Source organism: Mesorhizobium tianshanense, assembly GCF_007830515.1.
Taxonomy (GTDB): Bacteria; Pseudomonadota; Alphaproteobacteria; order Rhizobiales; family Rhizobiaceae; genus Mesorhizobium; species Mesorhizobium tianshanense.
Genome location: NZ_VLKT01000003.1, coordinates 114,526 through 225,687 on the forward strand (window position 1 = coordinate 114,526; position 111,162 = coordinate 225,687).

93 protein-coding genes and 1 riboswitch (1 of these 94 only partly in view) are annotated in these 111,162 nt (G+C 63.5%); of the genes, 39 read left to right on the plus strand and 54 right to left on the minus strand.

Annotation, left to right across the window (positions count from 1 at the left end; translation table 11 throughout):
• From IQ26_RS03400 to IQ26_RS03450, 11 genes are all read right to left on the minus strand, one after another.
• A protein-coding gene (locus IQ26_RS03400) for a VWA domain-containing protein (RefSeq protein ID WP_145713507.1) crosses the window boundary here: on the minus strand, positions 1–1,241 show its 5' portion. 13 nt of this gene lie to the left of the window's left edge; only the first 1,241 of its 1,254 coding nucleotides appear in the window; it begins with the start codon at positions 1,239–1,241; its stop codon lies off the left edge, out of view.
• On the minus strand, positions 1,234–3,501 hold the full coding sequence (locus IQ26_RS03405; protein ID WP_145713510.1) for a DUF5682 family protein: 2,268 nt from the start codon (positions 3,499–3,501) through the stop codon (positions 1,234–1,236). The genes IQ26_RS03400 and IQ26_RS03405 overlap by 8 nt, the downstream gene beginning before the upstream one ends.
• A gap of 6 nt (positions 3,502–3,507) precedes the next feature.
• A complete protein-coding gene (locus IQ26_RS03410) occupies positions 3,508–4,587 on the minus strand; it encodes an ATP-binding protein (protein WP_145713513.1) in 1,080 nt (359 codons plus the stop codon).
• A gap of 20 nt (positions 4,588–4,607) precedes the next feature.
• Positions 4,608–6,047, minus strand: coding sequence for a DUF5691 domain-containing protein (locus tag IQ26_RS03415; protein ID WP_145713516.1), 1,440 nt, complete (start codon positions 6,045–6,047; stop codon positions 4,608–4,610).
• Entirely contained in the window at positions 6,044–7,444 is a 1,401-nt protein-coding gene (locus IQ26_RS03420) for an SWIM zinc finger family protein (protein WP_145713519.1), read from the minus strand. Before IQ26_RS03420 ends, IQ26_RS03415 begins: the two co-directional genes overlap by 4 nt.
• 254 nt (positions 7,445–7,698) lie before the next feature.
• On the minus strand, positions 7,699–8,979 hold the full coding sequence (locus tag IQ26_RS03425) for an amylo-alpha-1,6-glucosidase (protein ID WP_145713522.1): 1,281 nt from the start codon (positions 8,977–8,979) through the stop codon (positions 7,699–7,701).
• A 40-nt stretch (positions 8,980–9,019) separates the two neighbouring features.
• Positions 9,020–10,060 carry an ABC transporter ATP-binding protein gene (locus IQ26_RS03430; protein ID WP_145713525.1) on the minus strand — a complete coding sequence of 347 codons (1,041 nt, stop codon included), beginning with the start codon at positions 10,058–10,060 and terminating at the stop codon, positions 9,020–9,022.
• Positions 10,061–10,081: 21 nt separating this feature from the next.
• Positions 10,082–10,924: a carbohydrate ABC transporter permease gene (locus IQ26_RS03435; protein ID WP_145713528.1), complete on the minus strand. Its 843-nt coding sequence runs from the start codon at positions 10,922–10,924 to the stop codon at positions 10,082–10,084.
• On the minus strand, positions 10,921–11,766 hold the full coding sequence (locus IQ26_RS03440) for a carbohydrate ABC transporter permease (protein WP_145713531.1): 846 nt from the start codon (positions 11,764–11,766) through the stop codon (positions 10,921–10,923). The genes IQ26_RS03435 and IQ26_RS03440 overlap by 4 nt, the downstream gene beginning before the upstream one ends.
• Positions 11,767–11,839: 73 nt before the next feature.
• Entirely contained in the window at positions 11,840–13,105 is a 1,266-nt protein-coding gene (locus tag IQ26_RS03445; protein WP_145713534.1) for an ABC transporter substrate-binding protein, read from the minus strand.
• A gap of 36 nt (positions 13,106–13,141) precedes the next feature.
• Positions 13,142–14,185 (minus strand): substrate-binding domain-containing protein, encoded by a 1,044-nt coding sequence (locus tag IQ26_RS03450; protein WP_145713537.1) that lies wholly within the window; start codon positions 14,183–14,185, stop codon positions 13,142–13,144.
• A 286-nt stretch (positions 14,186–14,471) separates the two neighbouring features.
• Between IQ26_RS03450 and IQ26_RS03455 the strand changes: the two genes are divergently transcribed.
• From IQ26_RS03455 to IQ26_RS03500, 10 genes are all read left to right on the plus strand, one after another.
• On the plus strand, positions 14,472–15,446 hold the full coding sequence (locus IQ26_RS03455) for a sugar-binding transcriptional regulator (protein ID WP_145713539.1): 975 nt from the start codon (positions 14,472–14,474) through the stop codon (positions 15,444–15,446).
• A gap of 44 nt (positions 15,447–15,490) precedes the next feature.
• Positions 15,491–16,936, plus strand: coding sequence for an ABC transporter substrate-binding protein (locus IQ26_RS03460; RefSeq protein ID WP_145713542.1), 1,446 nt, complete (start codon positions 15,491–15,493; stop codon positions 16,934–16,936).
• A 201-nt stretch (positions 16,937–17,137) separates the two neighbouring features.
• Positions 17,138–18,061, plus strand: a complete 924-nt coding sequence (locus IQ26_RS03465) for a carbohydrate ABC transporter permease (RefSeq protein ID WP_145713545.1) — start codon at positions 17,138–17,140, stop codon at positions 18,059–18,061.
• A gap of 9 nt (positions 18,062–18,070) precedes the next feature.
• Positions 18,071–18,928: a carbohydrate ABC transporter permease gene (locus IQ26_RS03470; protein WP_145713548.1), complete on the plus strand. Its 858-nt coding sequence runs from the start codon at positions 18,071–18,073 to the stop codon at positions 18,926–18,928.
• Positions 18,929–18,933: 5 nt separating this feature from the next.
• Positions 18,934–20,052, plus strand: coding sequence for an ABC transporter ATP-binding protein (locus IQ26_RS03475; RefSeq protein ID WP_145713551.1), 1,119 nt, complete (start codon positions 18,934–18,936; stop codon positions 20,050–20,052).
• On the plus strand, positions 20,049–21,173 hold the full coding sequence (locus tag IQ26_RS03480) for an ABC transporter ATP-binding protein (protein ID WP_145713554.1): 1,125 nt from the start codon (positions 20,049–20,051) through the stop codon (positions 21,171–21,173). The genes IQ26_RS03475 and IQ26_RS03480 overlap by 4 nt, the downstream gene beginning before the upstream one ends.
• Positions 21,173–22,726, plus strand: coding sequence for an FGGY-family carbohydrate kinase (locus IQ26_RS03485; RefSeq protein ID WP_145713559.1), 1,554 nt, complete (start codon positions 21,173–21,175; stop codon positions 22,724–22,726). The genes IQ26_RS03480 and IQ26_RS03485 overlap by 1 nt, the downstream gene beginning before the upstream one ends.
• A 10-nt stretch (positions 22,727–22,736) precedes the next feature.
• Entirely contained in the window at positions 22,737–23,777 is a 1,041-nt protein-coding gene (locus IQ26_RS03490) for a 2-hydroxyacid dehydrogenase (protein WP_145713562.1), read from the plus strand.
• A gap of 49 nt (positions 23,778–23,826) precedes the next feature.
• Positions 23,827–25,344: a glycerol-3-phosphate dehydrogenase gene (locus IQ26_RS03495; RefSeq protein WP_145713565.1), complete on the plus strand. Its 1,518-nt coding sequence runs from the start codon at positions 23,827–23,829 to the stop codon at positions 25,342–25,344.
• Entirely contained in the window at positions 25,344–26,285 is a 942-nt protein-coding gene (locus tag IQ26_RS03500) for a sugar phosphate isomerase/epimerase family protein (RefSeq protein ID WP_145713570.1), read from the plus strand. The genes IQ26_RS03495 and IQ26_RS03500 overlap by 1 nt, the downstream gene beginning before the upstream one ends.
• Positions 26,286–26,321: 36 nt before the next feature.
• Here the strand turns inward: IQ26_RS03500 and fba are convergent, their stop codons facing one another.
• Positions 26,322–27,386 (minus strand): class II fructose-bisphosphate aldolase, encoded by a 1,065-nt coding sequence (fba, locus tag IQ26_RS03505; RefSeq protein ID WP_145713572.1) that lies wholly within the window; start codon positions 27,384–27,386, stop codon positions 26,322–26,324.
• Positions 27,387–27,674: 288 nt separating this feature from the next.
• Between fba and IQ26_RS03510 the strand changes: the two genes are divergently transcribed.
• From IQ26_RS03510 to derI, 3 genes are all read left to right on the plus strand, one after another.
• Positions 27,675–28,442, plus strand: coding sequence for a DeoR/GlpR family DNA-binding transcription regulator (locus IQ26_RS03510; RefSeq protein WP_145713574.1), 768 nt, complete (start codon positions 27,675–27,677; stop codon positions 28,440–28,442).
• 9 nt (positions 28,443–28,451) lie between these two features.
• Positions 28,452–29,210 (plus strand): triose-phosphate isomerase, encoded by a 759-nt coding sequence (locus tag IQ26_RS03515; RefSeq protein WP_145713577.1) that lies wholly within the window; start codon positions 28,452–28,454, stop codon positions 29,208–29,210.
• 130 nt (positions 29,211–29,340) lie between these two features.
• Positions 29,341–29,784, plus strand: a complete 444-nt coding sequence (derI, locus tag IQ26_RS03520) for a D-erythrulose-4-phosphate isomerase (RefSeq protein WP_145713580.1) — start codon at positions 29,341–29,343, stop codon at positions 29,782–29,784.
• Between the two features lies 1 nt (position 29,785).
• Here derI and dhaL read toward each other — a convergent pair whose 3' ends face one another.
• The 9 genes from dhaL to oiaX all read right to left on the minus strand — a co-directional run bounded on the left by dhaL (position 29,786) and on the right by oiaX (position 40,070).
• Positions 29,786–30,424: a dihydroxyacetone kinase subunit DhaL gene (gene dhaL / locus IQ26_RS03525; protein ID WP_145713583.1), complete on the minus strand. Its 639-nt coding sequence runs from the start codon at positions 30,422–30,424 to the stop codon at positions 29,786–29,788.
• Between the two features lie 11 nt (positions 30,425–30,435).
• A complete protein-coding gene (locus IQ26_RS03530) occupies positions 30,436–31,449 on the minus strand; it encodes a dihydroxyacetone kinase subunit DhaK (RefSeq protein ID WP_208760095.1) in 1,014 nt (337 codons plus the stop codon).
• A gap of 69 nt (positions 31,450–31,518) precedes the next feature.
• Entirely contained in the window at positions 31,519–31,992 is a 474-nt protein-coding gene (locus IQ26_RS03535) for a 6,7-dimethyl-8-ribityllumazine synthase (RefSeq protein WP_145713588.1), read from the minus strand.
• A 76-nt stretch (positions 31,993–32,068) separates the two neighbouring features.
• A riboswitch (FMN riboswitch) is annotated at positions 32,069–32,214 on the minus strand.
• Between the two features lie 127 nt (positions 32,215–32,341).
• Positions 32,342–34,630: a xanthine dehydrogenase family protein molybdopterin-binding subunit gene (locus IQ26_RS03540; protein WP_145713591.1), complete on the minus strand. Its 2,289-nt coding sequence runs from the start codon at positions 34,628–34,630 to the stop codon at positions 32,342–32,344.
• A 9-nt stretch (positions 34,631–34,639) separates the two neighbouring features.
• Entirely contained in the window at positions 34,640–35,626 is a 987-nt protein-coding gene (locus tag IQ26_RS03545; RefSeq protein WP_145713594.1) for an FAD binding domain-containing protein, read from the minus strand.
• A 3-nt stretch (positions 35,627–35,629) separates the two neighbouring features.
• A complete protein-coding gene (locus IQ26_RS03550; RefSeq protein WP_145713597.1) occupies positions 35,630–36,289 on the minus strand; it encodes a 2Fe-2S iron-sulfur cluster-binding protein in 660 nt (219 codons plus the stop codon).
• Between the two features lie 136 nt (positions 36,290–36,425).
• Positions 36,426–37,310, minus strand: a complete 885-nt coding sequence (locus tag IQ26_RS03555; RefSeq protein ID WP_145713599.1) for a helix-turn-helix domain-containing protein — start codon at positions 37,308–37,310, stop codon at positions 36,426–36,428.
• 170 nt (positions 37,311–37,480) lie between these two features.
• A complete protein-coding gene (locus IQ26_RS03560; protein ID WP_145713602.1) occupies positions 37,481–38,815 on the minus strand; it encodes a four-carbon acid sugar kinase family protein in 1,335 nt (444 codons plus the stop codon).
• Between the two features lie 4 nt (positions 38,816–38,819).
• Positions 38,820–40,070, minus strand: a complete 1,251-nt coding sequence (gene oiaX, locus IQ26_RS03565) for a 3-oxo-isoapionate-4-phosphate decarboxylase OiaX (protein WP_145713604.1) — start codon at positions 40,068–40,070, stop codon at positions 38,820–38,822.
• A 142-nt stretch (positions 40,071–40,212) separates the two neighbouring features.
• Between oiaX and IQ26_RS03570 the strand changes: the two genes are divergently transcribed.
• Positions 40,213–40,926: a transcriptional regulator NanR gene (locus IQ26_RS03570; RefSeq protein ID WP_145713607.1), complete on the plus strand. Its 714-nt coding sequence runs from the start codon at positions 40,213–40,215 to the stop codon at positions 40,924–40,926.
• Here IQ26_RS03570 and apnL read toward each other — a convergent pair whose 3' ends face one another.
• The 6 genes from apnL to IQ26_RS03600 form a co-directional block, all read right to left on the minus strand.
• On the minus strand, positions 40,927–42,765 hold the full coding sequence (gene apnL / locus IQ26_RS03575; protein ID WP_145713610.1) for a D-apionate lactonase: 1,839 nt from the start codon (positions 42,763–42,765) through the stop codon (positions 40,927–40,929). It abuts the gene before it with no gap.
• Positions 42,762–43,799, minus strand: a complete 1,038-nt coding sequence (locus IQ26_RS03580; protein ID WP_145713612.1) for a Gfo/Idh/MocA family protein — start codon at positions 43,797–43,799, stop codon at positions 42,762–42,764. The genes apnL and IQ26_RS03580 overlap by 4 nt, the downstream gene beginning before the upstream one ends.
• Complete coding sequence (locus IQ26_RS03585; protein WP_145713615.1) at positions 43,799–44,863, minus strand: ABC transporter permease; 1,065 nt, start codon at positions 44,861–44,863, stop codon at positions 43,799–43,801. Before IQ26_RS03585 ends, IQ26_RS03580 begins: the two co-directional genes overlap by 1 nt.
• Positions 44,860–46,413, minus strand: coding sequence for a sugar ABC transporter ATP-binding protein (locus IQ26_RS03590; protein ID WP_145713618.1), 1,554 nt, complete (start codon positions 46,411–46,413; stop codon positions 44,860–44,862). The genes IQ26_RS03585 and IQ26_RS03590 overlap by 4 nt, the downstream gene beginning before the upstream one ends.
• Entirely contained in the window at positions 46,410–47,069 is a 660-nt protein-coding gene (locus IQ26_RS03595) for a DUF2291 family protein (RefSeq protein WP_145713620.1), read from the minus strand. Before IQ26_RS03595 ends, IQ26_RS03590 begins: the two co-directional genes overlap by 4 nt.
• Before the next feature lie 97 nt (positions 47,070–47,166).
• Positions 47,167–48,108 (minus strand): D-ribose ABC transporter substrate-binding protein, encoded by a 942-nt coding sequence (locus IQ26_RS03600; RefSeq protein WP_145713623.1) that lies wholly within the window; start codon positions 48,106–48,108, stop codon positions 47,167–47,169.
• 915 nt (positions 48,109–49,023) lie between these two features.
• Here IQ26_RS03600 and IQ26_RS03605 point away from each other — a divergent pair.
• Together IQ26_RS03605 and IQ26_RS03610 are read left to right on the plus strand one after the other, a co-directional pair.
• The gene (locus IQ26_RS03605; protein ID WP_162457854.1) at positions 49,024–50,769 is read left to right on the plus strand and encodes a polysaccharide biosynthesis/export family protein; all 1,746 of its coding nucleotides are present in this window, start codon (positions 49,024–49,026) and stop codon (positions 50,767–50,769) included.
• 61 nt (positions 50,770–50,830) lie between these two features.
• Positions 50,831–51,577: a hypothetical protein gene (locus IQ26_RS03610; protein ID WP_145713628.1), complete on the plus strand. Its 747-nt coding sequence runs from the start codon at positions 50,831–50,833 to the stop codon at positions 51,575–51,577.
• Between the two features lie 179 nt (positions 51,578–51,756).
• Here the strand turns inward: IQ26_RS03610 and IQ26_RS03615 are convergent, their stop codons facing one another.
• The 3 genes from IQ26_RS03615 to mtnK all read right to left on the minus strand — a co-directional run bounded on the left by IQ26_RS03615 (position 51,757) and on the right by mtnK (position 55,250).
• Complete coding sequence (locus IQ26_RS03615; RefSeq protein WP_145713631.1) at positions 51,757–52,584, minus strand: phosphogluconate dehydrogenase C-terminal domain-containing protein; 828 nt, start codon at positions 52,582–52,584, stop codon at positions 51,757–51,759.
• Positions 52,585–52,887: 303 nt separating this feature from the next.
• Positions 52,888–53,982: an S-methyl-5-thioribose-1-phosphate isomerase gene (gene mtnA, locus IQ26_RS03620; protein WP_145713634.1), complete on the minus strand. Its 1,095-nt coding sequence runs from the start codon at positions 53,980–53,982 to the stop codon at positions 52,888–52,890.
• Positions 53,979–55,250 (minus strand): S-methyl-5-thioribose kinase, encoded by a 1,272-nt coding sequence (gene mtnK, locus IQ26_RS03625; protein ID WP_145713637.1) that lies wholly within the window; start codon positions 55,248–55,250, stop codon positions 53,979–53,981. The genes mtnA and mtnK overlap by 4 nt, the downstream gene beginning before the upstream one ends.
• 138 nt (positions 55,251–55,388) lie before the next feature.
• On the opposite strand from mtnK, the gene IQ26_RS03630 reads away from it, so the two are divergent.
• The 3 genes from IQ26_RS03630 to IQ26_RS03640 all read left to right on the plus strand — a co-directional run bounded on the left by IQ26_RS03630 (position 55,389) and on the right by IQ26_RS03640 (position 59,089).
• Positions 55,389–56,915: a sugar ABC transporter ATP-binding protein gene (locus IQ26_RS03630; RefSeq protein ID WP_145713640.1), complete on the plus strand. Its 1,527-nt coding sequence runs from the start codon at positions 55,389–55,391 to the stop codon at positions 56,913–56,915.
• A gap of 37 nt (positions 56,916–56,952) precedes the next feature.
• On the plus strand, positions 56,953–57,972 hold the full coding sequence (locus IQ26_RS03635) for an ABC transporter permease (RefSeq protein WP_240546983.1): 1,020 nt from the start codon (positions 56,953–56,955) through the stop codon (positions 57,970–57,972).
• Between the two features lie 61 nt (positions 57,973–58,033).
• Positions 58,034–59,089: a substrate-binding domain-containing protein gene (locus IQ26_RS03640; RefSeq protein ID WP_145713643.1), complete on the plus strand. Its 1,056-nt coding sequence runs from the start codon at positions 58,034–58,036 to the stop codon at positions 59,087–59,089.
• Between the two features lie 69 nt (positions 59,090–59,158).
• Here IQ26_RS03640 and IQ26_RS03645 read toward each other — a convergent pair whose 3' ends face one another.
• Both IQ26_RS03645 and IQ26_RS03650 read right to left on the minus strand, forming a co-directional pair.
• Complete coding sequence (locus IQ26_RS03645) at positions 59,159–61,213, minus strand: bifunctional aldolase/short-chain dehydrogenase (protein ID WP_145713645.1); 2,055 nt, start codon at positions 61,211–61,213, stop codon at positions 59,159–59,161.
• Between the two features lie 83 nt (positions 61,214–61,296).
• Positions 61,297–62,262, minus strand: a complete 966-nt coding sequence (locus IQ26_RS03650) for a sugar-binding transcriptional regulator (protein ID WP_145713648.1) — start codon at positions 62,260–62,262, stop codon at positions 61,297–61,299.
• Between the two features lie 291 nt (positions 62,263–62,553).
• Here IQ26_RS03650 and IQ26_RS03655 point away from each other — a divergent pair, with 291 nt between their 5' ends.
• Entirely contained in the window at positions 62,554–64,194 is a 1,641-nt protein-coding gene (locus IQ26_RS03655; protein WP_145713652.1) for an acyl-CoA synthetase, read from the plus strand.
• Here the strand turns inward: IQ26_RS03655 and IQ26_RS03660 are convergent.
• Positions 64,191–64,514, minus strand: coding sequence for a hypothetical protein (locus IQ26_RS03660; protein ID WP_145713656.1), 324 nt, complete (start codon positions 64,512–64,514; stop codon positions 64,191–64,193). The genes IQ26_RS03655 and IQ26_RS03660 overlap by 4 nt on opposite strands.
• Here IQ26_RS03660 and IQ26_RS03665 point away from each other — a divergent pair.
• Entirely contained in the window at positions 64,504–64,932 is a 429-nt protein-coding gene (locus IQ26_RS03665; protein WP_208760096.1) for a YybH family protein, read from the plus strand. The genes IQ26_RS03660 and IQ26_RS03665 overlap by 11 nt on opposite strands.
• 108 nt (positions 64,933–65,040) lie before the next feature.
• Positions 65,041–65,559, plus strand: a complete 519-nt coding sequence (locus tag IQ26_RS03670) for a DUF417 family protein (protein ID WP_145713659.1) — start codon at positions 65,041–65,043, stop codon at positions 65,557–65,559.
• Positions 65,560–65,701: 142 nt separating this feature from the next.
• On the opposite strand, the gene IQ26_RS03675 is transcribed toward IQ26_RS03670, so the two are convergent.
• The gene (locus IQ26_RS03675) at positions 65,702–66,598 is read right to left on the minus strand and encodes a PhzF family phenazine biosynthesis protein (RefSeq protein ID WP_145713661.1); all 897 of its coding nucleotides are present in this window, start codon (positions 66,596–66,598) and stop codon (positions 65,702–65,704) included.
• A gap of 87 nt (positions 66,599–66,685) precedes the next feature.
• On the minus strand, positions 66,686–67,039 hold the full coding sequence (locus IQ26_RS03680) for a VOC family protein (protein WP_145713664.1): 354 nt from the start codon (positions 67,037–67,039) through the stop codon (positions 66,686–66,688).
• Between the two features lie 186 nt (positions 67,040–67,225).
• On the opposite strand from IQ26_RS03680, the gene IQ26_RS03685 reads away from it, so the two are divergent.
• From IQ26_RS03685 to IQ26_RS03700, 4 genes are all read left to right on the plus strand, one after another.
• Positions 67,226–67,834, plus strand: coding sequence for a TetR/AcrR family transcriptional regulator (locus IQ26_RS03685; protein WP_145713667.1), 609 nt, complete (start codon positions 67,226–67,228; stop codon positions 67,832–67,834).
• A 74-nt stretch (positions 67,835–67,908) separates the two neighbouring features.
• Positions 67,909–69,039, plus strand: a complete 1,131-nt coding sequence (locus IQ26_RS03690) for an efflux RND transporter periplasmic adaptor subunit (RefSeq protein ID WP_145713794.1) — start codon at positions 67,909–67,911, stop codon at positions 69,037–69,039.
• A gap of 251 nt (positions 69,040–69,290) precedes the next feature.
• The gene (locus IQ26_RS03695; RefSeq protein WP_145713670.1) at positions 69,291–72,437 is read left to right on the plus strand and encodes an efflux RND transporter permease subunit; all 3,147 of its coding nucleotides are present in this window, start codon (positions 69,291–69,293) and stop codon (positions 72,435–72,437) included.
• Positions 72,438–72,521: 84 nt separating this feature from the next.
• A complete protein-coding gene (locus IQ26_RS03700; RefSeq protein WP_145713673.1) occupies positions 72,522–74,015 on the plus strand; it encodes an aldehyde dehydrogenase family protein in 1,494 nt (497 codons plus the stop codon).
• Positions 74,016–74,181: 166 nt separating this feature from the next.
• Here the strand turns inward: IQ26_RS03700 and IQ26_RS03705 are convergent, their stop codons facing one another.
• The 12 genes from IQ26_RS03705 to IQ26_RS03760 form a co-directional block, all read right to left on the minus strand.
• Entirely contained in the window at positions 74,182–75,891 is a 1,710-nt protein-coding gene (locus IQ26_RS03705) for a trimethylamine N-oxide permease (RefSeq protein WP_145713676.1), read from the minus strand.
• 265 nt (positions 75,892–76,156) lie between these two features.
• Positions 76,157–78,526, minus strand: a complete 2,370-nt coding sequence (locus IQ26_RS03710) for a trimethylamine N-oxide demethylase (RefSeq protein ID WP_145713681.1) — start codon at positions 78,524–78,526, stop codon at positions 76,157–76,159.
• Between the two features lie 126 nt (positions 78,527–78,652).
• Positions 78,653–79,282, minus strand: a complete 630-nt coding sequence (locus IQ26_RS03715) for a sarcosine oxidase subunit gamma (protein WP_145713684.1) — start codon at positions 79,280–79,282, stop codon at positions 78,653–78,655.
• Complete coding sequence (locus tag IQ26_RS03720) at positions 79,275–82,259, minus strand: sarcosine oxidase subunit alpha (RefSeq protein WP_145713688.1); 2,985 nt, start codon at positions 82,257–82,259, stop codon at positions 79,275–79,277. Before IQ26_RS03720 ends, IQ26_RS03715 begins: the two co-directional genes overlap by 8 nt.
• Positions 82,259–82,534, minus strand: a complete 276-nt coding sequence (locus tag IQ26_RS03725; RefSeq protein WP_145713691.1) for a sarcosine oxidase subunit delta — start codon at positions 82,532–82,534, stop codon at positions 82,259–82,261. The genes IQ26_RS03720 and IQ26_RS03725 overlap by 1 nt, the downstream gene beginning before the upstream one ends.
• 15 nt (positions 82,535–82,549) lie before the next feature.
• On the minus strand, positions 82,550–83,803 hold the full coding sequence (locus IQ26_RS03730; protein WP_145713694.1) for a sarcosine oxidase subunit beta family protein: 1,254 nt from the start codon (positions 83,801–83,803) through the stop codon (positions 82,550–82,552).
• 93 nt (positions 83,804–83,896) lie between these two features.
• A complete protein-coding gene (gene glnT / locus IQ26_RS03735) occupies positions 83,897–85,204 on the minus strand; it encodes a type III glutamate--ammonia ligase (RefSeq protein ID WP_145713697.1) in 1,308 nt (435 codons plus the stop codon).
• A 36-nt stretch (positions 85,205–85,240) separates the two neighbouring features.
• On the minus strand, positions 85,241–86,569 hold the full coding sequence (locus IQ26_RS03740; RefSeq protein WP_145713700.1) for an FMN-binding glutamate synthase family protein: 1,329 nt from the start codon (positions 86,567–86,569) through the stop codon (positions 85,241–85,243).
• Positions 86,570–86,575: 6 nt separating this feature from the next.
• The gene (locus IQ26_RS03745) at positions 86,576–87,319 is read right to left on the minus strand and encodes a GltB/FmdC/FwdC-like GXGXG domain-containing protein (RefSeq protein ID WP_162457855.1); all 744 of its coding nucleotides are present in this window, start codon (positions 87,317–87,319) and stop codon (positions 86,576–86,578) included.
• 4 nt (positions 87,320–87,323) lie between these two features.
• Positions 87,324–88,220, minus strand: a complete 897-nt coding sequence (locus tag IQ26_RS03750; protein ID WP_145713703.1) for a class II glutamine amidotransferase — start codon at positions 88,218–88,220, stop codon at positions 87,324–87,326.
• Between the two features lie 131 nt (positions 88,221–88,351).
• Positions 88,352–88,570 (minus strand): hypothetical protein, encoded by a 219-nt coding sequence (locus IQ26_RS03755; protein WP_145713706.1) that lies wholly within the window; start codon positions 88,568–88,570, stop codon positions 88,352–88,354.
• A 22-nt stretch (positions 88,571–88,592) separates the two neighbouring features.
• The gene (locus IQ26_RS03760) at positions 88,593–89,990 is read right to left on the minus strand and encodes an ammonium transporter (protein WP_145713709.1); all 1,398 of its coding nucleotides are present in this window, start codon (positions 89,988–89,990) and stop codon (positions 88,593–88,595) included.
• Between the two features lie 168 nt (positions 89,991–90,158).
• On the opposite strand from IQ26_RS03760, the gene IQ26_RS03765 reads away from it, so the two are divergent.
• Genes IQ26_RS03765 through IQ26_RS03780 form a run of 4 tightly spaced genes read left to right on the plus strand, consistent with a single transcriptional unit; the run spans position 90,159 to position 93,915 of the window.
• A complete protein-coding gene (locus tag IQ26_RS03765) occupies positions 90,159–91,292 on the plus strand; it encodes an aminomethyl transferase family protein (RefSeq protein WP_145713712.1) in 1,134 nt (377 codons plus the stop codon).
• Positions 91,293–91,306: 14 nt separating this feature from the next.
• Positions 91,307–91,903: a dimethylamine monooxygenase subunit DmmA family protein gene (locus IQ26_RS03770; protein ID WP_145713715.1), complete on the plus strand. Its 597-nt coding sequence runs from the start codon at positions 91,307–91,309 to the stop codon at positions 91,901–91,903.
• Positions 91,900–92,865 (plus strand): PDR/VanB family oxidoreductase, encoded by a 966-nt coding sequence (locus tag IQ26_RS03775; protein ID WP_145713718.1) that lies wholly within the window; start codon positions 91,900–91,902, stop codon positions 92,863–92,865. The genes IQ26_RS03770 and IQ26_RS03775 overlap by 4 nt, the downstream gene beginning before the upstream one ends.
• A 9-nt stretch (positions 92,866–92,874) precedes the next feature.
• Positions 92,875–93,915 carry a heme-dependent oxidative N-demethylase family protein gene (locus IQ26_RS03780; protein WP_145713721.1) on the plus strand — a complete coding sequence of 347 codons (1,041 nt, stop codon included), beginning with the start codon at positions 92,875–92,877 and terminating at the stop codon, positions 93,913–93,915.
• Between the two features lie 156 nt (positions 93,916–94,071).
• Here the strand turns inward: IQ26_RS03780 and IQ26_RS03785 are convergent, their stop codons facing one another.
• The gene (locus IQ26_RS03785) at positions 94,072–94,794 is read right to left on the minus strand and encodes a helix-turn-helix domain-containing protein (RefSeq protein WP_145713723.1); all 723 of its coding nucleotides are present in this window, start codon (positions 94,792–94,794) and stop codon (positions 94,072–94,074) included.
• A gap of 258 nt (positions 94,795–95,052) precedes the next feature.
• Between IQ26_RS03785 and IQ26_RS03790 the strand changes: the two genes are divergently transcribed.
• Entirely contained in the window at positions 95,053–96,411 is a 1,359-nt protein-coding gene (locus IQ26_RS03790; RefSeq protein ID WP_145713727.1) for an NAD(P)-binding domain-containing protein, read from the plus strand.
• Between the two features lie 263 nt (positions 96,412–96,674).
• On the opposite strand, the gene IQ26_RS03800 is transcribed toward IQ26_RS03790, so the two are convergent.
• The 3 genes from IQ26_RS03800 to IQ26_RS03810 all read right to left on the minus strand — a co-directional run bounded on the left by IQ26_RS03800 (position 96,675) and on the right by IQ26_RS03810 (position 99,522).
• Complete coding sequence (locus tag IQ26_RS03800; RefSeq protein ID WP_145713731.1) at positions 96,675–96,986, minus strand: hypothetical protein; 312 nt, start codon at positions 96,984–96,986, stop codon at positions 96,675–96,677.
• A 188-nt stretch (positions 96,987–97,174) separates the two neighbouring features.
• The gene (locus IQ26_RS03805) at positions 97,175–98,692 is read right to left on the minus strand and encodes a hybrid sensor histidine kinase/response regulator (RefSeq protein ID WP_145713734.1); all 1,518 of its coding nucleotides are present in this window, start codon (positions 98,690–98,692) and stop codon (positions 97,175–97,177) included.
• An 83-nt stretch (positions 98,693–98,775) separates the two neighbouring features.
• Complete coding sequence (locus tag IQ26_RS03810; protein ID WP_240546984.1) at positions 98,776–99,522, minus strand: response regulator; 747 nt, start codon at positions 99,520–99,522, stop codon at positions 98,776–98,778.
• Positions 99,523–99,684: 162 nt separating this feature from the next.
• Here IQ26_RS03810 and IQ26_RS03815 point away from each other — a divergent pair, with 162 nt between their 5' ends.
• A complete protein-coding gene (locus IQ26_RS03815) occupies positions 99,685–100,287 on the plus strand; it encodes a TetR/AcrR family transcriptional regulator (protein ID WP_145713741.1) in 603 nt (200 codons plus the stop codon).
• A gap of 260 nt (positions 100,288–100,547) precedes the next feature.
• Here the strand turns inward: IQ26_RS03815 and IQ26_RS03820 are convergent, their stop codons facing one another.
• Positions 100,548–101,219 carry a GntR family transcriptional regulator gene (locus IQ26_RS03820; RefSeq protein ID WP_145713744.1) on the minus strand — a complete coding sequence of 224 codons (672 nt, stop codon included), beginning with the start codon at positions 101,217–101,219 and terminating at the stop codon, positions 100,548–100,550.
• A 173-nt stretch (positions 101,220–101,392) separates the two neighbouring features.
• Between IQ26_RS03820 and IQ26_RS03825 the strand changes: the two genes are divergently transcribed.
• The 5 genes from IQ26_RS03825 to IQ26_RS03845 all read left to right on the plus strand — a co-directional run bounded on the left by IQ26_RS03825 (position 101,393) and on the right by IQ26_RS03845 (position 107,228).
• Positions 101,393–102,340: a TRAP transporter substrate-binding protein gene (locus tag IQ26_RS03825; protein ID WP_167522660.1), complete on the plus strand. Its 948-nt coding sequence runs from the start codon at positions 101,393–101,395 to the stop codon at positions 102,338–102,340.
• Positions 102,341–102,410: 70 nt separating this feature from the next.
• On the plus strand, positions 102,411–102,977 hold the full coding sequence (locus IQ26_RS03830) for a TRAP transporter small permease subunit (RefSeq protein WP_145713752.1): 567 nt from the start codon (positions 102,411–102,413) through the stop codon (positions 102,975–102,977).
• Positions 102,974–104,290 carry a TRAP transporter large permease gene (locus IQ26_RS03835; RefSeq protein WP_145713756.1) on the plus strand — a complete coding sequence of 439 codons (1,317 nt, stop codon included), beginning with the start codon at positions 102,974–102,976 and terminating at the stop codon, positions 104,288–104,290. The genes IQ26_RS03830 and IQ26_RS03835 overlap by 4 nt, the downstream gene beginning before the upstream one ends.
• Positions 104,287–105,714 (plus strand): malonyl-CoA decarboxylase, encoded by a 1,428-nt coding sequence (locus tag IQ26_RS03840; protein ID WP_145713759.1) that lies wholly within the window; start codon positions 104,287–104,289, stop codon positions 105,712–105,714. Before IQ26_RS03835 ends, IQ26_RS03840 begins: the two co-directional genes overlap by 4 nt.
• Entirely contained in the window at positions 105,714–107,228 is a 1,515-nt protein-coding gene (locus tag IQ26_RS03845; protein WP_145713763.1) for a malonate--CoA ligase, read from the plus strand. The genes IQ26_RS03840 and IQ26_RS03845 overlap by 1 nt, the downstream gene beginning before the upstream one ends.
• Before the next feature lie 85 nt (positions 107,229–107,313).
• Here IQ26_RS03845 and IQ26_RS03850 read toward each other — a convergent pair whose 3' ends face one another.
• Entirely contained in the window at positions 107,314–108,462 is a 1,149-nt protein-coding gene (locus IQ26_RS03850; protein WP_145713766.1) for an alpha-hydroxy acid oxidase, read from the minus strand.
• Positions 108,463–108,867: 405 nt separating this feature from the next.
• On the opposite strand from IQ26_RS03850, the gene IQ26_RS03855 reads away from it, so the two are divergent.
• The gene (locus IQ26_RS03855; RefSeq protein WP_145713769.1) at positions 108,868–109,644 is read left to right on the plus strand and encodes a sulfite exporter TauE/SafE family protein; all 777 of its coding nucleotides are present in this window, start codon (positions 108,868–108,870) and stop codon (positions 109,642–109,644) included.
• Between the two features lie 255 nt (positions 109,645–109,899).
• Here IQ26_RS03855 and IQ26_RS03860 read toward each other — a convergent pair whose 3' ends face one another.
• Positions 109,900–110,307 carry a VOC family protein gene (locus IQ26_RS03860; protein WP_145713772.1) on the minus strand — a complete coding sequence of 136 codons (408 nt, stop codon included), beginning with the start codon at positions 110,305–110,307 and terminating at the stop codon, positions 109,900–109,902.
• Positions 110,308–110,584: 277 nt separating this feature from the next.
• Between IQ26_RS03860 and IQ26_RS03865 the strand changes: the two genes are divergently transcribed.
• Entirely contained in the window at positions 110,585–111,079 is a 495-nt protein-coding gene (locus IQ26_RS03865) for a superoxide dismutase family protein (protein WP_145713800.1), read from the plus strand.
• Positions 111,080–111,162: the final 83 nt, after the last annotated feature.

Below are 111,162 nucleotides of genomic sequence, written 5' to 3' on the forward strand. Positions count from 1 at the left end.
GGCATTGAATGACTCGGCGCCTCGGCGTCGGCGCGAATCAGCTTGATGTCGGCTCCCGCCGCCCAGGCGCCGATATCTTCCCGGCGCAATGCCGCCGCCATCATGTCCGGAAACAGATCCGGCGTGCAGGCGAAGACCGGAATGCCAAGCGCGGCGACCGAACCTGCCATCGCCGGATCATAGCCGGGCCGGCCTTGATCGGTCAGCGCCAGAAGCACGACGACATTGACGCCGGATCGAACCAGCGCCGCCAGCCGCCGCAGCAGTTCCTGGCCATTGCCGCCTTCGTAGAGGTCGGTGATCAGCACCAGATGCGACTTGGTTGGCCGCTCGATACGGTCGGCGCAATAGGCGACGGCCTGGTTGATGTCGGTGCCGCCGCCAAGCTGCACGCCGAACAGCACTTCGACTGGATCGCTGAGTTCCTCGGTAAGGTCGACGATGGCCGTATCGAAACAGACGAGCTTGGTGCGCACAACCGGCAGCGAGGCCATGACCGCTGCGAAGATCGAGGCGTAGATGACCGAGCTTGCCATCGAGCCGGACTGGTCGACGCAGAGAACGACTTCGTCAAGATCGACCAGCCGGCGCTGCTTGCGCATGAAACCAACCAGCTTCTCCGGCACGATGGTCTTGTGCTCGGGCTGGTAGTGGCGAAGGTTCGCCGAGATGGTGCGCTGCCAGTCGATATCGCGTGAACGCGGGCGGTTGGTGCGCCTCGACCGGTCGAGCGCGCCGCGTATCGCCTCGGCGGTCTTCTGCTCCAGCCTTTGCATCAGCTTGGCTACGATATCGGCGATGATCGTGCGGGCGATGTCCATGGTCTTGGCCGGCATGACCGAGCGCAGCGAAATCAGGTCGGCAACGAGGTTGACGTCCGCCTCGATCGCCCTCAGGAATTCCGGCTCCATCAGCATCTGCTTCAGGTCCAGCCGTTCGAAAGCGTCCTTCTGGACGATCTGGACGACCTGCGCGGGAAAGAAGGAGCGAATGTCGCCCATCCATTGTGCAACGCGCGGCGCCGATCGGCCGAGTCCGCCGCGCCGCTTGCGCGGATCGGCAGCGGCGGCGTTGGTGCCGTCGCCGTAAAGAGCGTCGAGTGCCGCCGAAAGCCGTTTGTCGTCGCTGGAAAGTTCTGCAGAGGTCTCGTCATCGGCGCCGATCGCCAACCGCCAGCGCCGCTCCCTTCCGCCATCGGCAGTGAGCGGGCCGGGCTCGTTCATTTCGCCCTCGTCATCCATTGCCGTCTCCTCCGGTGAGCAACGGTCCAAGCAGCTCAAGGTGTCGGCGCCATGCCTCGCCGCCATCCGGCGTCGGCGTCAGGCCAGCCGGCAAGCGCGCGGCACGTCCGAGGACTGCTTCGATCAACCGGCGGCGCTCCATGCTGTCCAGATTGGAAAAGACGCGGCGCAGCAGCGGCAGATGCGCGATGAAAGCATCTTCGTCGAGAGATTTGAGCCACGCATCGACTGCACCACGTAGACCCTCGTCATAGATCAGCCGTTGACCGGCTGTGCTGAAGAAGCCCTCGAAGAACCCTGCCGCCTCGGCGACCGGCGTGCCTGGCGACAGGCGTCGCCCGAGCAACCCGGCTGCGGCTTCGGCGGGCAGGCGGCCGGCCTCGTAGAGCAGGTGCGCGGCGCATCCGGCCAGCAGTGCCGTCGACCGCGACCCTTCCAGCACGGCAGTCAACCCGTTGTGCCATCCGTTCAGCACGTCTTCCCCGGGCTCGACCAACCTGATCGCCTCGTCGGCCTTGCGCATCGCGCCAACCAGCGTCGCGGCGGCCTGCTCATCCAGATCGCGTGCAGCATAGGGAAGCGCGATCGCACCTTCGACGATCAGCCTCTCCATGAGGCTGGACAGCCGGTTCGTCTCCGTTTTGCGGGCCTCGCCGTAGCGGATGATGCCGGCGAGCGGCGGCACCGAGGCCAGGATCTCCAGGCATTCGCTGCTGCGCGCCGCCCGCGCCTCCAATGCCGCGAGCCCGGCCGTCGACGCTTCCGGCAGGCCTGCCGTGATGGCGCCCTGGACCAGTGCAGCAAGCGCGTCGAGGGTCGCCGCCGCTTCGATCATCTGGATCAGGCGGCCGTTGGCAGCTTTTTCGATGGTCGGCCCATAAATCAGGTTCTCGACCAGGCGAACGGCGTATTCTGGCTCCCAGGCCAGGGTCCACCGCTCACGAAAGGTGCCTCGGCTGCGACCGGCGTCCGTCAACTTGCCCCAATACACACCGAGCACGTTCAGCCGATGCAGCAGTGTCGAGCGAAACAGCCCGCTGTCGCTTCGCAAATCGACGGATAGCTCTCGCTCCAGCGCCTCAGGCTTCAGCCGCGCTGCCTTCTGGTAGCGCTGCAGATCTTCGATAAGGGGCGCCAGCGGCGTGTCGGGTGGGATTTCGCCGACGTCCGCACCCAGAAGGAGCTCTGCCTCGACCAGAGCCCACAGCAACGCTTCGCCATTGAACAGGGCCGCAATCGCAGCGTCGCGCAATTCCTCAAAACCAGGTTTCGGCCGCTCGCGAATTGCGGCGAGCGTGCGGGCGAGCCGCTCCGCTTCGATCAGCGAAGCGGTCGAGACCAGGTGGCCCTTCACCCGCAGCACCGCCGCGATCATCGCAAGCCACAGGGTTGCTGCATCGCGCCGGCCGCGCGTGCGCCAGAGATGCTTGCACCATCCGGGTGCGACGACGCCCGCGCCATAGCCATAGCCCAGCGCCAGGCGCGGCCCCGTCCACGGTGCCCATGTCATCGTGCTCTTGCGCCGGGCAATTCGCTTGATCAGGGCCTGATCGTTTTTCTGCGTGTGGGCGGCCTGCAAGGCCGGCACATGCCATGCCCCGCAGACGACGGCGATCGGGCCGTCGAACTCCTTGCGTGCCGCAGCGATTTCGAGCCGCATATGCGCCTCGCGTTTAGCTTCGAACTCAGCGATCGGGTCCTCGCCGTCTCGCAGTGTCGTCATGGCATCGGCGACGGCGGCGAATATAGGGCCTGGTTCCGGGTTCTGCTCGATGATGTCCGACCACCAGCTTTCGCCGTCCTCATAGCCAGCGGCCTGCGCCAGCTTGCCGATCGGATCGCGCCGATACGAATCCGCCTCGCCGTCCGCGCCGGCTTTTTCCGCAGGCTCGGCCTTGTCGGCATCGCCCGTCTTGTCCGCGCCGTCGACCGCCGCCGTGAACCGCGCCGCTGACGGCAGGTCGATGAACCGCAAGGCCGCCTTGTGGTCCACCGCCCACAGCGCCGCCTGGTATTCGGGCGAGAACTCGGCGAAGGGCCAGAAGCTTGTCGAAGCCGGGTCGTCGTCGGGATAGCAAAGCAGCGCCACCGGCGGCTGCATCTCGGGGCGCGCCAGCAACGGCAGCAGCGCGGACGCGTCGCTCGGCCCCTCGATCAGCACGGCGACCGGCTGCAAGTCCTGCAGCGCCTGCACCAGGCTGTCGGCGGAACCCGGCCCGTGATGGCGTATGCCGAAATAGGCGACGTCGCTGTGCCCCATGGCGCGTCAGATCGCTGCGTTCAGCGCCGCATAGTAGCCGGCATAATCAGGCCGCTTCTTGAGCACTGTTTCCAGATATTCCTCCAGCACTGCCTTGTCCTGGACCGGGTCTTTCACGATCGCACCGACAAGACTGGCGGCGAGACCTTCTGCGCCGAGCTTGCCGCTGTCGAACCATGCCGCCTGGCTCAGGCCGCCAACCATCGTGGCGATCGCCTCTGCTGTCGACAGCGAGCCCGAAGGTGTCTTCAGCGTCACCTTGCCGTCGGCGGTCGCACCGGACCGCAGTTCGCGGAAGATGGTCAGCACGCGAGCGATCTCCTCGCCGACATTTTTCGGCACCGGCAGGTCGAGCCCGCCGGCCATCTCATCGACCCGTTTGGAGACGATCGCCACCTCTTCCGCCATGTCTTCCGGCAATGGCAGCACCACGACATTGAAGCGACGCTTGAGCGCCGAGGAAAGCTCATTCACGCCCTTGTCCCGGTTGTTTGCCGTGGCGATTATGTTGAAGCCGCGCTGGGCATAGATCGATGTGTTCAACTCCGGGATCGGCATCATCTTTTCGGAAAGCACGGTGATCAGCGTGTCCTGCACGTCCGAGCCCATACGCGTCAGTTCCTCGAGCCGGCAGAGCTTGCCGGTCTGCATGGCGCGGTAGAGTGGCGTCGGCACCAATGCTTCCTGGCTCGGGCCCTTTGCCAGAAGTTGCGCATAGTTCCAGCCATAGCGGATCTGGTTCTCATCGGTGCCGGCCGTGCACTGCACGATCAGCGTCGAGTCGCCCATGATGGCGGCGGCGAGATGTTCAGACACCCAGGACTTGGCCGTTCCGGGAACGCCCAGCAGCAACAGCGCGCGGTCGGTGGCGAGCGTCGCCACCGCGCTTTCCACCAACCGGCGGCGACCGACATATTTCGGCGTTATCAGGGTGCCGTCACTGGCCTTCCCGCCCAGCAGATAGGTCAGCACAGCCTGCGGCGAGAGGCTCCAGCCGGCAGGCTTTTGCCTGTCGTCACCGCGCGCCAGCGCCTGCAATTCAGAGGCATAGGCCTGCTCGACCGGGAGGCGAATGGCTGCGTTCATTTTGCTGTTCTCCGGATTGGTCATGTGTTGGTTCCAGGCCCCGCCAGTGATGCGTTGAGACGTAGAAACCCGAGCGAAGGAGCCGCCGGGGGCATACCGGCCGCAATAATATCCTCGATCAATTTTTCCGCCGTCGCCGCGGTGGCGAGAAAGCCCATCGTTTCCAGCATTTCGTCGACGCCGCGCTTCGCGGCGTCGTCGTTTCCCGCAACAGCGGAACGCAACGCCAGCAGGGTCTGGCCGTTCGTTAGGTCGCCCCATTCCAACCAACTTGCCTCAATGCCTTCGGCAAGGTTGAGAGCACCAAGATATTTGGAGTCTTTCAGGATCAGCCTGATGAGGACACGCTTTCTGCGGCTGTCCAGACGCGGCATGAGGTGCAACACGAGCAGCGCTGGTTTGCCGCCGTCGGCGACAAGTGCGTCTGCCATATTCGTCACCGCAGCGTCGCTCCCCGAAGCGGCGACCATTCGTGCGATCAGGATGTCCGCATCGTTGTCGGCACCGAATTGCCAAGCCCCTATGAATTGAGGTTCGCTAGCACCGAACCGTGCGGCAAGATCGACCAGATTGCAGGTCTCGAACAGCTCGGCGCGACGTTTTTCCTGCGCCGGCGATTTCAATTTCGCCGGCGTGTAGATGCTGCGGCGGCGGATGAAGCCGGATTTGCCTTCGCTGATGAAGGCGGCGAGTTCGACTGCGGGATCGTCCGCCCCGCCTTCGCTTGAGTGGCCGTGCTCGCCCAGCCTTGCCAGCAGCCGGTCGGCCAAGTCCTGCACCTTGCCGGAACGGTCGGTGGCCAGGCTTTTCAGGAACGGCGCGTCCTCGGTACTGAGGCCGAAGCGCATGAGTTCGATGAGCGCAAGCCTGACCTCGGCGGGCTCGCCCGATGCCTTGGCCTCGATCAGCATTCGAGCCGAAGCCGGTTCAGTACGGCGCATGTCCGCCAGCGCGATGCGTCGCGCGGCGGGATAGAACTCGTCCCAATTTTCCGCAGTCAGTTTCTCTTGCGGGGCATGCCTCTCCCCGTCCACGCTTGCTTGCCAGTCGATCCAGGGAGCGTAGACGTCCGGACTGCTCTGATCCGACGCGGCGGGCATCCAGTCCATGGGATGAAGCACAAAGCCGCGGCTGGCGACAAGCGTCGCCACGCGCGTCTTGCGCCTCGCATCGACGGCGTGTTTCAGAGCGGTTCTCAACAACGGCCGCAATCGCTCCGGCAGCATCGGGAGCGCAAGCCTGGGCAGCGGCGGCCGGCGTTTGAGTGTCTTCGGCGCCGCAGGCCGCAGGGCGACGTCGAGGGCTTGTGCGGCGATTGCCAGCAGCCGGCGCTCCTGCTCGTCGGGACTTGCACCGCCGGCGATTGCCTTCCAGGCGGTCGGAGCCAGATCGAAAGTGGCTCCGCCAGTGATCCAGCAATCGCGCATTGTCGCCAGGCCTGTTTGCTCGCCCTCGTTCACGACAGGTCAAGCCTCCCGAATTCGCTTTGAGCAGCCAGAAGGTCAAGCCGGGCGCCGTCCCAGAGCGCTGCCGTGGCGGCAAGGTCGAGGCCGAGCAATGTCTGATTGACAGCGCCGGCGATCGGCAAGGCGATCCCTTGCGGATCGTCCCTGGCCTGCCACCAGCCTGTACCCCGGTCGTCGACCAGGATCGCACCGGGCGGCAACATGAGAGGACAATCGGTCGTCCAGGGCGCGGCGTCCTCGTGGGAAGCATGCGTGGCGAGTGGGTCCTTTGCCGCGCCGAAGGTAAAATCAGGCCACGCGCCGGGCATCACTTCGCCCATGCGTTCCGCCACCAGTGCGCGTAGCGGCTTGCGTGATGGATAGAAGACCAGCCGGGCATCGAAACGATCGCCCGGAGCAAAAGCGTTGGACCGGCGTCCGGCCGAAGCCGGAAAGTAATCGAGCAGCACGGCAAATTGCGGGGTAGCGCACTTCAGGTCGAGCAGCCAGGTCGAATGACTGACGAGACCGTCGCGGCGGCTCTCGATCTTCTCGCCCAGGACTTCCCAGAAGCTTTCGACCTGTCTTGCATCGGGATTGGCCAGAACCTGTTCGCGGGTCTCGGACGTCGATACCAGGCGCTTCAACTCGGGGTCGTCGGGCGCCGACCGCCAGGCCTTGGCCAGCAGCACAAGCTTGCCGAGTTCGCGGATTGCCGCATCCGGTCTTTCCTCGCTGCGCAGCGCCATCAGCCGCGACGGGATTTCGTCGATGCGACCGGCAAGCGCGGTTGCCTTCATGTCGACCAGCCGCGCCGCAATCCGGCGGCAACGGTCGCTGCTGGCATCGACAAACCCGGCAAGACCAAGCCGCAACTGATCGGCGATCCATTGATCGAGTTCGTCGAGCGCCGCCGACACCGCTTGTCGTGTGTCTTCTGCCCGCTTGCGCTGCGCTGCCTCGCGACGCTCCATCGTCGCAACGTCCTCGATGGCGGCGCTTTCGTCCGGCCGTGCGGCATCATCAATGCTCTTGGCTGCCGCGCCGGGTGTGGACTGCGCTGGTGGTGGCGTTGCCTTCCTGCGCCGGCCAAGCCAGTCATTCACCCATTCCGGCGTCGATTCGGCCGAGGTAAAACTGGCTGGCGCGGTGGCGGCAATCCACATCAGGGCCAGCGTGTGCTTGCACGGGAATTTTCGCGAGGGGCAGGTGCATTTGTAGCCGTGATCGCCAGTGTCGACCACCACCCGATAGGGATTGGAGCCGGAGCCTTGGCATTCACCCCAGATGAGCGCCTGCTGCTCATTCTTTTCGAGCCGCGGCCAGTTCGATAGCTTGGTCAGCTTGGAGGCAGCGCTCAGCGACGCTTGATCGGGGGCAAGCGCCTCGATGGTCTTCAAATCGAATTCCAAGCCGCGCCTCTCGTGACCCGAACCAAACGCCTGTCGCCAGGATAGACAACCGTTTGTGAAGAATTATTGTAGTTCTCGAGAAGGGAAGACCGAAACTTCTCGAACTCCTGTCCTTATGTGCCCGAATCCGCCTGATCCGCAAGCGATGTTACCATTCGGCAGGCAGAGCATTTCCAGCAAAACGCGGCGTTGGCGTCGGCAGACCAGTTATGCGCTCCGTGGACGGGAGCAGGCCTTGGCGGCCCAGAGGGGCGTCAGTCTCTGCCCTTCAGGAACTCGATCACCATCGCCGCAGTCCAGGTGAAACGGTCGCCGCCGAGCGGTTCGCCGGTTAGCGGGTCGTAATATTCGGCAAAACCGCTCTCGGCGATCAGGTCAAGGCTGGATTGCGTGATCCGTTGGGCGACTTGCCCATGGCCGGCGGCGGCAAGGCCATCGGCGATCATGTAGTTGACCACCAGCCAGACCGGCCCGCGCCAATAACGCTTGGCGTCGAAGCGGGGATCGTCGAGATCGTGCGAGGGGACGATGTAGCGTGACTTGCCGGCGATGCGCTCGATGGTGGCGGCGATTGCGGCAGAGCGGGGTTTCGGGATGGCCGAGAAGACCGGCAGGATGCCGCCCACCGAAGCGCTGTCGGCGAGCTTTCCGATGACGCGGTCGAGGCAGAGATATTGGCCGTGCGCATCGCTCCACAGCCGCTCCATCGCCGAAAGCCCCGTTTTGGCGCGGCTGCGATTGGCTTCTGCGATTTCCTTCTCGCCAAGCGTCTCGGCAAGATCGGCAAGGTCGGCCGCTGAGCGGATCAGGATGGCGTTGAAGCCGGGGTCGACGATCTGGAAGGGCGAGGCATCATGCAGCTTTGCATTGTCCCAGCCCAGTGCGCGAAAATGCTGCACCAGCCAGAGGTAGCGGTCATATTGCGCCTTGGTCGGCCGGTGCGCCGGGTCGGCATGCAGGGTGTCGCGGCGCGTGTAGGGCTCGACGCCTTCGGTCGGCACGCGCTCGAAGGCGTCGTCCCAGTCGATCGAGTTGTCGCGGCCGGACTCCCATGGATGAATGATCGCGACCAATCCTTCGCCCTTCGGGTCACGGTTTTCATAGAACCAGCGGTGCCAGGCGTCGATCTTCGGTAGCAGCGCGCGGGCACGCTCGGCCGCCAGTTTCTTGTCCTTGGCCCGGTCGAACAGGCGGCGCACGGCAAAGCCGGCCACCGCCGGCTGGGTGATACCGGAGGTGGCAGTCGGGCGGTTGGTCAGCCAGACCTCCGGCCCGGGGAAATAGCTGTCGTTCAGGACATGGAAGACGATATGCGGCACCATGCCGTCCGGCCACTGATGGGCGAACAGTGTCTCGATCTCGGTCCAGGCGCGCGCCTCGTCGTAATGGGCAAGACCGAGCGCGGTCAGGCAGGAATCCCAGTTCCACTGGAACGGATAGAGGCCCTTGGTCGGGATGGTGTAGTCGCCGTGGTCGTTTTCCCTGAGCACCTCGACGGCACGGGCGATGGTTTCGTTGACGGCAAGAGAGATCATTGAAGCGTTCGTACTTTCGGGACTGAAGAGCGTTGTCGGATCAAAGGGCGTTAGTGGTTTCAGGATCGAACCAGCGGATGCGATCGGCTTTGGGCGCAAGTCGCAGGTGGTCGCCGACGGCGATCGCGGCGTTCGATTCGAGGATGGCGCGGAACAGCCCGCCCTCGACATCGCAGGTGACCAGCGTGTGCGGCCCGAGCGGCTCGATGACGCGCACGGTGGCATGCAGCCCCTCGTCACCTGCGTCGACATCTTCGGGGCGAATGGCGAATTCAATTTTGCGCTTGTCCGATTTAGGGCCGGGCAGTGCCAGGCCAGCGACGGTCCAGCTTCCGTTCGCAGTCTTCGTCGCGGGGATGAAATTCATCGGCGGATTGCCGATGAAGGAGCCGACGAAGCGTGCGGCCGGGTTGCGATAGACCTCGACAGGCGTGGCAGCCTGGACAATGCGGCCCTGATGCATGACGGCGATACGGTCGGCGAGGCTCATCGCCTCGACCTGGTCATGGGTGACGTAGATGGTGGTGGTCTTGGATGCGGCGAGCACACCCTTCAGCTCGGCACGCATTTCGAGCCTGAGCAGCGCGTCGAGGTTGGACAGCGGCTCGTCCATCAGGATGACGTCTGGCTCCATGGCGAGCGCGCGGGCGACGGCGACGCGCTGGCGTTGGCCGCCGGAAAGCTGGCCCGAATAGCGCTTCAGCAGCTGTTCGATATGCATGAGCTCGGCGGTGCGGGTGACGCGGCGTTCGACCTCCGGCTGCGGCAGTTTCTTCATCCGCAAGCCGAAGGCGATGTTTTCGAACACGGTCAGATGCGGGAAGACGGCGTAGTTCTGGAACACCATGGCGATGCCGCGGTCGCGCGGCGGCAGATGGTCGACACGACGGCCGCCGATCCAGACCTCACCCTGGCTCGGTGTTTCCAATCCGGCGACGATCCTCAGCAATGTCGTCTTGCCGCAGCCCGAGGCGCCAAGCAGCACCATGAATTCCTGGTCCGCGATGGTGAGGTCGACCTGGTGCAGCGCGGTGAAGCCGCCGAAGCGCTTGGCCACTTGTTTTATGGCGATCTCAGCCATCGGCTTTCTCCCTATCGCACGTCATCGATTGGCGATCCCCCACATGGCGAACAGGTATTTGCGCACGGCGAAGATGAAGATCAGCGCCGGGATGACCAGTGCCGCCCCACCGGCGAATTTGAGATAGAGCGGCGACTCGCCGAGGCTCTGCAGCAGGAAGGCGGTTAGCGTCCGGTTCTCGATGGTGAGCACGGCGGCGGCAAACACCTCGTTCCAGGAAATGGTGAAGGCAAAGACCGCCGAGGCCGCCATGCCGGGCAGCGCCAGCGGCAGGATGACCTTGCGAAAAGCCTGCAGGCGGGTGCAGCCAAGCGTCCACGCCGCTTCCTCCAGTTCCACCGGGATGCCTGAGAACAGCGAGAAGGTGATCAGCACCGCGAACGGCAGCGCCAGCGTAGTGTGGACCAGCGCCAGCCCGATGGCGGTGTCGTCGAGGCCGGTGCGGATGAACATCACCGCCAGCGGCAGCGCCAGCAGCGGCAGCGGAAAGGCGCGGGTCATCAGCACCAGGAAGCGGAACGTGCCCTTGCCCGGAAAATCGAAGCGCGACAGCGCGTAGCCGGCGGGCGCGCCAAAGCCGATCGAGAGGATCATCGTAAGGGTGGCGACGAGCACCGAGTTCCACAGCGCCCTGCCGACGCCGGCGAAATTGATGAAGAAAGACAGGCTGCCGATATCGAAGGAAGGGAAAAAGCGCTTGGGAAAGGCAGTGACCTCTTCCGGCGACGACAACGCGTTGACGGTCAGGAGATAGATCGGCAGCAGCACCCAGACCGAAAGCAGGATGACGGTGGCGACCAGCAGCCAGTTGCCGGCTTTGCGGACCGCGGGCACGGCGATCGGTATCTCTGCGACGGCGATCATATGCGCGCTTCCTTCGGCACGCGCAGCACCCGCAGGAAGAACAGCGTGAGGCCGACCGAGATGGCGAGGATGAGCAGGGCGAAAGCGGCGGCAACGTTGCGATCCTGCAACGAGAACTGCCAATTATAGGTCTCGCCCATCAGCACCGGCAAATTGGTGCCGCCGAGCGCCGCCACCACGGCGAAAACCTCGAAGGCGAGAATGACGCGCAGGATGATCGCCGTCTGCAGGCTGGGGCGCAGCAAGGGCAGCGTGATCTTGACGAAGCGCTTCCACGGACTCGCGCCAAAGACCTCGGCCGCCTCGTGATATTCCCGCGGGATGAGCCCCATGCCGGCGACCAGGATGACCATCATGATCGCGGTCGCGCGCCAAATCTCGGCCAGCACCACGGCGACGAAGATGGTCAATTTGCTCTGGTAGCCGAGAAACATGACAGGCCTGTCGACGAGGCCGAGGTTAGAAAGCAGCGTGTTGAGGAAGCCGGACTGGTCGAAAATGGCAAGCCAGATCAACCCGGCGGCGAGATCGGAGATGCCGAGCGGGATGGCAAAGATGTAGAGCGCCGCACCCCGCCCGGTTTCGAGCCTGGACACGACTGTCGCCATCAACAGGGCCATGACCAGCTGGATCGGCACGACGATGGCGGCAAGCAGGATGGTGTTCCAGAAGGCGACCGGGAACTTCCAGTTGCCGGCCATGGTGCGGAAATTATCCAGCGTGAAGCCGCCGTCGCGGGTGAAAGCCTCGAAGGCGACCAGCGCGAACGGGTAGAGGAAGAAGACGCAGAGGAACAGCGTTGCCGGCATCAGCAGCAGATAGGGCAGGGCCTTGCCGTGCATGAGTTATCCTTTGGCATGATGCAGCGGGCGCCCGGAGCGCAACAAACCCCGGACGCCCCCTCGGGAGGATATCTTAATCGACCGGACAGGCGCCTGCGGATGGCTTGTCGGGCGCCCAGCACGGTGCCTTGGACTGGTCGATGAGCGCCTTGAGCGCCGTCGCCTGTTCCTCAAGCACGCCATGCACATCCTGGCCGCCGAGCACGATGCGCTCGAAACTGTCGACATAGACCTGGTTGAACTTGCCGCCGAGATCGCCAAGCCCCATCGGCAGCAGCGCCGGCAGCGCATCCGGCGCACCGGTCATGGTGGCTATCGCCGGGCTGAAGGCTTTCACCGAGGCCGGCATGTCGTCGGCCAGCTTGACGTCGATGACGGGGAAGAAGTTGGTGGCCTTGAGTGTCGCGATCTGCGTTTCCGGCTTGAGCATGTAGGCGACCAGCGCCTTGGCCTTGTCCATGTCCGGCGATGTCTTCGGAATGGCGATGCCGGCGATCACCGGCATGTAGCCGCGACCCGCCGGGCCGGCTGGCGCCGGGAAGGCGACGAATTCGTCGGGCTTCTGGTTGAACGCATCGGCAAGCCGCGCCACGTGGTCGAACGCCACCCACACTTCGCCGGTCAGCAGTGGCTCCTGCATGAAGGCATAGTTGGTCGAATTCGGGTTGGTGTACTGCCACAATTCCTTGAACTTGTTCCACGCGGTCTCGGCCTCCGTCGAGCGGAACTTGGTCACCATCGACCCGGTGTAGGATGGGTAGAGAAAACCTTCGAAGAAACGGTGCTTCAGCCCCTTCGGCCCGGCCGGAAAGCCGAATTTCGGCGAACCGGTGTTTTCGGCGATGTTCTTCGACCATTCGATGAGCTGGTCATAGGTGATGGTGTTGAGGTCGACGTCTGCCGGCAGATATTGCAGCGCCTGCTTGTTGGCCGCCATCAGGAAGGTCGCCTGCATCCACGGCAGGTATTTCTGCACGCCGGTACCGAGCATGCCGAGTTTCTGGTAGGCTTCGTTGAGCTTGGCGCCGCCGACGTCGACGCCGGACAGATCGACAAGGTCCGCACCCACCGTGGAGAAGTCTCCGTGCAGGCCCCCGAGCACGCCGATGGTGCCGGAGCCGGCCTGCAGTTCGGCTTGGAGGCGGGTGAGCCAGGGCCCGTCCTCGGCGACTTGGTAGTCGACCTGGCCGTCAAACGCCTTCAGCACTTCGCTGCGCATTTTTTGCGTCTCCTCCACAGGCCGCGCCTGCGTCGACCAGAACAGCACCTGGGCTTGCGCACCGCCCATCGCGATCGACAGTGCGAGTGCGGCGCCTGCCAATGTCTTCAACGCATTCATCGTGGTCTTCCTCCCTGGTTGTGCGCCGCCCCGGCGTCAGTTTTTTCCTGTGAGCGCTGGGCCATGGCTTGCCCGCGAAACCAACGTTGGCCGGATCAGCCGCGTCAGCGGAGCGGCGGGCCTGCCGCCGATGATGGTCAACAGCATCTCGCCGATCTCGCGCGCGCACTGGCGGATCGAGGCATCGAATGTGGTGAGGCCCGGCGGCGCATAGGCCGAGGCGACGATGTTGTCGAAGCCGATGACGGAAAGGTCGCGAGGGATGGTCAGGCCGGCGCGGGCGGCCTCTTCCATGACGCTGAGCGCGAGCTCGTCGAACAGCGCGACGATGGCCGTCGGCCGCTCGACAGCATGCAGCAGCCGGTTGATGGCCTGGATGCGGGCGCCGCGATCGAAGCGCGGCGCGGTCGCCACATCGAGCCTGACCGACGGATCGCCTCGGCGGGCGATCGCTGCGGCGAGCCCGTCTTGCCGCAGATGCCGAAACGTCATCGGCTCGGCGATCGTCACCAGGCCGAAATGGCGGTGCCCGAGATCGTAAAGCATGTCGAAGGCTTCGCCGAAGGCGTGCGCGCCATCGGTGTCGAGCCAGTTGTAGGCGAAGTCGGTGTCGAGCAGCCGGCCATGGGCGACGAACGGGAAATTGCGTTGACGCAGGTAGGCGAGCCGTTCGTCGACCTCGGCGATGCGGGTGACGACGACGCCATCGGCGCGTCCGGATTCGACAACATGGCGAAGCACGGAAAGCTCCGACTGGCCTTGCGCCGCGGCGGCGAGGATCAGGTCGGTGCCATGCGAAACCAGCCCTTCGCCAAGCCCGGTGACGAATTCGCCGAGGAAAGAATCGACCAGATTTGGGCCGCGGATCGGCAGCACCATGCCGACAAAGCCGCTGCGGCCGGAGACCAGCGTACGGGCCGCCGTGTTGGGCACGTAGCCGGCCTGGCGCGCGGCTTCAGTGACCCGTTCGCGCGTCTTCAAGGCGATCTGCTGATGGCCGGCAAGCGCCCGCGACACTGTAGTGATCGACAGGTCGAGCTGCGCTGCAAGTTCCTTGAGCGTGGTGACGCGGGCTGGCACCGTTCCTCCGAACAAAGCGTTTGAAACGTTTGTAATGGCCTCAGCATAAATTGCAAACGTTTTAAATCGACCCTCGACCGGCGCTCAGATGCAGGGTCCAGCCACAGAAGGTCGGCAGGCTGATCGCTGCTCCGGCAGGTCGATAGGTCGGCACTTCGAATAGGCACCAACAGCGGGCCAAAGCCTCTTTGTCCGCTTTGGCGTGATTTGAATGATGCGGCGCTTGACTCCTGCGGCGCCTTGTGAAAAATTTTGCAACAGCTGATAAAAATATCAAAGGGCGGAAATGGTTGGCTTCGGAAACGGCCTCCTGCGCGATGATGAAACCAGCATGGCCACACGTGCCGCCTGGCTTCATTATGCCGGCGGGCTGACCCAGTCGGAGGTCGCCAAGCGGCTGGGGCTGACCAGCCTCAAGGCGCATCGCCTCATCACCAAGGCCAATCAGGAAGGGCTGGTCAAAGTCTATATCGACGGCGAAGTGTCGGAATGCGTCGTGCTCGAAGACGAGTTGTCCAGCCGCTACGGCCTCGATTACTGCGAGGTCGTTCCCGACTTTGACGGGGAAGACCTGCCGCTCAAGGCGCTCGGCATCGCCGGCGCGCAGTTTCTCAAGCGTGAGATCGAACGCGGTGAGGACACGCTGATCGGCGTCGGTCATGGCCGCACGCTGGCCGCCTGCGTGGAATATCTGCCGCGCATATCGGCCGAAAAGACCCGCTTCGTCTCTCTGCTCGGTGGTCTGACGCGCAAGTTCTCGGCCAATCCGCACGACGTCATTCATCGCCTGGCCGAACGGACAGGCGCGGAAGCCTATGTGATGCCGGTGCCGATGTTCGCCAACACGGTCGAGGATCGAACCGTGCTGCTTGGGCAGAAGGGCATCAGCGAGGTCTTCGATCTCGGCAAGGCCGCCAACCTGCTCATTGCCGGTATCGGCACTGCCGAGCGCGAGGCGTCGCTGGTCGCCACCGGCATGATCGAGAAGGGCGAGATGGAGGAGATCCGCCGCAAGGGCGGCGTCGGCGAACTGCTCGGCCATTTCTTCGACGATGCTGGAAAGGCGGTCGAGACGACCCTTTCCAACCGGGCGCTGGCGCTGGCGCGCGAAGACATCAGCAATCGCAGGATTGTCGCCGTTGCCGGCGGCAAGGTGAAGGTTCGTGCCATCAAATCGGTGTTGGAGGGCCGCTATCTCAAGGGCTTGGTCACCGATGAGCGGACGGCGCGATCACTCGTGGAGCAGACGCCGGTCGGGTAGCCGGCAACCATTCGATTGAAACTACCCTGTGGAGGAGAAGACAGATGCATGAGAAAGAGAAAGACCTGATCGATGCGTTCCTGCGCGGACAAGTCGATCGTCGGGGGCTGATCAAGGGCCTTGGCGCGATGGGCCTTGCCGCTGGCACGGCCGGCACGCTGCTCAATCTGGGGCAGACCCGCGCGCTCGCGGCCGATTTCGACTGGCAGGCGCACAAGGGCAAGACCATCAAGCTCTTGCTCAACAAGCATCCTTACGCGGATGCGATGATCGCCAACCTCGATAACTTCAAGAAGTTGACCGGTATGGAAGTCGTCTATGACGTGTTTCCGGAAGACGTCTATTTCGACAAGGTCACCGCCGCGCTGTCGGCCAGCTCGCCCGAATATGATGCCTTCATGACCGGCGCCTACATGACCTGGACCTATGGCCCGGCGGGCTGGATCACCGACCTCAACGAGTGGATCCAGGATCCGGCCAAGACCAACCCGAACTATGCCTGGGACGACTTCCTGCCCGGTGTCAGGAAATCCTGCGCCTGGAACGGCCAGCCTGGCGGAGTGCTTGGCTCCGACGACGCCAAGCAGTGGTGCATTCCGTGGGGTTTCGAACAGAACAACATCACCTACAACAAGGGCATGTTCGACACGGCCGGTGTCACCGTTCCCGGCAACATGGACGAGATGGTCGCCGCGGCTGCCAAGCTCACCAAGGATGTCGGTGGCGGCGTCTACGGCATCGGCGTGCGCGGCTCTCGCTCCTGGGCGACGATCCATCCCGGCTTCCTGTCGGCTTACGCCAACTTCGACCAGAAGGACCTCAACGTCTCGGCCGACGGCAAATTGTCGGCCGCGATGAACACCGCCGAATCCAAGGCCTTCCACAAGCAGTGGGTGCAGATGATCCAGGAGAGCGGCCCCAAGGACTGGTCGACCTACACCTGGTATCAGGTCGGCACCGATCTTGGCGCCGGCGCCTCGGCGATGATCTTCGACGCCGACATCCTCGGCTACTTCATGAATGGCGGCGACAACAAGATGGCAGGCAAGCTCGCCTTCTCCGCCTTCAAGGCCAATCCGGCGGCCAAGGCGCCGACGCCCAACATCTGGATCTGGTCGCTGTCGATGTCCAACTTCTCGAAGGACAAGGACGCCACCTGGTACTTCATGCAGTGGGCATCCGGGCCTGAGCATGCGCTGTTCGGCGCGACCAAGATGGACTTCGTCAATCCGGTCCGCCAGTCGGTCTGGAAGGACGAGGTGTTCCGCGAGAAACTCAACAAGAGCTATCCGGGCTATGTCGAGATGTTCGACGTCTCGGCGCCGGGCGCCAGCATCAAATTCACCCCGCAGCCGCTGTTCTTCGATCTCACCACCGAATGGGCGGCGACGCTGCAGAAGATGGTGGCCAAGGAAGTGCCGGTCGATGAAGGCCTCGACATGCTGGCCACCAGCATTGACGGCCAGCTCAAGGAAGCCGGGCTCGGCTGAGTCCTGGCGGCCGGCTGGCCCGCTTCTGCGGGCCAGCCGGCCATTCCACTGCGAAGCGGCGCCTGGAGCATCGGACCCAAAAGTGGAAACCGGTTTTGGGTCCGATGCTCAACACTGGCGGTGCCGCCACTCGCCCGACCGGCCGTCCTGCTCCCTGGGCGGCCGGCAGGGCGAAGCAACAGAGATGACGGGTGAGCCACGATGACTGCGGCGACAATGCAAAGAAACAGGCCTTCCGGCTTCAGGATCAGCAAGCGGGTGCTGCCTTATGTACTCAGCCTGCCGGCCTTGCTCGTTTGTATCGGCATCCTGATCCCGTTCTTCACATCGGTCGTCTATTCGTTCCAGCGCTACCGGCTGAGCCAGCCCTGGGCGCGGCAGTTCAACTGGGGCGACAACTACATTTCTTTTTTCACTGACCCGAGATTCTGGAACACGCTTGAAATATCGCTGCTCTATGCCGGCATCACCGTTCTGCTCGAACTGCTTCTCGGCCTCGGCATCGCCATGCTGCTGCAGAAGCGCTCGACGCTGAACAACTTCATCTCGATCATGCTGTTGATGCCGCTGATGACGGCGCCGGCGCTGGCCGCGCTGATGTGGAAGCTGATGACCAATCCCGGCTTCGGCGTGCTGAGCTATCTCGCCAGCCTGATCGGGCTTCAGGATTTCCGCTGGGCTTCGTCTCCGTCGACGGCACTTTTCACGGTGGTCCTTGTCGACATCTGGGTCTACACGCCCTTCATCATGATCCTGCTGCTTGCCGGCCTGCGCAGCCTGCCGACGCAGCCCTTCGAGGCGGCAGCACTTGACGGCGTGCCACGGAGTTTCGTGTTCTTCCGCATCACCTTGCCGATGCTGACGCCCTATATACTGACCGCGACGCTGTTCCGCCTGCTCGATTCCATCCAGCAGTTCGACATCATCTATGCCATGACCCAGGGCGGTCCGGGCGACACGCTGACCGTCTTCCAGGTCGAGGCCTATCTCAACTTTTTCCAGTCGACCAATGTCGGCCGTTCAGCAGCGCTGATGATCATCCTGTGGGCGATCACCTACTTCCTCTCGAACATTTTCATCAAGAACTGGCTGCGCCTGCGCGAACGCGCCCGCGGCCAGGCATAGGAGGCTGGGATGGAACACACCTCCCCTCTCGAACGCATCCTGCGCGGTACAGCACTGACGCTGGTCGTGATCTTCTTCATGTTCCCCATCGTCTGGATCTTGATGATGTCGTTCCAGACCAATGAGACCATCCTGCGGATCCCGCCGCAGCTTGTCTTCAAGCCGACGCTGGCCAACTACACCGCGCTCATCACCGGCAAGCTGACCACGGCAGCCGGTACGCTCGACATCGCCTTCATGCGCAACCTGTGGAATTCGGTCTTCCTGTCTGTCACCTCAGTCGCTGTCGCGCTGCTGCTCGGTGTTCCGGCGGCTTACGCCTTTGCACGGCACAAGTTCCGCGGCTCGGAGGACATCGCCTTCACGCTGCTGTCGTTCAGGTTTGCGCCGGCGCTGCTGGTGCTCCTGCCGCTCACCCTCTATTTCCAGAAGCTTGGATTGGCCAACACCTATATCGGGCTGATCTGGGTCTATCAGCTGATTTGCCTGCCGCTGATCTTGTGGATCGTGCGCGGCTATTTCGAGGACATCCCGGCCGACATCGAATACGCCTATCGCATCGCCGGCCATTCGTGGTTTGCCACCTTCCGCAAGATCGCGCTGCCGCTCGCCGGCCCCGGCATTGCGGCTGCCGGCCTGCTCGCCTTCATCTTCGCCTGGAACAATTTCGTCTTCGCGCTCGTGCTGGCCTCGGCCGACAAGCAGCCGGTGACGGTCGGCGCGCTGGCCTTCATCACCTCCTCCGGCATCCAGTACGGCCAGATCTCGGCGGCGATCGTGCTCTCGATCACACCGACGCTGGCGCTCGCCCTCTATGCGCAGCGCTATCTCGTCGAAGGCCTGTCGCTCGGCGCGGTAAAGGGATAGTTCTCATGGCCAGCCTCGAACTCAAGAATGTCGTCAAGCGCTACAAGAGCCAGACCGTCCTCGACAATCTGTCGCTGACCGTCGCCGATGGCGAAACCCTCGTCCTGTTCGGACCGTCCGGCGCCGGCAAGACGGTGCTGCTGCGGCTCGTCGCTGGCGTCATCGACCCCGATGAGGGAAAGATACTCATCGGCGGCGAGGACATGACCGACGTCGACGCCGAGTTCCGCGGCGTCGGCATGGCGTTCCAGAATTTCGCGCTGTTTCCGCATATGACCGCCTTCGACAACATTGCGACACCGCTGGAAGCCAGCCGCTCGTCGCAAAGTGCGATCAAGGCCGGCGTCGAGAGCGTCGCCAAGCTGCTCAAGATCGGCCATGTGCTCAGCCACAAGCCACGGGCGCTGTCCAATGGCCAGAAACAGCGCACCGCGCTCGCACGCGCTTTGGTCGGCTCGCCGCCGGTGCTCCTGCTCGACGATCCCCTGCGTAACGTCGATGCCAAACTGCGCTTCGAAATGCGGCTCGAACTGCCGAGGCTTCTGGCCGATCGCGGCGCGACCGTCGTCTACGTCACCCAGGACTACAAGGAGGCCATGGCGCTTGGCGACCGCATCGCGGTGATGTCGCAAGGCGTCATCAAGCAGCTCGGCACGCCCGAGCAGATCTACCGCGAGCCGGCGAACATCGAGATCGCGCGGCTGTTCGGCGACCCGACAATCAACCTGCTCGACGTCAAGCCGTCGCGCGATGCCAAGGGCATCTATATCGGCCTGTCGAACGTCCAGGTCCATCTGGCGGGCAGCTACGAGACGGCGGTCGGCCGCGACTGCGTGATCGGCCTGCGGCCCGAAGCGCTGGCCTTCGTCGACGAAGCCACGCCGGCCGCCATTCCGGTGACCGTCGAGGCCGAGACGCCGCTTAACGAAAAGATCGTCACGCTGGTGCGCACCGTGCGCGGCCGCGAAATCCTGGTCTCCCGGCCGGCCGGGACACCGGGTCAAACCGAGGGCAGGGCCCATATTGCCGTCGACGGCAAAAGCGCCCTGCTGTTCGATCGGGCAAGCGGCGACCGTATCGGCTCGAAGAACGTCGTCAATTTGCGCAGCGGAGAAGCGGCATGAGCCAGAGCGCACTCACCATTTCCGGCGTCGACAAGTTCTACGGCCCGATCGACAGGGGCGTGCACGCTGTCCAGAATCTGACGATGGAAATCGGCAGGGGCGAGATCGTCGCACTGCTCGGCTCGTCCGGTTGCGGCAAGACTTCGACGCTGCGCATGATCGCCGGCTTCGAGGAGGTCTCGCGCGGCACCATCTCGGTTGCCGGCCGCAAGGTGCACACGCTGCCGCCGGTCAAGCGCAATGTGGCGATGGCGTTCGAGGGCTATTCGCTTTATCCGCCACTGACCGTGCGCGAGAACATGGCGTTCGCGCTGAAGGCAGCCAAGCTGCCGAGGAGCGAGGTCGACGCGAAGGTGGCGAGCATCGCCAAGCTGCTTGAGATCGAGGACATACTGGAGCGCTATCCGAGCTCCATCTCCGGCGGCCAGCAGCAGCGCGCCAGCCTCGGCCGTGCGCTAATCCGCAAGGCCGATCTGCATCTGCTGGACGAGCCAATGGGCCAGCTCGAACCGCAGCTTCGCGCGGTGCTGCGAGGCCGCATCAAGCACTTCATCAAGGAGCAAGGCCTGACCGCGATCCTCGTCACCCACGACCAGACCGAGGCCAACGCGCTTGCCGACCGGATCGCGGTCATGGAGGGCGGCGTCCTGCAGCAGTTCGACACGCCCGACATGATCAAGCAGCGACCGGCCAACCTGTTCACCGGTACCTTCGTCGGCGAGCCGCCGATGAACGTCTTCGAGGCCTATGTCGGCACGGTTGCCGACAAGATCAATCTGCGGCTGCCCGACGGACTTTCACTCGATTATGACAAGGACGCGTTCAGCGGCTCGGTTCGCGACGAATTGGTCAAGCGGGAGCGGGTCGTCATCGGCATAAGGCCCTATGCGGTTCGCCGCTCGAAGGACGGCGTGCCGGCCACGGTTTCGGCCAACCAATGGCTCGGCGACCAGACGCATATCGCGGCGGATTTCGCCGGCGGCTCGCTGGTCCTCGTCGAGCACGACCGGACCCGGCTGGAGCTTGGCGCGCCGATCAATATCAGCATCGATCCGAAAAACCTGCACGTCTTCGATCAGTCCAGCGGAATGGCCATTTCGCACGGCATGGAGCTTGCCTGATGCGGGATGTGCTGATCGGCATCGACGCCGGCACGTCTGTCATCAAGTCCGTCGCCTTCGACACGGCGGGCCGACAGCTCGCGGCCACCGCAGTGCCGAACCGGTATGAGACCTTGCCTGGCGGCGGTGCCGAGCAGGACCTGGCGCGCACCTGGGTCGACACGGCGACGACCCTGCGCCAACTTGCCGACAAGGTGCCGGACCTCGCCAGCCGGACCATTGCGATCGCCGTGACCGGACAGGGCGATGGCACCTGGCTGATTGACAAGGACGGCGAGCCGGTCGCCAAAGGCTGGCTGTGGCTTGACGCGCGCGCTGCCGCGATCGTTGAGGAGATCCGCGCACGGCCCGATGACCGGCTTCGCTTCGAAAAGACCGGCAGTGGGCTGGCCGCCTGCCAGCAGGGCTCGCAGCTTGCATTCATGAAACGCAGCGCGCCTGACATGCTCGGCCGTGCCGCGACTGCATTCCACTGCAAGGACTGGCTCTATTTCAGGCTGACCGGCGAACGCGCCACCGATCCGTCCGAAGGGACCTTCACCTTCGGCGACTTCCGCACCCGTGGCTATTGCGACGATGTGCTCGACGTGCTCGGCGTCACCGACCTCAGGCATCTGCTGCCGCCGATCGTCGACGGCACCAGGCATAGCGCCGGCCTGTCGGCGGCGGCCGCCGAAGCGACCGGGCTGCTTCCCGGTACGCCGGTCGTGCTGGCCTATGTCGACGTGGTCTGCACCGCGCTCGGCGCCGGCCTGTTCGATCGCGAGCGCAAGCCCGGCTGCTCCATCATCGGTTCCACCGGCATGCATATGCGGCTCGCGCAGACGCCGGACGAAGTGCTGCTCAATGAGGCCGCGACCGGCTATACGATGACGATGCCGGCGCCCGGCGTCTTTGCGCAAATGCAGTCTAACATGGCGGCGACGCTCAACATCGATTGGGTCCTTGGCCTGGCCTCCGGCATTCTCGCTTCGCAAGGCATCACGCGCACCAATGGCGAGATGATCGCGCTGGTCGATCAGTGGATATCCGTATCCGAGCCGGCCTCGCTGCTCTATCAGCCCTATGTGTCGGAGGCCGGCGAGCGGGGGCCATTCGTCGATGCCAACGCCAGGGCCGGCTTCGTCGGCATCTCGTCGCGGCATGGCTATGCCGACATGGTCCGCGCCGTTTTCGAGGGGCTGGCCTTCGCCGCGCGTGACTGTTACGCGGCGATGGGTCCGCTGCCCCGGGAAATCCGACTGACCGGCGGTGCGGCCAGAAGCCCGGCGCTGCGCAAGATCCTGGGTGCCGTCGTCGGCGCCGACATTCGCACCAGTGAACGCGAGGAGGCCGGTGCGGCAGGCGCCGCGATGATCGCTGCGGTCTGCGTCGGCCAATACAAGTCGATGGACGAATGCGTCGGCGAATGGGTCACGCCACTGCTTGGCGCGACCGAACCGAGCGACCGAAAACTTGCCGCGATCTATGAGCGGACGGTTGCGTCGTACACGTTGGCACATGAGGCGCTGCGGCCGGTCTGGCGTGCGATGGCCGTATCCAAGGCAAACTGAGAAGTCGAGCATGCGTAAGAAGATTGCAATCATTGGCGACCGCTTCATGCTTCCGGAGGTGTTTCGCGAGAAAATCGAGATGGCCTGCGGCGACAATCTCGACATCCGTACACTTGAGACCGCATGGCCCGATGAGCCGATGGAATTCGGCAATGCGGCGCTCGGCCTCGACAAGGTCAAGGAGTATTTTGGCGACCCGGGCGAGGTCGTCGATTTCATCGGCGACGCCGAGATCTTCGTCACCCAGCTTGCGCCGCTCTCCGAGACCATGATGCAGCGCCTGCCGGCGCTCAAGCTGGTTGCGGTGTCACGTGGCGGCCCGATCAACATCGACATGGCCGCCGCCAGAACCCAAGGCATCACCGTGGTCAACGTGCCTGGCCGCAATGCGAGCGCCGTGGCCGAATTCGCCATCGGCGCCATCCTTGCCGAGACGCGGCTGATCCGGGTCGGGCACGAGGCCCTGCGCAAGGGGGAATGGCGCGGCGATCTCTACCGGGCCGACCGCACCGGCCGCGAGCTCAATGAAATGACCGTCGGCGTCATCGGCTATGGCAACATCGGCACCAAGGTTGTCCGTCTGTTGCGCGCCTTCGGGTGCCGCATCCTGGTCACCGATCCCTACGTGCAACTGAGCGCCGACGATCGCAATGGCGGCGTCGAACTGGTCGCGCTGGACGAGCTTCTGTCCCGCTCCGACGTGATCACCCTTCATCCCCGGGTGACCGAGGAAACCCGCGGCATGATCGGCAAGGACACCATCGGGCGGATGAAGCCGGGGGTGACCCTCGTCAACACCGCGCGCGGGCCGCTGGTTGACTACGACGCGCTTTACGATGCGCTCGTCTCTGGCCATATCGGCAGCGCGATGCTGGAGACGTTCGCGGTCGAGCCGGTGCCTGCCGACTGGCCGCTGCTGCAGCTTCCGAACGTCACGCTGACGCCCCATATCGCTGGCGCGTCGGTGCGCACGGTGACCTATGCGGCCGAGCAGGCGGCCGATGAGGTGCGCCGCTTCATCGCCGGGCTCCCGCCGGTCAACCCATGCTGAAGGCCGCGGCAGCCATGAAACACAATCCAGGCACTGAGGACCCGGCGAGATGAGTGGCGCCGCCGAAATCGTCGACCTCTTTGTCATCGGCGGTGGCGTCAACGGCGCCGGCATCGCTCGCGACGCAGCCGGTCGCGGGCTTTCCGTCATCCTTTGCGAGAAGGACGATCTTGCCGAAGGCACCAGTTCGCGATCGGGAAAGCTCGTCCATGGCGGCCTGCGTTATCTCGAGTATTACGAATTCCGGCTGGTGCGCGAGGCGTTGATCGAGCGCGAAGTGTTGCTCGAATCGGCGCCGCACATCATTTGGCCGATGCGCTTCGTGCTGCCGCACAGCCCTGACGATCGGCCGGCCTGGCTGGTCCGGCTCGGCCTGTTCCTCTACGATCATCTCGGCGGCCGCAAGCGGCTGCCAGCCACCCGCACGCTCGACCTGGGCACCGCGCCCGAAGGCGCGCCGATCAAGGACGCCTTCAAGCGCGGTTTCGAATATTCCGACTGCTGGGTCGACGATGCTCGCCTGGTCATCCTCAACGCGCTCGACGCTGCGGAGCGCGGTGCCAAGGTCTTCAGCCGGACGGTCTGCACTGCCGCCCGCCGCGAAAACGACCTGTGGTCGGTGGAGATGCGCGACGCCCGAACCGGAGTCAGGACCACGGTTCGGGCACGGGCGCTGATCAACGCCGCCGGTCCCTGGGTCAACGACATCATCAACCGGGTGGCAGGCCAGAATTCCAAACGGAACGTTCGCCTGGTCAAGGGCAGCCACATCGTCGTGCCGAAATTCTGGGAAGGGCGGCAGGCCTATCTCATTCAGAACAGCGACAAGCGGGTGATCTTCATCAACCCCTACCAGAACGATCTGGCCCTCATCGGCACCACCGACATCCCCTATGACGGGCGGCCCGAAGACGTAGCGGCTGATACCAGCGAGATCGACTACCTGATCAAGGTCGTCAACCGCTACTTCAAGCGAGAACTTGCCCACAGCGATGTCGTCTACTCGTTTTCCGGCGTCAGGCCGCTCTACGACGACAACGCCGACAATCCGAGCGCTGTGACCCGCGACTACATTTTCGAACTCGACGCATCGGCCGGGCAGGCGCCGCTGCTCTCCGTCTTCGGCGGCAAGATCACCACCTTTCGCAAGCTTGCCGAGCATGCGCTGGACCAGATCGCCCCCTTCTTTCCGAAAATGGGCAAGCCATGGACATCGAAAGAGCATCTGCCGGGTGGCGATATCGCCAACGCCGACTTCGAACAGTTTCTCGGCGACCTCGGCCGCGAATATCCCTGGATGCCGGGGCCTCTGCTCAAGCATTATGGGCGGCTGTACGGCACGAGGACGCGCGTTCTTGTCGGCGCGGCCAGGTCGCTCACTGACCTGGGGCGGTGCTTCGGCAAGGATTTCTTCGAACGCGAAGCCAATTACCTGTTCGAGCACGAATGGGCGCTGACATCAGCCGATATCCTCGAACGGCGCACCAAGCATGGGCTGCATCTGACCGCCGCGGAAAGAGCCACTTTCGAGGACTGGTGCTCGGCCCGACTGGCAAAGGCAGGTTGATGACTTTTACGCTTTCCCTCAACACCAATCCGCTGGTCAACCGTTTTGCCGACCCGGACGATCTGATCGACACCATCGCTTACGACATCGGCATCAGGGACGTGCAGCTGACCCATGAATTCGTCAATCCCGGCTGGCCGGCGGCGACGATCGCGAAATTCATCCGACTGTTCCGCGGCGCGCTCGACCGCACCGGCGTGCGCGTGACGTCCGGGATGACAGGCCCCTACGGGCGGCTCAATCATTTCGGCCATCCCGACGCCGATGTGCGCCGCTACTACGTCGACTGGTTCAAGACCTTTGCCGACATTTCGGCCGAGCTCGGCGCGAGCGGCATGGGCACACAGTTTGCGATCTTCACCCACAGGGATTTCGACGAACCGGAACGTCGCGCGCGGCTTTTCGACATCGCGCTGGAATGCTGGCGCGAGGTCGCCGAGCACACCAAAGCGGCCGGTTTGAACTACCTGTTCTGGGAACCGATGTCGGTCGGGCGCGAATTCGGCCACACGATCGAGAGCTGTCGGGCCCTGCAGAACGAGATCGACGCGGCCGGCATGGCCATTCCGATGAGGATGATGGTCGACATCGACCACGGCGACGTGACCTCGAGCAACCCGGCCGACATCGACCCCTATGCCTGGGCCGAAGCGTTTCCTACGGTGTCGCCGATCATCCACATCAAGCAATCGTCGATGAACAAGGGCGGCCATTGGCCATTCATTGCCGCCTACAACAAGGACGGCCGCATCACGCCGGAAAAATTTCTGAAGGCGGTTCGCCGTGGCGGCGGCATCGACAACGAGATCTGCCTCGAACTGTCGTTTCGCGAGCGCGAGCCGGTCGACCATCAGGTCGTCGCCATGATCCGCGAGTCGGTCGACTATTGGGCGCCTTTCATCGAGACCGGCAGGGCCAATCTCTTGCCGAGGGTAGGGTAAATTGGGCAGGAGCCGACATAGCTCCTGCCCTGAAACTCAGCCGAATTTCGGGTCGAGACTGCCCGTTTTGTAGCGCTTGGCCATTTCGGAGACGGGCAGCGGCTTGATCTTGGGAGCGTTGCCGGCAGTGCCGAACTGCTCGAAGCGCTCCTTGCACAGCTTCCTCATAGCGGCCATTGCCGGCGTCAGATACTTGCGCGGGTCGAATTCGCTCGGGTTTTCGGTTAGCACCTTGCGGATCGCGCCGGTCAACGCCATGCGGTTGTCGGTATCGATGTTGATCTTGCGCACGCCGTGCTTGATGCCGCGCTGGATCTCCTCGACCGGCACGCCCCATGTCGGCTTCATCTGGCCGCCATATTTGTTGATGATCTCCTGCAGCTCTTCCGGCACAGAGGACGAGCCGTGCATGACCAGGTGCATGTTCGGCAGGCGGCGGTGGATCTCCTCGATCACGTTCATGGCTAGAACCGCGCCGTCCGGCTTGCGCGAGAATTTATAGGCGCCGTGGCTGGTGCCCATGGCGACGGCCAGCGCATCGACATGCGTGTCCTTGACGAACTGCACCGCCTGTTCCGGATCGGTCAGCAACTGGTCGTGGCTGACGGTGCCCTCGACGCCGTGGCCGTCTTCCTGTTCGCCGCCGCCCATCTCCAGCGATCCGAGAACGCCGATCTCGCCTTCCACCGACACGCCGCCCCAATGCGCCATATCGACGACGCGGCGCGTGATGCCGGAATTATAATCGTAGTCGGCCGGCGTCTTGCCGTCCTCCTTCAGCGACCCGTCCATCATCACCGAGGTGAAGCCGTACTGGATCGCGGTCACGCAGGTGGCTTCGTTGTTGCCGTGGTCGAGATGCATGCAGACCGGGATATCGGGATGGATTTCGACCAGCGCGTCGATCAGCTTGGCCAGCACGACGTCGTTGGCATAGGCGCGGGCGCCGCGGCTCGCCTGCAGAATAACCGGCGATTTGGTCTCCTCGGCAGCCTCCATGATGGCGAGGCCCTGTTCCATATTGTTCATGTTGAAGGCAGGCACGCCATAGCCGTGTTCGGCGGCATGGTCGAGCAATTGTCTCAATGTGATGCGAGCCACCCAATAGTCTCCCGTATCTGGTTTCAGGCCTGTGGTTGCGGGCCGTCCGCTCATCGTTCAGCCCGCTGACGCTTCTGGCCGGATTTCCAGCGAACCGCAACCTTTAGCCATGGCGCCGGGAGCAATTCTTGTTACAGGACAGCAATCAGAAGCGAAAAATATCCCAGAGAAATGCAACATTATCACAAGAAATTTGATTTATATGCGATTTTCTCTGTTATAATGGCTCACCCGCTTCCGCCCACGACGAATTCGGAGGCGGGCCAGAGTTCGCGGAATTGGCTAGGCATGAAAAGCGACGGCCGACGGCAAGGCATCATGGATTTTCTGATGGACGCCGGCACCGCCAGTGTCGATGACCTTGCCTCGCGCTTTGGCGTGTCGAAGATGACCGTCCATCGCGACCTCGACGAACTCGAGCAAAGCGGCTTCCTGCGCAAGGTGCGCGGCGGCGCCTCGATCCAGCCGAGCGGCCTTTTCGAGAGCGATTTCCGCTACCGTCAGAAACAGGCCGGAGAGGAGAAGCAGCGCCTGGCGGCTGCCGCCGTGGCGATGATCGAACCGGGCCAGACGGTGATCATCGACGACGGCTCGACGGCAGGCGGCATTGCGCGGCACCTTGCGGATCTCCGCCCTTTGACGGTGATCTCGAACAATCTGGCCGTCATACAGGATCTGGCAGGCGTTGGCGGGATCACTCTAATCGCGCTCGGTGGTCAGTACAGCAAGAAATTCCACGGCTTCTTCGGCCTGCTTGCCGAGGACACGCTGAGATCGTTGCGCGCCGATGCCGCCTTCCTGTCGTCGTCTGCCATCCACGGCGTTTCCGCCTTCCACCAGGACCAGGAAGTGGTCCATACCAAGCGGTTGATGATGGCCGCGGCCGCCCGCAAATATCTGCTGGTCGATCACGGCAAGTTCGGTCGCACTGCATTGCATTTCCTGACCGATCTCGAGGCGTTCGATGCCGTCTTCACCGGTCGCGAACTGGAACCGCAGATGCGCGAGGCGCTGGATGGCGCCGGTGTTTCGCTAACAATAGTCGAGAAGGATTGAGGAGGAAGCGTGGTTTACTGGGTCGGCACAAGCTGGAAAATGAACAAGACGCTTGCCGAGGCGATCGACTTCGCCAAGGCGCTGGCAGCGTTCGTCCCCGGTTTCGACGATCGCATCCAGCCCTTCGTCATCCCGCCCTTCACGGCGGTTCGCGAGGTCAAGAAAGCGTTGGCGGCGACACGGGTCAAAGTCGGTGCCCAGAACATGCATTGGGCCGACGCCGGAGCCTGGACCGGGGAGATTTCGCCCGTGATGCTGACGGATTGCGGCCTCGACCTCGTCGAGCTCGGCCACAGCGAACGGCGCGAGCATTTCGGCGAGACCGACCAAGCGGTCGGCCTCAAGACCGCAGCGGCGGTGAAGCACGGGCTGGTGCCGCTCATCTGCATCGGCGAGACATTGGCGCAACGCAACAGCGGCCAGGCCGATGCGGTGCTGGCCTTGCAGGTGCACGGCGCGCTGCAATACCTCCAAGGTGAAGCAAAGTCGGCGACGATCCTGTTTGCTTACGAACCGGTCTGGGCGATCGGCGACAAGGGCATTCCGGCAAGCTCGGACTACGCCGACCGGCAGCAGGCGCTGATCAAGAAAATCGCCGGCGACCTCCTGCCGGTCCTGCCGCCGGTGCTTTATGGTGGCAGCGTCAATCCGCAGAACGCCGCCGAACTGATCGGCCAGCCCCATGTCGACGGCCTGTTCATCGGTCGTTCGGCCTGGCATTCGGAAGGCTATATCGACATCCTCCAACGCGCCTCGGCGGCGATCTAGAGCATGATCCCGAAAAGTGGAATCCGGTTTTCGGAAAAGATCATGCTCAACAAAAAGATAGAGCCCCATCCCCTGTTCAATCGGGATGGGAACAGGGGATGAATCAATCGAACAAGGAAAGGATACGACCATGAAAATAGCCATTGGGGCCGACAGCGCCGGCAAGCCGCTGCTTGACGTCATCGCCGCTCACCTGGCCACCAAACCCGGCCTCACCGTCAGCGACCTTAGCCAGGCGGGCTACTACGCCGATCTGTCGCAGAAGCTCGCCCAGACCATCGTCGACGGCGAGAACGATCGCGGCATCCTGTTTTGCGGCACCGGCATCGGCGTTTCCATCTCGGCCAACAAGGTGCCCGGCATTCGCGCGGCACTCACCCACGACACCTATTCGGCGGAGCGCGCGGCCAAATCCAACAATGCCCAGATCATCACCATGGGCGCCCGCGTCATCGGTCCTGAATTGGCCAAGTCGATCGTCGACGCCTGGCTTGCATCGGAGTTCGATGAGAAGGGACCGTCGGCCGGCAATGTCCAGGCGATCGACAGGCTCGATGCGGCGAAGGCGGGCTAATTTAAGACAAGCTCTTCCGCATCGCGCTAATGACGGTGACCGCCGACGCGGCGCCAGGATCCATGTGCCCGAGCGACCGCTCGCCAAGCCGTGACGAGCGGCCCTTGGCGGCGACCATGTCCTTGGTCGCCTCGGCGCCCCGTTCGGCCGCTTCAAGGGCGGCCGCGAGGCTTTCGGACAGGTTTTTGCCTGAGGCATGCGCAGCGGCGGCGGCTTGCGCCGCCGGCAGCCAGACGTCGACCATCGTCTTTTCGCCGATCTCGGCCTTGCCGCGATCCTGAATGCCTTGCGCCATCGCCTGGAACAGGGCGATGACATCGGCACCCGCCAAGGTCGCCTTGCCCTTGACGGCGACCGCACCGCGCATGAAGGCCGTCGCGTAAAGCGGGCCGGACGACGCGCCAACGGCGTTGAGAAACGATTTCGCCGCGGTGTTGAGGAGAGCCGTCGGCTCGATCGCTGCGAGGTCCAGCGGGGCCAGCGCATCGCGCACCGCACCGAAGCCGAGCGCCATGGCGATGCCATGATCGGCGTCGCCGATGACACCGTCGAGCTGGCAGAGCCTGTCCTTGTCGGCTTCGATCGCCACCGCGATGGCATCGAACATTCTCTTCAGGTCGGCTGTGCCGATGGAGGTCATGGATGCTGCTTTCAGCCGGCGCGGAACATGGCGCAGTCGCAAGGGTGGTCGAGCATCATCTGCAATTCGGCGTCGAGATGCATCAGCGTCACGGAGGCGCCAGCCATTTCGAGCGAGGTGCAGTAGTTGCCGACCCATGTCGCGTGGACGGCAACGCCGATGTCGTCGAGCCTTTGCTTGACCCGCCGGTTCATGATGTAGAGCTCCATCAGCGGCGTCGAGCCGAGCGAATTGACGAGCACCGCGACCTTGTCGCCGCGCGCCAGCGCCATCTCGTCGAGGATCTTGTCCAGCATCTCGTCGGTGATCTCGTCGGCGCTCTTCAGCTTGCCGCGCGCAATGCCCGGCTCGCCATGGATCCCCATGCCGATCTCCATCTCGTCCGGCCCAATCTCGAAATTCGGCCGGCGGGTCTGCGGCAGAGAGCAGGGCGACAGCGCCACGCCCATGGTGAAGGTATGATCGTTGGCCTTCCTGGCGATGCGCTCGCATTCGTCGAATGAGAGCATCCGGTCACAGGCGGCGCCGGCGGCCTTGAAGATGAAGAAATTGCCGGCAACGCCGCGCCGCTTTTGCCTCTGGTCGCGTGGCGCGGAGGCGACATCGTCCGTGCTCAGCACGGTGCGCACCTCGATATCCTCCATCGCCGCCATCTCTGCGGCCATATCGAAATTCATCACGTCGCCGGCATAGTTGCCATACATGAACAGCACGCCGGCGCCGCCGCTGACCGCCTTGGCGCATTCGAGGATCGGGTCCGGCGGCGGCGAGGCGAAGACGTTGCCGATGGCCGCCGCGTCGGCCAGCCCCTTGCCGACAAAGCCGAGGAAGGTTGGCTCGTGGCCCGAGCCGCCGCCGATGACGAGGCCGACCTTGCCTTGGCGCGGTCCATCGCGGGCGATGATCGAGCGCGGGCTGCCGGCAGCGCTTTTGAGATGGCGCGGATGCGCGGCAAGGATACCTTCCAGCATCTCGTCGACGGAGCGATTGCCGTCGTTGATGATCTTCTTGGTCTGCACCGGCATCCTCCCGATTTCACTATTTCCGCAGATAGTACAGCGTGTTACCGGGATTTCCACCTGGGGACGGACATTTCACGATGCGATACGTTCCCGGGCGGCCAGGATCTGCACGCAGGCATTGGCCGCCTCTTTGCCCTTGACCTTGAAGTGCTCGAAGAAGAAGCGGTGTTGGTCCGCGCTGTCATGGTAGTTGTGCGGAGTGAGCACCGCCGAAAGCACCGGCACGCCAGTGGACAGTTGTACGTTCATCATGCCGTCGATGACCGCGCCCGCCACGAATTCATGCCGGTAGATGCCGCCATTGACGACGAACGCCGCCCCGAGGATCGCTGCATAGCGACCGGTCTCGGCAAGCGTCTTTGCATGCAGGGGGATCTCATAGGCGCCCGGCACGTCGAAGACATCGACGGCAAAGCGTTTCTCCCCGAGAACCGCCAGTTCCGCCTCGAACGTTTCAACGCACTGGTCGACGATGCCGGCGTGCCAGCGCGCGCGAATGACGGCAACGCGGATCGTTTCATAATCTTTTTGGGAATGCTGATTCATGGGTCCATCCTTCCGTTTCGAACCAGAATCAGGACGCACGATACGGAATCCGAACCGCGAAAGCGGACCGTCTTACGTTCGTTCTCTTCCATCCGGACTGTGACCGTCGGCTCCGGAATCACACCGGATCTGCTGACCTTTTCGACAATCGAAAAGCGCTCGCGGGCTTGGGCCGAGACCCTTACCGCCGGTGGGGACTTTCACCCCGCCCTGAGAACATTGACGGCGCTTGTATGGAGGGGGAGGTTGCGCCTTGTCAACCCGCCGGCTTCGTCGCGGATGGCGCAGAAATAGCGATCCGTTCCGACCTGCCTCCCTGAGGGCAAGGGAGGGCGGGCAATTTGCAGCGTCAGATGGCGATTACGGGCAAGGCAGGCAGCACCTTGTCCAAGGTGATGGGGAATTCACGCACTCGCACGCCTGTCGCGTTGTAAATAGCGTTGGCGACAGCAGCCCCCGCACCGCAGACGCCGAGCTCGCCGAGACCCTTCGCGCCAAATGGATTGGCCTTGTCGTCATGTTCCTCGAGGAAGACGACCTCCATTTCGGGGACGTCGCCGTTGATCGGGACATGGTACTCGGCAAGGTCGTGATTGACGAAGTGGCCGTGGCGCGGGTCGAGCACCGTCTGCTCCATCAGCGCAGCGCCGATCCCCCAGGTCATGCCGCCGATGATTTGCGAGCGCGCGGTCTTGACGTTGAGGATACGGCCCGCGCCCATCACAGCCAGCATCCGGCGCATGCGGATCTCACCGGTATCGCAATCGACGGCGACCTCGGCGAAATGCGCTCCATAGGAATGCTGCGAGTAAGCCTTGTATGACTCTGTGGCAGCGCCCGCGGCTACGGAGCCTTCGGCCTCGAATCCGTCGGGAGCGATCCTCCGGATGAGATCGGCCAGGCTTGCCGACCGCTGGCCGACCCTGACCTCGCTGTCGGCAAAGCTTGCCTCGGTGGCGTTCGCGCCGCGCAACGGTGAGGCTTCGCTCGACCGCGCCGCCTCCAGGATCCGCTCCTTGAGGGCGTTGCACGCGTTATGCAGCGCCGAACCTGCGCTCGCCGCGCCCCAGGACCCGCCGGAGCCGGCGGTACGAGGGAAGCGGCTGTCGCCGAGCTCCACTTTGACGGACGAGATCGGCACGCCGAGGCCCTCCGCGGCGATCTGGGTCAGGATCGTATAAGAGCCGGTCCCAATATCGGTCATGTCGAGCCGCGCCGTCACCCGACCGTCCCGGTCGATCGCGACCCGCGCCGTCGCCGCGCCGATGTAGTTCGGACGGATCGCCGCCGCCATGCCGTGGCCGATGAGCTTCCGGCCCTCCCGGGTTCGGCCCGGTGTCGGGTTTCTCCGCTCCCAGCCGAAACGACGGGCGCCGTCCTCCATACAGGCGACGAGATTGCGGGTGGAAAATGGCACGCCGCGCTCGGGATCCCGTGTCGGTTCGTTGCGGATCCTGAGTTCGATCGGGTCCAGGCCGAGCCGCTCGGCAAGCTCATCCATGGCGCATTCGAAAGCCAGCATGCCCGGAGCTTCACCGGGCGAGCGCATCCATTCGCCGCGGTTGATATCCAGCGGAACCAGGCGATGGCGGGTGAGACGGTTCGGCGCCGCGTAGAGCGAGCGGGCAAAAACTGCCGTTTGCTCGCAGTACTCCTCGAAGCTGGACGTTGCCGACCAGACATCGTGTGCGATCCCGTTGAGCCGGCCGTCGGTATCCGCGCCGAGCCGCACCTGTTGGATCATCTCCGCGCGGTGACCGGCATTGGCGAACATCTGTTGTCGCGTCAGCGCGATCTTCACGGGACGCTGCAGGACCTGCGCCGCAAGCGCGGCCAGGATCGTATCGGCATGGGCAATCAGCTTGGAGCCGAAGCCTCCGCCGATGAAGGGGCTCACGATGCGCACACGCTCGGGCGGGATGCGAAGCGTGCTGGCAACCCCCGCCCGAAAGTTCGCGAGGGTCTGCGCCGATGTATGGATCGTCAGCTCGTTACCTGACCAGGCGGCGAGCGTCGCATGGGGCTCCATCGGATTGTGATGTTCGAAGGGTGTCCGGTACGTGGCATCGATCTTGACCGGAGCCGCCGCAAAGGCGCTCTCGAAGTCGCCGACCACGCTGTCGGTCTCAAAGCCCGCATTGGTCCGCTTTGGTGCGTAGGCGTCGGCGACACGCGCCGGCAAATCGTAGAGGCCCGGCTCCTCGTCGTAGCGCACTCTGATGAGGCCCGCGGCGGCGCGTGCCGCCTCGAACGTCTCCGCAACGACGAGCGCGACGGGCTCGTCGTAATACCGCACCCGCTCGCTGTTGAGCACGGGGCGTGCGCGCGTGAAGACCTCGCGCACTGTCGGCGTGACCGCCGGGCCGAAATCCGGCTGGGCCGGTGCATTCCGATGCGTCATGACGAGCAGCACTGCCGGCGCCCCTTCGGCTTCGTCCGTGTCGATCTCGGCGATGCGCCCCTTGGCGACGGCTGCGCCGAGAATATAGCCATAGGCTGTGCCATCCAGCGCATTCTCGTAGGCGTAGGTGGCATCGCCTCTCACCTTGAGCGGAGCATCGATGCGGTCGATTGGGCGCCCGATGACGCCATTGCGTGTTTCGGTAGGACGGTTCTCGCTGGTCTTCGTCTCTGTCATAGTGTCACCTCACGCACTCTCGACGGCAGCAGCGAGCGTGTGCCGCATCGTCCGTTTCGCCAGCGGGATCTTGAAATCATTGCCGCCATGCCCGATTGCGCCGTCGAGCGCGGCTTCGGCCGCGTCGGTAAAGGCGCCGTTGGACGCCGCCGCTCCTGCGAGCATGCGCTCCGCCTCCGTCGCGCGCCAGGGCTTGGCGGCCACGCCGCCCATGGCGATCCGAGCGCTTTGGACACGGTCGCCGCTTTTCTCGACGATTGCTGCCACCGACACCAGCGCGAAGGCGTAGGAGGCACGGTCGCGCACCTTGCGGTAAACCTGCCGGCCGGGTGGCGGAAGCGGCAGGGTAACCGCGGCGATCATCTCGCCGTGGCCGAGCACGGTCTCCACATGGGGCATCGCCCCGGGCAATCGATGGAAATCGCCGATCGGGATCGTGCGGGTCTCGCCGCCGGGCGATATGGTCTCGATCCTGGCGTCGAGCCCGGACATGGCGACCGCCATGTCGGAGGGATGCACCGCGATGCAGGCTTCGCTCGCGCCAAGTACGGCGTGCATGCGATTGAAGCCCTGAAACGCCGCGCAGCCCGCCCCAGGTTCGCGCTTGTTGCATGGCATGTTGCGGTCGTAGAAGTAGGGGCATCGCGTGCGCTGCAGGAGATTGCCGCTGGTCGAGGCCTTGTTGCGTATCTGGCCGGACGCTCCTGCCAGCAGCGCTTGCGAGAGCATCGGATAGCGTGACCTCACCCGCTGATCGGCGGCGAGGTCGCTGTTGCGGACCTGGGCGCCGATCCGAAGCCCCCCTTCCGCCGTCTCCTCGATCCGATTGAGCGGCAGCCGGCTGACGTCGACGAGATGCGCCGGGCGCTCGATCTCGAGCTTCATCAGATCGAGTAGGTTGGTGCCGCCGCTGATGAATTTCGCGTCCGGCCGGTCCGCAACCGCGGCGGCTGCCTGCTCGGCACTTGCCGCACGTTCATAAGTGAAGGATTGCATTGCTCACGCCTCCTCTGCCGCGTCGCGGATTGCAGCGACAATGTTCGGATAAGCGGCACAACGGCAGATGTTGCCGCTCATCCGCTCGCGGATCTCGGCATCGGTGAGAGCGACGGAAGCCGCCGCCACGTCGGCACTCGCATGGCTCGGCCAGCCGGCCCTGGCCTCGCCCAGCATACCGACCGCGGAGCAGATCTGGCCCGGCGTGCAATAGCCGCATTGGAAACCATCGCGGGCAACGAAGGCGGCCTGGACCGGATGCAGCTGGTCACCCTCCGCAAGGCCCTCGACCGTGGTGATCTCGTCGCCTTCATGCATTGCGGCAAGCGTCAGGCAGGAATTGATCCGGCGCCCGTCGACGAGCACCGTGCAGGCGCCGCACTGGCCGTGGTCGCAGCCTTTCTTCGAGCCGGTGAGGCCGAGATGGTTACGCAGGGCGTCGAGCAGCGTCGTCCGCGGATCGAGCTCGACGGCAAGATCCTTGGCGTTGATCCGCAGGGACATCGGCATCGTCGGTACTGGCGTGGGCGATGCGGCCGCCGCGACGGTGTCGGCCGGCTCGGCGCCAACCGGTATACCGGTAGCCAGGAGCACGCCGGTCGCTACCCCGCCCTCCAGGACCGTTCGACGCGTCGGCCCGTTCCTGTTGTCTGTTTTGGCCATGCTTGATCTCCCAGTCGCAATGACAAGAACGCAGACGGCAACTTGACCCGGTAGCGAGCCCTCGGGTGCTGTCACTCGTCGACACGGCAGGTGGGGATGCGCGCGCAGGCTTTCTTTCAAGAAACCGGCAGCAATGTCAGGATTCCGGAGAAAAATGCACCCGATAGGCCCGAGGCGTCACGCTCCTGAGACGCCGGAATGTCGTGGTGAAATGGCTTTGACTTGAAAAGCCGAGCCGAAAGGCAATGGTACCGATCGACAAACCGGTTTCGCGCAGCAGCACCTCCGCTCGCCGCACGCGCTCCTCGATCACATAGGCATAGGGTGCAAGGCCGGTCGTCGCTTTGAAGCGACGCGCAAAACTGTCGACGGCCATGTCCGCAACGCCAGCCAACTCGCTTAGCGAAATGTCGGAACTCATATGCGCATCGATGTAAGCCCGAACCCGACCAAGCGCCCGACGGCTGAGACAACCGTGACGTACAGACGGATGTTGCTTCCGGTTCAGGGTCGCCACGCGGAGGCTGACGAGGGCGACCAGATGTTCGACATAGGCAGTGTCCGGCTTGTGACCAAGTGCCATCTCGTCGCGAAGCGAACTCAGGAGTGTGGCGATGACCGCGTCTTTCCTGTTCACCAGGATCGGCAAGTCTTTCAGGCGTTCGCATCCAGGAAGCTTGATATCGGGATCGATCCACAAGGCCGAATAGGAGAGGTTTACATCGCGATAGAAGCCGAGCCGCTCCGCGCCTGCGGGGACGAAGGTGAGGGCTCCGGGTCGGTCCATTCCGTCGTAGAGGGATCTTGCCTCGTGCCGGATGGATGTATGAGAGGTTCCGCCTTCTTCGGTCAGCACGACCAGATGGTGAGGGGCTGTCCAGCGGAGCTCCGCTTCCCGGCACGCCCACCGCCGATTGTCGAAAACGATCGAGGAACTGGCCCACGACGCGGTTTGCAGGGGCTCCGACTTCTCCCCCTGGCTCCGAATCCGTCCGCCACCAAGCAACGGTCTGAATGACATCGCGGCATCCCGCTGGTTCGCTCGCAGAGCCGCGGCCGGCCCCGCCCGAGCGTTGTGCGCTGCCCCTGCCGCCACGCATATGGCGGTTTATGTGGGACAAGTACCGCGCATTGGTAACCGCGCCGTGTTCAAGAAGTCGTGAGATCAGGCAAATCCAGCGCGCCTCTTGGTCAAATACTGAGCCCATCGCGGATGGCGCAGAAATAGCGGTCGGTTCCGACCTGCCCGCCCTTGAGGGCAACCTCCAGCCCGTCGATCGCCTTGACGCGCGAGTGGGCGACGCAGAGCGGAGAGCCCGGCGAGGCGGGCAGCGGCATCCGCACCGTCAGCGCATCGACCCCCATCTGGCCGAGCGCGTGGCTGGATGTATCGCCGCCGGCGATGATCACGCGCTGTAATTTCTGCTCGATCGTCAGCGCGCGAAGAAGTTCGCCGAGGCCGCGGCCAAGCATGTGGCGGGCGCCTTCCTGCCGGTCGATTTCGGCGCCCCGGTCTGATGCGGGACCGAGGGCAGTGTAGAGGACGACACTGCGACCGGCTTCCAGATTGGCGCGACCGGCCGCAACCGCGCGTGCGATCGCCTTGTCGGACTCCCCCGAGACCAGCTCGATCGGATCGACCTCGACCCCGTCAAAACCGTCCGTCAAAGCATGCCTGATCTGTCGTTCCGTTGTCGGCGAGCAGCTGCCCGAGACCACCGCGATCCGGTCGGCCGCGCCCGGCGGCGAAAAGCTGGGCTCGGCACTGACGGTATGGTTCGCGGCCCATTCGGCCAGCAACGCATATTCGATGCCGGAAGAGCCGACAACGAACGTGCCGCCCGGCTTGCGAACGCGCCATATCTCCTCGCCGGCAAGCGCCTGGGTTTCCAGGCTGTCGACATCGACAAGCACGATGTCGCTGCCGTTTTCGATCAAGCGATCGAACGCTGCCGACCGCGCTGCCGACTGCAGCGTCGCCAGGTCGACCAGCCCTAAGGTGAGATCAGTCTGGCGCGACAGATGGATCAGCAGGTCAGATTCATCCATCGGCGTGGTCGGGTGGCGGCTCATCACGGGATGGCGATCGATACGGTAATATTTTTCGCGGTAGGCCGCGAACAGATGGCCGAAGGCGGTGTAGCGCTTGAGCTGCGGCGCGCCGACCACCAGCGGCACGCTGTCTTGGCTGAAAACCGAGCGGCCGATCTCGATGGCCCGGCCGATGCTGCCGATCGTCGGGCTGGAATCGAAAGTCGAGCAGACCTTGTAGTGGCAGATCGCGGCGTTCAGGGTCTTTAGCCAGCCGAAGGCGCCCCGCAGATGCGTGTCCATCCATTGCGGCGTTTCACTTCGGCTGGTGCCGGCCAGGCCGATGGCCCGGCAATTCCTGAATTGCGACAGCAGGGCCTCGTCCGGCTGACGCATGAACAGCACGGTCGGCACGCCGCCGAGCTCGAGCGCCTCCATGACGTCGGTCGAGCCGGTGAGATCATCGCCATAATAGCTCAGAAGCAGGCTTTGCATGGCGTCAGGCCGCTTTGCCGTCGCCGAACTTCTCGATCGACCGTGCCAATTCGGCATGGCTCAAGGCGAACTCCGCCAGCGGTACGCCATCGACCGCCGCCTGCCAGGCTTGCTGCACGGCGCGCACGCCGGCACCCGGCCCATCCGGATGGCTGACGATGCCGCCACCGCAGAGATAGAGAAGATCGACCGTTCGACCGGTTCGCGCAAAGGTTTCGGGCGCTTGTCCGCCCCACTGGCCGGAGCCGGCGACCGGCAATGCGCAATCGTCAGGCAAAAAGATCGGCGTGGTCACCGCCTTGAAAGAACTGACGAAGGACCAGTCCGGCTCCCAGTATTTCGAGGCGATGCCGTTGATCTGGAACTGATCGACGCCGAGCAGCCGCCAGAATTGCTGCCAGACCTTGAAGTCCATGCCGAGGCCGGGGTGACGGGTGAGGATGTCCCAGCCATTGCGGTGCGCATGGATCACCAGGCTGGAGCGCTTTCTGAGGAAAGCCATGCCGCCGAAGCCGACGGAGTTGATGTTGACCACCGCGCAATTGCCGCCGGCCTTCGCCACCAGATCGTGGTTGCGCATCATCTCGTCAGGGTCGGCATGCGAGATGCCGAAGGCATACATCACCTTTTTGCCGGTCTTCTGTTCATGCTCGAGCACGAGCGGCATGATCGCTTTCACCCGCTCCGACAGCGGCGAATAGGCCGGGCTCATCAGCTTCTCGTCGTCCTTGATGAAGTCGACGCCGGCGGCGATCAGCTCACCCACCATTGCGGCCGTCTCATGCGGGCGCAGCCCAAGTGCCGGCTTGACGATCGTTCCGATGATCGGGCGGTCCTCGACACCGGTCAGCCGGCGGCTGCCTGCGACGCCGAATTGCGGACCCGGATGCGCGCCCCTGTATTCCTCCGGCAGCTTCATATCGACGATACGAATGCCGGTCAGGCCCTTGATCGAAAAGGCACCGCCGATGGCGATGGTCATCAGCGCCGACAGGTCGGTGCCGATCGCATCCAACGGAAATGCGATGTCGACATCCGCGCGCTTGAAGGGCCCGTCGCCGGCTTCGGGAAGGGACGGGCGATCGGCGTCCGGCAGATGCCGAATCGCCAGGACGCGTGCTGCGACCCGCGCCTTGAGCTCTTCGGTCTCGCCGGCCAGCGCGACGAAGGTTCCGGTCGACTGGTCGCTTGCGATCTTGGCCGCCAGCGCCTCGATGCTCGCCGAGGTCTCGATGCGATAGGTGAGGGTGATCATAGCTCGAAAAAGATTCCCTGATCTCCAGAATCTGGTATAATGAGTACATAAGTATTGCAAGCGATATCCTGCTCGGGCAGGCATTCTGGGAATCATGGCGACAATGCTAAATAGACATCGGTCCAGGGAGTGATTCGCGACGATGAACCGTTCGGAGCCGATCGTCCGGCGCAAGCTTTCCGACGAAGTGTTTTTGAGGTTGAAGCGCTTGATCACCAGCGGTGAATTGGTGCCGGGCGACGACATGCCGTCGGAGCGCGAACTGATGGAGCGCTTCGAGGTCGGCAGGCCGGCGATACGCGAGGCGATGCAGGCATTGAGCAATATGGGCCTCGTCGCGATCTCGCATGGCGAGCGGGCCAAGGTGCTGCAACTGACCGCAAAGTCAATCATCAAGCAGGTCGACGGCGCGGCCAAGATCATCCTGTCGTCGTCGAAGGACACGTTGGAGCATCTCAAGAACGCGCGCATCTTCTTCGAGCGCGGCATGGTCAGGGAAGCTGCCGAAAAGGCCACCGCCGAAGACGTGCAGCGGCTGCGGGCGACCGTTGCCGAACAGCGGAGCTTTCGCGGCGATTCCGAAGCCTTCATATCCGCCGACATGAAGTTTCATACCCAGATCGCGGCGATATCCGGCAACCCGATCTATGTTGCGGTCAGCGAGGCGATGCTTGGCTGGCTGAAGGAATACCACACCGAAATGCTGATCTGGACCGGCAAGGAAAAGTTCACGCTCACCGAGCACGAAGAGATCATCGGGCGCATCGAGCAGAAGGATGCGGAGGGTGCCGAAAAGGCGATGATCAAGCACCTCGAACGCTCGCGCGCGCTCTATGTGATGAATTCCGGCGACTGATTACCAGATCCGGGTGATCGCATAAGGCGTCATCACGAGCTGTCGTCGGTCGAACCCGGAAATATCAACCGGCACGTCGCTCGCTGTCAGGTTCGCCAGCCACACGACAGTCTTGCCCGAGGGAGAACGGGCGGCCACTGCGGCCAACCGCGCTTCGTCGGTTGTGCTCGCCGCCACATGCCGGTGGCCGGCCAGTTCGCAAAGCCCCTTCACGGCATGGAAAATCGGCCGGGGTGTACCTTCTTCGGCCGGTTCGCCCGACGACGCCAGCACGCCGAACGGTCCGGTAAAGCTGGAAAGCGTGAGCATCTCCAGCCCGGCCGGCGCGACGCGCGCGGCATAGCCGATCGTCCATGCTGCCGCCAACTGGCCGGCATGGCGCGGATCCCGATCGGCCATGGCGATGCGCTGATTGTGCGGATTGGCCTTGGTCGCGCCGCCATAGGGGTTCTGCCGCATGGCGATGGTCGATGGGCCGATCCGGTAGGGTTTTGCCCCGAAGATCGCCCGTATCGATGCAGTGATGGAGGGCAGCGCTTCCAGCGATTGCATGACGCTGAGATCGTCGGCGGCATGCACGATCGGGCAGGTGCAGTGGGTGACGAAATCCAGCAGGCCGGCGGGAACGCGCTTGCGGTTGAGTTCGGTGAAATAGCTGAACATGCCGCCGCCGAGGCGGATGTCGGGAAAGGCGCGCCGCGCCGCGCCATAGACGTCTTCGAGCGGCGGGCATTGCGGCCATGCGCTGCCCGGCGGCGTCGACTGCCGGTCGACCGAGGGCGAAACGGCGATGGCCGAGAGCTTCAGCCCGGCCTGACGCACCATGCTGGCGACACCGGAAAGCTCGGCATCGAGATCGCCCGTGCCGGAAACGACGCATTCGAGGGTCGTCTCGGCCGGGTAGGCGGCGGCGAGCCGGGCATAGGACTGCAAGGCGTCGAGGCCGTGGTCGCGTATCGGATCGTAGTGGAACATCAGCTGCTGCGGGCCGAGCGTGGACAGCATCGGCAGGTTTGCAAGCGCGGCATCGACCTCATCCGGGTAGATGATCACGCCGATATCCGGCAGCATCGATCCGGCTTCGCCGAGCTCGACGCGGATAGGGTCTGCGGCTGCCGCGGCAGCCGGCGCCTTCACCTCACCCGCGATGCGCAAGCTGATCGTCTGGCGTAGCGTCTCGTCGGCAGGCAGCACATAGGGCCATGGCAGCGCGAGCGGCCGAACATAGGTCTTGTAGGAAGCATCCGACCAGTTGCGCTGGTCTTCCATTTCGAACGCGTCGCCTTCCATTCGGCATTCGGCGGTGACGCCAGGCCGAACCTCATGGGTGATCGCCCGCAAATCCTTGAAAGGCTGCCAAGGGTCGATCAGATGCGGAAGCTCTGTTTCCACCACGCTGCCGTCGGTGTGCTCGACCGCAACCGGGCTGCCGGCCAGGCCAGCGATCGGATGCAGAATGCAGAAACCGCAGCGATTGGTCTCGAAATCGCTTTCGGGCAGGGCGATCACGTCGAAGACCAACTGGCCGTCGGCGGAACCCGCGATCGTCGCGCGAAAGCCGAGCCGGCTTCCCCCTGGTCCAGCACAACTTGCCGAATAGCTGACGGAGAAAGTCCCGGCACCTTGGTCGACAGTCAGGTCCGTGAGCGCCGGCTCATAGGTGCCCCAGTCGCGATCCCTGACGAGATAGGCGATGGCGCGCAGTACTTCGACGCCGCCATGGCAGATGGTGCGCAGATTGCCGTTGACGAAGTCCGCGGTGAGCGCGCCGGCGCGCAGCCTGACCGGCTCGGGCTCGACCGCGGGCGTGCCATAGAGGAGGAAGGCGTCGGCTGTCATCTCAGCAAAGCGTCGAGCTGCACCGGCTCCCGGCTCGCAGCACCCGAATAGGCGGCTTCGACCAGCGCCAAGGTCTTGAGATTGTCCGCACCCGAGGTTGCAGGCTCGGTCCCGTTCACCAGGCAGTCGACCCAATGCTTTTGAATGGCGACGACGCTTTCCTGGATGTTGTGCCATGGCCGCGACGCCCAGGACAGCAGCGGTGGCGAGACGTCGCTGATCCTCGTGCCGCTCTTGCTGGTGACGGTAAGGCGATATCCCTGCTCGAGCCGGATCGTGCCGTCGCTGCCGTCGATCTCGACCAGCGTTTCCGGAAATGGCTCGGTGGCAAGCTTGGTCGCATAGCTGCAATCGACCACAGAAATTGTGCCGTTCTTGTGGTCTATCAGCATGGTTGCGACGTCCTCGCCGACGATGTCAGGGTTGATGCGAGCGGTTCGTGTAGTAATAGCCGAAACGTCGCCCAGCAGAAAGCGGGCAATGTCGAGACTATGGATGCCGAGGTCCTCGATAATGAAGCGCTTTCCCGTCGCCAGATAGGGCTGGCCGGAAAACACGTCATAGGCCGAGCGGAACGAGATACGTCCGAAGAAGGGTCTGCCGATGTCGCCGCTGTCGAGCACGGCACGCACCGCCTGGATCGGCGACTGCCAGCGAAAATTTTCATGCACCATCAACGGCACGCCGGCGTCAGTGCAGGCCTTCACCATGGCCTTGGCGTCGGCAAGCGTCGGCGCGAACGGCTTCTGGCAGATTGCCGGAACACGATGCCGCGCCGCCATCTCGACAAGCGAGCGATGGCTCGGCGCGGTGGTGGCGATATCGACGAAATCCAGCTTCTCGCCGGCAAACAGCGCGGCCGCATCGGCATAGCGCCGCGCGATGCCGAACTGGTCGCCGACGATCTTGAGCCGTTCTGGGTCGCGGTCGCAAATGGCGACGATCGCAGCACCTGCGATGTCGCGCCAGGCGTGCATCTGGTTGACGGCAAAGAAGCCGCAGCCGATCAGCGCTCCACGCAGTTCCGCCGCCATCAGCCTGCCTTTGCCATCTGCATCAGCGTCACGCGGCTCTGCAGCCGGCGCTGCGCCTGGTCGACGACGACGGCGACGATGATGACGAGGCCCTTGATCACCATCTGCCAGAACGAGCTTACGCCCATCATGACCAGCCCGTCGGAGAGAATGCCGATGACGAAGGCGCCGACGATGGTGCCGCCGATCGTGCCGCGGCCACCCGACATCGAGGTGCCGCCGAGCACCGCCGCCGCGATGGCGTTGAGCTCGAAGCTTTCGCCGGTCGCCGGATGCGAGGCCATCAGTTCGGACGAGATGATCAGGCCGACGATCGCCGCGCAGAAGCCGGAGAACATGTAGACGAACATCTTCACCATGTTGACCCTGACGCCTGAAATCCGCGCCGCCCGTTCGTTGCCGCCGACGGCGAAGATGTGGCGGCCGAGCGGGGTGTATTTGGCCAGATAGGCCGCCCCAAGTGCTACGACGACCAGAATCCATATCGAGACCGGCAGGCCGAGCAGCCGGCCTGCGCCGAGGAAGCCGAACCCTGTCGTGCCCAGTTCGGGCTTCCCGACGAGGTTCGGGAAGGTGCGGCCGTCGGACGACAGGAGCGCCAGGCCGCGCGCGACATAGAGCACGCCCAGCGTGGCGATGAACGGCGCGACATTCAGCCTGGTGATCAGCAATCCGTTGACTGCGCCGATCACTATGCCGACCGCCAGCGTGATCAGTGCGATCTCGAGGACGTTGAAATAGATCGTGTAGCCGATCTGCAGGTCGATGCCGTTGAGCACGAGATAACCGGCCACCATGCCGCACAGGCCGACGATCGAGCCGACCGAAAGGTCGATGCCGCCGGTGATGATGACGAAGGTCATGCCCATCGCCAGGAATGCATTCAGCGCCACGTGCTTCGACATCAGGATCAGATTGGCGGCCGACAGGAAGTTGGGTGCCGCGATCGAGAAGAAGACCAGGACGGCGATCAGCGCGATGAACGTCCTCGCCTTCATCAGCGTCAGCAGGACGGAGCCGTTCGAGGCGGAGGCAACAGCCGCCTTGGCCGGGATGTCAGTCATGGGCGTGGCTCTCCGTGTGCGGGGACCGGGCCGTGGCCAAGCGCCGATGCGGCGACAAGTGCCGCCTCCGTCGCCTCGGCGCGATCGAACATGCCGGTTAGTTTTCCATTGCTCATCACCGCGATCCGATCGGACAGCGCCATCACTTCGTCGAGATCGGAGGTGGCGAAAAGAATGCCCAGTCCGTCGCGGGACAGTCTGCGCATGGTGCGGAAGACGTCGGCCTTGGCGCCGACGTCGATGCCGCGGCTCGGCTCGTCCATCAAAAGCACCTTGGGTCCGGTGAGCAGCGCCTTGCCGATGACCACCTTCTGCTGGTTGCCGCCCGACAGCGACGAGACCTCCTGTGCCGGGTCGGCGACCTTGATCGCCAGTTCCCGCACCATCTGCGTCACTGCCTGGTTTTCCTTGGCGCCGCGAATGTGGAACAGGCGGACAAACCGCGACAGGCTGGCCAGCGTCAGATTGCTGGCGACGGACAGTATCGACACCAGCCCCTCGCGTTGGCGGTCCTCGGGGATCAGCGCCAGCCCACGCCGTATGCGTCGCGTCGTGTCGCGTTCCTTCACCTTCTTGCCGGCTATGAAGATCGTTCCGGTCGCCTGGCCGTGACGACCCATGATGCAGTCGAACAGTTCGCTGCGCCCGGCGCCCATCAGGCCGTATATGCCGAGGATCTCGCCGGCGCGCAGCGACAGCGAGACGTGATCGACCGCAAGCCCGCCGGTCACGCGCGGCAGGCAGATGTCCTCGGCACGGAATATCTCTTCGCCCGGAACATGGCCGTCGGCCTTGGCGAAGTCCTTGGCGTCCGAGCCGATCATCTGCCGCACGATCCACTGCGTGTCGACGTTTTTCATCTCTTCCTGGCCGGTGATCCGCCCGTCACGCAGCACGGTGATGTAGTCGCCGATGCGGATCAACTCCTCGAGCCGGTGCGAGATGTAGACGATTGCCACGCCGCGCGCCTTGAGGTCGGCGATCACCTTGAACAGGATCTCGACTTCCGCCGCACTCAGCGCCGAGGTCGGTTCGTCCATGATCAGGATGCGCGCATCGAGCGAAACCGCCTTGGCGATCTCGACAAGCTGCTGCTGGCCGATGCGCAGGTCCTCGACCAGCATGTCGGGCCGGATGCCGGCTTCCAGCCGCTCAAGGAATTCCGCCGCGCGGCGCTCCTGTTCTTGGCTGTCGATCTTGCGGAACCGGTTGGTGATCTCGCGCGTGGCGAAGATGTTCTCGGCGACGGTCAGATTGCCGAACAGGTTCAACTCCTGGAACACCATGCCGATGCCACGGTTCACTGCGTCGCCTGATGACGAGAAGGAAACCTCCTCGCCTTCCAGGAGAATGCGGCCGAGCGTCGGCTGCTCGACGCCGGCGATGATCTTCATCAGCGTCGATTTGCCGGCGCCGTTTTCGCCGACCAGCACGTTGACCGCGCCCTTGCGCACCTCGAAATTCGCGCGCTTGACCGCGACGGTGCCGGAATAGACCTTCGAGACATCTTCCAGCTTCAGGATGACGTCGTGATCGATGGCGGCAGTCATGGCTTCGGCTCGATCTCTGCCTCCGCCGGCGTCACCAGCGGCAAGTCCTGGCCGCTTCCCACAGCATAGGCGCCGACAACCCTTACGCTCCGGCCTTCCAGCCCTTCGCGCGGCAGCTTGGAAAGCATCGTCTTGTCGGCATAGGTGTTGAACGCCTTGCCGAACTGGGCGAAGTCGATCTGATTGGTGAAATCGTTGAATTGGATGAAATCGAGGCTGTCGCGTAGCGCGGTGCCACGCATCGCGGGTCCGATCTGCACCCGCGCATCCGCCTTGCCGTCACCGTCGGCATCGACATCCATCGTCGCCGCGCGCGATTGCGTGTTTGCGGCGACCACTTTGCCTTCGAGGCGAACCGCGAAGGTCCAGGGCGAATTCGCCTGCTTCTTTGGATTGCCGTATTTGGCGCCGGCGGCGGCGGGATCGGCTTTCGCCAGGGCGTGAACCTCGGGAAACGGCCCTGCCTTCTGCCGGAGATAGGGCACGACCTTCGCAGCCCAGATATCCCCAACCATCTTGTCCGCGTTGAAGGCCGGCGCATTGCCGCCATTTTCCCCGGACGGTGTCGGCAGGATCTTGCAGGCGGTCAGGCCGATGCCGACCATCGCGGCAAGGATCGGCACGGCAGGGATCGGCCACGTCAACTTGTTCAGCATGTCGGCTTGTTCGGCATGGCGGTCAGCAGTCACTCAAAGAAAATGGAAGCAAGGGACGAGCCGGAAGCTCGTCCTTTGCGATTGATGTCACGCCGGCTCAGTTGGTCAGCGCGAAGGTTTCCAGCTTGGCGGCATTCTCGCCATTGATCAGGACGCAGTCCATCAGCTGCTTTTCCTCGGCCGGAGACTTCTTGTTCTTGATGAAGTCGTTGGCCTGCTCGACCGCCATCTGCGCCTGCGCAAAGGCCGGCTGCAGGACTGTGGCCTTGATGCCGCCCGAAGCGATCGAGTCGCGCACGTCGTTCGATCCGTCGAAGCCGACGACGATCACGTCCTTGCGGCCGGCGGCGACGAGTGCTGCATGGGCGCCCATCGCCATCGTGTCGTTGCCGGAGATCACGCCCTTGATGTCGGGATTGGCCTGAAGGATCGATTCCATCTTGGCATAGGCCTCGGTCTGGCTCCAGTTGGCCGACTGCTGCGCCACCATCTTCAGGTCCGGATAGTCGTCGATGACGTCGTGATAGCCCTTCGATCGAATACCGGCATTGGTATCGGATTCCTTGCCGACCAGCTCGACGAAATTGCCCTTCTCGCCCATCAGTTTGACGAACTCCTGCGCGCCGAGCTGGGCGCCCTGGTAGTTGTTGGAGACGATCTGCGCGACGGCGACGCCGGTGGCGTTGATCTCGCGATCGATCAGGAAGGACGGAACGCCCGCGTCCTTGGCCTTCTGCACGGCGGCGACGGTGGCATCGGCGCCGGCATTGTCGAGGATGATCGCCTTGGCGCCGCGGCCGATCGCCGTGTCGATCAGCTCGGACTGCTTGTTGGCGTCGTCGTCATGGACCAGCACCAGCGTTTCATAGCCCAGTTCCTTGGCCTTGGCTTCCGCGCCGACGGCTTCCGCCTTGAAGAACGGATTGTCGTGCGAAGGCGTGATGATGGCGATGAGATCCGCCGCATAGGCGGGTAGGGCGGTGCCAAGCGCCAGCATGCCGGCAAAAGCCGCAAGTGTCATTCTGCGAGTGAGTTTCATGAAGTCCTCCCTTTTGAAAAAAGTCCGTGCCTCCGCGGCCCAGGCTGAAATGCATCCCAGTTCGTCAGGCGGATCGCGTCCGGTGTCGCGAAATCGGTCATTTGCCGGCTCACCTGGGCAGATCATCCTGTTCGATCCATCCTCAGGCTCCACCTGCCACCTACCCAATTTTCAGCCCGGCCTCGGCCGGCCAAAGCCATTCCAACAGCTAAGCCAACTGGTATAATGAGTCAACCACAAATTCAGATGATATGTATCTGATGAACAGTAGTCTCGGCGTCGCCGGATACCTGCCCTTACCGTCACGTGGCTGATCATGATGTTGACGCGCCGGTGGTGGGGAATGTGGTAGGATTTCCCAGCACGACGATGACGCCGAGACCGGGAGGGCTCGGTTATCATTTCAAGGCCAGGCGACCATCAGAGAGTCACCCGCCAAGACCGATACTTGGTTCGTAATTCCGTCCGGCGATGATCCTTTCACATCTGCTTGCATCCATCTGAGGAGCACGAAAACTGCCTCTTCGCTGGCAGATGCGATGTGGGGTCGCCTATATGCCCGTCCAGTGAGCAGGCAGCTGGCCAAACCGCATAACCACCACCGTAAGGGGTATAATACGCGGGTGAGAGGGTAATAAGTAAGTAAAGAGGAGATACTCCTAAGCTTTATTCGGTGCTCAGCGCTACGCACAGGCTTTGCTAGTATTCCGCTTTGGTTGTGGCTTTTTTCCGCGGCCCGGCGTGCGCACGGGTTTCTTATGAATCCGTCCGCGGCAAGGATCGCGTTGCCTGTGAGGTTCAGCTATGAATCATGTGCAAAGTTCTAAGCCGATATCCTGCAGCCCCGCGCTAACCTTTGCTGACCGACGGCATTTGGCTTCATTTCGTGGCATGTACGGTGGGAAATGCAGCGCCATGCTATGCCTCATTTCGTTCTGCCTCATCCTGCTGCTGGAATCTCCGGCAACCGGTCGCTCGAAGACTGTCGAAAAACTTGCCCCGCGAGACACGATCGAACTGCGCGTTTGGCGGTGGACCGCCCTGCGCGACGGCGTTTTGGAGGCGTTGCAGCTCAACAATACTTTCACCATCGACTCAAGCGGCACGCTTGACCTTCCAATGATCGGCAACATTGTCGCCGCAGGTCTGCGTGAGAAGGAGCTGGCAGAGCTGATTTCCGATCGCTTGCAAGCCAGGAGCGGCCGTCAAGAACGGGCGGATACAACCGTCAAACGCATTCAAGATCCGTCCTCGGACATAACCAGTTCGGTGGAACACCCGGGCAAACAAAAAGCGTCCGAAGCGCTGGCGGACGCGGCCGACGAGAGCCCCTCGGCCGGGGCTTCGGAACGCACCAGTGTCGAGAAGGGCCAGGTCGAGGCGCAACCGAGCGTGCGCGGTTCCGACATGACTTCGGAGCCTGCAGCGGAGCAACAGCAAGCTCTGGAAGGGGAACGGTTGAAGATGAATGCATTGCTGAACGAGCTGTCGGCCGCTCGTTTGGAGATTGCGGCAGCTCGCCGGGAAGCCCTTGCGGCTCGCCAGACTGCTCGCAACGGTACCGTCCGATACAATCAGAACCTTTCGACGGAGCGTCAACGGGCTGCCGCCTTGATACAGGAACTCGATGCGGTGCGGGCCGACCGTGGCGCACTGGAGCAGAAGCTCTTTGCGGTGCGGACCGACCGCGGCTTGCTGGAACAGAAGCTCTTTGCAGCGCTCAGGGAAGTCGACGCGCTCAAGAAGAGCGTGCAGCCGGCTGGCGGCGACCATGAGGCGGTTTTGGGCCGCGAATTGGCGGCGGCGCGAGCGGAACTGGGCGCGATGCAGCGCGGCGCACGCGACGCCAGCGCGCAGGCACGTGCGGTAGCCGACATGATGGCTGGACAAGGACAAGCCCTAAAAGAGCAGCGGCGAAGAGTCGAAGGTCTCGCGCTCGATCTGGAAGTCGCGCACCGCGAAACCAAAGGCTTAAAGGCCAAAGCCATTCTCGCGGATCACGAGAAGGCCGCCATGCTTGAAGCGCGTCGTTCCATGGAGGCCTCTCTGGCTGAGGCGCGGCGAGCACTTGATGAGGAGCGGCACAAGGCTGAGCGCTTCGAACGCGAACTCAGCGCGGCGCGCCAGACTATCGACGCTCTTAAGACAAGCGCAAATCTGGCTGCGGTCGCGCGGACCAACGCCATCAAGGACCGACAGGTGGCCGAGGCGGCTCTAAAGCGAGCTGGCGACGCACTCGAACTAGAACGCGAACGGGCAGATTCAGCCGCACGTGATCTCGACAGTGCTCGCCAAGAACGCGACGCGGCAAAGCGGCAAGCTGGCCGCGTCTCGATGGAACTGAGCGCGGCGTTGGAGCAAGAGCGCAACAATGCCATGGGTCTGGCCCGCGACCTCAGCGCCGCGCGTAAGGCAATAGACATCGTCAAGGCCCAGGGTGAGCGTCGCACTGAGCGCATGAAGCGCGCTCCGCAAGCACCTGCCACTGCAACTTCTCGTGCAGATGTGTCTGCACGCTCGGCGGCACGACCAGCCCGTCAACCCTTGCGGGAAAACCACAAAGTGAAGGTCAAAAGGCCATCGCGATCTGTTCTAGTGGCGACCATCACGCTTCCCGACGCATTGCTCCCGACGCGACCGCCGAAGCTCGACTCTCGCTAGTGAAGGCTGATCGCGGACGGAATTTCCGTGAGCCGAAATACATGCCGCAGGAGGAGTGGTAATGAATAAATACGTCGCAGCCGCATTGACAATTGCGATGGCAATTGGCCCTGCCTCGGCTCTTGATGCGGGGCTTGGCGGTAAAGTTGGTGGTGTCGGTGTCAGTGCTGGTGCGAGCGTCGGCTCTAGCGGCGCCTCTGTGACGGGTGGTGCGAGCGTCGACGGAGTAGGGGGAGCAAGCCTTGGCGGATCGGTCAGCGCGGGCGGCGGATCACTCGGCGCCGGACTTGGCGTTAGCGGCAGCCTCGGCGACGCCAGCGGGGGCCTATCTGCAGGTGTCGGTGTGGGCGACCATTCGTCCGGATTGGGCACCGCTCCAGGAAGTACGCCAGGCGACCCGTCCGTAGGTTCTGCCGGCATCACGCCGGCCATTGCCAAGGCCAAGGCCGCGAGACAATTCGTCGTCCTGCCACGCGCCCTCAGGCCTTCCGAAACTGGTCGCGACGTGTTGGCGCCGATTACCAAAGGCTATCCGTTGGGATTTCTGGCGCCAATGAAAGCGAAACCCGGTATCCCACCCGCTGTGGTGCTCGCCTGCCGCACGGCGATCGCGTCGGCTGCGACGCCCCTTGGTGCCGTACGTGTTCACGCGGTAAGCGCAGGTCCGCTGCGCCAGCAACGTCGGGGCGCACTCACGGCGCGGATCGAGGTGCGCATACACTACGCAAGACAGGGCGGCATCGAGGTTCGGCAGGCGCGAGTAGGCTGTCGCCTCGATGCGGCGGGCAGGGTCACCGCGGTGACATAGGACGCGCCGGTCACGCAAAGGCCAGCACGAGAAATACAGTCAGGATTGGCCATCGTTGCATGAGATTGCCCCTCCTCGATGCCGGGCCACCGCATTGTTGAGGATGCAAACCAATCAAATGAAAAGCCGCCCGGGGCGGGCGGCTCAAAATACTTCCATGATTTTCAGTTGCTTCCGCCTCAGGTGATACGCTGGATGCTCGCCGCGATCTCTTCCGGCTCGAAGACCCGCTTCCAGTCGTCGCGCATCAGCACCGGCTTGCCGAACTCGATGGCCTTGTTGCAGGCATCGGAGAACACGCCCTTGGTCTCGCCGAAGATGACGGCGCCCAGCACGTTCATGTGGCCAAGCAGGAAATCGAGCGCCGCCTGCTGATCGACCCCGCGCGCGACGACCTCGTCGACCGCCTCCTTCATGACGACGAGCAGCGATGCGCAGACAGTCTCCGAAAGGCCCGGTTCGAGCAACGCCATCTGCTCGACCGTGACGCGATGCGACCGCATGACCGGAGCCCAGATGATCTTGGCGATCGCTTCGCCCTTGGTGAAATCTTCCTCCGGCCCTTGCATCAGCGCGCTGACCATATGCTGCTTGGCCTTGACGCCGCCGAAATAGTCCTTCTTCGCCGCCATGTCGGTCTCGTCGTTGAAGATCGGCGGATGGCAGGGATGCGTGACGAAATAGGTCAGGTCCGGCCGCTTCGGCAAATGGCCGGCGAAAGGCGCCGCGGCGTCGAGAACGACCACCATGGTACCGGAAGCAAGCTTGCCCTCGATGCTGGCCGCCACCTTGCCGATATGCGTGTCGGGAACCGCCAGGATCACCACTTCAGCGCCATTCAGGGCTTCATCGGCGCTGACCGCGTCGATGCCCAGCCCCGTCTTCAGCCGCTCGCGGCCGGCGTCGCTGACCTCGACATGGCGTATCGTGTAGGGGGAGCCGCGAAAATTGGTCGACAGCCGGTAACCCATTTTTCCGCCGGCACCAAACAGCGCAATCGTTGTCATCTAGGTGTCACTCCTGATCTCGAACGGCGGCCTTGCCGATCGTCACCTTAGCAACTGGTATAATCACACTACCATGGCTTGGCAATCCGAATTGGGATGGGACCAGTTCAAGAGGCGAATTCCATTGGCGCGGTCGCGAGGCTGGCTGCGCTTTGCTGGTAGCGTCCTTGTCGGATCATGAGGGTGGATCGACGTCGGAATGCCGAGTCTGGTAGACGCAACTCTTCCGCATTGCCCGCGAGGGCGGGTCTTTCCGGGAACCGGTCCGTTGCCACCGTTTCAGCAGTATCCGTGGAAGCCGGATCAGCCGCGTCCGGGAAACATCGCCTTCAGTCCGTCGCGCGACGCCTTGGCGACGCCGCGTTCCGTGATCAATCCGGTGACCAGCCGCGCCGGCGTCACGTCGAAGGCGGGATTTGCCGCGGGCGTCGTCTCCGGCGAGATGCGGACCTGCGCAATCTCGCCATTCGCGGTCTTGCCCCAGACCAGCGAGACCTCGTCGCTGGAGCGCTGTTCGATCGGGATTTCGGCCAGACCGTCACCCACCGTCCAGTCGATGGTCGGCGAGGGCAGCGCGACATAGAACGGCACGTCGTTGTCGGCAGCGGCCAGCGCCTTCAGATAGGTGCCGATCTTGTTGCAGACGTCGCCGTCGGCGGTGGTGCGGTCGGTGCCGACGATGACCATGTCGATCTGGCCGCGCTGCATCAGATGGCCGCCGGCATTGTCGACGATCAGCGTATGCGGCACGCCGTGGCCGGCCATCTCCCATGCGGTCAACTGGGCGCCCTGGTTGCGCGGGCGGGTTTCGTCGACATAGACGTGAACGGGAATGCCGGCTTCAGCGGCCAGGTAGATCGGCGCGGTGGCGGTGCCGTAGTCTACGGTGGCCAGCCAGCCGGCGTTGCAGTGGGTCAGGATGTTGACCGGCTCCCCGGGCTGCTTGCGCGCCGCGATCCCCCTGATGATTTCAAGCCCGTTGACGCCGATGGCGCGGTTGAGGCCGACATCCTCATCGGCGATTTCGCCGGCGCGCCGGTAGGCGGCGTCGGTGCGTTGCCCGGGCGGAAGCGGCCGCAGGACGTTTCGCATCTCGTCGAGCGCCCAGCGCAGGTTGATCGCGGTCGGGCGCGTTTCGTGCAAGATCTCCCAGACGCCGTCGAGCGCTGCATCCGAAGGGTCGTCGGCCATTTGCATGGCGACGCCATAAGCGGCGGTGACGCCGATCAGCGGCGCGCCGCGCACCCACATGTCGCGGATCGCCGTTGCGATGCCGGCAACGGTATCAACCTTTTCCACGCGGAAATCATGCGGCAGCCAGCGCTGGTCGATGATCTCCACGGAACGCCCGTCGTCGTTCAGCCATATGGTGCGATAGTGGCGGTCGCCGACGTTCAAATGCTGCTCTCCCGTTCGATCAGCGTGGCCAGCGTGTTGACCTCGTCGATGCTGTGAATCTGGCGCCGGTTGACGGCGATGTGGCGGCCGAATTTCAACGCCTTTGCCTCACATGTGGCGCGCAGATCCTCGTCGGCAATGGTCTCGAAATCGGCATTGTGCGCGAGGCCAAGGATGCGCCGGTGCGCCTCGACGCCGGCAAAGCCCAGCATGTCGGTCCAGATCGAATGCAGCATGTGGTCGAGCGCCTGTTCGGCGCCAAGCCTGTCGCCCTGATCCTCGAACAGGCTCTTCTGGTAGAGCATGCCGGTGCGCTCGATTCGCCACAGATGCGAGAACTCGGTGCGGAACACCGACCATGTCTCAATCGTCACGTCGAGCAGATAGGCGCGCATGGCGCTACGGTCGCCGCCTTGCTCGTGGCCGCGCTGCGAGAAGAACGCCATCCAGAAATTGGCGAGCAGCATGCCGACGTCGAAGGCGATCGGGCCGTAGAAGGCGAATTCGGGATCGATCATCCGCGTTTCTGAGTCGGTGACCATGATCGAGCCGGAATGCAGGTCGCCATGCAGCAGCGTCTCGGCATTGGCCGCGAAGATGTGCTTCAGACGCTGCGCCTCGACCTTGAGGTCACGGTCGGCGCGCAACTCTGCGACGATGCGATCGAGCTGCGGGCTCGTATGCCGGTTCATCTTGGCGTCGAAATACGGATCGGAGAAAACCAGGTTCTCGGTGATGTCGCAAAGCTCGACATTGTCGGCGAACAGCGCCAGATCGGCCTTGCGGTCCTTGGTCGCCATATGCAGATCGGAGCCGCGGAACAAGGTGCGAGCCATGAACAGGCCGATGTCTCTGGCTATGTTCGGTAGCTGGCGGCCTTCGATCAGCGCGCGCCGCAGGATGATATGCGGCGATAGGTACTCCATGATGATCAGCGCCTGGCCTTCGTCGAAGTGATAGATCGCCGGCACCGAACCGGGAGCCCGTGCCTCCTGCCGTGTCAGCGCGTGATACTCGAAGAAGGAGCGCTTCAGCGGCAGCGGCCAGCTGTCGCCGACCAGGCGGACATAGGGCAGGGCCTGCTTGACGATGGCAGTACCCGTTGCGCCCTCGACGATGAAGACCAGGTTCAGATTGCCGTCGCCGACCTCGCGGACCTTCCAGCGGCTTGTGTCCTTGCCGATACGCGAACACAGCGCCTCGTTGGCGCCGAGGCGTGCCGCCAGGGTCTCGACCGACAGTGCTTCGAACGGCAATTTTCCAGTCATCCTCACCCTCCCGTCTTATACGCTGCCGATCATAGTGGAGCCGTGGCGGTTGGGCCAAGCTAGGAAGCCCTCTGGCAATTGTCAATCGTATTGACAATTGCTGACGTAGCTCATAGCGTCACGGTCAGGGAGGAACGAATGGGCAATGATGCCGTGTTCCGCGTGGACGGCCTGAGGAAATCCTTCGGCCATATCGAGGTGCTGGGCGGCGTCTCGCTCGATTTGCATGCCGGCGAAGTGACCGTGCTGATGGGCGCCAACGGCGCCGGCAAATCCACCCTCGTCAAGATCATCAGCGGCGTCTACGAGCGCGGCGGCGGCACGATGCAGCTTGTCGGCCAAGACTTCGCGCCCCAGGAGTTCTTACCAAACACGCCGGCGGAGGCGATCCGCGCCGGCGTCGTCACCGTCCATCAGAACATCAATGACGGTGTCGTCGCCGATCTCGACGTCGCCACCAATCTGACGCTGGACAGGCTGAGCGGCAGCGGCGCGCCGACGCTGTTCAATCCAGGCCGGGTGCGCCGCGAGGCGAAGGCGGTTGCCGACCGCATGGGGCTGGCCATCGACCTGAAGGCCCGGATCAGCGATCTCTCGTTGGCCGACCGCCAGATGGTGGCGATAGCCCGTGCCATGGCGCACCAGCCGAAAGTGCTGATCCTCGACGAGCCGACCTCCTCTTTGTCCAGCGCCGAGGCCGACCGGCTTTTCGCGCTGCTCGACAGGCTTCGCGAGCATGGCGTCGCAATCCTCTACATCTCGCATCGCATGTCCGACATCAGGCGGCTTGCCGACCGGGTCGTCTCGATGCGCGACGGCGTCATCTCAGGTGTTTTCGACCGCAAGCCGCTCGACTATGAGGGCGCGGTCAACGCCATGCTCGGCCGCAAGATCCACCTCGACCGGATCGTCGCCAGGAATTCGGCCAAGCCTGTCCTGACGGTCGACGGGCTGCGGATTGCAGAAGGCGCCAAGCCGATCTTTTTGACGCTCGGCGACGGCGAGGTCGTCGCCATCACCGGCCTCGTCGGCGTCGGCAAGACCGCGCTCGCCGAGACGCTGTTTGGCGTGCGCAAGCCGCTGTCCGGGACCATGGTGCTGAACGGGAAACCCTATGCACCGGAATCGACGGGCGAGGCGATCGCCGCCGGCGTGTTTCTCGTCGCCAAGGACCGGGCCGATAGCGGGATCGTCGGCGACTTCAACATCCAGGAAAACATCAGCCTGCCGTTCCATAAGCGGATGTCGCGTCTCGGCGTTCTCAAGCGCCGCATCGAGCGCGCCGCCGCCCGCCGGCAGATCCAGGAGCTGGGCATCGTCTGCCGCTCGGAGAAGGACGAAATGTCGGCCCTTTCCGGCGGCAATCAGCAGAAGGTGATGGTGGCCCGCTGGATGTCGCAGGCGGCGAGACTTTTCATTCTGGACGAGCCTTTTCAGGGCGTCGACATTTCCGCCAGGCGCGACATCGCGGCCAAGCTGCGGGCGAGCGCGAACGGGCGTGCGACGCTGCTGTTCGTCACTGAACTGGACGAAGCGCTGGAGACCGCCGACCGCATCCTGGTGATGTCGGAGCAGACGATCGTCGGTGAACATCGCAACGCCGACATCGATCTCGAGCGCTTGCTGGCCGAAGTGGCGGGCGGCCCGCTGCACAGCGCGGCGTGAAGGCGGGGCAGATAATGGGACGTGGAATGGAGAGGGCATGAGTTCGGGTTGGGTAAGGATGGCAGCCGCGCGCGACCATGCCATCCGCTATGGCTTCATCGTCCTGCTGTTCGGGTTGATCGGCTATTTCGCCATCGCCGCCGACGGTTTCGTCTCGCCGCAGAGTGCGGTTTTCATCTTCCAGTCGGTTGCCATCACCGGCGTGCTGGCGCTCGGCGTCACCGCCACCCTGGTCGTCGGCGGCTTCGACCTGTCGATCGGCTCCGTCGCCACCAGCGCCATGATGGCGGCTGCCTATGTCATGGTGGTGCTGGAGCAGAACGCCGTCGTCGCGGTCGTCGCCTGTCTCCTGATCGGCGCCGCTGTCGGCCTCATCAATGGTTGGCTGATCGTCTATATGCGCGTGCCGGACCTCCTGGCGACGCTCGGCATGATGTTCCTGCTCGTCGGCTTGCAGCGCATTCCGACCGAAGGCCGCTCGATCGCCACCGGCATGACGATGCCCGACGGCTCGGTCGCCAACGGCACGTTCGGCGCCGGCTTCCTGGCACTCGGCCGTCACCGCTTCGATTTCTTCATCCCCAATCTCATCCCGGTGTCGGTCGTCGTCCTGCTCGTGCTTGCGGTGCTGATCTGGTTCTTTCTCGAATACACGCGTTTTGGACGCATGATGTATGCGGTCGGCAGCAACGAACGGGCTGCCGAGCTCGCCGGCGCGCCTGTCAAGGCATACAAAATCTGGGCCTACGTTATTTCAGGGGTTTTTGCCTCGATTGGCGGCATTTTGCTCGCTGCCCGGCTTGGACGCGGCGACATCGCCTCGGGTAATAATCTCCTGCTCGACGCAGTGGCCGCGGCGCTCATCGGCTACGCCGTCCTCGGCGCCGCCAAGCCGAACGCCTTCGGCACGGCCGTCGGCGCGGTGTTTGTCGGCGTGCTGCTGCAGGGCCTGACGATGATGAACGCGCCCTACTACACGCAGGATTTCATCAAGGGCGTGGTGCTGGTGGTTGCCCTCGTCTTTACCTTCGCCCTTTCCGGCAGGGGCAAGAGGTAGGATTTCGACAGATAGGATTTCGACCGGCTGAAATTTGAGTTCAACAAGTGGAGGAAACAATATGAAGATCACAAGAAGACTATTGGGGAAGGCGGCGCTCGGGCTTGCTGGCGCCGCGCTGCTGATGCACGTGCCGGCGATGGCGCAGGACAAGCCGGCGCCGTTCGACAAGCCCGGCGCCGTCAAGATCGCGCTGGTCCGCTATCTCTCGACCGGCGATTTCTTCCAGGCCTATCTGTCCGGCGTCGAAGCGCAGGCCAAGGCGCTCGGTGTCGATCTGCGCGTCCTCGACAGCCGTCAGGATGCCGCCCTCCAGGCAGACATGGTCGACCAGGCCATCGCGCTCGGTGTCCAGGGCATCATCATCCAGCACGGCTTGACGGAATCGATGAAGGAGGCCGCCCAGCGCGCGATCGACGCCGGCATCAAGGTCGTCGCCTTCGACGTCAATGTCGAAAACCCCAAGATCCCGCAGATCGAGCAGTCCGACCGCGACCTTGCACGCCTCGCACTCGAACAGGCGATCAAGGACAATGGCGAGAGCTGGAAGGCCGGCTACGTCTATGTCGCCGGCATCGCGCCGCTCGACCGCCGCAACGAGACCTGGGTCGACTTCAAGAAGAAATATGCCGGCATCAACGAGGCTGCGATGTTCGGCACGCTCGACAATCCGATCGCCAATTCCGTCGCCAACCAGGCCCGCTCGGTGCTTTCCGCCAACCCCGACATCAAAGTGATGTTCGCGCCCTATGACGAATTCGCCAAGGGCGTGAAGATCGCCGTCGATGAGGCGGGATTCAACAAGGATATCAAGATCTATTCGGCCGACATCTCGACCTCCGACATCGCAGCGATGCGCGAGCCCGACAGCGCCTGGGCGGCAACCGCCGCCACCAACCCGGCCGTCGTCGGCCAGGTCTCGGTGCGCGCTCTGGCGCAGCTCTTGGCCGGCGAAGACCCCGGCCACAACGTCATCGTGCCGCCGACACTGATCACCCAGAAGGACCTGATCGACAAGGACATCAAGAACATGGAAGACCTCTCGGCCAAGCTGCCGCAGTTCGCCCATGCCGATGTCGCGATGCCGGCCTGGATGCCGAACCCGAACGCCAAATAGCGTTCCATCGCAGGTACAAGAAAAGAGCGGCTTCGGGCCGCTCTTTTTGCGTCTGGACTGTTCTTGAGCCTACCTCAACGCCGCCGCGATGTTGCCGCCATCCACCGTCGTCACATCGGCGGTGGTCCGCTCGGCCAGCGCCTGATGCAGGAAGGCCTGGGCCACGTCCTCTGACGTGACTTCCTGCCCGAGCAGGTTGCCCGACATGTATTCCTTCTCCGATACGCCGCGCGCGCCCGAACGGCTGGCGATCATGGCGTCGGTCAACAGCCCGGAACGGATGCGGTCGGCGTTGACGGCGTTCGAACGGATGCCATGGGCGCCGTAGTCGAGGGCATATTGCCTGGACAGGAACAGCGTCGCCGCTTTCGGGATGCCATAGGCGCCGAACTTCGGCCCCGGATTGATCGCCTGCTTGGAGGTGTTGAACAGAAGCACGCCGCCGGTGCCCTGTTCGAGCATGATGCGCACCGCGTTCTGCGCCGCCGACTGGTGGGCGAAGAAATTGAGCTCGAAGCTCTTGCGCAAGGTGGCGTCGTCGAGCTCGCCGATCCGGCCTTCCCAGGCCGCACCGGCATTCGAGACGAGGATGTCGAGGCCGCCGTAGACAGCGACCGCCTTGTCGAACGCAGCGCGCATCTCACCCGGATCGGTGATGTCGGCACCGATGCCGATCGAACCGTTGCCGGCCTTTTTTGCCGCCTCGGCAGCCCTTGACGCGTCGAGATCGACGACGACGGCATGGGCGCCATTGTCGGCGAACAGCTTTGCCGTGGCGGCACCGATCGCGCCGGCGCCGCCGGTGACCAGCACCACCTGGCCGGTCAGCGGCTTCGGCTTGTTGGAGGCAAGCTTGGCCTGTTCCAGCGACCAGTATTCGAGCGGGAACAGATCGGCTTTCGACAGCGGGCGGAAATCGCCGACCGCTTCGGCGCCGCGCACCGCCTCGATCCACATTTCGCCGACATCGGAGGCGATCCTTGCATCCTTCAGCGTGCGGCCATGGCCGAACATGCCGAGGCCCGGCACCAGCGTCAGCCGCGGCATCTGGTCGAGCATCGTGCGCTTCACATCGTCGAGCCCGTCATTGCTTTCGAAATAGGCGCGATAGTCCTTGGCGAATTGCTCGACGTGGCTGCGGATGACGGACTTGTAGTCGCCGATCTTGTCCGCATCGGGTGCCGGCAGCGCCATCGGTCCGGTCTTGATGCGGATCGACAGGTCGGGCGTCGATACGCCGCGCCCGGCATAGTCGGCAATTTTTGCCGAATTGATGAAATCGACGATCGTGTCCGACGTACGGAAATCGCTGATCATGCGGTCGAAGCGGCCTTCGCCGCGCGCTACCGCCACCGCGCCGCGCAGCATCGGTGCAATCTCCTCAGGCTTCGCCAGCCTTGCCGGCAAGGCCGCTTTTTCGGTGCGCGGCTTGCCGTGGCTGGCGATGAAATCCTCGGCAAGGTTCACATAATGGATCATCCGGTCATAGGCCTGTTTGGCATTGTCGCCGAAAGTGAAGATGCCATGCTTGTCGAGGATCAGGCCTTCGACCGTAGGGTCGGCATCGAAGACATCGGCCGCCGCCTTCGCCAGGTCGAAGCCCGGCATGATGTAGGGCACGAACCCCATCTTGCTGCCGAAGACCTTCTCGCTCAGCGCCTCGCTGTCGTCCTGGTCGACGATGGCCAGAACGGCGGTCGAGTGCGTGTGGTCGACGAATTTATGCGGCAGGAAGGCGTGCAGCAGCGTCTCGACCGAAGGATTGGGTGAAGACGGGTCGATGAGGTTCACCCGCTGCAGGGCGACCATGTCCTCATCGGAGAGTTTCGTAAGCGACCGCGCCTTCAACAGGGCGCCGAGCTTGACCGCCGGTAGGCCTTGCGGCTCGATGACGCCCATGTCCCAGCCACTGCCCTTGACGCAGAGCACGTCCCATTCGTCGCCGACGAGGTCGACAGCTTTCGTCTTGCAGGATGTGTTGCCGCCGCCATGCAGGACAAGCCGCGGTTCGCCACCCAGAAGCCTGGTCGTATAGACGCGCAGCGCCAGGTCGCGGGCCACACCCTTCTTTGCATAGTCGGCAACCAGCTTCTCCGCTTCGCCGTCATTCCACAGGTTCTTCATGTTCGTTTCGTCCGATTTGCTTTTGTTGTGAAGCAGGAAAGCCACGACGCCTTGATGACAAGGCGCAGCGGCAATTGTGTTCTCTAGGCGATCTTTTCCGCTGCCGGTCCGGCATGGTCGAGCAGCCGTCGCGCCATCCGTGCGCCGACCACGAGATGCGTGCACAGCCCACCCGCGATCGCCGCCACCAGCGGTTCGAACTTGCTGTCCTCCTGCACCACGACAAGGCGCTTTTCGATCTTGCGCAGCGATGACAGCTCCGCCGAAATGATCCGCCGGTTGTAGCTGCAGTCGAGCGCCTTGCCTTGCGCGTCGATGATCTGCCCGGCGATGACGCCGGCAGCGCCGGCACGGCGCAGCACATCCATTTCGCTCGTCGTCAGCGCGCCGCATTTGACGACATGGCTGTCGGCATCGACGGTGCCGACCGAATACAGCGCCAGGTCGCATTGACTGATGCCCGACAACTGCTCGCGGATCACCGGCTCGGCGCGCAGGCCGCGCGCCAGTTCTTCCGTCGTCAGCACCAGCGGCGCATAGAAATTGAGCCCCTTGGCGTTGAGCCGGCGCGCGATTTCCATGGTGCATTGATCGGGCCGGTAGGAGTAAGGGGCTCCGAGATTGCCGCAGAGCTGCACCACGGTAACATCCTGCAGATCGGCATAGGACATGATGTCGGCGATCGTGTAGATGGTCCGCCCCCAGGCGACGCCGATACGGTCGCCCTTCTTGATCAGCTCGAGAAAAACGCTGGCCGCCAGCACCGCGATGTCGATCGAGGGATCGGCGACATGGCCGTTTTCCGGCGCGATCCAGACGGTGTCGAGCTTCAACGCGTCTTCGAGCTTGCGCGCCATGACATCGTCGGTGAAAAGCTGCGTCGAGGTCGAGATGTTGACGATGCCGGTCTCGCGCGCCTTGCGCAGATACATGGCGACCGAGGCTCGGGAAATCTTGAGCTGGCTGGCAACCTGGTCCTGGCGCAGGCCGTGGGCATAGTAGAGCCAGGCGGCCTTGTGAATAAGCTGTTCTGCCGGTCGGATCGCCATGCCATCTCCTTGCTGACATTATTCACGGCTCTCGACAAAAGTCAAACCAGCAAAGGCAAGCCATGCCCTTTCGCTCGCTGAATCCAGATCATCACTGTGCCAAATGCGCTCTATCGTGGCATCGTTGGTGGTGACGGGCCGAGAGCCAGAGGGTAGAAGTTGTCGATCAGACATTACAGCGCCGCGCGTCCTTTTGGACGCGCAAAGGATGCTGTAACACTTAGATCTTGCGCATGATCCTTCTGAAAATCGATTCCGATTTTCAGGGTCATGCGCCAGGGGAGGGACGGGATGGGCAATCCCTACGAACATGATCTCGACAGGAACGCGGCCAACCACCAGCCGCTGACGCCGCTCACCTATCTGGAGCGGGCGGCAAAGACCTTTCCCGACCATGTCGCCATCATCCATGGCCGCCAGCGCACGACCTATCGCGATTTCTGGCGGCGGTCGCTGAAGCTCGCCTCGGCGCTGCAAAAACGCGGCATCGGCAAGGGCGACACCGTCACCGTCATGCTGTCCAACACGCCGCCGATGCTGGAAGCGCATTTCGGCGTGCCGATGACCAAGGCGGTGCTGCATTCGCTCAACACTCGCCTTGATGCCACGCTCATCGCCTTCCAGCTCGACCATGCCGAAACCAAGGTGCTTGTCGTCGATCGCGAATTCGCAAATGTCGTCAGCGAGGCGATGGCGCTGGCCAAGGTGAAGCCGCTGGTCATCGACTATGACGATCCCGAATATGCCACCGATGCTCCCTATCCCAAGGGCGAGCGGATCGGCACGCTCGACTACGAGGACTTTGTCGCGGGCGGCGACGAGGATTTCGCCTGGTCGATGCCCGACGACGAATGGGACGCCATCTCGCTCAACTATACGTCCGGCACGACAGGTAACCCCAAGGGCGTCGTCTATCACCATCGCGGTGCGGCGCTGATGGCCTACGCCAACACCATCCATGCCGGCATGGGCAAGCACGCGGTCTATCTTTGGACGCTGCCGATGTTCCACTGCAACGGCTGGTGCTTTCCCTGGACGCTGGCCGTGCAGGCCGGCACCCATGTCTGCCTGCGCTGGGTCCGGCCGAAGCCGATCTACGACGCCATCGCCGATCACGGCGTCACCCATCTGTGCGGCGCGCCGGTGGTGATGTCGGTGCTGATCAATGCCAGGGACGAGGACAAGCGGCAATTTCCACAGACGGTCACCTTCAACACGGCCGCGGCGCCGCCGCCGGAAGCCGTGCTGTCGGGCATGGCCGATGCGGGGTTTGCCGTCACCCACCTCTACGGCCTGACAGAGACCTATGGCCCGGCGGTGGTCAACGAATGGCATGGCGACTGGGATGGGCTCGAAAAGGGTTCGAGGGCGGCGAGGAAGGCCAGGCAGGGCGTGCGCTATGCCGCGCTCGAAGACCTGACGGTGATGGACCCCGAGACGATGCAGGAGACACCGGCCGACGGCGAGACGCTCGGCGAGGTCATGTTCCGCGGCAACATCGTCATGAAGGGCTATCTGAAGAACCGCAAGGCGAGCGACGAGGCCTTCGCCGGCGGCTGGTTCCACTCGGGCGACCTCGGCGTCATGCATGCCGACGGCTACATCCAGCTCAAGGACCGCTCCAAGGACATCATCATTTCCGGCGGCGAGAACATCTCCTCGATCGAGGTCGAGGAAGCGCTCTACAAGCATCCGGCCGTCGCCTCCTGCGGCGTCGTCGCCAGGCCCGACGACAAATGGGGCGAAGTACCGGTCGCCTATGTCGAACTGAAGCCGGGCAAGACGGCGACCGAGACCGAGATCATAGACCACTGCCGCGCGCTGCTCGCCCGCTTCAAGGTGCCGAAGGCGGTGATCTTCGCCGAGATCCCGAAGACCTCGACTGGCAAGATCCAGAAGTTCAGGCTGAGGGAGACGGCGAAGGAAGCCTAGCCCAGGCGGAATCCTCGCGCGAGAAGGTGCCGTCCCTTGCGTTTGGACTTGTCGACTGCGGAGCCGTAGCCGGTGTCTGCAATCAGCCGCTCGGGCCAGGGGCCGAATTCGTCGTGCGCCCGTTCGATCTCGCGACTACGGGAAGTTGAACGCTTCACCCCGAGCCGACAGTCCAAGAACATGCCTCGCAGCAGCCGGATCGGCTGAACGGAGCAAAAAAGATCACTCAGTGTCGGATCGAGCGCCTCCCGGTCGTCCTCGATACAGAACCAACTCGACGGAAGAATATCTAGCGGGAGGAGAATTCTAATGGAGAACATGGAGCGCGACGCCGAGGCACACATCCAGGCGCTAATCGAGCGTTGGGCGAACGCCGTGCAGCAGCAAGACCTGGAGAAAATCGTTGCGGATCATGCGACGGACCTTCTGATGTTCGATGTTCCACCTCCGAACGAGCTCACTGGAATTGAGGCCTACCGGGATAGCTGGGGTCCGTTCTTCGAGCACTTCAAGCAGGGCGGCGTTTTCGCGATCGAGCGGCTAGATGTCACGGCGGGCGACCGCGTTGCTTTTGCAACCGCATTGCTGCGGTGCGGCACCAGGGAAGAGCTTGAAAAGGACCCGGCAACCCGACTACGGCTTACGGTCGGACTACGCAAGGAAGGTGACCTTTGGATTATCGCTCACGAGCATCACTCGTACCCGTACAAAGCCGGACTGAGCAGCGCATCGGGGTGATCGAGCGACCGTGACAGCGGCGGCGATTGGCCAGTCGCCAGGGGACAAGGGATAGATCGGCGCAATTTACGACGCGGGTGGTGCAATTGGCGGTTGGAGGAGGAACTCATGCCGGTTCTCAAAACATCAGAGCCTGAAGGTCAAGACGAGACCCTTCCTCGGCCATGGGCGCGAAACGCCGCCGCGGTCAGGAAAGCCGGGCGGATCGTCGCCGTGACCGGGGTCATACTGCCGCTTCTCATGATCGGCGGCATGAAGTTCACCTCTGTTGAGATCGAGGCGTTGAGGCCGCTGATCGGCGGTACGCCTTGGCTCGCCTGGATGTATCCGGTATTTGGTGAAGCCGGTGCCTCTTATGTGCTTGGCGTCTTCGAGATCGCGACCGCGCTTCTCCTGATTGCCGGCCCCTGGTCGGTGCGCGCCGGTGTGGCCGGCGGGGCATTGGCCGCCCTGATTTTCCTGGTCACCTGTTCGACCATGGTTGCCCTGCCGATCTGGGAGCCAACGCTGGGCTTTCCTGCGCTCGGTCCCGCCGGTCAGTTCCTGATCAAGGACATTGCGCTGCTCGGCATCGCGCTTGTCGTACTGGGCGAAAGCCTGAACAGGTTAAACAAATCGGCTGCCTAAGCGAATCCAGTCGAAGGCGAGCGGCAGACCACGTCATCCGCATAGCCGCGCCAAATGGCGGGGCTCCACCTACCGCGACCTTGTGGGACGGGCACAGGTTCGCTGCCTGCGCGGCCACCGGATCTGCAACCTTTGACTAATTTTAGATCGAAAACGCGCCGCTCGCCACCACAATGCCGCGCCCGGAAACGCTCACCGAGCCGGCATCTACATCTACCTCAATGATGCTGGTACGTCCGAGAGCCGTGCCTTGCTCGACCTTGATTACGCCGGGCTGTGCAAGACCATGTGCAACGAGATGCGCGGCGAGCGGACCGGCCGCCGTGCCGGTTGCCGGATCCTCGGAAATGCCGACGGTCGGATTGAAAAAGCGCGCATACGCTATGGTTCCGGGCTGTAGTGGATCGAGCGAGAAGACGTAGCAGCCTTCCCCGCCGACCTCGTTGAGCAGGTCGAAAAGCTGTTTGGCATCAGGCGAAATCCGGTTGACTGCTTCGCGATCGCGGATTGGCACCAGGAGATGGGCAGCACCAGTCGAGACCACCTGGCAAGGCACGACGTCCGCCGCTATTTCTTCGGCATCAAGGCCGAGTGCCTTGGCAAGAGCGCCAAGATTTGAGAGCTGCCGGCCGGCCACTGGGGCCTCTTGCTGCATAATGATCTTTTCCAGTCGCCCTTGGCTTCGCCAGATGGCCAATGGATATACCAGGTCGCCGATCTGTTGGTGAAACCATGTTGGGCCATCGCGCAGATCGAGCCGCCCTGCTGCAGCGAGCCACCACCAAGCCCCTAACGTGTTGTGGCCGCCCGCACCGAAAACCTCTACGCCTTTCGGCGTGAAAGAGCGCAACTTCCAGTCGGCGTCAGCCCGGGTCGCCGGTAGGACAAAGGTGGTCTCGGACTGGTTGAACTCACGTGCAATGTTCTGCATGAGCTCGAGCGCCAACTCGGCACCGCCGTCGACCACCGCAAGTGAATTGCCCGTCAGCGGCTCTACTGCGAAGACATCGATGAAATGAAATGGGATTGTTCTGCTCATGTTTTCTCCGATGACCGCAATTGGGCCCGTTTCAGTCGTTCGGCTGAATGTTGGAAGGTCGCCAATGTCCCGCATCGCAGACAGTTTCTAGCGAAGATGCGAGAGCACGTTGAGCAGCTTGCCGGTCGGGTCGGCGATGAAGAAACGTCTTACGCCCCACGGTTCGTCGGTCAAATCGTAGACCACCCTGCAACCGATCTCGTTTGCGCGAAGATACACCTCATCGACATCGTCGACTTCGATCGAGAGATCGGGCACGGGGGTGCCTGAGCCGCCCTCGCTGGCGATGCTGATCTGCGGGATGGTTGTTTCGCCGGACGCCAGCGTGACGAGCCACCCGTGGTCCATGACGGCATCGAGCCCGAACAGGTCGGAATAGAACCTCCGAACATCCGGGATGCTGTCCGTTGCGATATTCGTGACGATGCGCAGTACGGTCATGCCATGGTCTCCTCTCCCTGGTACTGTCCGCAGCGGAGCGGCTTTGTGCGCCGGTCACGCCAAGTGGTGTCAACAGATGTCACCAGTCGCCCAAAAAGGGCATATCACATGTTGACAGGAGGCTGATTTCGAATTACGAGTGACGAAATTCAAAATTCGTCACTCGTAATGAGTTGCTGAAACGCCATGCATGATACCCTCGATACGGTGGTCGACTCGGCCCGGCAGGAGAACGTAGTGCGCATCCTCGATTGCGCCGAGCGCCTGTTCCGCCACTACGGCTACGGCAAGACCAATGTCGCCGACATAGCGCGCGAACTCGGCATGTCGACGGCCAACATCTACCGCTTTTTTGCGTCGAAGGTCGATATCCACCAAGCCGTTTGCGGCCGCATGCTCGCCACCTGCTACCAACTGACCTACGACGCCTGCCATGGTCCCGGAACCGCCAGCGAAAAGCTTCGCCGCTACGTGCGGACGCATCATCAGTGGACCCGCGACACCATGCTCGACCAGGAGAAGGTGCACGAAATGGTCGTCGTTGCCATCGAACGCGATTGGCACGTCATCGAGAAGCATATCGAAAGAATCCGCAGCCTGGTGGCGGAGGTGATCAGCGAGGGCATCGCAACCGGCGAGTTTACCGACCAGGACCCGGAAGTCGCTTCGCGGTGTTTCGGCGCCGCCATCATTACCCTCTGTCACCCGCAGATGGTCGCCCAATGTCTTGCCAAGGAGAACCGGGCGATGCCGGACGAGCTTATCGAGTTTGCGATCAGGGCCTTGAAGAAATGACCGGCGGCGTCCGCCGGGCCTCGATAATTCATTTCCAGTTCGGGAGTACACAAGTGTCTTTGTCCAAATCCATCATGAACACGGCCGTTGGTCCGGCTCTGGTCGTCGTCGCGGCGCTCGGGCTCGCCGGCTGTTCGCAGGAAAAAGTGGAAGTCAAGGACATCATCCGGCCGGTCAAGGTGGTCGAGATCGCCAAGGCGAATGACACCCGTGAGCTCTCCTACTCCGGATCGGTGCGCGCCCGCACCGAGATGAATCTTGGATTCCGCATCAACGGCAAGATCACCGAGCGGCTGGTCGACATCGGCCAACGCGTGAAGCCGGGCGATGTTCTGGCCCGCATCGATCCCGCCGACTACGACCTTTCGGTCAAGAGCGCCGAGGCGGCACTCGAGGCCGCCGAGCGGCAGGTCGAGACAACAGACCTTGCCCGCCGTCGCGCCGAACAGTTGTTTGCCAAGCACTTCGCGTCGAAATCGCAGCTCGAACAGGCGACGCTCAGTTACGATCAGGCCGTCGCCACCCGGAATTCCGCCCGCTCATCGCTTGACCAGGCGAAAAACCAGGTCCTCTACACCGACGTCAAGGCGGACAGGAACGGCATCGTCACATCAGTCACTGCCGACGTCGGTCAGGTGGTCGGCTCTGGCACGCCGGTCGTGACCGTTGCCGTCGATGGCGAAAAGGAAGTGCTGATCGCGGTTCCGGAAATGGATATCGCCCAGTTCAAGCCGGGCAAGGACGTCAAGGCAGGGTTCTGGTCCGACGATGCGCTGACGCTCGACGGCAAGGTCCGCGAAGTCGCCGGCAGCGCCGATCAGCAGTCGCGCACCTTCGCCGTTCGCGTCAGCCTGCCCAACGATCCGCGCGTGCTTCTCGGCATGACCGCGACCATTGAAGCTTCGGCGGCCAACAACAGTCCGCAAAGCGTATCGATCCCGTTGAGCGCGCTGGCGCAAAAGGATGGCCAGCAGATCGTCTGGACCGTGGACCGCAACGGCGAGACCGTCCATGCGCGTCCGATCAAGGTCGCCGAGTTCACCGCCGACGGCGTGCATGTTGCCGAAGGACTGAAATCCGGCGACGTCGTCGTTGCCGCCGGCACGCAATTCATGACCGAAAACCTGAAGGTCAAGCTGACCGGCGATGCGGTGCAGTCCGCATCGGCGAACGATGATGGCGACGCCGCCAAGCGCATGCGCTGACGGCCAAGCGAATAAAACCGGCTTTTCATCGCATCGGCGCAAGCCGCGAGGTCAAGCAGGTCATGGTTTCCGGGCGGCAGGTGCCCGATTGTCGAGACGCCAGGTCGATGCAACCCCCGCCATCGATCCTAGCGTCCCACCGCGATGAGTGTCTCTCCGCTCGGAAAGCCTCGCCGCCCGGAAGCCAGCATCGGAAGTTCCGTGGGCATGCGACGCGCGTGCGCTGACGATCAGAAAAATGGACTGGCGCTATGACCACCGACACCAATGAAAAGCGGCCCTTCAATCTTTCGCGCTGGGCAATCGGGCACCCGAGCATTGCGCGGTTCCTGTTCGGCCTGATCATCGTGGCCGGTGCGCTCGGCCTGATGCGCATGGGCCAGAAGGAAGACCCGGATTTCACCTTCCGCGTCATGGTCGTCCAGGCGGTCTGGCCGGGTGCCTCGATCCAGGAGATGGAGGACCAGGTCGTCAACAAGATCGAGCGCAAGCTGCAGGAAACGCCGCATCTCGATTTCGTCCGTTCCTACACGCGCGCCGGCAGCGCCATCATCACCTTGCAGGTGAAAGGCGACACCAACTCCGAGCAGGTCGCGGAGGCCTTCTACCAGGTGCGCAAGAAGGTCGGCGATATCTCGAACGAGCTGCCGCAGGGGCTGCTCGGGCCCTATTTCAACGATGAGTTCGGCGACACTTTCATCACCTTGCATTCAATCAGCGGCGACGGCTACAGCTATCCCGAGCTGAAGAAATTCGCCATCCAGGCGCGCGACATGCTGCTGACGACGCCCGGCGTCGAGAAGGCCGTGATCATCGGCGACCAGCCGGAAAAGATCTATATCGACGTTTCGTCCAAAGCGCTTGCCCAGCGCGGCCTGACGCTCACCGATCTGCAGAACGCGATCAGGGGTCAGAACAATGTCGATCCGGCGGGCTCGGTCGATACTGGCCAGCGTTCGGTGCGCATCTCGGTCGATGGCGACGTGACCAAAGCGGCCGACATCCGCGAACTTCGCCTGCGCGCCGGCAACCAGGTGACGCGCCTCGGCGACATCGCCACCGTGATCTCCGGCCTCGAGGATCCCTATCAGCGCAAATACCGTTTCAACGGCCACGACAGCGTCCAGGTCGGTGTCGTCATGGCCAAGGGCTTCAACGTCACCGATGTCGGCAAGGACGTCGAGGCGACCTATCACCGCTTCGAAGAGGCGCTGCCTTACGGTGTTTCGGTCGATCAGATTTCCGACCAGCCGGAAGTCGTCAGGGAAGCGGTGGGCGAGTTCATGACGGCGCTTGGCGAAGCGTTGCTGATCGTGCTTGTCGTGTCGTTCCTGACGATCGGCTGGCGTTCGGGCCTGGTGATCGCGATCACCATTCCGCTCGTTCTGGCCGCCACCTTCGCCATCATGTACGAGATCGGCATCGATCTGCAGCGCATCTCGCTCGGCGCGCTGATCATTGCGCTCGGCCTGCTCGTCGACGACGCGATGATCGTCGTCGAAATGATGGAGCGCAAGCTCGAGGAGGGACTGGTCAAGATCGAGGCGGCGAGCTTCGCTTATACCTCGACGGCCTTCCCGATGCTGACCGGCACGCTGATCACCACCGCCGGCTTCATTCCGGTCGGCTTCGCGGCCTCGACGGCCGGTGAATATGTGCGCACGCTGTTTTATGTCGTTGGCATCGCGCTGGTCGTCTCCTGGTTCGTGGCGGTCTATTTCACCCCATGGCTCGGCCACATGATCCTCAAGCAGCGAAAACATGCCGGCAGCCATCACGATGTCTTCGACACGCGCTTCTACCGCCGGCTTCGCGCCACCGTCGGCTGGTCCGTACGCCACCGCATCATCGTGCTGGTGATGACGCTGGTGACCTTCGCAACCAGCCTGTGGGCGTTCCAGTTCATCCCGCAGAGCTTCTTCCCGCAGTCGTCTCGTCCGGAAATCCTCGTTGACCTCTGGCTGCCGGAAGGCACCAGCATCAAGGAAGTCGAGGCGCAGGCCAAGGCGCTCGAAACCAGGATGATGGACGATCACGACAAGCGCTTCATCGCCACCTATATCGGCGAGGGCGCGCCGCGCTTCTTCCTGCCGCTCGACCAGCAGCTTAGCAATCCGAACTTCGCCCAGCTTCTGGTGATGGCCAATGACGAACCGGCCCGCGAGCGGCTGATTGTCAAGCTGCGCACCATTCTGGCCGAGGATTTCCCGTCGATCCGCGCCAAGGTCGACCGCCTGTTCCTCGGTCCGCCCACGGGCTGGCCGGTGCAGATGCGCGTCATGGGCCCGGATCGTCAGGAGGTGCGCCGCATCGCCGACGAGGTGAAGGCGAAGTTCCAGGCAAATCCGCTGCTCGGCGCCGTCCACGACGACTGGCTGGAGCCGGTGCCGGAGATGAAGCTGGTGATCGACCAGGATCGCGCCCGTGCGCTCGGCGTCACTTCGCAGCGCATCCGCCAGATGCTGCAGGCGACGATGTCGGGAGCGCCGCTCGACGATTTCCGCGACGGCGAGGAGACCGTTTCGATCATCGCCCGCGAACCGGAGGCGAGCCGTCACCTGCTGTCGGCGGTCGACTCCGTCTATATCCCGACGGATTTCGGTGGCTTCGTGCCGCTGTCGCAGGTCGCCAAGGTCGTACCTGTGCTGGAGCAAGGCGTCGAATGGCGGCGCAACCGCCTGCCGACCATCAGCGTGCGCGCCACGCTGCCGGATGGCGTGCAGTCGAACGACGTCGTCATGAAGATGTACAGCGAGATGCAGGGCCTGCGCGACGGTCTGGCACCCGGCTACAACATCGAGATCCAGGGCGGCGCCGAGGATTCGGCCGAAAGCCAGGCTTCTATCGCTGCCAAGGCGCCGATCATGCTGGCCGTCATCGTCGTGCTGCTGATGATCCAGCTGCAGCATTTCGGCAAGGCGATGCTGGTGCTGGCGACCGGTCCGCTCGGCATCATCGGTGCGGCGGCGGCACTTTTGATCAGTGGTGCGCCTTTCGGCTTCGTCGCCATCCTCGGCGTCATCGCGCTGCTCGGCATCATCATGCGTAACTCGATCATCCTGGTCGACCAGATCGACCAGGACATTGCGTCCGGCATGGAGCGTTCCGAGGCGATCATCGGCTCGGCCGTCCGCCGTTTCCGGCCGATCATGCTGACGGCGCTGACGGCGGTCCTGGCGCTGATCCCGATTTCGCGCGGCGTCTTCTGGGGTCCGCTCGCCTATGCCATGATGGGCGGCATCCTGGTCGCCACGGTGCTCACCATCCTTGTCCTTCCGGCAGGCTATGCCCTGTTCTTCGGCAGGGAGCGCAAGAAGGCCGGGGACGCGGAGCAGGCGGCCGAGCCGGAGCTGGCAGAAAACGACGACAGGCCGCGACTGCCGCTGGCCGCCGAATAGAGTTGTTGGCCGAATAGAGTTGTTGGCAGATGTGACGTCCAGGGGTTAAATCCGCCACCGGCAGGAGCGCTGGAGGAGGACGTCATGACCATAGCTCAGGCACCGGTGGCGCCGCGCCAGCCGATCGACGGACGCCATCGCCAGATGTTCGTCGATGGCGCCTGGATCGATGCCCGCTCGGGCCGGACCATGGAGACCCGCAATCCGGCCACCGGCGCGGTCATCGCCACGGTGCCGCGCGGCGATCGCCAGGATATCGAGCTGGCGGTGACTGCTGCGCGCAAGGCCTTCGACGGGCCGTGGAGCCGGTTCAAGCCCTATGAGCGGCAGGTGCTGCTCCTCAAGATCGCCGACCTCTTCGAAAAGCACTGGGAGGAGATCAGCCGCTCGGACACGACCGACATGGGCATGCCGATCGTGCGCACCCTGGCCAACCGCAATCGCGTCATCGGCATGCTGCGCTACTACGCCGGGATAGTGACGTCCCTGCATGGCGAGACGATCGAGAACTCGCTGCCGGGCGAAATCGTCTCCTTCACCCGCAAGGAGCCGGTCGGCGTCGTCGGCGCCATCATCCCCTGGAACGCACCGACGGCCGCTTCTGTCTGGAAGATCGGGCCGGCGCTGGCGACCGGCTGCACCATCGTGCTGAAACCTTCGGAAGAGGCGCCGCTGACGCCGCTGCTGATCGCCGACATCATGAACGAGGCCGGCGTTCCCAAAGGCGTCGTCAACATCGTGACCGGCACAGGCGCCGAGGCAGGTGCGGCACTTGCCGAGCATATGGGCGTCGACAAGATCGTCTTCACCGGCTCGACGGCGACCGGCCAGTCGATCGTCCGCGCCTCGGCCGGCAACCTCAAGCGCGTCTCGCTGGAGCTCGGCGGCAAGTCGCCGGTCATCGTCTGCGCCGACGCCGATCTCGACAAGGCCGTGCCGGTGGCGGCGATGTCGGTGTTCGCCAATTCCGGCCAGATCTGCATCGCCGGCTCGCGCCTGTTCGTCGAACGCTCCATCCATGACGACTTCGTCGCGCGGCTGGCGGCCTATGCCAAGGGTCTCAGGATCGGCGACGGCATCGACCCGGCAACCGAGATCGGCCCGCTCGTCTCCGAAAAGCAGCTGCAACGGGTCGCCTCGTATCTCGAGGCCGGCACGGCGCAGGGCGCGACCCTCGTCACCGGCGGCACACGCCTTATGGAAGGTGCGCTGGCCGCCGGCAATTTCGTCGCGCCGACGGTGTTTGCCGGCGTTTCGGACGACATGAAGATCGCGCGCGAGGAGATCTTCGGGCCGGTTATTTCGGCGCTGCCATTCGAGACGCTCGACGAGGCGGTCGAGCGGGCCAACAACACGCCTTATGGTCTCGCGGCGGGGGTCTTCACCCGCAATGTCGCCACGGCGCACCAGCTTTCCAGGAGAATCCGCGCCGGCTCGGTCTGGGTGAACACCTATCACGCCATCGATCCGGCCGTCCCCTTCGGCGGCTATAAGATGAGCGGTTACGGACGCGAGGGCGGTGCCGAACACCTCGACGAGTATCTCAATACCAAGGGCGTGTTCATCAAGATCGATTGAGTCTCACGCCGGATCTGGCATGAAATAAAAAACCCGCCTCGGCGGCGGGTCGTCGGCGCAAATCAGCACCATGCCAAAACTGATAGCATTACTGCCGGCACAAAGCAAGAACAAAATATGCAGGGGATCAAGCGCGCGTCGCGCGCTCGATCCCTTGAGGCCGATATCAGATGACGAACAGCCAGTTGGCCAGCAGCATCACCACGACGCCGGCGATCAGCGTCAGATAGGGCAGGATTCCCGCCTTGCGGACCGTAAGATCGGTCGACTTCATGCCGAGATCCGCCAGCATATGGTCGGGAAATTTGCCGCCGTCCTGGATGTAATGTCGGAAGCAGAACACCGGGATGATCAGGGCAGCGGTGATCAGCCCGGCCCATAGCGCCATCGGGTTCCAGACCTTGGCGCCGGCGCCCATGAAGATCGCGTTGACATAGGCAAAGATGGCGCCGACGCCGAGCAGCCAGCTCGGCGCATTCCACGGCCGCGCGATATGGCCGTTGTCGATGCGGTGGATCCAGCCGGCATTGAGGTTGAGGAAGTTGAAGATGATGTAGCCGCAGTTCGACACGGCGAGGATGAAGAAGAAGCTCGTCGCGTCGGCCGAGGCGATGGCCAGCACGATCAGGTTGAAGATCAGGTCGGTCCACATGGCCCGCGTCGGCGCGCCGTGCTCGTTGACGTGGCTGAGATAGCGCGGCAGCCAGCCATCGACGGAGCCCTGATAGAGCGTGCGCGAGGAACCCGCCATCGCCGTCATGATGCACAGCACCAGTGCCAGGATCATCAGCATCACCAGCAGGCTGTGGATCAACTGTCCGCCGCCGACCATGCCGGCCAATGCATCGGCGACACCGGAGCCGTCGACGATCGGGGTGGCCAGCATGCCGTTCAAGCCGAGCACGCCCTGGAAGGTGAACGGCACGAGGATAAACAGCAGCATGCACAGCAGGCCGGAATAGAAGATCGCCTTGAACGTGTCGGTACCGGGATTCTTGAACTCGGACGTGTAACAGACGGCGGTCTCGAAGCCGTAGGTCGACCAGGCGGCGATGAACATGCCGCCGAGGACGAGCGTCCAGCCGGCGATGTTCCACGCACCGGGCTCGGGCGCATAGGCGGCCGCCAGCGGCACCAGCGGCGAAAAGTTGGCCCAGTTGATCTGGCCGGTGACGATCGGCACCACGCCGACGATCAGCATCGGGATGATGACGAACAGGCCGATATACTTCTGCACATTGGCCGTGCCCAGGATGCCGCGATGCTGGATGGAGAAGATAATCAGCATCAGCACCGCGCCGATGAAGAAGGTTGCGTTGAAGGTGAAGGAGACCGGACCCAGCGTGTGACCGTAGAGCGTCCAGTTGCGGATCGCCGGCGTGGCGGCCGCCGTCACCGCGGCAATCGCGTCGGCGGCACTGGTTCCGGCATGGGCCGCGATATAGGCGGCGACTTCCGGCGAGGTGTCGCTAAACAGCGGCACCGGCGCCAGTGCGTTGAGGATGTAGGCGGCGGCGATCGAACAGCCGAGCGACAGCACCGGCGACCAGGCGAACCAGTTGCACCAGACCGAGAGCGGCGCGATGAACTTGGAGTAACGCAGCCATGCGGTGGCGCCGTAGACCGAGGCGCCGCCGGATTTATTCGGGAACAGGCCGGCGATCTCCGCATAGGTGAAGGATTGCAGGAAGCCCATGACCATGGACGCGGTCCAGATCGCGAAGGCCAGCGTTCCGGTCGTGCCGGCAATGCCGCCGATCGAAAACAGGACAAGGGCGGGAACGCCGCTTGCCACCCAGAAGGCGCCGCGCCAGTTGATGTTCCGCTGCAACTGCCCTTCGGCAGGCTGCTCCAGGACAGTGGTTATCGTGCTCATATGCGTGCATTCCCCATTTTGATGTTCCCCATCGGCGACAGCCGCGATCTCGCAAGGCGTCGTCGCCGACGCATGCGTTGAACGATCTCGGGTGTTTCCGCTCAGTTGTTTTTTTTTCTTAGCAGTGAAGATTGACTCGGCACGCTTCCACGTCAAGCTCTTTGTGAAGCTGTGCACATCACGTCTGTAACCTACGCGTCAAACAGCCGTCAGCAGTCAGCCGACACCGTCGCCGAGGTCGGTCGATGCCTCTTGAAAGTGGCTATTAGGAGCGCGGTCTGGTCTTTTGCGGGTCGTAGTGGGCGAACGGCACGACGCGCGCCGGCAGCCGCTTGGCATGGCCGTCGAGCTTGCCGATCTCGACCTCGGTGCCGATCGCCGCATGGGTGACGTCGAGCCTGGCAAGCGCGATGTTCTTGTTCAGCAACGGCGAACGCATGGCGGAAGTGACCTCGCCGATCTGGGCGCGGCCGACATGGACGCAGTCGCCGTGCCCGACGGCGACATTGGCGTCGATGTCAAGGCCGACCAGTTTCTTCTGCGGGTTTTCCTTGCGCCGGATCAGCGCCTCGCGGCCGATGAAATCGTCGGTCTTGGTCTTCAGCGGCACGGTGAAGCCAATGCCCGCCTCGAACGGATCGGTCTGGTCGGAAAATTCATAGCCGGCAAAGATCAGCCCGGCCTCGATCCGCACCATGTCGAGCGCCTGCAGCCCCATCGGCTTTAGCCCATGCGGCTGGCCGGCCTCCCAGATGGCGTCGAACACTTGTTCGGCGTCGCGCGGATGGCACCAGATCTCGTAGCCGAGCTCGCCGGTATAGCCGGTGCGCGAGACGACCACCGGAATGCCGTTGCCGCCGCCGATGCGCGCCACCGCAAAGCGGAACCATTCGAGCTCCTCGATCGACGGCTGCAGCGGCGAGGTCCAGATGATCTCCTTGAGGATATCTCGGCTCTTCGGTCCTTGCACGGCGACATTGTGCATCTGGTCGGTCGACGAGCGCACCAGCACGTTGAGGCCGAGTTTTGTCGCCGTTTCGCGCAGCCATTCGCCGGACAGGTCGTCGCCGCCGACCCAGCGGAAATTGTCCTTGCCGAGCCTGAGCAGCGTGCCGTCGTCGATCATGCCGCCATGCTCGTAGCACATGGCGGAATAGACGACCTGGCCGACGCCGAGCTTCTTCACGTCGCGGGTCAGCGTGTATTGGAGCAGCGCTTCCGAATCCGGGCCGGTGACCTCGAACTTGCGCAGCGGCGACAGGTCCATGATCACGGCATCCTGCCGGCACGCCCAGTATTCGTCGATAGGCCCTTCCTTGCGGAAGGCATTGGCCAGCCAATAGCCCCTGTACTCGACGAAGTTGCGGGTGTGCTTGGCAAAGCTCGAATGAAAAGCGGTCTCGCGGGTCATTTTCGGTTCCGAATCGGGCGTCATGCGTCTGGCGATCGCTCGCGAGAATTTGTGCTGGCCGGAATAGGTCCGCACATGGATGTCGGTCAGGTTCCAGCCATTGGCCGGCGTCGTGTCGTCGGGGCAGGCGGACGAGACGCAGACAATGTCGGTGAGCGCCCGCAGCAGCACGTAGTCGCCCGGTCGCGACCATGGCTCGTCGGAAACCATGACGCCATGCGCGTCGATCGCCGTGTTGAAGAAGAAATTGATCGCCATCCAGCCGGCGCGGGGGTTCACTCCCTTGTCCGACAGCGCGCGGTTGAAATTCTCCGAGCAGTTGGGGTGACCGGGATAGCCGATGTCGTCGTAATATTTGGCGGCGCAAGCGAGCGCGAATGCGTCATGCCGCCCGCATGTGTCCTGCACCACCTCGACCAGCGGCTCCATGTCCTGGTCGTAGTATTTCGAATGCAGGCCGGGCATCGGGTAGCTCGAGCCCATCAGCGTGCGGGTTGTCGTCACGTCGAGCGGATGGTCACGCCCCTTGTCCAGCTTGCGCGCCGAAAAACACTGGAAGTCGGTGCACTGGCGCCCGTCGACATCAATGATCTGCAGATAGTCGCCCGCCTTGACGAAATAGGATTCCGCCGTCGCCGAACGGACGCGCAAATCGAGCACCGGATCGGCAAGCGGATCGCCCAATTGCGACTTCGCCGCCGGGCGGATGGTGGCGCGACGGACGATGACGCTGAGCGGCGTCGCCGTGTCGTGGCCGTCGACCAGCATCGGACCGCCCGGGGCGGCCATGATCATCGAGCCGTCGCGGGTGACGGTAAAACTCTGTTCGGTGCCGGCCGGGGTGGAGCCGCCGAACACGCGAACCGCCTTTGGCTGATCAAGCTGCACCTGGCGGCGCTGGAGTCCGCGGCGCAGCGCGGCGAGGCTGTCGTCACCCTCGGCCAACAGCGCCTTGATGCCGGCGGCGTTGCTGTTCGATTTTTCGCCGAAAATGCCAGGATCGGTCGTGCCGCTCTTGTCCCATGCCAAGAGCTCGCAGGATTGGCCGCCTTCGACGTTGCGCACGCTGATCGTGTCGCCGGCCTCGACATCGATGAGCACCGCGCCATTGCCCTGGATCGTATAACGCTCCATGCCGGGCGGCAGCGCGATCTGGCCGGGCCTAAGAATCAGGCTCGGCCGGGGCGGTCCGGCAGCTATGGCGGGGTAGGGCGACTGGCTCATCTCGACCCTGTGTCTGAAGAAACAAGTTTGCCTGTACGTGAAATTATTTTAGCAGCAAGAATAGGCAGCAAGGCCGGATTTGGCAAGGTGAAGCTGCGTGCCGCACCTTGCCGGCGTGGCGGATCTCTACGCGAATTCCTCGGAATGCCCGATGTCGACGCCATATTCCGCCGCCGCGTCGAGCATCGTGTGCCACAAGCTTTCCGCGAAGGTCGCAAACACCAGGAGATTGAACACAGCCTGTCCGTCCGGCCGGTCGTTGCCGCGCCAGAGATTGACGCTGGTGTGGTCCATCGAGGTGGCGGCCGCAGCGCCGATGGGGAACACCGCCGGATGCAAATCGATTGACGACAGCTTGGCCAGCATGGTGCGCGCCTGGGCGCCCGTGACGCTGATCAGGGCGCGTGCATGCGACTGGTCCGACAGCGAGGCGGATTGCGAAAACGCTTGGCTCAACGTCTCCATCGTATGCTTGCCACCCTTCGACAGGGCGAGGAACTGATCCGGTCCCGACCAGATGAGCGTCACGTCCGAAGCGCTGACCGCCTTTGGTGTATCCGGAGCTGACACGCCGAAACGCGCTTTGGCGGCGTTTGCCAAATCAGCCCACCTGCCGCGCCGCGCCATGATCTGGACGAGGTCGAAATTGCGGATCTCGGTGAGCGCAATGCCGGGCTCGACGTCACGCGCGCCATAGGCGCCCGCAACAAGCGCGTGCTCCAGAGGACTGCGGGGAAGCCAGGAAAACTCAGCCACGCTGGCGCCCTCCATCCGGATCGTAGAAGACGGGATTGCACAGCTCGACGTCATAGTCCTCGCCGCGCAGCGGATCATGCGCATGGACGATCTCGCCGATGCGCTCGCGGCCGCGTTCGACAAGCGCCAGCCCGATCCACTGGTCGAGCGTCGGCGAGAAGCAGACCGAGGTGACATAGCCCAGGTCGTTGTCGGGACCCGGTATCTCGCCCTTCGGAATGACATGCGCGCCGGAGCGCAAGCGGCGCGTCTTGTCCGTCGGCTTGATGCCGACCACGACCTGCCGATCCGCTGCCACCAGCGCCTCACGCCCTGCCATGACGCGGCCGACAAAATCCTTCTTGGTCGACATCATCTTGGCCAGGCCGAGATCGGCGGCCGTCGTCGTGCCGTTCAATTCCGGCCCGGCGACGTGGCCCTTTTCGATGCGCATGACGCCGAGCGCCTCGGTGCCGTAGGGTGTGACGCCGAATTGTTTGCCGGCCAGCATCAGGTTGCGCACCAGCGCGTCGCCGTAGCGGGCCGGAACGGAGATTTCGAAGGCCATCTCGCCGGAGAACGAGATGCGGAACAGCCGTGCCTTGATGCCGCCGCGAAGCGCTACTTCCCGCGCCCCCATGAACGGAAATCCCTCGTTCGACAAATCCTCGGCGGGATCGACGATTTCCCTGAGCAGGTCTCGGGTTTTCGGTCCAGCGATCGAGAATTGCGCCCACTGGTCGGAGACCGACGTCAGCTGCGCGTCGAGCTCGGGAAACAGCACCTGCCGGCAGAATTCGAGATGCTGCATCACCGGCCCGGCCTTGGCGGTGGTGGTGGTCAGGAAATAGTGGTCCTCGGCCAGCCGCGACGTGGTGCCGTCGTCATAGACCATGCCGTCCTCGCGCAGCATCAGCCCGTAGCGCGCTTTTCCCACGGCAAGACTGGAGAAGGTGTTGATGTAGACGCGGTCGAGGAAGGCGCCGGCGTCCGGGCCGTGCACGTCGATCTTGCCGAGCGTCGAGACGTCGCAGAAGCCGACGCCGCCGCGCACCGCCTTGACCTCGCGGGTGACCGATTCCAGCCAGTCCTTCTCACCGGAACGCGGATACCATTGCGCGCGCTTCCACAGGCCGGTGTCGACGAACACCGCGCCCTGTTCGGCTGCCCAGTGATGCGACGGCGTCAGCCTTGTCGCATGGAAGTTCTCGTCGCGATGATGCCCGGCGAAGGCGCCGATGGCGACCGGCACATAGGGCGGGCGGTAGATCGTCGTGCCGGTCTCGGGGATGGATTTGGCTGATACCGCCGCCATGATGGCGAGGCCGGCGACGTTCGAGGTTTTGCCCTGGTCGGTGGCCATGCCGAGCGTCGTGTAGCGCTTCAGATGCTCGACCGATTCGAAACCTTCGCGCTGTGCCAGTTCGATGTCCGAAGCGGTGACGTCGTGCTGGTAATCGACAAAGGCCTTTCCTTTGCCGGCTACATGCCAGAGCGGGGTCAGCGAAAACGTCTCGTCGTCGCCGACCGGCGCCGTGCCGGGATTGCCGGCGCGCCCGGCGCTCTGCGCCGCCGCCGCACCGGCGGCAAACCCTTGGCGCAGGCAGGCGCCAAGCCCGTAGGCGCCGTTGGCGGCACCGGCGGCCATCATGCCGGGAGGTGCGCTGTCCGGCACGAAGGCCGAAATGTCGTCCTGCCATTTCGGCCGGCCGCGATGATAGGAGGTCAGCCCGACCGCCGGGTTCCAGCCACCCGAAACGGCAAGCCCGTCGGCTTCGACTTCGGCGCGCGCCCCGCCTATCAGCGACACCGCTATTTTCCGGACGCCGTCCTTGCCGCCTTCGACCCCGACGACGGACCCGTTCAGCACGGGAAAGCCGGCTTTGGTCGCAAGCGCGCGATGCTCGGAGGACACATCCGGACGTGCATCGACGACCGCCGCGATCTGCAATCCGGCGCCGAGTGCTGTCTCGACCGTGCGCCAGCCATCCGCATTGTTGGTGAATAGCGCGACGCGCCGTGCCGGCGCTGCCGCATAGCGCGCGACATAGGTCCGCATCGCCGAAGCCATCATCACGCCGGGCGTGTCGTTGCCGGTAAAGACGATGGGCCGTTCGATGGCGCCGGCGGCAACGATCGAGCGCTTGGCCACGATCCGCCACAGCCGCTGGCGCACCTGGTGTTGCGGCGGCGAGGGCAGGTGGTCGTTGACCTGTTCGATCGCGCCATAGGTGCCGCCATCGTAGACGCCGAACAGCGTCGTGCGGGTCATGATGCGGACATCGGGCAACGCGGCCAGCTCGGCCAGCGTGCGGGAAATCCATTCGGCTGCCGGCATGCTGTCGATCGTGCCGCCATCGGCAAGCAGCCGGCCGCCAAGCACGAAATCCTCCTCGCACAGGATGACGCGGGCGCCAATGCGACCGGCGGCGAGCGCTGCCGCCAGCCCGGCCGGGCCGGAGCCGGCAATTAGCACGTCGCAATGCGCCCATGCCTTGTCGTAATGGTCGGGATCGGCAACGCCTGCCGCGCGTCCAAGGCCGGCGGCGCGGCGGATCGCTGGCTCGTAGATCGCCTCCCAGAATTTCGCCGGCCACATGAAGGTCTTGTAGTAGAAGCCGGCGACGAAGATCGGCGCGAACAACTGGTTCACCGCCATCAGATCGTGGCGCAGCGACGGCCAGCGGTTCTGGCTGGCAGCTTCGAGACCGTCATAAAGTTCTGCCGTCGTCGCCTTGGTGTTCGGTTCGCGCCGCGCGCCGCTGCGCAGTTCGACCAGCGCGTTGGGCTCCTCCGAGCCTGCGGTCAGGATGCCGCGCGGCCGATGGTATTTGAACGAGCGGCCGACCAGCTTGACGCCGTTGGCGATGAGCGCGGAGGCGAGCGTATCGCCCTGGAAGCCGGCAAAGATCTTGCCGTCGAAGCTAAAATTCAGCGGCGCCGAACGATCGATAAGGCCGCCGCTCTCCAGCCGGTGTGTCTGCGCGAGGCTAACCATCAGGCGCCGACCTTGGCGGCGCCAACGCCCGCCGCCGGCTCAACCGAGGAAATCTCATGTGTCAGCGTGTTGCGGGTGATCTTCAGCCAGGCCCGGCAGCCGCCGCCATGATACCAGTGCTCGCTCGTCTCGCCGGCTACATTGTCGCGCAGATAGACGTAGTCGAAGACTTCGTCTGCCGAGGCGCCGGCTGCCGGACGCACCGGCTTGGCGTCACCCAGACAGGTGAACTCGCCAAGTTCGCGTTCGCCGCAGAAGGGACAGACAATACGCATGGTTTCCGGCCGTCCTCAGTGCAGGTTCGGTTGGGCGCCGACGCCCTTTTCATCGATCATCGCGCCACGCCGGAACCGGTCGAGGCGGAATCTTGCTGCCTCCTCGTGCGGTGCGTCGCGCGCCAGAAGATGGGCAAAGACAAGGCCGGAGCCCGGCGTCGCCTTGAAGCCGCCATAGCACCAGCCGGCATTGAGGTAGAGCCCGTCCACCGGCGTCTTGTCGATGATCGGCGAACCGTCCATCGACATGTCCATGATGCCGCCCCACTGGCGCAAAAGCCGCACGCGGCCGATCATCGGCATCAGCGCCATGCCGCCCTCGCAGACGTCCTCCATGACCGGCATGTTGCCGCGCTGGGCGTAGGAATTGTAGCCGTCTATGTCGCCGCCGAAGACCAGCCCGCCCTTGTCCGACTGGCTGACATAGAAATGGCCGGCGCCGAAGGTCATGACACCGGGAATGAGCGGCTTGATCGCCTCGGAGACGAAGGCCTGCAGCACATGGCTTTCGATCGGCAGGCGCAGTCCCGCCATGGCAGCGACGCGCGACGAACTGCCGGCGACGGCCATGCCGACCTTGCCGGCGCCGATTTTGCCGCGCGAAGTCTCGACGCCGGTCACCTTGCCGTTGGCGTCGCGCACAAAGCCTGTCACCTCGCAATTCTGGATGACGTCGACGCCAAGCGCGCTCGCCGCGTGGGCGTAACCCCAGACCACGGCGTCGTGACGTGCCGTGCCGCCGCGCCGCTGCAGCAGCCCGCCCTGCACGGGAAAGCGGGCATTGTCGAAGTTCAGGAACGGCATCATCTTCCTGACCGCGGCGAGGTCGAGCAGCTCGGCGTCGATGCCGTTGATGCGCATCGTGTTGCCGCGCCGCGCATAGGCGTCGCGCTGCGCGTCGGAATGATAGAGGTTGATGACGCCGCGCTGGCTGACCATCGTGTTGTAGTTGAGATCCTGCTCCATCCGCTCCCACAGCTTCATCGACAGCTCGTAGAAGCCGGAATTGCCGGGCAGCCCGTAATTGGAGCGGATGATGGTGGTGTTGCGGCCGGCATTGCCGGAGCCGATCCAGCCTTTCTCCAGCACGGCGACATTCCTGATGCCGTACTCACTGGCCAGGAACCATGCGGTGGCCAGGCCGTGACCGCCGCCGCCGATGATCACCACGTCATAGCGATCCCTCGGGCTGGCGTCGCGCCATGTGCGCTGCCAGGTCTTGTGGCCGGAAAATGCGGCGCGGGCGAGCGAGAAGATCGAGTATTTCATCAGCTCATTCCAAGGTCGCTTCGCGCCACGCAGGACCTTTCTTGACGCATCGGATCCGTCCGAAAACCGCTTCACGCTCTTCGGTCCGATGCTCTAGATATCCAGCGTGTGGTCGCGCTCCCACTGGGTGAAGTGGGAAGCATAGGAATTCCATTCCTGGTGCTTCAGCTTTAGGTAGGCCGACGAAAATTCCTCACCCAGCGCCGCCTTGAGCGATTTGTCGTTGTCGAACTCGCGCAAGGCATCGAGCAGGTTGAGCGGCAGCTTCGGCGCGCCCTCGACCGTATGACCGAACTGGTACATGTCGATGTCGTAGCGCTTGCCGGGATCGGCCTGCGAGCGGATGCCGTCGAGGCCGGCGGCGATGATGACGGCCTGCAGCAGATAGGGGTTTGCCGCGCCGTCGGGCAGGCGCAGCTCGAAACGGCCGGGGCCGGGCACGCGCACCATATGGGTGCGGTTGTTGCCGGTCCAGGTCACCGAGTTCGGCGCCCAGGTCGCGCCCGAAATGGTGCGCGGCGCATTGATGCGCTTGTAGGAATTGACCGTCGGGTTGGTGATCGCCGCAAGTGCCGAGGCATGCTTCATGATGCCGCCGAGAAAATTCCTGCCCTTCGCCGACAGGCCGAGCTCCATGGCGTTGTCGGCAAAGACATTGGTCTTGCCGTCTCTGTCCCACACCGAGATGTGGGCGTGGCAGCCATTGCCGGTCAGGCCGGGGAATGGCTTGGGCATGAAGGTCGCGCGCAGGCCGTGCTTTTCGGCAACGGACCTCACCATGAACTTGAAGAAGGAATGCTTGTCGGCGGTCGCCAGCGCATCGTCGAAAGCCCAGTTCATCTCGAACTGGCCGTTGGCGTCCTCATGGTCGTTCTGATAGGGACCCCAGCCGAGCGCCAGCATATGGTCGCAGATCTCGGCGATGACGTCGTAGCGGCGCATCACCGCCTGCTGGTCGTAGCAGGGCTTTGACGCCGTGTCGTATTCGTCGGAAATCGCCTTGCCGTCCGGCGAGATCAGGAAGAACTCGGCCTCGACGCCGGTCTTGATATACATGCCGTCGCCGGCCGCCTCGGTGATCAGCCGCTTCAGCGTGTTGCGCGGCGCCTGGGCGACCGATTTGTCGTCCATGATGCAGTTGGCGGCGACCCAGGCGACATCAGGCTTCCACGGCAACTGGATGACCGAATCCGGATCCGGCACCGCCAGCATGTCGGGATGCGCCGGCGTCAGGTCGAGCCATGTGGCAAAGCCGGCAAAGCCCGCACCGTCCTTCTGCATGTCGGCGATGGCCTGCGCCGGCACCAGCTTGGCGCGCTGCCCACCGAACAGGTCGGTGTAGGAAATCATGAAATATTTGACGCCGTTCTCTTTGGCGAAGGCGGCGAGATCGTTCCCCATTATAGTTCCTCGCTTATGGTATTTGGCAGTTTGGTATCAGAAGCCGTTCTTCCCCGGTATCCAGTTGGTGCCGGCCAGCGGCACGCCAGCCATGGCGGCGGCTTCGATCGTGAGCGCAACGAGATCCTCGGGTTCGAGATTGTGCAAGCTGTTCTTGCCGCAGGCGCGGGCGATCGTCTGCGCCTCCAGCGTCATCACCTTCAGGTAATTCGCGAGCCGCCGCCCGGCGGCGATCGGGTCGAGCCGCTTCATCAGCTCGGGATCCTGCGTGGTGATGCCGGCCGGGTCGCGCCCCTCATGCCAGTCGTCATAGGCGCCGGCGGTGGTACCGAGCGCGTTGTAGTCCGCCTCCCAGCGCGGGTCGTTGTCGCCGAGCGCGACAAGCGCGGCCGTGCCGATCGACACCGCATCGACGCCGAGCGCCAGCGCCTTGGCGACATCAGCACCGTTGCGGATGCCGCCGGAGATGATCAGCTGCACCTTGCGGTGCATGCCGAGATCCTGCAGTGCCTGCACCGCCGGCCTGATGCAGGCAAGCGTCGGCTGGCCGACATTCTCGATGAACACTTCCTGGGTTGCGGCGGTGCCGCCCTGCATACCGTCGATCACGACGACATCGGCGCCTGACTTCACGGCAAGGGCTGTGTCGTAATAGGGCCGCGCGCCGCCGACCTTGACGTAGATCGGCTTTTCCCAGTCGGTGATTTCGCGCAGCTCCAGGATCTTGATCTCGAGATCGTCAGGCCCGGTCCAGTCGGGATGGCGCGAGGCCGAGCGCTGGTCGATACCCTTCGGTAGCGTGCGCATTTCGGCGACCCGGTCGGAGATCTTCTGGCCGAGCAGCATGCCGCCGCCACCGGGCTTGGCGCCCTGGCCGATGACGATCTCGATCGCATCCGCCCGCCGCAAATCGCGCGGGTTCATGCCGTAGCGCGACGGCAAATACTGGTAGACCAGCGTCTTGGAATGACCGCGCTCTTCCTCGGTCATGCCGCCGTCGCCGGTGGTCGTCGAGGTGCCGGACAGCGTCGCGCCGCGGCCGAGCGCTTCCTTGGCCGGACCGGACAGCGACCCAAAACTCATGCCGGCGATGGTGATCGGGATTTTCAGCTCGATCGGCTTCTTGGCATGGCGCGAACCGAGCACGACGCCGGTGTCGCAGCGCTCGCGGTAGCCTTCGAGCGGATAGCGCGAGATCGAGGCGCCGAGGACCAGCAGGTCATCGAAATGCGGCAGCTTGCGCTTGGCGCCGCCGCCTCGGATGTCATAGATGCCGGTCGCCGCGGCGCGGCGGATCTCGGAAAGCGTATAGTCGTCAAAGGTCGCGGATTTGCGCGGCGTCGTCGGCGGGTTGCGATATGTCATTGAGCCTCAATACGCGTCGGCGTTGTCGATGTTGAAGTTATAGAGCGTGCGCGCCGAGCCGTAACGCTTGAACTCCGCCGCTTTGACGCCGGTCACCCCGGCGCGGTCGAGCAGACCCTGCAGCAATTCCAGATGCTCGGGCCGCATCTCCTTGGCGATGCAGTCGGCGCCGAGGCTGCCGACCTTGCCGCGCACGAAGAGCCGCGCCTCGTAGATGGAATCGCCGAGCGCGTCACCGGCATCGCCCAGCACCACCAGATTGCCGGACTGCGCCATGAAGGCCGACATGTGGCCAATATTGCCATGAACGACAATGTCGATGCCCTTCATCGAAATGCCGCAGCGCGACGACGCATTACCCTCGATGACCAGCAGCCCGCCCCTGCCGGTGGCGCCGGCATATTGGCTGGCATCGCCTTTGACCGTTATCGAGCCCGACATCATGTTCTCGCCGACGCCGGGGCCCGCCGAGCCGTGCACGGTGATGGCGCTGCCGTCGTTCATGCCGCCGCAATAGTAGCCGACGCTGCCGCGGACATCGATGGTGATCGGCTGGTCGACGCCCACGGCGACCGAATGGCTGCCTTTCGGGTTGAGCACTTCCCAGGCGGTCTCGTTCGAACCGGGAGGCAGACTGTGAAGCGCCTGGTTGAGCTCGCGCAGCGGCACCTCAGCCAGGTCGAAGGCCCGTGACGCTTGACTTTGGATATGGCCCTGGTCGAGGGCCTTGGAAACGTTGATTGCCGGCATCAGCTCAATGCTCCCAGAAATAGACGGTTGCGGGCTCGGGTTCCCAGACCTTCGCACTGTCTATGCCGGGCAGTTTGGTGAGCGCGCGATATTCCGAGCCGAAGGCGACATACTGGTCGGTTTCGGCCATGACGGCGGGCTTGCAGGCGATCGGATCGCGCACCACGCCGAAACCGTTCTTGGTGCCGACGACGAAGGTGAAGAAGCCGTCGAGGTCGCTCAGCGTGCCTTCCAGCGCTTCGCCGAGATTCTTGCCATGCGCCATCTGCGAGGAGAGATAGGCGGCCGCGACCTCGGTGTCGTTCTCGGTCTCGAATGTCATGCCTTCGCGGATCAGCTCGCGGCGGACATTGTTGTGATTGGACAGCGAGCCATTGTGCACCAGGCACTGGTCGGCGCCGGTCGAGAACGGATGCGCGCCCATCGTCGTCACCGCCGATTCCGTCGCCATGCGGGTATGGCCGATGCCGTGCGTGCCGGTCATGCTGCGCACGTCGAAACGATCGACGACCGCTTCGGGCAAGCCGACTTCCTTGTAGATTTCGACGACGTCGCCGGCGCCCATGATGCGGACGTCGGGGTGCAGCGCCTGGATGGTCTCGCGCGCTTCATCGATCTTGTCGGGCGTGGTCCTGACGACCGCATGGGTCGACTTCACGTTGACCGTCACCGGCGCTCCGATCGCCTTGGCGAGTTCGGCGTCGAGGTTGCGGAAATCCTGCTCCGGCCTTGCCGACTGGATGGTGATCTTGGCCTCGTTGCCGGTTGGTGCGCCGTAGATGGCGATGCCGGCGCTGTCGGGGCCGCGATCGCTGAGCGAGATCAGCATCTGCGACAGCATCGAGCCGAGCTGGGGCTCAAGCGACTTGTCCTTCAAAAACAGTCCGACGATTCCGCACATGTCAGGCTCCCGAGGTGAGGTATGATTTGGGTGCTACCAGCTTCATGGGTCAAATTCAACTCACATGAAAGTTTTTTTCATATTAAACAAGTCGCCTGGCGTAATCGAGGCGCCAGGCGACGTGTTCCGGTCTAATGGCGGTCGATCGCCGCTCTCGTTTCCTCTCCGCTGCGGTCCGCGGCCATATCGGCCTCGATTTCAGCATTCTCGTGGCGCGTCTGGAGGATGTGCCAGCCGATCCAGAAGACGAGGCCGATGATGACCATCAAGCCCTCGGAGCCCTGAAACGGGTAGATCGCGCCGACATCCTTGAGGTCGACGGCCCAGCTTTCCATTCCATTGGTCGACATTGCGGTTCTCCTTGTCCGTTGATTATTTGACCATCGCCTTTTCGGCGGTTCCCACTTCGCGGACCGACGCCTCGAAAGCATGATTGAGGGCAAAGTCGAAGCCCTCGAGTTCCACCTTCGCCGGTACGCGCAGGAGGTTCATGCCGTTGAGGATCTTGCAAACGACGAAGGTGGGGACGAAACCGAGCAGGACCATCAGCACCGCACCGGCGAAATTGCCGAGCGGGTTGATGTGCGCGAAGCCCTCATAGGGCGAGGACGGCTGTCCCCACAGCATGAAGCCCGCCACCACGACCCCGAGGAAACCGCCATAGCCGTGCACGGCAACGGCGCCCACCGCATCGTCGATCTTGAAGCGGCGTTCGACGAAATAATGCAGCTTGTAGCAGATGGTCGGCACGATCGCGCCGATCAGCAATGCCTGGACAGGATGATAGAGATCGTTGCCGGCCGAGGCCGAGATGACGCCGCAAAGCCCCATCGAGAATGTCCAGAATGGGTCGCCTTTCGAGACGATGTATCCGGCCAGCATGCCGCCCGACAGCGACATCAGGAAGTTGAAGGTGATCGCCGAGAGCGTCGTCGGCGCGAGATAGATGTTGGTCGCCGTCCAGGTCTCGCCGGTGATCTGGCCGGCAATCGTGGCCGGGCTGATCAGCGGAATGTTGCACGCGGCATAGAAGCCCCAGAAGCCGGTGAAGATCAGGAACAGGCCGATCGTGACCAGCCACACATTGTGAGGCGGGATGTCGCGCGGTGTGCCGTCCGGCTTGAATTTGCCGATGCGCGGACCGAGCACGATGAGGAAGGCGAGCGCCGCTCCGCCGGCGATTGCGTGCACGACACCCGATGCATAGGCGTCATGATAGCCCCAGAGCTTCACCATCCAGCCTTGCGGATGCCAGCCCCAGGACGCGTCGAGGATCCACAGGACCGAGCCGACCAGTACCGCGACGATCCAGAACGCGCCCGAGCGCGCGCGTTCTATGATCGAACCCGAGATGATCGACGCCGTCGTGATGGAAAACAGCAGGAAGGCGCCCCAGAACACGCCGTTGAGGCGATGCCACAGCGCGGCGTCGGTAGGCGTGACCCCCGTCTCGCCCGGATTGACGCCGGACAGATGAGTGCCCATCAGCGGATTCCACGGTTCGGCGAAAGGTGCCGCGACAAGCCCGCCCGCGATGCCCGGCCCGTTGGGGAACCCGAAATAGATCCACCAGCCGAAAAGATAGAAGGTAACCGTGACGAGCGGGATCGCCATCGCGTTCTTCATAAGCGTTTTCAGATGATTGCGCCGGCGCGACACGCCGACCTCGTACATGCAGAAGCCGACGTGGATGAGGAACATCATGACGATGGTCACCCAGTAATAGAATTCCGTGAAGATGGTCGTTAGAGCGTTGAGATTCCCTTCCATTTCATGTCCCCTCCGTTCAGTTGCGTTCCTTGCCTCTCAGTAAAACTTTTTGCATCTTAGTATTGCGCGCTTTTGGAGTTTTGAGTCAATATGGCGTGGACCGCCGCGTGGCTCTGACGCCCTGAAGCGGTGAAAACGTCGGCAATCGTGTTGAGGAGAAGCAAGTCCATGACGGCATCCTGGAGATTTTCGACCTTGGCGGATCGCCATCGTGCGCTCGGTTCGAAGCTCGAAGACTGGAGCGGGATGGGCACCGCCTGGACCTACGACAAGGACGCCGACGAGGAATACATCGCCATCCGCACCAAGGCCGGGCTGATGGACGTGTCGGGCCTGAAGAAGGTCCACATCACCGGGCCGCATGCCTCGCACCTGATTGACCTCGCAACGACGCGCGACGTCGAGAAAATATATCCCGGCAAGTCGGCCTATGCCTGCATGCTCAACGAGGCCGGCAAGTTCACAGACGACTGCATCCTCTACCGCACCGGCCCGAATGCCTGGATGGTCGTGCACGGTTCGGGCACCGGTCATGAGGAGTTGCAGCGCGCCGCCATGGGCCGCGACGTCTCGCTGCGCTTCGACGACAATCTGCACGACCTTTCGCTGCAGGGGCCGATAGCCGTCGATTATCTGACAAAGCATGTGCCTGGCATTCGCGACCTCAACTATTTCCACCACATGCAGACGCGGCTGTTCGGTTTTCCCGTGATGATCTCGCGCACCGGCTACACCGGCGAACGCGGCTACGAGATATTCTGCCGCGGCCAGGATGCCGGCACGATCTGGGACACCATCCTCGACGAGGGCAAGAGCGCCGGCATCATCCCGTGCCGGTTCACCACGCTCGACATGCTGCGCGTCGAGAGCTACCTCTTGTTCTACCCCTACGACAATTCGCAGAAATATCCGTTCGACAACGAAGGCCCCGGCGATACGCTGTGGGAACTCGGCCTCGACTTCACCGTCAGCCCCGGCAAGACAGGCTTTCGCGGCGCCGAGGAGCACTATCGCCTCAAGGGCAAGGAGCGCTTCAAGATCTTCGGCGTGCTGCTCCAAGGCAAGGAACCGGCCGACGAGGGCGCGCCGGTCTACCGCGACGGCAAGAAGGTCGGCGTGGTGACCTGCGCCATGTATTCGCCGCTGGTCAAGAAATCGATGGGCATCGCCCGGCTAGACGTCGACTGTGCCGTCCAAGGCACCAGGCTCGAAATCCGCAACAAGAGCGGCGCCATCAGCGCGACCGCCGAGCCGCTTCCGTTCGACGATCCAAAGAAGACCAAGCGCACGGCGAAAGGCTGAGGCATACTGAGAGAATGGCAGCGAAGAGCATCATCAGCCGGCCGGTTTACGGAACCCTGTCTCCGCAGCCCGGCAAGCACCATCTTTTCGTGGCGGATGCGGAAGGAGCGCTGGCGATATCAGACCTGGCCGCCAAGGCGCCTACCGGCTTTTTCGGCGATGCCCACATCATCTTCATCCCCGGTGCTGACGGCAAGCATGTCGCCGCGCTCGAAGCGCTGAACCCGGCGCAGTTCTACCAGGGTCCTTCCTTCGCCAGCGCCTTGCCGCGGCTGAAGCAGACGCTGGCCAACGCGCATATGGGCCTGCGGCTCTATCTCGCCGGCACCGAGGGGCTGATCGGCCAGGCCATGCAGGCGGCGCTCGAAGCTGGCATCGATCACACATCAATCCAGACCGAACATCGCGGCTCGCTGGCGCGTCGCGTCCAATGCGTTCACTGCAAGGGCATCACCGAAAACGTGACGACGCAGCCGGCGACCTGTTCGCATTGTGGCCTGCTTCTTCTGGTACGCGATCATTACTCCAGGCGCCTCGCGGCATTCCAGGGCGTGTGCATCAATGCCGAGGACCGCAGCGAAATTCCTCCCACGGAGGAGATCTATCGATGAGCACCGGCACCACCAAGCTCGACGTCGTGGTGAGCGACGTCGTCCCGGTCAACGAATTGGTCACGCGCTTCCATTTCCGCCGGCGTGACGGCGAACTTCTGCCGACGTTTTCCGGCGGCGCCCATGTCGTCGTCGAAATGCGCGACGGTGGGCGGACCAGGCTCAATCCCTATTCGCTGATGGGCTCGCCGCTCGATACGCGCGAGTACACGATCTCGGTGCGCCGCGACGATGCCGGCCGCGGCGGCTCGCTGTTCATGCACCGGAGCGTCAAGCCGGGGCTGGAAATGGTGATCAGCTACCCGGTCAACCTGTTCTCGCTCGATTTGCGCGCCAAAAAACACCTGATGCTGGCCGGCGGCATCGGCATCACCCCGTTCATGGCGCAGACCGCGCAACTGGCGGCGGAAGGCGGCAATTTCGAACTGCACTACACCTGCCGCACCGCCACGCTAGGCACCTACGCCGATGTGCTCCGAGAGCGCTATGACCGTCGGGTCAGGCTCTATCACGACGACCGCGACGAGCGCATCGAACTCGACCGGCTGCTGTCATCGCAGCCGCTCGGCACGCATCTCTATGTCTGCGGCCCGTCGGGCATGATCGACTGGGTGCGCGATCACGCAGCAAGCCTGGGCTGGCCGGCGGAAACCGTCCATTTCGAGCATTTCGCCGCCCCCCAGCCCGGCGCCCCGTTCGACGTGACGCTGGCCCTCAGCGGCAAGACGATCCGCGTCGGCGAGCAGCAGAGCCTGCTCGAGGCGATCGAGGCGGCCGGCGTCGATCCGCCCTATCTCTGCCGCGGCGGCGTCTGCGGCCAATGCGAAACCAACGTGATTTCGCATGACGGCAAATTCATCCACAACGATCACTGGCTGAGCGAGGAAGAGCATCGATCCTGCGGGAAGATCATGCCCTGCGTGTCGCGCTTCGAGGGCAGGTCGCTGGTGCTGGAAAGATAGGAGGCGAGCTTGGGCATCACCTTTCGCAAGGAAACGTTCCGTAACGACTTCACCTTCAAGAACAGCCCGGAGCACATCAGGCGGTTCCCGTTCCCGTTCCACGAAGACAGCTACATGTATGCGGTCAATATCGAGCCGCATGTCGTCGGTCCGAAGGGCAGCGTGCTCGAAAACCTGATCGACGTCGACGAGCACTATGTCGCCGAGATGCAGGACCGCGCGCTGGTGCTTGCCGAAGACCCGCTGCGCTGCCAGTCGCTGCCGCATATGACGCTGGCCGGTTGGGACCTGCTGGAACTTCTGATGGAGCAGCAGGCGCTGGGCTATCCCGAGCATTTCACGCTGACGCGCGATGGCGACCGCTGGCGCTGGATCAACCGGCCGCTCGGCATCGACGACACCTTCACCTTCGGCGATGTCTCGACGCTGCCTTACGGGCCGATGGAGTACATCACGCGTCAGAGCCAGGGAGATTTCTGCATTCTCGACCAGCGTGACGGCAATCTGTGGATGGATGCCGGCATGGTCACCACCCAGGCCGACTGGTCGCTCGATTTCGACATCGGCATGAACTTCTTCGAGTGGCACGCGCCGGTGCCGCTGGCGCATGAGAAGGGGATTTTCACCCGGGCGCTGAAGTTCCTCACCAACATCCAGCAAGGCAAGCCGGCGCGGCGCCTGAACTGGACGATGACCATCAATCCGCGCCTCGACACCAGCCCGGAAAACTATCACAAATGGGGTCCGGACCGCACCACGGTGACGCCCGAAAATGTCGGCGAAAAGGTCCATCTGCGCGTCGAGCTGCAAAGCTTCTGGCGGCTGCCGCGCTCGAACGGCATCGTCTTCCCGATCCGCTGCTATCTGATCAAGATGGACGAACTGGTGACGCAGCCCAAATGGGCAAGGCGCCTGCACCGCGTGATCCGCGACCTCCCCGAGGAACTCGCCAATTACAAGGGCCTGACACGCTACCGCCCGACGCTGGTCGAATGGCTGTCGAAGCTCGACGACGGCAGCCCGACGTCGCCGGGCTTCGGGCCGGATTGAGCGAGTCCCCCTCATCCGGCCCTTCGGGCCACCTTCTCCCCGCCGGGGAGAAGAGGCTGGCATCAACGCTGGCGACCTCCTCTCCCCTCGGGGAGAGGTCGGATTGCCCCGAATTGTCCTTCGCAATCCGGGTGAGGGGGTCTGCTTGCGTCCCGCTCAACCCGCGCTGCTCTGCGGATAGCAGATGATCGAGAGGTAGCGCATCGGCAGGACCGTCAGCACTTCCGGCCCGTGCGGCGCATCGGCGTCGAAGAACAGGCTGTCGCCGGGCTTCATCGGGTAGAGGTTGCTGCCGTGCCGGTAGGTAACCTCGCCTTCGAGCATGTAGAGGAACTCCATGCCTTCGTGCTGGAAGGTCGGAAATACATCGGAATCCTCGGTCAGCGTGATCAGATAGGGTTCCACGACGACGCCGCTGGTGTTCGAGCCGATATGGCCGAGCAGATTGTACTGGTGGCCGGCGCGCGTGCCGCGGCGCTCGACATCGAGCCCTTCGCCGGCCTTGACGAAGACGGCGCTGCGCTCCTCCTCGAAACGGCGAAAGAAGGCGGTGACCGGAACACCAAGCGCCCGCGACAAGGCCTGCAGCGTCGTCAGCGACGGCGAGGTGATGCCGTTCTCGATCTTCGACAGCATGCCCAGCGAAATATCGGTGGCCACGGCCAGGTCTGCCACGGTGATGCCGAGCTTCTTGCGAAACGCCCGCACCTCGCGGCCGATGGCGACCTCCAGCACTTTTTCACGGGTGTCGCGGATGGCGTGCGGGTTCTGCGTCAGCGGTGTTCGGATCGTTCGTCCGTCGGTCGCCTTCGGCGACGGTTTGGTCTTGGCCAGAGCGGCGCCGGCACCATTCTTGAGGTCGGAAGCTGTTTTCGCCATGTCGCTACTCCGGACTCTGTGGATTTATTTCACTCACGGTGAACATATTCGGTGCCGATACAGAAGCGCAACCGCCACAGCAAGCCATCCACGATTGATTTCTCGTATGCTCCGCGGGCTGCTAGCGTGGATCCCGCTGGAAAATCGACCTTGATGAAACGAGGTTTCGCGACAAGGCTGTTGACAGCATTGAACGGCGAATTACTGTCCTGTCAGTGAAATTTGTTTCGTTAGAGAAATGAGATCGGGAGGCCCGGAATGAAAAGTCGTGTTGCCGTCATCGGAGCCGGACCGTCCGGCCTGGCCCAGCTTCGAGCCTTCAAGTCGGCTGCCGACAAGGGCGCGGATATTCCGGAAGTCGTCTGCTTCGAAAAGCAGTCCGACTGGGGTGGCCTGTGGAACTACACCTGGCGCACCGGCCTCGACGAGCATGGCGATCCGGTGCATGGCTCGATGTACCGTTACCTCTGGTCGAACGGACCGAAGGAGTGCCTCGAATTCGCCGACTACACATTCGAGGAGCATTTCGGGCGGCCGATCGGCTCCTATCCGCCACGCGCCGTGCTGTGGGACTACATCAAGGGCCGCGTCGAAAAATCCGGCGTGCGCAAATGGGTGCGCTTCAACAGCCCGGTGCGTATGGTGACCTTCTCCGACGAGACGAAAAAGTTCACCGTCACCGCGCATGACCGCACCAACGACGTCACCTATTCGGAAGAGTTCGACAACGTCGTCGTTGCCTCGGGGCATTTTTCCGTGCCCAACGTCCCCTATTTCGAAGGTTTTTCGACTTTCAACGGCCGCATCCTGCACAGCCACGATTTCCGTGACGCCATGGAATTCAAGGACAAGGACATCCTGATCATCGGCCGCTCCTATTCGGCCGAGGACATCGGCTCGCAATGCTACAAATACGGCGCCAAATCGATCACCTCCAGCTACCGCTCGAAGCCGATGGGCTTCAAATGGCCCGACAACTGGAAGGAAGTGCCGCTGCTGCAGAAGGTCGTCGGCAAGACCGCGCATTTCAAGGATGGCTCCACCAAGGATGTCGACGCCATCATCCTGTGCACCGGCTATCTGCACTCGTTCCCGTTCCTCACCGACGATCTGAAGCTCAAGACCGCCAACCGCATGTGGCCGGACGGGCTCTATGAGGGCGTCGTCTGGGAGAAGAACCCGCAACTGTCCTATATCGGCATGCAGGACCAGTTCTACACCTTCAACATGTTCGACGCGCAGGCCTGGTTCGCGCGCGACGTCATCATGGGCCGCATAAAGCTGCCTTCGGCCGAGGCGATGGCGGAACACGGCGCGAAATGGCGGGCGCGCGAGGAAACGCTGGAAGACGCCGAGCAGATGATCTGGTTCCAGGGCGACTACACCAAGGAGCTGATGGAGCAGACCGACTATCCGGGCTTCGATGTCGAGGCGGTCAACCAGACCTTCATGGAGTGGGAGCACCACAAGGTGGAAGACATCATGGGCTTCCGCGACCACGCCTACCGCTCGCTGATGACCGGCACGATGGCGCCGCTGCACCATACGCTGTGGCTGCAGGCGATGGACGATTCGATGGAGAGCTATCTCGAGGTGAAGGGGGTGGCGGCGGAGTAGCGGCGTCCTCGCCGCACCACGAGTTCCAGCCAGGCCGGCGCACGACCCACCCATGGTGGCTTTCGCCATGCACGGCCTGCGGGAACAGTGGGTCCGCGAAACAACCCACAGCGACCGCAATGGCCGTGGGTTCGTGACGGATACCAAAAGACCGTCGAGCCGCACGTTTAACCCATGGCGGCGTAAGCGGCTACGCTCCCGCCTTTGGACGAAATGGATAATGGCGCAGCTTTCACCGCGCCATCATTCTCACGCGTTCAGGCTCAGGGAACCGGCTGATAGAAGCATGGCTTGGCGCGCGCCTGGAACTGCGAACCGCCGAGCGGCGTGATCGACTTGTTCTTGGCGCCGGCCCACTGGGCCCACTTGTTGCCGTACTTCGAGGCAACCAACTGGACCCACATGGCCTGGGCGACGGGCAACGAGGGGCCGTTGACGGCTTCGTAGGCCCGCTTGCAGTCGCCCGGCTGCGGTCCGACTGCCTTCATCTGGGCAGCGGTGGCGGCACCTGCGACGAGCGCGGACATGACGATCGCCGCGCCTATGCTGTGGAAAGTAATGGTCCTCTGTTTCATTTCATTCTCCTCTGGTTGGTTCGCGGACGTCGCCTGGATCAGGTCTTGCATCCGCCATGAGCTTCGATGTACGCGGTTCATTCCGCTCGCATCGCCGTCGTTTGACGATGGAAACAGGATGCACCCGCGATGCATCGCGCGGATTGCGCCGCGCAGGCGGACTCATTTCAAATGTTTCCGGAATGGTTTCAGCGGCCGCGCGGGCCAAAATCCGCGACGAGTCTTGCGACGTCCGCCGGCGTGAACGGTTTTTCGAGGAATGGACGGCCGGACTCGGCGAGAAAACGCCCGGCCGCGGGGCCGAGCGCATCTCCGGTCACGAACAACGTGCGTTCGACGAGTGCGGCATGGTACGCTTTGATCCATTGGAACAGGGCCGGTCCGTCCATGTCCGGCATGCGCAGGTCGCAGATCACCGCGTCGTAGCCGCCGGCAGCGTCCGCAATCAGCGCCTGCGCCTCCGCGCCGCTGCTGGCGATGTCCGAACGGTAGCCCTTGCGGGAGAGAGCCTCGGCGATCAGCTTCGCGATCTGTGGTTCGTCGTCGATGACGATCGCCCGCAGCGCGACGGTGCCTCGATCCGAAACCGTATCCGTCGCCTTGCCGACACCCTCGACCTTCATCTCCGAACCGGTCGCCAGGGGTAGCGTCAGCTCGAACGCCGCACCGCCGAGCGACGAGGCGGTGAGCGCCAGTTGGCCGTCCTGCGACTCGGCCAGGCCGCGCGAGATCGAAAGCCCGATGCCCGTGCCGATCCCTAGAGGTTTCGTCGTGAAGAATGGTTCGAAGATCTGCATCTGAATAGCCGCGGGAATTCCCGGTCCGCTATCGTCCACGACGATCCTTGCCTTGCCCTCGAGCCCTACGAATGTGCGAATTTCGATGGCGCGGCTGCCCGCGGCTTCCTGCAGCGCCTGGTTCGCATTGACGATCAGGTTGACGACGATCTGCTGCAACTGATTCGGGTCGATGAAGACCTCGGGCATCGCCTCGTCATAGTCACGGTACACCGCGACGCCGTTGCTCCTCAGCCCGTAGGCCAAGAGCTCGATCGCGCTGTCTAGCAGCGGCGCCACCGCCACCGCGCGCTTCTCTGCCTTTTGCTGGCGGGCGATCGCCATGAAGGAGCGTATCACGCGTGCGCAGCGCTCCGCCGCTACCTGGATTTGCTTGACCCGTTCGCCCGCCGATTCCGCAAAGCCGTTCCCCTCAAGCTCCTCCTGCAGCACCGTCGCCTGCCCGAGCACCACCGACAGCGGGTTGTTCAACTCATGTGCGACGCCGGCGAGCAGCGAACCGATCGCGGCGAGCTTCTCGCTCTGGTGAAGCGCCTCGCGCTGTCGCTGGATTTCCGCGGCCGCCGCCTTCGCCGCGGAGAGATCGCGCAGATTGGCGGTGAAATAGCGCCCGTCCGGTAGGTTCACTTCCGTGATCGCCAGCTCGACCGCGATGATCGTGCCGTCCTTGCGCCGCGCATCCATCTCCACGCGGCGGCCGAGCACATGCGGTACGCCGGTGGCGCGGTAGCGGGCCATACCGGCCTCGTGCGCCTCCTTGTGGTGGTCGGGCACGATCAGCGAGCTGATCGAGAGGCCGATCGCTTCGCTCTTCGAATAGCCGAACGTCGTCTCGGCGGACGCGTTCATCGTCACGACGCGCCCCTCCTCATCGACGACGATCACCGCATCAAGAGCGGAATCGACCACCGCCGCATAGATGACGGCGTCGCGCTGGAGATCGTTGAGGCGGGAGCCGCCTCGCTTGCGGGCAGGCTTTGTCCTCGCGCCGTTCAAGCTGGCGGAACGTAGACGTAGCCGACGCTGCGCACGGTCCTGATGACCTGCGGCCTGGTCGGGTTGACCTCGATCCTTTTCCGGATGCGCGTCACCCTTATGTCGATCGCCCGGTCGCAGCAGCCTGAGCCGTGCTCCGACGAGTCACCGAGCAGGCGGTCCCGCGTCAGCACCTTGTTGGGGTGCTGCGCGAAGGTCGACAACATCTCGAATTCGGTCGCGGTGATCGGCAGGTCGGCGCCGTTCCGGTCGATCAGGCGGCGCGCGTCGAAGTCGAGGAAGGCTTCGCCGAAGCAGGCGACGTTCAGTTGCCGCCGCTCCCGTGCTGACTGGGGCCGCTGCGGCACTGCCGGGCAGCCTCCGGCCGCCTGTGCGCGGCGCAGCACGGCGTGCACGCGCGCGGCGAGCTCGCGCAGGTCGAACGGCTTGGTCACATAGTCGTCGGCGCCGACTTCGAGCCCCACAACCCTGTCGATCGTGTCGGCCAGCGCGGTCAGCATGACGATCGGGACCTGCTTCGTCGCCCGCAGCCTGCGCGCGATCGAGATGCCATCCTCGCCGGGCAGGTTGACGTCGAGCACTACGAGGTCCGGCGCCACCATGTCGATCGCCCGGTCGAGTTCGGCCCCGTTCGCGCAGCGGCTCACATGACAGCCCCCGCGCCCGAGATAGTCCGACACCATCGAAAGGACGTCAGGCTCGTCGTCCACGACCACGATCCTTGTGGAAGCATTCTGAAGCACTCGGGCAATCCTCCTTGCTCGCTTCATGAGTGCGTGAAAACCGCGATCGGTTCACGCCTGCTTTCCAACTTTGCTGCTGGCCCAAGAGAAAGTGAGTTGCCCCGGCAGATTTAGCGGACTATCTATTTCACGGAATTATATTTTTGTCAAATTGGAGGCCGAATGCCTCGCGAATACAAGATGCGCAAGCGCGCCGACGACTGGCACAATACGCGTGAGCGCATCCTCCGGGCCACAATGCAACTGCACGACGAGAAGGGTGTGGCGCCGACGACCTTCTCGGACATCGCGAAACGCGCGGGGCTCGGCCAGGCGACGCTCTACAGGCATTTTCCGACGCTTGGCGACCTCGTGCAGGCCTGCGGCGGTCACGTGTGGCAGCAAATGCGCCCGCCGACCCCCGAAAGCGCCGCAGGCGCCTTCGACGGGTTGACGAGCACCAACGAGCGCCTAGCGAGGCTCGTCGAGGAGATCGACGCCTTCTACCAGCGCGGTGCGCTGCGACTCGGCCTCGCAGGCCGCGACCGCGATCTCATTCCGGCGCTCGACTATTTCCTGAAGGCCGTCGAGGCCGGCGTCGAAGCCTATGTCAGGGAGGCGCTGGCCCCTTCCAAGGCGTCGAAGCGTACCGTGGAGGTCGTCGCCGCGCTGATGAGCTTTCCGGTATGGTCGCGCTTCCGCCAACTCGATCTTTCCGGCCGCAAATCCAGGGAACTAACCGCAAGGCTCATCCACTGCGCGATGCGGGCGGCGAAGGATTTTTAGATTGACCGCTTGAATGGCGTCCGACGGATTCAACTCCATATTGGCTATCAATCGGCCATTTCACGACCTTCACAACGTCTCCTCTGCCAGCACGAAGCTCAACTTTGGGAGCGCGGCCGACCACTCGCCGGCGCCTTTGTTCGCATTGCAAACGATTTCACGCCACATGGGAAGTTGGCATACAAGCGCTTGCCGCTTGTCACTCCCGCCGTATTCGGCGGACAGTCGGCGATCCGTGGAGGTCGTGGCCCATGCCGTCGTTAAGGCGACCGGGCTGTCTTGTCCCGTCGACTGAGATTGGAGACGAGGTCGCTGAACCGGTCGCCTTGAACCGCGATATGGTCGCGTAGACGCTGACGCGCTGCAGCCTCGTCGCCGTCGAGGATCGCCTGGATGATGCCCGCATGTTCGCCGATCGACACCTTGACGCGGTTGCGAACGCGCAACTGCAGGCGCCGGTAGGGGCGCAGCCGCCGATGCAGCGCGGCGCACTGTTCGGCGAGGAAGGTGCTGTGGCTGGCCGCATAGATGGCGTGGTGGAAGACTTCGTTGTCGTAGTAGTAGGAATCGGTGTCCTCGCTCGCCGCCGAGAGTTCGCACCGTTCATGGCTCGCCAGCAGCGCCGCGCGATCCTGCTCGGTGTGGCGCCGGGCAGCCATCGCTCCCGCCATGCCTTCGAGTTCCGCCATCACCTCGAACATCTCATAGATACGGTTCGGCCCAGGGTCGACGACGACGGCGCCGCGCCGTGGCCTGGCCTCGACCAGGCCGATGGCGCTCAACTGCATCAGCGCTTCCCGGATCGGTGTCCGCGAGACACCAAAACGCGTGGCGAGTTGCACCTCGTCGAGGCGCTCACCAGGCGAGAACTCGCCGGTGATGATTCCATTTTCGATCTCGTCGCGTAGTTTGTGGAACGTATTGCTGGTCATGCGGATGATTGGGCCCAGTTCGCAGATTATGTATACAAGACTGTTGACATTGCACGCAAGAGCGACAAACAATCATAGCATTCGGGCGGGAGGTCCGGAATCCAAGGGAGGTTGCAGTGCAGAAAATCAAGAAGGTGCTGAAAATTTCGGGCCTCGTCGCGGCCGCCTGCCTCATGGGCGGCGTTGCCGCCGCCCAGACGGTCCTCAAGGCTTCGCATCAGTTTCCCGGCGGCAAGGGCGATATCCGCGACGAGATGGTGCAGATCATTGCCCGCGAGGTGGCGGCCGCCAATGTCGGGCTCGAGGTCCAGGTGTATCCGGGCGCCTCGCTCTACAAGCCCAATGACCAGTGGAACGCCGTCACGCGCGGCCTGCTGGAAATGACATCATTCCCGCTCGACTACGCGTCCGGCCGCCATCCGGAGTTCTCGGCGACGCTGATGCCGGGCCTTGTCGGTAATTTCGACCGCGCCGCGCGGCTCAACGATTCCGAGTTCATGACCGACATCAAGAAGATCATCGAGGACGCCGGGGCGCTGGTGATTTCCGATGCCTGGCTGTCCGGCGCGTTCGCGTCCAAGAAGGGCTGCATCACAACGCCGGACACGGTCAAGGGTCAGGTCATCCGCGCCGCCGGTCCGGCCTTCGAGCAGATGCTCGTCGCCGCCGGCGCGTCGATCTCGTCCATGCCCTCATCCGAAATCTACACCGGCATGCAGACTGGCGTGCTTGACGCCGCCAACACCTCTTCGGCCAGCTTTGTATCCTATCGGCTCTATGAGCACGCGAAATGCCTTACGGCGCCAGGTGAGAACGCGCTGTGGTTCATGTACGAACCGGTGCTGATCTCGAAGAAGATATTCGACGGTCTCAACGCCGATCAGCAGAAAGCGATCCTCGCGGCGGGCGAGAAGGCGGAAGCCTTCTTCAACGAGGAAGTTCGCAAGGGCGATCAGGTCATGGTCGACACCTACAAGAAGGCGGGCGTCGAAGTCGTCGAAATGTCGAAGGCCGACTACGACGCCTGGCTCGAACTGGCCAAGCAGTCTTCATACAAGAACTTCGCCGAGAAAGTCCCCGGCGGAGACAAGCTGATCGAGAAGGCCCTTGCCGTCCAGTAACAGCGCGATCCACGCCGGCCACCGCCTCTCCGGCGGATGGCCGGCCCCGTGCATTGCTGGGAGGATTGGCATGGTACGTGTCTACATCAGGTCGGTCGGTGGTCTGTCACAGGCGTTCGCGGTTGTCGCGACGCTGCTACTGATCGCCGCCATGCTCGTCGTCTGCCAGATGATCTTCATCCGTTATGTGTTCCGCGCCGCGACGATCTGGCAGACGGACTTCGTGGTGTTTGCCGCGACCGGCGCGATGTTCCTCGGCGCACCTTACGTGTTGCTCAAGGGCGGACATGTCGGGGTCGATGTGGTCGAGATGGTGGTCACTGAGCGCACCCGCCGCGCGATGCGCATCGTAGCCAGCCTGCTCGGGCTGCTGTTTTGCGCCATCATGGCGTATGCGAGTTGGCTCCAGTTCCACGAGACCTGGGCCGGCGGCTGGCGTCATTCCAGCGTCTGGGCGCCGCCGCTTTGGATACCGGTATCGGCTCTTCCGCTGGGCTTCGGCATGCTGTGCCTGCAATATGTGGCGCAGATCCTCGTCCTGCTGTCGGGCGGTGTTGCGCCCGCGCCAACGCATGTGCCCGCGGAGGCGCTCGAAGCCGCGGCCGCCGTTTCGCCATCTACGGAGACGCCGCGATGAGCCCGACTTTCGCCGGCCTGACGATCATCGTCGCTCTGTTCGTGCTGCTGGGGACGGGCATGCCGATCGCCTTCGCCCTTGGCCTGGCCGCCGTTTGCGCCCTGTTCCTGCAGAGCGGCCCGGGTGTCATCTATGTCCTGTCCGAGACGATGTTCTCGGGCATCGCCAATCTCGCCTATGTCTCGATCCCGATGTTCGTGCTGATGGGGGCGGCGGTCGCGTCATCGCCGGCCGGCGCGGATCTCTATACCTCGCTCGATCGCTGGCTGAACCGCATCCCCGGCGGGTTGGTCCTGTCCAACATCGGCGCCTGCGCCATCTTCTCCGGCATGACGGGTTCGTCGCCGGCGACCTGCGCCGCCATCGGCAAGATGGGCATTCCCGAGATGCTCCGCCGCGGCTATCCGACGTCCGTCGCCAGCGGCTCGATCGCCGCCGGCGGCACGCTCGGCATCCTCATTCCGCCATCCGTGACCCTGATCGTCTACGGCATCGCCACCGAGACCTCGATCGGACGATTGTTCATGGCCGGCGTCATTCCCGGACTGATGCTCACGATCATGTTCATGATCTGGGCGGTGATCGACTGCAAGCGCCAGGGCTATGACTTCGGCGCGCGCGCGGTACGGTTCACGCTGCGCGAGAAACTGGCGGGGATGCCGCGCGTATTGCCGTTCCTGCTCATCATCGCGGGAACGCTCTACGTGCTCTACGGCGGCCTCGCGACGCCGTCGGAAGCGGCCGGCGCCGGCGCGCTGCTCACCTTGGCCGTGGTGATCGTCGCCTATCGGCTGTTCCGCTTCCGCCCGGTCGCCGGCATCTTCGGCTCGGCGATGCGCGAGAGCGTGATGATCATGATGATCATGGCGGCGGCCGAACTGTTCGCCTTCGCGCTTTCGTCGCTGTTCATCACCCAGTCGATCGCCGCCGCGATCGCCGATCTGGAGGTCAATCGTTGGGTGCTGATGGGCGTGATCAATATTTTCCTGCTGGTCGCCGGGATGTTCCTGCCGCCTGTGGCGGTGATCGTCATGACGGCGCCGATGCTGTTCCCGATCGTCACACAGGCCGGTTTCGATCCGTACTGGTTCGCGATCGTCCTCACCATCAACATGGAGGTCGGCCTGATCACGCCGCCGATCGGCCTCAATCTCTTCGTCATCAACGCCATCGCGCCTGACATTCCGACGCGCCAGATCCTGTGGGGCGCATTGCCCTATGTGCTCGTGATGTTTCTGGCGATCCTGATCTTGTGCATCTTCCCCGGCCTCGCCACATGGCTTCCGAACCAGATGATGGGGGTAGCGATATGAACAGCGTTTCATTTCTCGGTGACATGCTGCAGACCATCGCCGAACGCGGCCGCCGTTTCCTGTCGCCAAGCGGCAAGGAAGAGGCGGGCGCCGGCGGCGTCGAGGCGATTTGCGAGACGCTGCTTTCGAGCCACGGCGAGGCGTCGGGCATGGCCCTGGCGAAGACCATCCTCGACCGCTGGTCGCGGTTCGACGAGGAGCAGCGCCGGGACTTCATGGTGATGCTGTTGGAGAGGTTCGGGCCCGACGCCGCGCGGCTCGATAAGGCCATAGACGACTACCGCGGCCTGAGGACGCCGCAGGCGCTGCTGGAACTGCATTCCGCCGCCGAGCCCAGGCGGCAGGAATTGATCCGCCGGCTCAATCTTGCTCCCAACGGCATAGCGACGCTGGTGCGCATGCGCGAAAATCTCCTGGCGATGAAGTCTGCCCAGCCGGATCTCGACGCCGTCGATGCCGATTTCGCGCATCTGTTCGGGTCATGGTTCAACCGCGGCTTTTTGGTGCTGCGTCCGATCAGCTGGTCGACGCCAGCCGATATCCTGGAGAAGATCATCCGCTACGAAGCGGTGCATCAGATCGACGGCTGGGACGAGTTGCGCAGGCGTCTGGCTCCCGACGATCGCCGCTGCTTCGCCTTCTTTCATCCGCAACTGGTCGATGAGCCGCTGATCTTCGTCGAAGTGGCGCTCACCCGTTCCGTTCCAGCCGCGATCGCCGACGTTCTGCGCGAGGACCGGGCGGCGATCGCCGCGGCCGATGCCACCACGGCCGTGTTTTATTCCATTTCCAACTGCCAGCAGGGGCTGCGCGGCATTTCCTTCGGCAACTTCCTGATCAAGCAGGTGGTTGAGGATCTGCGCCGGGAACTGCCGAAGCTCGACACTTTCGTCACGTTGTCGCCGGCGCCCGCCTTTGCGCAATGGCTGGCGCGCGAGCGGCGGGCGGAGACCTCGGATGCGATCGATGACACTGATCGGGCGGTGCTCGCGGCGCTGGACGATCCAAACTGGCTTTCGGTTCCCGCCGCGACCACGGCAGTGCAGCCCGTTCTTACCACCGCCGCCGCCTGGTACCTCCTGCGTGCCCGCAACGCCCAGGGCAAGCCGGTCGACCCGGTGGCGCGCTTCCATCTCGGCAATGGCGCACGCCTCGAGCGCATCAACTTTCTCGCCGACAAATCGGCTTCCGGCATGCGCCAGGCACACGGGCTGATGGTGAACTATCTTTACAAGCTCGATGATATCGAAACCAATCACGAGGCTTTCGCGGGCAGAGGCGAAGTCGTGGCGGCCCAGGGTATCCGCCGCCTGCTGCGCGCGGACAGGCCGCAACGGGCGCTTGCGGTGCTGCGCGCGCCCCCGCGGGAGCGGCCGGTCGGGGCGAAGACCGCGGACGGCAAGGGGACCAGGGAACTGACGTGATGAACAACCACATGTTCGACGCCGTGCGTAGCGCGGCCGCCGCGCGCGATGCGGCCTTTATCATCACGGCGGGTGGAAGCGTGTGGACCTATGGCGACATGCTAGACTTTTCGGGCCGCCTTGCCGGCCGACTCCTGGCGCTGGACGTAAAACCCGGCGACCGGGTCGCCGTGCAGGTCGAGAAAAGTCCCGAAGCGTTGATGCTCTACCTCGCCTGCCTGCGCGCCGGCGCGGTCTACCTGCCACTCAATACCGCCTACACGCTCGCCGAACTCGATTATTTCATCGGCGACGCCGAACCGACTCTGGTCGTGGTGCCACCGACCTCGGCCGCCGGCGTGGGGCCGGTGGCGGCAGCCCACGGGGCGAAGCTCGAAACGCTCGATAGTCGCGGCGGCGGCTCGCTGCTCGACGGCATCGGTGGCTTCTCGGCCGGCTTCGCCGACGTGGCGCGCGGTCCCGACGACCTCGCCGCTATCCTCTACACGTCGGGCACGACCGGCCGCTCGAAGGGCGCCATGCTGACGCACGACAATCTGCTGTCGAACGCGATGACGCTGCGGGACCATTGGCGCTTCACGGCGCGGGACCGGCTGATCCACGCACTGCCGATCTTCCATACCCACGGGCTGTTCGTCGCCTCGAATGTTGTCCTGCTCGCCGGCGCATCGATGTTTTTTCTGCCGAAGTTTGACGCCGACGAAGTGTTGCGCCTGATGGCGGCCGCGACGGCGATGATGGGCGTGCCGACCTTCTATGTGCGGCTGGTCCAGCATCCCGGCCTGACGCGGGAGGCGACCGCCGGAATGCGGCTCTTCGTATCCGGCTCGGCGCCGTTGCTCGCGGAGACGCACCGGCTTTTCAGCGAGAAGACCGGTCACGCTATCCTCGAACGCTACGGCATGACCGAGACGAACATGAATACGTCGAACACATATGATGGCGAGCGCGTGGCCGGCACGGTCGGTTTCCCGCTTCCGGGCGTCGACCTGAGGATTGTCGACCCCGACACCGGCACGATCGTGGCCCAAGGCAAGACGGGGATGATCGAGGTTCGTGGCCCCAACGTGTTCAAGGGCTACTGGCGCATGCCGGAAAAGACCGCCGCTGAATTCCGCTCCGACGGTTTTTTCATCACCGGCGATCTCGGTATGGTCGACGATCGCGGCTATGTCCACATCGTCGGCCGGGGCAAGGACCTCGTGATCTCCGGCGGCTACAATATCTATCCCAAGGAGGTCGAGTCCGAGATCGACCAGTTGTCCGGCGTGGTCGAAAGCGCCGTGATCGGCGTGCCGCATCCTGATTTCGGCGAGGGCGTCACCGCCGTGATCGTCAAGCAGCCTGACGCCGCGATCGATGAAGCGGTGGTGCTGGATGGGCTGAAGTCGCGGCTGGCGCGCTACAAGCAGCCGAAGAAAGTGCTGTTCGTCGAAGACCTGCCGCGCAACACGATGGGCAAGGTGCAGAAGAACGTGCTGCGCGAGCGCTACAAGAATCTCTACGGCGGCTGAGCCCCTTTTTCCGACAGCTCGGCCGGCTGGGCAAGCCCATCCATGCGGCTGCGGCGAGCCGGGACGCGCGCGGTGAAGCTACCTGTCACTGACGGAAGCGCAGGTTCCGCCGCTTGAGCTCGCTGACCGAGGTGCAGCCCATCAGCTTCATGCCGCGCTCGATCTCGATGTGCATCAATTCCAGCGAGCGTTCGACGCCTGCCTGGCCGGCGGCCGCCAATGGAAAGAGGTAGTAGCGACCCAATCCGACGGCCTTTGCGCCCAGCGACAGCGCCTTGAGAACGTGGGTGCCGCGCTGCACGCCGCCATCCATCATCACATCGATTCTGTCTCCCACCGCATCGACGATCTCAGCAAGCTGGTCGAAAGCGGTACGCGAGCCGTCGAGTTGGCGACCGCCGTGATTGGAGAGGACAATTCCGGTGCAGCCAATCTCGACCGCACGCCTGGCATCCTCGACCGACATGATGCCTTTCAGGCAGAATTGTCCGCTCCAGTGCTGCACCATCTCGGCAACGTCGTCCCACGACATCGAGGGGTCCAACATCTCCGTGAAGTAGCGACTGATCGACATCACGCCGCCGCCCATGTCGACATGGCTGTCGAGCTGCGGCAGCCGGAACTGCTCATGCGTATAGTAGTTGATCGCCCAGGATGGCTTGATCGCGAACTGGGCGATGCCGGCGAGATTGAGCTTGAAGGGAATGGCGAAGCCTGTCCGCTTGTCACGCTCGCGGTTGCCACCGGTGATGCTGTCCACTGTCAGCATCATCACTTCCACGCCCGCCTGCTTGGCCCGGGCCATCATCTCACGATTCAATCCACGATCCTTGTGGAAATAGAACTGGTAGACCTGCGGCCCATTGCTGATCTGGCGCGTCTCTTCGAGGCTGACGGTGCCGAGCGAGGAGACGCCGAACATCGTGCCATGTTTCGCCGCCGCTGCCGCCACCGCACGCTCGCCCTGATGGTGGAACAGGCGCTGCAGCGCCGTTGGCGAGCAGTAGACGGGCATCGCCAGCTTCTGGCCCATGACGGTCACCGACATGTCCACGTTGCTCACGCCGCGCAGGACGTTCGGCACCAGGTCGCAGTCATCGAAGGCAGCCCTGTTGCGCCGATAGGTGACTTCGTCTTCGGCCGCACCGTCAATGTAGTTGAAGATCGGTCGGGGAAGACGCTGTTTGGCCATGCTGCGAAAGTCATGGAAGTTGTGGCAGTTCCTCAGACGCATGTCATCACTCTGTTGGCCCGGGCTCCACTCTGTTGGCCCCGGGCTCAATTCCCGTTGGCCCGGGCTCACCTGCCCGATAGTACGCTGCAGCGCAATGCTTCTCGCCGACAGACGCTGGTTAAAGATAGACACCGCAACGGTCGACCCGGTCGTAGGGCGAAGGTCGGCCAGCTCTGGAGAAGTGGTGGCAAGGTCGGCAATTGACGATACCATATGACCTTGAAGATGTGAGGAAAGGCGTCGGTCGAGCGGACCGTTTCCCGGTCGTCGTCACCATTGCTGATGCCGGGCGTTTGGTGAATTGTGGAAGCATGAAGATACAATTGCATACGCTGCAGGCAGCGGGTCGCCCTTTCGCCAATTACGACCCGCACTTTGTTGGCCCGCACTTTGTTGGAGAGCTGAATGCAGGACTTCATTCTCTTTGCGGTCGTGGGGTTTGTGGCCCAAGCCGTGGACGGGGCTCTCGGCATGGCCTACGGCGTGATTTGCTCGACAACGCTGCTGGGGTTTGGCGTGTCTCCCGCACACGCTTCAGCTTCAGTTCACGCGGCTGAACTGTTTACCACTGCCGCCTCCGGTTCGGCTCACATCTATCACCGCAATATCGACTGGAAACTTTTCTGGCGGCTGATGCCGTTTGGCGTGCTCGGCGGCGTTCTCGGCGCTTTTGTGCTGACGTCGTTTGAAGGAGACATCGTGAAGCCATACGTGACCACCTACCTTGCGCTTGTCGGAGCCTGGCTCCTGTTCCGTTCATTCCGGCGGATACCAAGCAAGCCGGTCCCAGCAGGCGCGGTAGCTCCGCTTGGACTTGGTGGTGGATTTCTCGATGCCGCAGGGGGTGGCGGGTGGGGACCTATGGTGACGACGGGCCTTCTCGGTTTTGGCGGCACGCCGCGCTACGTTCTCGGCACGGTAAATGCCAGCGAGTTCCTCATCACGTTCTCAGTATCCCTAACCTTCCTGTTTGCGTTGCTGACGGGCCATTGGAAGGAGGCAGGAAAGCTGGCAGAAGATCTCGTACCCGTTGCCGGCTTGATCCTTGGCGGCGTGATCGCAGCGCCGATTGCCGGATTGGTAGTGAAGTCAATCGCGGAAAAGACGCTTCTCAGGCTGGTTGGTGCTCTCATTATACTGCTGGCAGGCTGGCAAACCGCGGAACTCTTCGAATTGGTGTAAACCAACGTCGTGAAACCCCAGCTCGCATGCCCGGCAATCCGTGGTGTGCGTCCGCGGACGACACATGATGTCATCCCTTGACAGGATTCGCGGCCTTCCAAGCCCAGGGCGGCTGCGCGCCGTGGCGATTGAGGGTATGACCGTCGTGCCTGCGCTGGAAGCTGTCGGCGAGGTAGGCGTAGGTTTTCGACGCTGGTGAGTTTGACGGTGTTGCTCACCGAGCAGGGGGGGCAATCCTTTGGCGCAAGCGCCCGCTTATTCTGGCGCGTGGCAGACCGCCTCGACATTGAAGCCATCCGGATCGATCACGAACGCCGCGTAATAGGTTGGATGATAATGTGCTCTGATGCCCGGCGGGCCGTTGTCACGTCCGCCATGCGCCATCGCGGCGGCGTAATAGGCGTCAACAGCGGCCCGGTTTTCGGCCGCAAAAGCGATGTGGATGCCCGTCCCGCGCGCGCCGTCCGTCGCGACATGATGGACGTCGTTGGACAGCCAGAAGAAAGGCTTGCCATCCTTCCCATAGCCTATGCCGTGATAGCCGCCGCTTTCTTCGGGGTGCACTTCCATCATCGTCGCGACGCCGAGCGGTGTGAGCGCGGCATCATAAAACCGGCGAGAGGATTCGAAGTCGCGTGCACTGATGCCCATGTGATCGATCATGACCCTGTCCTTCTTCGGCATATCCCGCGCAGCTTTGTAGTCGATTCAGCTGAAGAACGGATTGAGCGGGATCAATATTCTCGAAATGTCTCAAATCCACCGGGGACCTCCATGCAACGAAGAATCCGACATGTTGCGATTCTGCACTGCAGAAAGAACGTGCACAGACCGGACGCTTACAATCCGTGGAATGGGGCCGGAGATAAACTCAATTCCCAAATGGAACGAAGAGACCGCTTTGTTGTTTGGCTTCCGTGGACAACCGGAGGCCAGGTCGATGAAAAAATTGCTCGCAACAACAGGATTGGCGCTGGCGGTCGCGATGCCTGCAGCGGCTCAGGACACCGCGACCGCGAAAGCCGAATTCGTCAACATGACCGGCGAGAAGAACGGAACGGCCACGCTGACCGAGACGGCGCAGGGTGTGCTGATAGCGCTGGAGGTGACAGGACTGCCGGCGGGCGAATGGGTCGCGTTCCATGTTCATGAAACTGGAAAGTGCGATCACCAGACCGGCCATGACTCGGCAGGGGGGCATTTCAATCCGACAAATGCCGAACATGGATATCTCGCCGCAAAGGGCCCGCACGCGGGCGATATGCCAAATCAGCGGGTCGGCGCCGACGGCGTTTTGCGTGCCCAGGCTTTCAACGGCATGGTCAAGCTGGATGGCGGAGAAACGGCGATACGAGGCAAGGCATTGATGATCCACGGCGGACAGGACGACTACAAAAGTCAGCCCGCCGGCGATGCCGGAAAACGTCGACCGTGAACAATCCGGGCCCTAAGCGGCGACCGACTTCGGCCGAAGTTGAAGCAGGGCGATCAAGAGCGACAAAAAATCCTTCAGCCACC

Excerpts from the sequence above, each read along its gene's own strand:
- IQ26_RS03670 (WP_145713659.1), top strand. The coding sequence starts at position 65,041 with ATGCCGGTTCTCAAAACATCAGAGCCTGAAGGTCAAGACGAGACCCTT.
- IQ26_RS03865 (WP_145713800.1), top strand. The coding sequence starts at position 110,585 with ATGAAAAAATTGCTCGCAACAACAGGATTGGCGCTGGCGGTCGCGATG.
- IQ26_RS03630 (WP_145713640.1), top strand. The coding sequence starts at position 55,389 with ATGGGCAATGATGCCGTGTTCCGCGTGGACGGCCTGAGGAAATCCTTC.
- IQ26_RS03600 (WP_145713623.1), bottom strand. The coding sequence starts at position 48,108 with ATGAAACTCACTCGCAGAATGACACTTGCGGCTTTTGCCGGCATGCTG.
- IQ26_RS03860 (WP_145713772.1), bottom strand. The coding sequence starts at position 110,307 with ATGATCGATCACATGGGCATCAGTGCACGCGACTTCGAATCCTCTCGC.
- IQ26_RS03590 (WP_145713618.1), bottom strand. The coding sequence starts at position 46,413 with ATGACTGCCGCCATCGATCACGACGTCATCCTGAAGCTGGAAGATGTC.
- IQ26_RS03605 (WP_162457854.1), top strand. The coding sequence starts at position 49,024 with ATGCTATGCCTCATTTCGTTCTGCCTCATCCTGCTGCTGGAATCTCCG.
- IQ26_RS03560 (WP_145713602.1), bottom strand. The coding sequence starts at position 38,815 with ATGCAAAGCCTGCTTCTGAGCTATTATGGCGATGATCTCACCGGCTCG.
- IQ26_RS03585 (WP_145713615.1), bottom strand. The coding sequence starts at position 44,863 with ATGACTGACATCCCGGCCAAGGCGGCTGTTGCCTCCGCCTCGAACGGC.
- derI (WP_145713580.1), top strand. The coding sequence starts at position 29,341 with ATGAAAATAGCCATTGGGGCCGACAGCGCCGGCAAGCCGCTGCTTGAC.
- IQ26_RS03645 (WP_145713645.1), bottom strand. The coding sequence starts at position 61,213 with ATGAAGAACCTGTGGAATGACGGCGAAGCGGAGAAGCTGGTTGCCGAC.
- apnL (WP_145713610.1), bottom strand. The coding sequence starts at position 42,765 with ATGACAGCCGACGCCTTCCTCCTCTATGGCACGCCCGCGGTCGAGCCC.
- IQ26_RS03835 (WP_145713756.1), top strand. The coding sequence starts at position 102,974 with ATGAGCCCGACTTTCGCCGGCCTGACGATCATCGTCGCTCTGTTCGTG.
- IQ26_RS03455 (WP_145713539.1), top strand. The coding sequence starts at position 14,472 with ATGGTTGGCTTCGGAAACGGCCTCCTGCGCGATGATGAAACCAGCATG.
- IQ26_RS03650 (WP_145713648.1), bottom strand. The coding sequence starts at position 62,262 with ATGGCGATCCGACCGGCAGAACAGCTTATTCACAAGGCCGCCTGGCTC.
- IQ26_RS03675 (WP_145713661.1), bottom strand. The coding sequence starts at position 66,598 with ATGAGCAGAACAATCCCATTTCATTTCATCGATGTCTTCGCAGTAGAG.
- IQ26_RS03485 (WP_145713559.1), top strand. The coding sequence starts at position 21,173 with ATGCGGGATGTGCTGATCGGCATCGACGCCGGCACGTCTGTCATCAAG.
- IQ26_RS03705 (WP_145713676.1), bottom strand. The coding sequence starts at position 75,891 with ATGAGCACGATAACCACTGTCCTGGAGCAGCCTGCCGAAGGGCAGTTG.
- IQ26_RS03690 (WP_145713794.1), top strand. The coding sequence starts at position 67,909 with ATGAACACGGCCGTTGGTCCGGCTCTGGTCGTCGTCGCGGCGCTCGGG.
- mtnK (WP_145713637.1), bottom strand. The coding sequence starts at position 55,250 with ATGACTGGAAAATTGCCGTTCGAAGCACTGTCGGTCGAGACCCTGGCG.
- IQ26_RS03460 (WP_145713542.1), top strand. The coding sequence starts at position 15,491 with ATGCATGAGAAAGAGAAAGACCTGATCGATGCGTTCCTGCGCGGACAA.
- IQ26_RS03635 (WP_240546983.1), top strand. The coding sequence starts at position 56,953 with ATGAGTTCGGGTTGGGTAAGGATGGCAGCCGCGCGCGACCATGCCATC.
- IQ26_RS03570 (WP_145713607.1), top strand. The coding sequence starts at position 40,213 with ATGAACCGTTCGGAGCCGATCGTCCGGCGCAAGCTTTCCGACGAAGTG.
- IQ26_RS03595 (WP_145713620.1), bottom strand. The coding sequence starts at position 47,069 with ATGCTGAACAAGTTGACGTGGCCGATCCCTGCCGTGCCGATCCTTGCC.
- IQ26_RS03740 (WP_145713700.1), bottom strand. The coding sequence starts at position 86,569 with ATGACATATCGCAACCCGCCGACGACGCCGCGCAAATCCGCGACCTTT.
- IQ26_RS03580 (WP_145713612.1), bottom strand. The coding sequence starts at position 43,799 with ATGGCGGCGGAACTGCGTGGAGCGCTGATCGGCTGCGGCTTCTTTGCC.
- IQ26_RS03510 (WP_145713574.1), top strand. The coding sequence starts at position 27,675 with ATGAAAAGCGACGGCCGACGGCAAGGCATCATGGATTTTCTGATGGAC.
- IQ26_RS03640 (WP_145713643.1), top strand. The coding sequence starts at position 58,034 with ATGAAGATCACAAGAAGACTATTGGGGAAGGCGGCGCTCGGGCTTGCT.
- oiaX (WP_145713604.1), bottom strand. The coding sequence starts at position 40,070 with ATGATCACCCTCACCTATCGCATCGAGACCTCGGCGAGCATCGAGGCG.
- IQ26_RS03665 (WP_208760096.1), top strand. The coding sequence starts at position 64,504 with ATGGAGAACATGGAGCGCGACGCCGAGGCACACATCCAGGCGCTAATC.
- IQ26_RS03755 (WP_145713706.1), bottom strand. The coding sequence starts at position 88,570 with ATGTCGACCAATGGAATGGAAAGCTGGGCCGTCGACCTCAAGGATGTC.
- IQ26_RS03685 (WP_145713667.1), top strand. The coding sequence starts at position 67,226 with ATGCATGATACCCTCGATACGGTGGTCGACTCGGCCCGGCAGGAGAAC.
- IQ26_RS03555 (WP_145713599.1), bottom strand. The coding sequence starts at position 37,310 with ATGTCATTCAGACCGTTGCTTGGTGGCGGACGGATTCGGAGCCAGGGG.
- IQ26_RS03480 (WP_145713554.1), top strand. The coding sequence starts at position 20,049 with ATGAGCCAGAGCGCACTCACCATTTCCGGCGTCGACAAGTTCTACGGC.
- IQ26_RS03840 (WP_145713759.1), top strand. The coding sequence starts at position 104,287 with ATGAACAGCGTTTCATTTCTCGGTGACATGCTGCAGACCATCGCCGAA.
- IQ26_RS03545 (WP_145713594.1), bottom strand. The coding sequence starts at position 35,626 with ATGCAATCCTTCACTTATGAACGTGCGGCAAGTGCCGAGCAGGCAGCC.
- IQ26_RS03500 (WP_145713570.1), top strand. The coding sequence starts at position 25,344 with ATGACTTTTACGCTTTCCCTCAACACCAATCCGCTGGTCAACCGTTTT.
- dhaL (WP_145713583.1), bottom strand. The coding sequence starts at position 30,424 with ATGACCTCCATCGGCACAGCCGACCTGAAGAGAATGTTCGATGCCATC.
- IQ26_RS03820 (WP_145713744.1), bottom strand. The coding sequence starts at position 101,219 with ATGACCAGCAATACGTTCCACAAACTACGCGACGAGATCGAAAATGGA.
- IQ26_RS03655 (WP_145713652.1), top strand. The coding sequence starts at position 62,554 with ATGGGCAATCCCTACGAACATGATCTCGACAGGAACGCGGCCAACCAC.
- IQ26_RS03850 (WP_145713766.1), bottom strand. The coding sequence starts at position 108,462 with ATGCGTCTGAGGAACTGCCACAACTTCCATGACTTTCGCAGCATGGCC.
- IQ26_RS03430 (WP_145713525.1), bottom strand. The coding sequence starts at position 10,060 with ATGGCTGAGATCGCCATAAAACAAGTGGCCAAGCGCTTCGGCGGCTTC.
- IQ26_RS03750 (WP_145713703.1), bottom strand. The coding sequence starts at position 88,220 with ATGTGCGGAATCGTCGGACTGTTTTTGAAGGACAAGTCGCTTGAGCCC.
- IQ26_RS03405 (WP_145713510.1), bottom strand. The coding sequence starts at position 3,501 with ATGGGGCACAGCGACGTCGCCTATTTCGGCATACGCCATCACGGGCCG.
- IQ26_RS03435 (WP_145713528.1), bottom strand. The coding sequence starts at position 10,924 with ATGATCGCCGTCGCAGAGATACCGATCGCCGTGCCCGCGGTCCGCAAA.
- IQ26_RS03710 (WP_145713681.1), bottom strand. The coding sequence starts at position 78,526 with ATGAGCCAGTCGCCCTACCCCGCCATAGCTGCCGGACCGCCCCGGCCG.
- IQ26_RS03695 (WP_145713670.1), top strand. The coding sequence starts at position 69,291 with ATGACCACCGACACCAATGAAAAGCGGCCCTTCAATCTTTCGCGCTGG.
- IQ26_RS03490 (WP_145713562.1), top strand. The coding sequence starts at position 22,737 with ATGCGTAAGAAGATTGCAATCATTGGCGACCGCTTCATGCTTCCGGAG.
- IQ26_RS03540 (WP_145713591.1), bottom strand. The coding sequence starts at position 34,630 with ATGACAGAGACGAAGACCAGCGAGAACCGTCCTACCGAAACACGCAAT.
- glnT (WP_145713697.1), bottom strand. The coding sequence starts at position 85,204 with ATGGGGAACGATCTCGCCGCCTTCGCCAAAGAGAACGGCGTCAAATAT.
- IQ26_RS03790 (WP_145713727.1), top strand. The coding sequence starts at position 95,053 with ATGAAAAGTCGTGTTGCCGTCATCGGAGCCGGACCGTCCGGCCTGGCC.
- IQ26_RS03785 (WP_145713723.1), bottom strand. The coding sequence starts at position 94,794 with ATGGCGAAAACAGCTTCCGACCTCAAGAATGGTGCCGGCGCCGCTCTG.
- IQ26_RS03440 (WP_145713531.1), bottom strand. The coding sequence starts at position 11,766 with ATGCACGGCAAGGCCCTGCCCTATCTGCTGCTGATGCCGGCAACGCTG.
- IQ26_RS03825 (WP_167522660.1), top strand. The coding sequence starts at position 101,393 with ATGGGCGGCGTTGCCGCCGCCCAGACGGTCCTCAAGGCTTCGCATCAG.
- IQ26_RS03730 (WP_145713694.1), bottom strand. The coding sequence starts at position 83,803 with ATGAAATACTCGATCTTCTCGCTCGCCCGCGCCGCATTTTCCGGCCAC.
- IQ26_RS03445 (WP_145713534.1), bottom strand. The coding sequence starts at position 13,105 with ATGAATGCGTTGAAGACATTGGCAGGCGCCGCACTCGCACTGTCGATC.
- IQ26_RS03465 (WP_145713545.1), top strand. The coding sequence starts at position 17,138 with ATGACTGCGGCGACAATGCAAAGAAACAGGCCTTCCGGCTTCAGGATC.
- IQ26_RS03765 (WP_145713712.1), top strand. The coding sequence starts at position 90,159 with ATGACGGCATCCTGGAGATTTTCGACCTTGGCGGATCGCCATCGTGCG.
- IQ26_RS03800 (WP_145713731.1), bottom strand. The coding sequence starts at position 96,986 with ATGAAACAGAGGACCATTACTTTCCACAGCATAGGCGCGGCGATCGTC.
- IQ26_RS03610 (WP_145713628.1), top strand. The coding sequence starts at position 50,831 with ATGAATAAATACGTCGCAGCCGCATTGACAATTGCGATGGCAATTGGC.
- IQ26_RS03845 (WP_145713763.1), top strand. The coding sequence starts at position 105,714 with ATGAACAACCACATGTTCGACGCCGTGCGTAGCGCGGCCGCCGCGCGC.
- IQ26_RS03720 (WP_145713688.1), bottom strand. The coding sequence starts at position 82,259 with ATGGTTAGCCTCGCGCAGACACACCGGCTGGAGAGCGGCGGCCTTATC.
- IQ26_RS03475 (WP_145713551.1), top strand. The coding sequence starts at position 18,934 with ATGGCCAGCCTCGAACTCAAGAATGTCGTCAAGCGCTACAAGAGCCAG.
- IQ26_RS03760 (WP_145713709.1), bottom strand. The coding sequence starts at position 89,990 with ATGGAAGGGAATCTCAACGCTCTAACGACCATCTTCACGGAATTCTAT.
- IQ26_RS03660 (WP_145713656.1), bottom strand. The coding sequence starts at position 64,514 with ATGTTCTCCATTAGAATTCTCCTCCCGCTAGATATTCTTCCGTCGAGT.
- IQ26_RS03725 (WP_145713691.1), bottom strand. The coding sequence starts at position 82,534 with ATGCGTATTGTCTGTCCCTTCTGCGGCGAACGCGAACTTGGCGAGTTC.
- IQ26_RS03615 (WP_145713631.1), bottom strand. The coding sequence starts at position 52,584 with ATGACAACGATTGCGCTGTTTGGTGCCGGCGGAAAAATGGGTTACCGG.
- IQ26_RS03680 (WP_145713664.1), bottom strand. The coding sequence starts at position 67,039 with ATGACCGTACTGCGCATCGTCACGAATATCGCAACGGACAGCATCCCG.
- IQ26_RS03425 (WP_145713522.1), bottom strand. The coding sequence starts at position 8,979 with ATGATCTCTCTTGCCGTCAACGAAACCATCGCCCGTGCCGTCGAGGTG.
- IQ26_RS03745 (WP_162457855.1), bottom strand. The coding sequence starts at position 87,319 with ATGCCGGCAATCAACGTTTCCAAGGCCCTCGACCAGGGCCATATCCAA.
- IQ26_RS03530 (WP_208760095.1), bottom strand. The coding sequence starts at position 31,449 with ATGCCGGTGCAGACCAAGAAGATCATCAACGACGGCAATCGCTCCGTC.
- IQ26_RS03775 (WP_145713718.1), top strand. The coding sequence starts at position 91,900 with ATGAGCACCGGCACCACCAAGCTCGACGTCGTGGTGAGCGACGTCGTC.
- IQ26_RS03830 (WP_145713752.1), top strand. The coding sequence starts at position 102,411 with ATGGTACGTGTCTACATCAGGTCGGTCGGTGGTCTGTCACAGGCGTTC.
- IQ26_RS03815 (WP_145713741.1), top strand. The coding sequence starts at position 99,685 with ATGCCTCGCGAATACAAGATGCGCAAGCGCGCCGACGACTGGCACAAT.
- IQ26_RS03470 (WP_145713548.1), top strand. The coding sequence starts at position 18,071 with ATGGAACACACCTCCCCTCTCGAACGCATCCTGCGCGGTACAGCACTG.
- IQ26_RS03770 (WP_145713715.1), top strand. The coding sequence starts at position 91,307 with ATGGCAGCGAAGAGCATCATCAGCCGGCCGGTTTACGGAACCCTGTCT.
- IQ26_RS03535 (WP_145713588.1), bottom strand. The coding sequence starts at position 31,992 with ATGAATCAGCATTCCCAAAAAGATTATGAAACGATCCGCGTTGCCGTC.
- IQ26_RS03700 (WP_145713673.1), top strand. The coding sequence starts at position 72,522 with ATGACCATAGCTCAGGCACCGGTGGCGCCGCGCCAGCCGATCGACGGA.
- IQ26_RS03495 (WP_145713565.1), top strand. The coding sequence starts at position 23,827 with ATGAGTGGCGCCGCCGAAATCGTCGACCTCTTTGTCATCGGCGGTGGC.
- IQ26_RS03550 (WP_145713597.1), bottom strand. The coding sequence starts at position 36,289 with ATGGCCAAAACAGACAACAGGAACGGGCCGACGCGTCGAACGGTCCTG.
- IQ26_RS03410 (WP_145713513.1), bottom strand. The coding sequence starts at position 4,587 with ATGAACGCAGCCATTCGCCTCCCGGTCGAGCAGGCCTATGCCTCTGAA.
- IQ26_RS03855 (WP_145713769.1), top strand. The coding sequence starts at position 108,868 with ATGCAGGACTTCATTCTCTTTGCGGTCGTGGGGTTTGTGGCCCAAGCC.